The organism is Microtetraspora sp. AC03309, assembly GCF_020826795.1.
Taxonomy (GTDB): Bacteria; Actinomycetota; Actinomycetes; order Streptosporangiales; family Streptosporangiaceae; genus Microtetraspora; species Microtetraspora glauca.
In genome coordinates, this window is sequence record NZ_JADDIL010000015.1 from 1 (window position 1) to 109,124 (window position 109,124).

Annotated in this window: 120 protein-coding genes, 3 pseudogenes and 1 riboswitch (1 of these 124 running past the window's edge); of the genes and pseudogenes, 63 read left to right on the forward strand and 60 right to left on the reverse strand. The window is 69.8% G+C overall.

Going from position 1 to position 109,124, the window contains the following annotated elements:
• Positions 1-434 precede the first annotated feature (434 nt).
• A complete protein-coding gene (locus IMZ11_RS10710; RefSeq protein WP_228640158.1) occupies positions 435-692 on the reverse strand; it encodes a potassium-transporting ATPase subunit KdpA in 258 nt (85 codons plus the stop codon).
• A 645-nt stretch (positions 693-1,337) separates the two neighbouring features.
• Here IMZ11_RS10710 and IMZ11_RS10715 point away from each other — a divergent pair.
• The 4 genes and pseudogenes from IMZ11_RS10715 to IMZ11_RS10730 form a co-directional block, all read left to right on the forward strand.
• Positions 1,338-2,009 (forward strand): TetR/AcrR family transcriptional regulator, encoded by a 672-nt coding sequence (locus IMZ11_RS10715; protein WP_228640497.1) that lies wholly within the window; start codon positions 1,338-1,340, stop codon positions 2,007-2,009.
• Between the two features lie 149 nt (positions 2,010-2,158).
• A complete protein-coding gene (locus IMZ11_RS10720) occupies positions 2,159-3,376 on the forward strand; it encodes a cytochrome P450 (protein WP_228640161.1) in 1,218 nt (405 codons plus the stop codon).
• Between the two features lie 49 nt (positions 3,377-3,425).
• Positions 3,426-3,620 (forward strand): ferredoxin, encoded by a 195-nt coding sequence (locus IMZ11_RS10725; protein WP_061254207.1) that lies wholly within the window; start codon positions 3,426-3,428, stop codon positions 3,618-3,620.
• 3 nt (positions 3,621-3,623) lie between these two features.
• Positions 3,624-3,701 (forward strand): annotated as a pseudogene (locus IMZ11_RS10730) (helix-turn-helix domain-containing protein); the annotation flags it as partial.
• Positions 3,702-4,016: 315 nt separating this feature from the next.
• On the opposite strand, the gene IMZ11_RS10735 reads toward IMZ11_RS10730, so the two are convergent.
• From IMZ11_RS10735 to IMZ11_RS10745, 3 genes are all read right to left on the reverse strand, one after another.
• The gene (locus IMZ11_RS10735) at positions 4,017-4,343 is read right to left on the reverse strand and encodes an antibiotic biosynthesis monooxygenase (protein WP_228640164.1); all 327 of its coding nucleotides are present in this window, start codon (positions 4,341-4,343) and stop codon (positions 4,017-4,019) included.
• A 64-nt stretch (positions 4,344-4,407) separates the two neighbouring features.
• On the reverse strand, positions 4,408-4,749 hold the full coding sequence (locus IMZ11_RS10740) for an ester cyclase (RefSeq protein ID WP_228640167.1): 342 nt from the start codon (positions 4,747-4,749) through the stop codon (positions 4,408-4,410).
• A complete protein-coding gene (locus tag IMZ11_RS10745; protein WP_228640169.1) occupies positions 4,739-5,170 on the reverse strand; it encodes a MarR family winged helix-turn-helix transcriptional regulator in 432 nt (143 codons plus the stop codon). Before IMZ11_RS10745 ends, IMZ11_RS10740 begins: the two co-directional genes overlap by 11 nt.
• Positions 5,171-5,533: 363 nt before the next feature.
• On the opposite strand from IMZ11_RS10745, the gene IMZ11_RS10750 reads away from it, so the two are divergent.
• From IMZ11_RS10750 to IMZ11_RS10765, 4 genes are all read left to right on the forward strand, one after another.
• Positions 5,534-6,727, forward strand: coding sequence for a hypothetical protein (locus IMZ11_RS10750; RefSeq protein ID WP_228640172.1), 1,194 nt, complete (start codon positions 5,534-5,536; stop codon positions 6,725-6,727).
• Between the two features lie 5 nt (positions 6,728-6,732).
• Positions 6,733-6,891 carry a hypothetical protein gene (locus IMZ11_RS10755; RefSeq protein WP_228640175.1) on the forward strand — a complete coding sequence of 53 codons (159 nt, stop codon included), beginning with the start codon at positions 6,733-6,735 and terminating at the stop codon, positions 6,889-6,891.
• 68 nt (positions 6,892-6,959) lie between these two features.
• Complete coding sequence (locus tag IMZ11_RS10760; RefSeq protein ID WP_228640178.1) at positions 6,960-8,171, forward strand: FAD-dependent monooxygenase; 1,212 nt, start codon at positions 6,960-6,962, stop codon at positions 8,169-8,171.
• Between the two features lie 37 nt (positions 8,172-8,208).
• Positions 8,209-8,928: a TetR/AcrR family transcriptional regulator gene (locus IMZ11_RS10765; protein WP_228640181.1), complete on the forward strand. Its 720-nt coding sequence runs from the start codon at positions 8,209-8,211 to the stop codon at positions 8,926-8,928.
• Positions 8,929-9,146: 218 nt separating this feature from the next.
• Here IMZ11_RS10765 and IMZ11_RS10770 read toward each other — a convergent pair whose 3' ends face one another.
• Entirely contained in the window at positions 9,147-9,833 is a 687-nt protein-coding gene (locus IMZ11_RS10770) for a TetR/AcrR family transcriptional regulator (protein ID WP_228640184.1), read from the reverse strand.
• A gap of 79 nt (positions 9,834-9,912) precedes the next feature.
• On the opposite strand from IMZ11_RS10770, the gene IMZ11_RS10775 reads away from it, so the two are divergent.
• Positions 9,913-10,662: a DUF4097 family beta strand repeat-containing protein gene (locus IMZ11_RS10775; protein WP_228640187.1), complete on the forward strand. Its 750-nt coding sequence runs from the start codon at positions 9,913-9,915 to the stop codon at positions 10,660-10,662.
• A gap of 142 nt (positions 10,663-10,804) precedes the next feature.
• Here IMZ11_RS10775 and IMZ11_RS10780 read toward each other — a convergent pair whose 3' ends face one another.
• Positions 10,805-11,497 carry a response regulator transcription factor gene (locus tag IMZ11_RS10780; protein ID WP_228640189.1) on the reverse strand — a complete coding sequence of 231 codons (693 nt, stop codon included), beginning with the start codon at positions 11,495-11,497 and terminating at the stop codon, positions 10,805-10,807.
• On the reverse strand, positions 11,494-12,777 hold the full coding sequence (locus IMZ11_RS10785) for a sensor histidine kinase (protein WP_228640192.1): 1,284 nt from the start codon (positions 12,775-12,777) through the stop codon (positions 11,494-11,496). The genes IMZ11_RS10780 and IMZ11_RS10785 overlap by 4 nt, the downstream gene beginning before the upstream one ends.
• 136 nt (positions 12,778-12,913) lie before the next feature.
• On the opposite strand from IMZ11_RS10785, the gene IMZ11_RS10790 reads away from it, so the two are divergent.
• From IMZ11_RS10790 to IMZ11_RS10800, 3 genes are read left to right on the forward strand one after another with little or no spacing between them, the layout of a single operon-like run.
• On the forward strand, positions 12,914-13,870 hold the full coding sequence (locus tag IMZ11_RS10790) for an ATP-binding cassette domain-containing protein (RefSeq protein WP_228640195.1): 957 nt from the start codon (positions 12,914-12,916) through the stop codon (positions 13,868-13,870).
• Complete coding sequence (locus tag IMZ11_RS10795; RefSeq protein ID WP_228640197.1) at positions 13,867-15,438, forward strand: ABC transporter permease subunit; 1,572 nt, start codon at positions 13,867-13,869, stop codon at positions 15,436-15,438. The genes IMZ11_RS10790 and IMZ11_RS10795 overlap by 4 nt, the downstream gene beginning before the upstream one ends.
• Positions 15,435-16,211 (forward strand): ABC transporter permease, encoded by a 777-nt coding sequence (locus IMZ11_RS10800; RefSeq protein ID WP_228640200.1) that lies wholly within the window; start codon positions 15,435-15,437, stop codon positions 16,209-16,211. The genes IMZ11_RS10795 and IMZ11_RS10800 overlap by 4 nt, the downstream gene beginning before the upstream one ends.
• Before the next feature lie 101 nt (positions 16,212-16,312).
• Here IMZ11_RS10800 and IMZ11_RS10805 read toward each other — a convergent pair whose 3' ends face one another.
• From IMZ11_RS10805 to IMZ11_RS10815, 3 genes are all read right to left on the reverse strand, one after another.
• Positions 16,313-16,741: a DUF6069 family protein gene (locus tag IMZ11_RS10805; RefSeq protein ID WP_228640204.1), complete on the reverse strand. Its 429-nt coding sequence runs from the start codon at positions 16,739-16,741 to the stop codon at positions 16,313-16,315.
• Positions 16,742-17,113: 372 nt separating this feature from the next.
• Complete coding sequence (locus IMZ11_RS10810; RefSeq protein ID WP_228640207.1) at positions 17,114-18,229, reverse strand: HAMP domain-containing sensor histidine kinase; 1,116 nt, start codon at positions 18,227-18,229, stop codon at positions 17,114-17,116.
• Entirely contained in the window at positions 18,226-18,888 is a 663-nt protein-coding gene (locus tag IMZ11_RS10815; RefSeq protein WP_228640209.1) for a response regulator transcription factor, read from the reverse strand. Before IMZ11_RS10815 ends, IMZ11_RS10810 begins: the two co-directional genes overlap by 4 nt.
• 139 nt (positions 18,889-19,027) lie before the next feature.
• Between IMZ11_RS10815 and IMZ11_RS10820 the strand changes: the two genes are divergently transcribed.
• The 4 genes from IMZ11_RS10820 to IMZ11_RS10835 all read left to right on the forward strand — a co-directional run bounded on the left by IMZ11_RS10820 (position 19,028) and on the right by IMZ11_RS10835 (position 23,057).
• On the forward strand, positions 19,028-20,545 hold the full coding sequence (locus IMZ11_RS10820) for a DUF1349 domain-containing protein (protein ID WP_228640211.1): 1,518 nt from the start codon (positions 19,028-19,030) through the stop codon (positions 20,543-20,545).
• A gap of 157 nt (positions 20,546-20,702) precedes the next feature.
• Positions 20,703-21,062: a hypothetical protein gene (locus IMZ11_RS10825; protein ID WP_228640213.1), complete on the forward strand. Its 360-nt coding sequence runs from the start codon at positions 20,703-20,705 to the stop codon at positions 21,060-21,062.
• An 82-nt stretch (positions 21,063-21,144) separates the two neighbouring features.
• Entirely contained in the window at positions 21,145-22,410 is a 1,266-nt protein-coding gene (locus tag IMZ11_RS10830; protein ID WP_228640215.1) for a sensor histidine kinase, read from the forward strand.
• Positions 22,407-23,057 carry a response regulator transcription factor gene (locus tag IMZ11_RS10835; RefSeq protein WP_228640217.1) on the forward strand — a complete coding sequence of 217 codons (651 nt, stop codon included), beginning with the start codon at positions 22,407-22,409 and terminating at the stop codon, positions 23,055-23,057. The genes IMZ11_RS10830 and IMZ11_RS10835 overlap by 4 nt, the downstream gene beginning before the upstream one ends.
• 18 nt (positions 23,058-23,075) lie before the next feature.
• On the opposite strand, the gene IMZ11_RS10840 is transcribed toward IMZ11_RS10835, so the two are convergent.
• Positions 23,076-23,675 carry a TetR/AcrR family transcriptional regulator gene (locus IMZ11_RS10840; protein WP_228640219.1) on the reverse strand — a complete coding sequence of 200 codons (600 nt, stop codon included), beginning with the start codon at positions 23,673-23,675 and terminating at the stop codon, positions 23,076-23,078.
• Between the two features lie 77 nt (positions 23,676-23,752).
• Between IMZ11_RS10840 and IMZ11_RS10845 the strand changes: the two genes are divergently transcribed.
• The 3 genes from IMZ11_RS10845 to IMZ11_RS10855 are packed head-to-tail and all read left to right on the forward strand — an operon-like array spanning position 23,753 to position 25,731.
• The gene (locus IMZ11_RS10845) at positions 23,753-23,896 is read left to right on the forward strand and encodes a hypothetical protein (protein WP_228640221.1); all 144 of its coding nucleotides are present in this window, start codon (positions 23,753-23,755) and stop codon (positions 23,894-23,896) included.
• Positions 23,893-25,017, forward strand: a complete 1,125-nt coding sequence (locus tag IMZ11_RS10850; RefSeq protein ID WP_228640223.1) for a YbfB/YjiJ family MFS transporter — start codon at positions 23,893-23,895, stop codon at positions 25,015-25,017. The genes IMZ11_RS10845 and IMZ11_RS10850 overlap by 4 nt, the downstream gene beginning before the upstream one ends.
• A gap of 48 nt (positions 25,018-25,065) precedes the next feature.
• Positions 25,066-25,731, forward strand: a complete 666-nt coding sequence (locus IMZ11_RS10855; RefSeq protein WP_228640226.1) for an alpha/beta fold hydrolase — start codon at positions 25,066-25,068, stop codon at positions 25,729-25,731.
• A 77-nt stretch (positions 25,732-25,808) separates the two neighbouring features.
• Here IMZ11_RS10855 and IMZ11_RS10860 read toward each other — a convergent pair whose 3' ends face one another.
• Positions 25,809-26,405: a TetR/AcrR family transcriptional regulator gene (locus IMZ11_RS10860; RefSeq protein WP_228640228.1), complete on the reverse strand. Its 597-nt coding sequence runs from the start codon at positions 26,403-26,405 to the stop codon at positions 25,809-25,811.
• 79 nt (positions 26,406-26,484) lie between these two features.
• On the opposite strand from IMZ11_RS10860, the gene IMZ11_RS10865 reads away from it, so the two are divergent.
• Complete coding sequence (locus IMZ11_RS10865; protein ID WP_228640230.1) at positions 26,485-26,970, forward strand: FBP domain-containing protein; 486 nt, start codon at positions 26,485-26,487, stop codon at positions 26,968-26,970.
• A gap of 71 nt (positions 26,971-27,041) precedes the next feature.
• Here the strand turns inward: IMZ11_RS10865 and IMZ11_RS10870 are convergent, their stop codons facing one another.
• The 16 genes from IMZ11_RS10870 to IMZ11_RS10945 form a co-directional block, all read right to left on the reverse strand.
• A complete protein-coding gene (locus IMZ11_RS10870) occupies positions 27,042-27,953 on the reverse strand; it encodes an SDR family oxidoreductase (RefSeq protein WP_228640233.1) in 912 nt (303 codons plus the stop codon).
• Positions 27,950-28,561: a TetR/AcrR family transcriptional regulator gene (locus IMZ11_RS10875; protein ID WP_228640235.1), complete on the reverse strand. Its 612-nt coding sequence runs from the start codon at positions 28,559-28,561 to the stop codon at positions 27,950-27,952. The genes IMZ11_RS10870 and IMZ11_RS10875 overlap by 4 nt, the downstream gene beginning before the upstream one ends.
• A 336-nt stretch (positions 28,562-28,897) precedes the next feature.
• Complete coding sequence (locus IMZ11_RS10880; RefSeq protein ID WP_228640237.1) at positions 28,898-30,259, reverse strand: serine hydrolase; 1,362 nt, start codon at positions 30,257-30,259, stop codon at positions 28,898-28,900.
• A gap of 405 nt (positions 30,260-30,664) precedes the next feature.
• Positions 30,665-31,873 carry a cytochrome P450 gene (locus tag IMZ11_RS10885; RefSeq protein ID WP_228640239.1) on the reverse strand — a complete coding sequence of 403 codons (1,209 nt, stop codon included), beginning with the start codon at positions 31,871-31,873 and terminating at the stop codon, positions 30,665-30,667.
• Between the two features lie 35 nt (positions 31,874-31,908).
• Complete coding sequence (locus IMZ11_RS10890) at positions 31,909-32,670, reverse strand: ABC transporter permease (protein ID WP_061258495.1); 762 nt, start codon at positions 32,668-32,670, stop codon at positions 31,909-31,911.
• A 9-nt stretch (positions 32,671-32,679) separates the two neighbouring features.
• Complete coding sequence (locus tag IMZ11_RS10895; RefSeq protein ID WP_228640241.1) at positions 32,680-33,444, reverse strand: ABC transporter ATP-binding protein; 765 nt, start codon at positions 33,442-33,444, stop codon at positions 32,680-32,682.
• Complete coding sequence (locus IMZ11_RS10900) at positions 33,444-33,857, reverse strand: DUF1048 domain-containing protein (RefSeq protein ID WP_228640243.1); 414 nt, start codon at positions 33,855-33,857, stop codon at positions 33,444-33,446. Before IMZ11_RS10900 ends, IMZ11_RS10895 begins: the two co-directional genes overlap by 1 nt.
• Positions 33,854-34,189: a PadR family transcriptional regulator gene (locus IMZ11_RS10905; RefSeq protein WP_228640245.1), complete on the reverse strand. Its 336-nt coding sequence runs from the start codon at positions 34,187-34,189 to the stop codon at positions 33,854-33,856. Before IMZ11_RS10905 ends, IMZ11_RS10900 begins: the two co-directional genes overlap by 4 nt.
• A gap of 673 nt (positions 34,190-34,862) precedes the next feature.
• Complete coding sequence (locus IMZ11_RS10910) at positions 34,863-35,189, reverse strand: DUF1048 domain-containing protein (protein WP_061258499.1); 327 nt, start codon at positions 35,187-35,189, stop codon at positions 34,863-34,865.
• Between the two features lies 1 nt (position 35,190).
• On the reverse strand, positions 35,191-35,547 hold the full coding sequence (locus IMZ11_RS10915; protein ID WP_061258500.1) for a DUF1048 domain-containing protein: 357 nt from the start codon (positions 35,545-35,547) through the stop codon (positions 35,191-35,193).
• Positions 35,544-35,870, reverse strand: coding sequence for a PadR family transcriptional regulator (locus IMZ11_RS10920; RefSeq protein ID WP_228640247.1), 327 nt, complete (start codon positions 35,868-35,870; stop codon positions 35,544-35,546). The genes IMZ11_RS10915 and IMZ11_RS10920 overlap by 4 nt, the downstream gene beginning before the upstream one ends.
• Before the next feature lie 296 nt (positions 35,871-36,166).
• Positions 36,167-37,366, reverse strand: a complete 1,200-nt coding sequence (locus tag IMZ11_RS10925; protein WP_228640251.1) for a hypothetical protein — start codon at positions 37,364-37,366, stop codon at positions 36,167-36,169.
• A complete protein-coding gene (locus IMZ11_RS10930) occupies positions 37,363-37,890 on the reverse strand; it encodes a SigE family RNA polymerase sigma factor (protein ID WP_228640253.1) in 528 nt (175 codons plus the stop codon). Before IMZ11_RS10930 ends, IMZ11_RS10925 begins: the two co-directional genes overlap by 4 nt.
• 417 nt (positions 37,891-38,307) lie before the next feature.
• Positions 38,308-39,351 (reverse strand): hypothetical protein, encoded by a 1,044-nt coding sequence (locus tag IMZ11_RS10935; RefSeq protein ID WP_228640255.1) that lies wholly within the window; start codon positions 39,349-39,351, stop codon positions 38,308-38,310.
• Positions 39,352-39,365: 14 nt separating this feature from the next.
• Positions 39,366-39,605 (reverse strand): TrfB-related DNA-binding protein, encoded by a 240-nt coding sequence (locus tag IMZ11_RS10940; RefSeq protein ID WP_228640257.1) that lies wholly within the window; start codon positions 39,603-39,605, stop codon positions 39,366-39,368.
• Between the two features lie 588 nt (positions 39,606-40,193).
• Positions 40,194-40,886 carry a TetR/AcrR family transcriptional regulator gene (locus tag IMZ11_RS10945; protein ID WP_228640259.1) on the reverse strand — a complete coding sequence of 231 codons (693 nt, stop codon included), beginning with the start codon at positions 40,884-40,886 and terminating at the stop codon, positions 40,194-40,196.
• 53 nt (positions 40,887-40,939) lie between these two features.
• Here IMZ11_RS10945 and IMZ11_RS10950 point away from each other — a divergent pair, with 53 nt between their 5' ends.
• On the forward strand, positions 40,940-42,118 hold the full coding sequence (locus tag IMZ11_RS10950; RefSeq protein ID WP_228640261.1) for an NAD(P)/FAD-dependent oxidoreductase: 1,179 nt from the start codon (positions 40,940-40,942) through the stop codon (positions 42,116-42,118).
• Between the two features lie 168 nt (positions 42,119-42,286).
• On the opposite strand, the gene IMZ11_RS46150 is transcribed toward IMZ11_RS10950, so the two are convergent.
• From IMZ11_RS46150 to trpB, 5 genes are all read right to left on the reverse strand, one after another.
• Complete coding sequence (locus IMZ11_RS46150; protein ID WP_228640500.1) at positions 42,287-44,215, reverse strand: transglycosylase domain-containing protein; 1,929 nt, start codon at positions 44,213-44,215, stop codon at positions 42,287-42,289.
• Between the two features lie 208 nt (positions 44,216-44,423).
• Positions 44,424-44,666, reverse strand: coding sequence for a hypothetical protein (locus tag IMZ11_RS10960; protein ID WP_228640264.1), 243 nt, complete (start codon positions 44,664-44,666; stop codon positions 44,424-44,426).
• Between the two features lie 220 nt (positions 44,667-44,886).
• A complete protein-coding gene (locus tag IMZ11_RS10965) occupies positions 44,887-45,642 on the reverse strand; it encodes a GntR family transcriptional regulator (RefSeq protein ID WP_228640266.1) in 756 nt (251 codons plus the stop codon).
• Positions 45,643-45,651: 9 nt separating this feature from the next.
• On the reverse strand, positions 45,652-46,449 hold the full coding sequence (trpA, locus tag IMZ11_RS10970; RefSeq protein WP_228640268.1) for a tryptophan synthase subunit alpha: 798 nt from the start codon (positions 46,447-46,449) through the stop codon (positions 45,652-45,654).
• Positions 46,446-47,648 (reverse strand): tryptophan synthase subunit beta, encoded by a 1,203-nt coding sequence (gene trpB / locus IMZ11_RS10975; RefSeq protein ID WP_228640270.1) that lies wholly within the window; start codon positions 47,646-47,648, stop codon positions 46,446-46,448. Before trpB ends, trpA begins: the two co-directional genes overlap by 4 nt.
• A 265-nt stretch (positions 47,649-47,913) precedes the next feature.
• Here trpB and IMZ11_RS10980 point away from each other — a divergent pair, with 265 nt between their 5' ends.
• From IMZ11_RS10980 to IMZ11_RS11005, 6 genes are all read left to right on the forward strand, one after another.
• On the forward strand, positions 47,914-48,783 hold the full coding sequence (locus IMZ11_RS10980; protein ID WP_228640272.1) for an N-acetyltransferase: 870 nt from the start codon (positions 47,914-47,916) through the stop codon (positions 48,781-48,783).
• 137 nt (positions 48,784-48,920) lie between these two features.
• Entirely contained in the window at positions 48,921-49,358 is a 438-nt protein-coding gene (locus IMZ11_RS10985) for a glutaredoxin domain-containing protein (RefSeq protein WP_228640274.1), read from the forward strand.
• 279 nt (positions 49,359-49,637) lie between these two features.
• The gene (locus IMZ11_RS10990; protein WP_228640277.1) at positions 49,638-49,928 is read left to right on the forward strand and encodes an alpha/beta fold hydrolase; all 291 of its coding nucleotides are present in this window, start codon (positions 49,638-49,640) and stop codon (positions 49,926-49,928) included.
• 342 nt (positions 49,929-50,270) lie between these two features.
• Positions 50,271-50,648 carry a DUF2089 domain-containing protein gene (locus tag IMZ11_RS10995; protein WP_228640279.1) on the forward strand — a complete coding sequence of 126 codons (378 nt, stop codon included), beginning with the start codon at positions 50,271-50,273 and terminating at the stop codon, positions 50,646-50,648.
• Positions 50,645-50,905, forward strand: a complete 261-nt coding sequence (locus tag IMZ11_RS11000; RefSeq protein WP_228640282.1) for a hypothetical protein — start codon at positions 50,645-50,647, stop codon at positions 50,903-50,905. The genes IMZ11_RS10995 and IMZ11_RS11000 overlap by 4 nt, the downstream gene beginning before the upstream one ends.
• An 11-nt stretch (positions 50,906-50,916) precedes the next feature.
• Entirely contained in the window at positions 50,917-51,339 is a 423-nt protein-coding gene (locus IMZ11_RS11005) for a DUF2089 domain-containing protein (RefSeq protein WP_228640284.1), read from the forward strand.
• A 365-nt stretch (positions 51,340-51,704) separates the two neighbouring features.
• On the opposite strand, the gene IMZ11_RS11010 is transcribed toward IMZ11_RS11005, so the two are convergent.
• A complete protein-coding gene (locus tag IMZ11_RS11010; protein WP_374462259.1) occupies positions 51,705-52,055 on the reverse strand; it encodes an SDR family oxidoreductase in 351 nt (116 codons plus the stop codon).
• On the opposite strand from IMZ11_RS11010, the pseudogene IMZ11_RS45140 reads away from it, so the two are divergent.
• Positions 52,035-52,091: pseudogene (locus IMZ11_RS45140) on the forward strand (TetR family transcriptional regulator); the annotation flags it as partial. The gene IMZ11_RS11010 and the pseudogene IMZ11_RS45140 overlap by 21 nt on opposite strands.
• A gap of 588 nt (positions 52,092-52,679) precedes the next feature.
• Here IMZ11_RS45140 and IMZ11_RS11020 read toward each other — a convergent pair.
• Entirely contained in the window at positions 52,680-53,345 is a 666-nt protein-coding gene (locus IMZ11_RS11020; RefSeq protein ID WP_228640287.1) for a DUF4097 family beta strand repeat-containing protein, read from the reverse strand.
• 238 nt (positions 53,346-53,583) lie between these two features.
• On the opposite strand from IMZ11_RS11020, the gene IMZ11_RS46665 reads away from it, so the two are divergent.
• Positions 53,584-54,339 (forward strand): helix-turn-helix domain-containing protein, encoded by a 756-nt coding sequence (locus IMZ11_RS46665; protein ID WP_374462256.1) that lies wholly within the window; start codon positions 53,584-53,586, stop codon positions 54,337-54,339.
• A gap of 305 nt (positions 54,340-54,644) precedes the next feature.
• Positions 54,645-54,983, forward strand: coding sequence for a hypothetical protein (locus IMZ11_RS11035; RefSeq protein ID WP_228640289.1), 339 nt, complete (start codon positions 54,645-54,647; stop codon positions 54,981-54,983).
• A gap of 118 nt (positions 54,984-55,101) precedes the next feature.
• Here IMZ11_RS11035 and IMZ11_RS11040 read toward each other — a convergent pair whose 3' ends face one another.
• On the reverse strand, positions 55,102-55,587 hold the full coding sequence (locus IMZ11_RS11040; protein WP_228640292.1) for an RICIN domain-containing protein: 486 nt from the start codon (positions 55,585-55,587) through the stop codon (positions 55,102-55,104).
• A 149-nt stretch (positions 55,588-55,736) separates the two neighbouring features.
• Here IMZ11_RS11040 and IMZ11_RS11045 point away from each other — a divergent pair, with 149 nt between their 5' ends.
• From IMZ11_RS11045 to IMZ11_RS11075, 7 genes are all read left to right on the forward strand, one after another.
• Positions 55,737-56,621, forward strand: coding sequence for a GNAT family N-acetyltransferase (locus IMZ11_RS11045; RefSeq protein ID WP_228640295.1), 885 nt, complete (start codon positions 55,737-55,739; stop codon positions 56,619-56,621).
• Between the two features lie 35 nt (positions 56,622-56,656).
• Positions 56,657-57,409: a GNAT family N-acetyltransferase gene (locus IMZ11_RS11050; protein ID WP_228640299.1), complete on the forward strand. Its 753-nt coding sequence runs from the start codon at positions 56,657-56,659 to the stop codon at positions 57,407-57,409.
• Between the two features lie 312 nt (positions 57,410-57,721).
• Entirely contained in the window at positions 57,722-59,179 is a 1,458-nt protein-coding gene (locus tag IMZ11_RS11055; RefSeq protein WP_228640301.1) for an MFS transporter, read from the forward strand.
• A gap of 195 nt (positions 59,180-59,374) precedes the next feature.
• Positions 59,375-60,280: an ABC transporter ATP-binding protein gene (locus tag IMZ11_RS11060; RefSeq protein WP_228640303.1), complete on the forward strand. Its 906-nt coding sequence runs from the start codon at positions 59,375-59,377 to the stop codon at positions 60,278-60,280.
• Position 60,281: 1 nt separating this feature from the next.
• A complete protein-coding gene (locus IMZ11_RS11065) occupies positions 60,282-61,022 on the forward strand; it encodes an ABC transporter permease (protein WP_228640306.1) in 741 nt (246 codons plus the stop codon).
• Between the two features lie 20 nt (positions 61,023-61,042).
• Positions 61,043-62,425 carry a sensor histidine kinase gene (locus tag IMZ11_RS11070; protein WP_228640308.1) on the forward strand — a complete coding sequence of 461 codons (1,383 nt, stop codon included), beginning with the start codon at positions 61,043-61,045 and terminating at the stop codon, positions 62,423-62,425.
• Complete coding sequence (locus IMZ11_RS11075) at positions 62,418-63,077, forward strand: response regulator transcription factor (protein ID WP_228640310.1); 660 nt, start codon at positions 62,418-62,420, stop codon at positions 63,075-63,077. The genes IMZ11_RS11070 and IMZ11_RS11075 overlap by 8 nt, the downstream gene beginning before the upstream one ends.
• A gap of 21 nt (positions 63,078-63,098) precedes the next feature.
• On the opposite strand, the gene IMZ11_RS11080 is transcribed toward IMZ11_RS11075, so the two are convergent.
• Complete coding sequence (locus IMZ11_RS11080) at positions 63,099-63,329, reverse strand: hypothetical protein (protein WP_228640313.1); 231 nt, start codon at positions 63,327-63,329, stop codon at positions 63,099-63,101.
• Between the two features lie 179 nt (positions 63,330-63,508).
• Between IMZ11_RS11080 and IMZ11_RS11085 the strand changes: the two genes are divergently transcribed.
• Entirely contained in the window at positions 63,509-64,765 is a 1,257-nt protein-coding gene (locus IMZ11_RS11085) for a sensor histidine kinase (RefSeq protein WP_228640315.1), read from the forward strand.
• Positions 64,762-65,445, forward strand: coding sequence for a response regulator transcription factor (locus IMZ11_RS11090; protein ID WP_228640318.1), 684 nt, complete (start codon positions 64,762-64,764; stop codon positions 65,443-65,445). Before IMZ11_RS11085 ends, IMZ11_RS11090 begins: the two co-directional genes overlap by 4 nt.
• Positions 65,446-65,463: 18 nt before the next feature.
• On the opposite strand, the gene IMZ11_RS11095 is transcribed toward IMZ11_RS11090, so the two are convergent.
• The 5 genes from IMZ11_RS11095 to IMZ11_RS11115 all read right to left on the reverse strand — a co-directional run bounded on the left by IMZ11_RS11095 (position 65,464) and on the right by IMZ11_RS11115 (position 70,447).
• Entirely contained in the window at positions 65,464-66,747 is a 1,284-nt protein-coding gene (locus IMZ11_RS11095) for a sugar MFS transporter (protein WP_228640321.1), read from the reverse strand.
• 167 nt (positions 66,748-66,914) lie between these two features.
• A complete protein-coding gene (locus IMZ11_RS11100) occupies positions 66,915-67,211 on the reverse strand; it encodes a hypothetical protein (protein ID WP_061254501.1) in 297 nt (98 codons plus the stop codon).
• 161 nt (positions 67,212-67,372) lie between these two features.
• Positions 67,373-68,026: a CHAP domain-containing protein gene (locus IMZ11_RS11105; RefSeq protein WP_228640324.1), complete on the reverse strand. Its 654-nt coding sequence runs from the start codon at positions 68,024-68,026 to the stop codon at positions 67,373-67,375.
• 14 nt (positions 68,027-68,040) lie between these two features.
• A riboswitch (cyclic di-AMP (ydaO/yuaA leader) is annotated at positions 68,041-68,178 on the reverse strand.
• 422 nt (positions 68,179-68,600) lie between these two features.
• A complete protein-coding gene (locus IMZ11_RS11110) occupies positions 68,601-69,881 on the reverse strand; it encodes an MFS transporter (protein WP_228640327.1) in 1,281 nt (426 codons plus the stop codon).
• Entirely contained in the window at positions 69,878-70,447 is a 570-nt protein-coding gene (locus IMZ11_RS11115) for a helix-turn-helix domain-containing protein (protein ID WP_228640330.1), read from the reverse strand. The genes IMZ11_RS11110 and IMZ11_RS11115 overlap by 4 nt, the downstream gene beginning before the upstream one ends.
• 101 nt (positions 70,448-70,548) lie before the next feature.
• Between IMZ11_RS11115 and IMZ11_RS46670 the strand changes: the two genes are divergently transcribed.
• Positions 70,549-70,704 carry a nitroreductase family protein gene (locus IMZ11_RS46670; RefSeq protein ID WP_374462260.1) on the forward strand — a complete coding sequence of 52 codons (156 nt, stop codon included), beginning with the start codon at positions 70,549-70,551 and terminating at the stop codon, positions 70,702-70,704.
• Between the two features lie 454 nt (positions 70,705-71,158).
• On the opposite strand, the gene IMZ11_RS11120 is transcribed toward IMZ11_RS46670, so the two are convergent.
• On the reverse strand, positions 71,159-72,082 hold the full coding sequence (locus IMZ11_RS11120; protein ID WP_228640508.1) for a zinc-binding dehydrogenase: 924 nt from the start codon (positions 72,080-72,082) through the stop codon (positions 71,159-71,161).
• 112 nt (positions 72,083-72,194) lie between these two features.
• Here IMZ11_RS11120 and IMZ11_RS11125 point away from each other — a divergent pair, with 112 nt between their 5' ends.
• Positions 72,195-72,638 carry a MarR family winged helix-turn-helix transcriptional regulator gene (locus tag IMZ11_RS11125; RefSeq protein ID WP_228640332.1) on the forward strand — a complete coding sequence of 148 codons (444 nt, stop codon included), beginning with the start codon at positions 72,195-72,197 and terminating at the stop codon, positions 72,636-72,638.
• 250 nt (positions 72,639-72,888) lie between these two features.
• Here IMZ11_RS11125 and IMZ11_RS11130 read toward each other — a convergent pair whose 3' ends face one another.
• Positions 72,889-73,296 (reverse strand): cupin domain-containing protein, encoded by a 408-nt coding sequence (locus tag IMZ11_RS11130; protein WP_228640335.1) that lies wholly within the window; start codon positions 73,294-73,296, stop codon positions 72,889-72,891.
• Positions 73,297-73,347: 51 nt separating this feature from the next.
• Here IMZ11_RS11130 and IMZ11_RS11135 point away from each other — a divergent pair, with 51 nt between their 5' ends.
• Complete coding sequence (locus IMZ11_RS11135) at positions 73,348-74,364, forward strand: helix-turn-helix domain-containing protein (protein WP_228640338.1); 1,017 nt, start codon at positions 73,348-73,350, stop codon at positions 74,362-74,364.
• Positions 74,365-74,534: 170 nt separating this feature from the next.
• On the opposite strand, the gene IMZ11_RS11140 is transcribed toward IMZ11_RS11135, so the two are convergent.
• Positions 74,535-75,032, reverse strand: coding sequence for a helix-turn-helix domain-containing protein (locus IMZ11_RS11140; RefSeq protein ID WP_228640341.1), 498 nt, complete (start codon positions 75,030-75,032; stop codon positions 74,535-74,537).
• Positions 75,033-75,128: 96 nt separating this feature from the next.
• Here IMZ11_RS11140 and IMZ11_RS11145 point away from each other — a divergent pair, with 96 nt between their 5' ends.
• A complete protein-coding gene (locus IMZ11_RS11145) occupies positions 75,129-75,704 on the forward strand; it encodes a dihydrofolate reductase family protein (RefSeq protein WP_228640344.1) in 576 nt (191 codons plus the stop codon).
• Complete coding sequence (locus IMZ11_RS11150) at positions 75,698-76,519, forward strand: MBL fold metallo-hydrolase (protein ID WP_228640347.1); 822 nt, start codon at positions 75,698-75,700, stop codon at positions 76,517-76,519. The genes IMZ11_RS11145 and IMZ11_RS11150 overlap by 7 nt, the downstream gene beginning before the upstream one ends.
• 97 nt (positions 76,520-76,616) lie before the next feature.
• On the opposite strand, the pseudogene IMZ11_RS11155 reads toward IMZ11_RS11150, so the two are convergent.
• A pseudogene (locus tag IMZ11_RS11155) lies at positions 76,617-76,781 on the reverse strand (Tn3 family transposase); the annotation flags it as partial.
• A 928-nt stretch (positions 76,782-77,709) separates the two neighbouring features.
• On the opposite strand from IMZ11_RS11155, the gene IMZ11_RS11160 reads away from it, so the two are divergent.
• The 8 genes from IMZ11_RS11160 to IMZ11_RS11195 all read left to right on the forward strand — a co-directional run bounded on the left by IMZ11_RS11160 (position 77,710) and on the right by IMZ11_RS11195 (position 84,349).
• A complete protein-coding gene (locus IMZ11_RS11160; RefSeq protein ID WP_228640350.1) occupies positions 77,710-78,222 on the forward strand; it encodes a redoxin domain-containing protein in 513 nt (170 codons plus the stop codon).
• 9 nt (positions 78,223-78,231) lie between these two features.
• The gene (locus IMZ11_RS11165; protein WP_228640353.1) at positions 78,232-78,657 is read left to right on the forward strand and encodes a S26 family signal peptidase; all 426 of its coding nucleotides are present in this window, start codon (positions 78,232-78,234) and stop codon (positions 78,655-78,657) included.
• Positions 78,650-79,168: a MauE/DoxX family redox-associated membrane protein gene (locus IMZ11_RS11170; protein WP_228640357.1), complete on the forward strand. Its 519-nt coding sequence runs from the start codon at positions 78,650-78,652 to the stop codon at positions 79,166-79,168. Before IMZ11_RS11165 ends, IMZ11_RS11170 begins: the two co-directional genes overlap by 8 nt.
• A 38-nt stretch (positions 79,169-79,206) precedes the next feature.
• Positions 79,207-81,045 carry an ABC transporter ATP-binding protein gene (locus IMZ11_RS11175; protein WP_228640359.1) on the forward strand — a complete coding sequence of 613 codons (1,839 nt, stop codon included), beginning with the start codon at positions 79,207-79,209 and terminating at the stop codon, positions 81,043-81,045.
• Positions 81,046-81,324: 279 nt separating this feature from the next.
• On the forward strand, positions 81,325-81,489 hold the full coding sequence (locus tag IMZ11_RS11180) for a DUF4158 domain-containing protein (protein WP_228640362.1): 165 nt from the start codon (positions 81,325-81,327) through the stop codon (positions 81,487-81,489).
• A 12-nt stretch (positions 81,490-81,501) separates the two neighbouring features.
• Positions 81,502-82,164, forward strand: a complete 663-nt coding sequence (locus IMZ11_RS11185) for a DUF4158 domain-containing protein (RefSeq protein ID WP_228640365.1) — start codon at positions 81,502-81,504, stop codon at positions 82,162-82,164.
• Positions 82,080-83,150 (forward strand): hypothetical protein, encoded by a 1,071-nt coding sequence (locus IMZ11_RS11190; RefSeq protein WP_228640368.1) that lies wholly within the window; start codon positions 82,080-82,082, stop codon positions 83,148-83,150. Before IMZ11_RS11185 ends, IMZ11_RS11190 begins: the two co-directional genes overlap by 85 nt.
• Positions 83,151-83,167: 17 nt before the next feature.
• Positions 83,168-84,349 carry a transposase gene (locus IMZ11_RS11195; RefSeq protein WP_308066776.1) on the forward strand — a complete coding sequence of 394 codons (1,182 nt, stop codon included), beginning with the start codon at positions 83,168-83,170 and terminating at the stop codon, positions 84,347-84,349.
• Between the two features lie 108 nt (positions 84,350-84,457).
• Here IMZ11_RS11195 and IMZ11_RS11200 read toward each other — a convergent pair whose 3' ends face one another.
• The 3 genes from IMZ11_RS11200 to IMZ11_RS11210 all read right to left on the reverse strand — a co-directional run bounded on the left by IMZ11_RS11200 (position 84,458) and on the right by IMZ11_RS11210 (position 87,188).
• Positions 84,458-85,207: a hypothetical protein gene (locus IMZ11_RS11200; protein ID WP_228640373.1), complete on the reverse strand. Its 750-nt coding sequence runs from the start codon at positions 85,205-85,207 to the stop codon at positions 84,458-84,460.
• A 40-nt stretch (positions 85,208-85,247) separates the two neighbouring features.
• The gene (locus tag IMZ11_RS11205; protein ID WP_228640376.1) at positions 85,248-86,273 is read right to left on the reverse strand and encodes a tyrosine-type recombinase/integrase; all 1,026 of its coding nucleotides are present in this window, start codon (positions 86,271-86,273) and stop codon (positions 85,248-85,250) included.
• Between the two features lie 282 nt (positions 86,274-86,555).
• Positions 86,556-87,188, reverse strand: a complete 633-nt coding sequence (locus IMZ11_RS11210; protein ID WP_228640378.1) for an NAD(P)-dependent oxidoreductase — start codon at positions 87,186-87,188, stop codon at positions 86,556-86,558.
• Positions 87,189-87,347: 159 nt separating this feature from the next.
• Here IMZ11_RS11210 and IMZ11_RS11215 point away from each other — a divergent pair, with 159 nt between their 5' ends.
• Complete coding sequence (locus IMZ11_RS11215; protein WP_228640380.1) at positions 87,348-87,668, forward strand: helix-turn-helix domain-containing protein; 321 nt, start codon at positions 87,348-87,350, stop codon at positions 87,666-87,668.
• Between the two features lie 929 nt (positions 87,669-88,597).
• Here the strand turns inward: IMZ11_RS11215 and IMZ11_RS11220 are convergent.
• From IMZ11_RS11220 to IMZ11_RS11230, 3 genes are all read right to left on the reverse strand, one after another.
• Positions 88,598-88,981, reverse strand: coding sequence for a hypothetical protein (locus IMZ11_RS11220; protein ID WP_228640382.1), 384 nt, complete (start codon positions 88,979-88,981; stop codon positions 88,598-88,600).
• Between the two features lie 93 nt (positions 88,982-89,074).
• Positions 89,075-90,421 (reverse strand): serine hydrolase, encoded by a 1,347-nt coding sequence (locus IMZ11_RS11225; RefSeq protein WP_228640385.1) that lies wholly within the window; start codon positions 90,419-90,421, stop codon positions 89,075-89,077.
• Between the two features lie 169 nt (positions 90,422-90,590).
• Complete coding sequence (locus IMZ11_RS11230; RefSeq protein ID WP_228640387.1) at positions 90,591-90,923, reverse strand: helix-turn-helix transcriptional regulator; 333 nt, start codon at positions 90,921-90,923, stop codon at positions 90,591-90,593.
• A gap of 99 nt (positions 90,924-91,022) precedes the next feature.
• On the opposite strand from IMZ11_RS11230, the gene IMZ11_RS11235 reads away from it, so the two are divergent.
• Entirely contained in the window at positions 91,023-91,919 is an 897-nt protein-coding gene (locus IMZ11_RS11235) for an LLM class F420-dependent oxidoreductase (RefSeq protein ID WP_228640389.1), read from the forward strand.
• 162 nt (positions 91,920-92,081) lie between these two features.
• On the opposite strand, the gene IMZ11_RS11240 is transcribed toward IMZ11_RS11235, so the two are convergent.
• Positions 92,082-92,738 (reverse strand): response regulator transcription factor, encoded by a 657-nt coding sequence (locus IMZ11_RS11240; protein ID WP_228640391.1) that lies wholly within the window; start codon positions 92,736-92,738, stop codon positions 92,082-92,084.
• Positions 92,735-93,970 carry a sensor histidine kinase gene (locus IMZ11_RS11245; protein ID WP_228640393.1) on the reverse strand — a complete coding sequence of 412 codons (1,236 nt, stop codon included), beginning with the start codon at positions 93,968-93,970 and terminating at the stop codon, positions 92,735-92,737. The genes IMZ11_RS11240 and IMZ11_RS11245 overlap by 4 nt, the downstream gene beginning before the upstream one ends.
• 97 nt (positions 93,971-94,067) lie before the next feature.
• Between IMZ11_RS11245 and IMZ11_RS11250 the strand changes: the two genes are divergently transcribed.
• The 3 genes from IMZ11_RS11250 to IMZ11_RS11260 are packed head-to-tail and all read left to right on the forward strand — an operon-like array spanning position 94,068 to position 98,698.
• On the forward strand, positions 94,068-95,165 hold the full coding sequence (locus IMZ11_RS11250; protein ID WP_228640395.1) for an alpha/beta hydrolase: 1,098 nt from the start codon (positions 94,068-94,070) through the stop codon (positions 95,163-95,165).
• The gene (locus IMZ11_RS11255; protein WP_228640398.1) at positions 95,155-96,411 is read left to right on the forward strand and encodes an acyltransferase; all 1,257 of its coding nucleotides are present in this window, start codon (positions 95,155-95,157) and stop codon (positions 96,409-96,411) included. The genes IMZ11_RS11250 and IMZ11_RS11255 overlap by 11 nt, the downstream gene beginning before the upstream one ends.
• Before the next feature lie 58 nt (positions 96,412-96,469).
• Entirely contained in the window at positions 96,470-98,698 is a 2,229-nt protein-coding gene (locus IMZ11_RS11260) for an ATP-dependent RecD-like DNA helicase (RefSeq protein ID WP_374462257.1), read from the forward strand.
• Between the two features lie 47 nt (positions 98,699-98,745).
• Here IMZ11_RS11260 and IMZ11_RS11265 read toward each other — a convergent pair whose 3' ends face one another.
• Complete coding sequence (locus IMZ11_RS11265; protein WP_228640402.1) at positions 98,746-99,501, reverse strand: helix-turn-helix transcriptional regulator; 756 nt, start codon at positions 99,499-99,501, stop codon at positions 98,746-98,748.
• A gap of 204 nt (positions 99,502-99,705) precedes the next feature.
• Here IMZ11_RS11265 and IMZ11_RS11270 point away from each other — a divergent pair, with 204 nt between their 5' ends.
• Positions 99,706-100,977 carry an Ig-like domain-containing protein gene (locus IMZ11_RS11270; protein WP_228640404.1) on the forward strand — a complete coding sequence of 424 codons (1,272 nt, stop codon included), beginning with the start codon at positions 99,706-99,708 and terminating at the stop codon, positions 100,975-100,977.
• Positions 100,978-101,210: 233 nt separating this feature from the next.
• Here IMZ11_RS11270 and IMZ11_RS11275 read toward each other — a convergent pair whose 3' ends face one another.
• Positions 101,211-102,647 (reverse strand): MFS transporter, encoded by a 1,437-nt coding sequence (locus tag IMZ11_RS11275; protein ID WP_308066777.1) that lies wholly within the window; start codon positions 102,645-102,647, stop codon positions 101,211-101,213.
• A 147-nt stretch (positions 102,648-102,794) separates the two neighbouring features.
• On the opposite strand from IMZ11_RS11275, the gene IMZ11_RS11280 reads away from it, so the two are divergent.
• On the forward strand, positions 102,795-103,439 hold the full coding sequence (locus IMZ11_RS11280; protein ID WP_308066778.1) for a TetR family transcriptional regulator: 645 nt from the start codon (positions 102,795-102,797) through the stop codon (positions 103,437-103,439).
• 119 nt (positions 103,440-103,558) lie between these two features.
• On the opposite strand, the gene IMZ11_RS11285 is transcribed toward IMZ11_RS11280, so the two are convergent.
• Positions 103,559-104,470, reverse strand: coding sequence for an alpha/beta fold hydrolase (locus tag IMZ11_RS11285; protein WP_228640408.1), 912 nt, complete (start codon positions 104,468-104,470; stop codon positions 103,559-103,561).
• A gap of 134 nt (positions 104,471-104,604) precedes the next feature.
• Here IMZ11_RS11285 and IMZ11_RS11290 point away from each other — a divergent pair, with 134 nt between their 5' ends.
• The 4 genes from IMZ11_RS11290 to IMZ11_RS11300 all read left to right on the forward strand — a co-directional run bounded on the left by IMZ11_RS11290 (position 104,605) and on the right by IMZ11_RS11300 (position 106,840).
• A complete protein-coding gene (locus IMZ11_RS11290; RefSeq protein ID WP_228640410.1) occupies positions 104,605-105,174 on the forward strand; it encodes a helix-turn-helix domain-containing protein in 570 nt (189 codons plus the stop codon).
• Positions 105,175-105,270: 96 nt separating this feature from the next.
• Positions 105,271-105,597 (forward strand): winged helix-turn-helix domain-containing protein, encoded by a 327-nt coding sequence (locus tag IMZ11_RS46675; RefSeq protein WP_374462258.1) that lies wholly within the window; start codon positions 105,271-105,273, stop codon positions 105,595-105,597.
• 74 nt (positions 105,598-105,671) lie between these two features.
• A complete protein-coding gene (locus IMZ11_RS11295; protein WP_228640413.1) occupies positions 105,672-105,956 on the forward strand; it encodes a pyridoxamine 5'-phosphate oxidase family protein in 285 nt (94 codons plus the stop codon).
• A complete protein-coding gene (locus IMZ11_RS11300; RefSeq protein WP_228640416.1) occupies positions 105,953-106,840 on the forward strand; it encodes a hypothetical protein in 888 nt (295 codons plus the stop codon). Before IMZ11_RS11295 ends, IMZ11_RS11300 begins: the two co-directional genes overlap by 4 nt.
• A gap of 73 nt (positions 106,841-106,913) precedes the next feature.
• Here the strand turns inward: IMZ11_RS11300 and IMZ11_RS11305 are convergent, their stop codons facing one another.
• The 3 genes from IMZ11_RS11305 to IMZ11_RS11315 form a co-directional block, all read right to left on the reverse strand.
• Positions 106,914-107,402 carry a pyridoxamine 5'-phosphate oxidase family protein gene (locus IMZ11_RS11305; protein ID WP_228640418.1) on the reverse strand — a complete coding sequence of 163 codons (489 nt, stop codon included), beginning with the start codon at positions 107,400-107,402 and terminating at the stop codon, positions 106,914-106,916.
• 54 nt (positions 107,403-107,456) lie between these two features.
• Positions 107,457-108,929, reverse strand: coding sequence for a DHA2 family efflux MFS transporter permease subunit (locus IMZ11_RS11310; protein WP_228640420.1), 1,473 nt, complete (start codon positions 108,927-108,929; stop codon positions 107,457-107,459).
• A gap of 76 nt (positions 108,930-109,005) precedes the next feature.
• On the reverse strand, positions 109,006-109,124 hold the final stretch of the coding sequence (locus IMZ11_RS11315; protein WP_228640423.1) for a MarR family winged helix-turn-helix transcriptional regulator. The gene runs 370 nt beyond the window's last position; only the last 119 of its 489 coding nucleotides appear in the window; its start codon lies beyond the right edge, outside the window; it ends in the stop codon at positions 109,006-109,008.

The following is a 109,124-nucleotide window of genomic DNA, read 5'->3' on the forward strand; positions in this document are numbered from 1 at the left end:
ATGACCGGAGACGGTCACGTACGGATCTGTGGGGGCCGGGAGGTGCGATTCCTCCCGGCTACCCGGCGCCAGCCTCGCCCATGCCGCCTTCATCCCAGGATGGGCAGGAGAACGAGATGATGCCGCTGAACGCATGCCCGCCGCTCGTACCTACGCTCGCCGAGCCAACCCCCCTGCGGAATTTCTCGCCTGGTCGGACGCCGTGGAAGCCGAGTGTGAAACCCGATGCGGCAACACCAAGCGGGCGTTGCACCTCATCGGAAACGCCGAGGACATCCTTGCTACCGGGGGCCAGCAGAACGTTCCCGAATGGTTCGAATGGTTCTCGGCCACACGGTTGGGCAGCTTCAAAGGCGGCACCCAGCTACGAGTAGGGCCTCTGCTCCAAGCCCGGCGAACCCTGATTGAGGTGCTGGACGTCCTTCCCGTCGACGCTACGAAGCAGCGGACCGGACCGTGGTCTCCCCGGAGTAGATCTGCCAGCTCGTGTTGGTGGTGAAGCTGACGGCGGTGTTGAACGCGACGGCGGGGGAGAGCCCGGTGCGGCCGAGGGGCAGCGGGAGCGCCGGCTGCGCCCGCAGAACGATGTACAGCAGCAGCACGCCGACGCCGGAGAACGCGAGAAGAGCCCCCAGGTAGTGCGGCCAGCGCTGGTCGTTGTCCGGATCGACCCCGCAGAGCCGGTAGATCACCCTCTCGACCCGCTGGTGCCGGGCGTCGGTGTAGACGCGGCCAGGTAGTCGCCGAGGGGGACGTGCAGGGCGACGATCACCACCACGACGAACGCCACCTGCGGCCACCCGGTCATCCCCCGGGGTCCGGACAGGACGCGGAGGCGCGGAGAGCCGGGCCGTGCGCGGACGCGGTGGAGATCGCTGACATCGCTTGTTCGTCGCCGAAACGATCATGTGCTGCCGCGGCGCTCCGCCGTCCGGTCAGCGGATGGAAGCGCTTCTGACGTCGCACGCGGCGTCGTGACGCGAGGTACATACCCCGGCTGACGACAGGCCGGGCGCGCGGCGGTCAAGCCGCTCGACGGCGAACCCGGACCGGACAGTTCCACTCTCCGGCCGACTCCCGTCCTGGACGGCGATCGATACGGAGCCTCTACGGCTTGGCATGGGTCTGTACGCGTTCTTGACATCCCTCGCGACGGCGGCCGTTCGGCGGGAATCTCCGAAGCGCAGGAGAAAATTTTTAAATCAGTTGATTGACTTAAGTTGACTCGTTGGATTTACTTACCACACATAAGTAGTCAAATCCGGAGGGTTCCAGGTGAGCGAAGACGATGGCCTGATCGTCGGCGGGCCGCGGGACGTCCGGGAGCGGTGGTGACCATGGCGGTCCGGGCCGAGCGGGTCAGCGCGACCCGCGAGCAGATCCTCACGGCGGCGGAGCGGCTGTTCGCCGAGCACGGGGTGTTCACCGTTTCCAACCGGCGGGTCAGCGAGGCTGCCGGGCAGGGCAACAACACCGCGGTCGGCTACCACTTCGGGACGAAGGCGGATCTGGTCCGCGCGATCGTGCGTGGGCACGCCGAGCGGATGGAGGTCGTCCGCCGCCGGATGCTGGCCGAGATCGACGGCTCGACCGAGGTGCGGGACTGGGTGGCCTGCCTGATACGCCCGCTCACCGAACATCTGGCCGCGTTGGGGAACCCCACCTGGTTCGCCCGCTTCGGCGCCCAGGTCATGACCGACCCCGCGCTGCGTGAAATCATGATCATCGAGGCGCTCACCTCGCCCACGCTGCTCCAGATCCTCGATGGGCTGAATGCCTGCCTGCCCAGGCTGCCGGTCGAGGTGCGGGCCGAGCGCCGCGAGATGACCAGCCAGTTGATGGTGCACATCTGCGCCGAGCGCGAGCGCGCCCTCGCCGAGGGACGGCCGACCCCCCGCTCCAGCTGGCACGACGCCGCGACCGGCCTGGTCGACGCGATCACCGGCCTGTGGGCGGCGCCCGTCACCCCGGGCGGGGAGACGCCCCGGAGCGGCCAGGTATCGACATGAAGATCAGCGCGGACGAGGCAGCCGAGAGCACCTGAGCGCTCCCTCAGCCGTCGCGGGCGGACCGGAGCCATGCCGTCCGGCCTCGTTCCGTGCCGACCCCTTGTGAGCCGACCCCTTGTGAGCCGACCCGTTGTGAAAGGACGCAAGCGATGACCGAAACCGTGAATCCGGCCGAGGTTCCGCAGTTCCCCGGCGCCCGGGCGGCGCGCTGCCCGTTCGACCCGCCGCCGGTCCTGCACGCGTTGCAGGAGCAGGGACCGCTGGCGAAGGTCAAGGTGTGGGACGGCAGCACGCCATGGCTGGTGACCCGCTATGAGGAGCAGCGGGCGCTGCTCGCCGACCCGAGGGTCAGCGCCGACGTCACCCGCTCCGGCTACCCCAGATCGGCCCCGGTCGCGTCCATGAACGGCTCGGCCATCAGCTTCATCCTGATGGACGATCCCGAGCACGCCCGGCTGCGCCGCATGGTGCAGGCGCCGTTCACCGTCCGGCGGATCGAGACGCTGCGCCCGGCCGTGCAGAAGATAGTGGACGGCCTGATCGACGACATGCTGGCCGGTCCGAACCCGGTGGACCTGGTCGAGGCGTTCGCCCTGCCGGTGCCGTCCCTGGTGATCTGCGAGCTGCTCGGTGTCCCCTACGCCGACCACGAGTTCTTCCAGGACAACAGCAAGATCCTCATCAGGCGTGAGGCCGACCCCGAGGAGCGCGCCGCCGCGTTCGCCCAGCTGGTCGGGTACCTGGACGACCTGGTCGGGCAGAAGCTCGACCATCCCGGCGAGGACCTGCTCTCCCGGCTGGCCGAGCGGATCAAGGCCGGCGAGCTGACCCCGCCGGAGGCCGCCCGAATGGGCGTGCTGCTGCTGGTCGCCGGACACGAGACCACGGCGAACATGATCGCGCTCGGTACGCTCGCCCTGCTGGAGCACCCCGACCAACTCGACCTGCTCCGCCGTACGGACGATCCGAAGCTGATCGCCGGGGCGGTGGAGGAACTGCTGCGCTACCTCAACATCACGCACAGCGGACGCCGCCGGGTCGCCCTGGAGGACATCGAGATCGGCGGCCAGGTCATCCGCGCCGGCGACGGGCTGATCCTGGCCAACGACATCGGTAATCGCGACCCCGCGGCCTTCCCCGACCCCGACCGCCTGGACCTGCGGCGCGACGCCCGCCGTCACGTCGCCTTCGGCTTCGGCGTTCACCAGTGCCTGGGCCAGCCGCTGGCCCGCATGGAGTTGCAGGTCGCCTACGGCACGCTCTACCGGCGCGTGCCCACGCTGCGGCTGGCCACGGAGCTGGAGCGGATCCCGTTCAAGCACGACGGCCAGGTCTACGGCGTCTACGAACTCCCCGTGGCCTGGTGACCGACGTCACCGGCCCGGCATCCCCATCGGCGGAAGGCGAGAGGAACCCGTGAAGATAGTCATCGACCAGGACAGGTGCATCGCCTCCGGGCAGTGTGTGTCCGCCGTCGGCGAGGTGTTCGACCAGCGCGACGAGGACGGCGTCGTGGTGCTGCTCGACCCCACCCCGCCCGCCGACCTGGCCGCCGCCGTCCGGCAGGCCGCGGCCGTGTGCCCCGCGCGGGCCATCCGCGTCGAGGAGTAGGGGGCCACCGGCATCTCCAAGAGCACGCTGTCCCGGCTGGAGTCGGGACACCGCCGCCCGAGTCTGGAGCTCCTGCTGCCCGACCAGCTCGTCCAGCGGCAGGGGGCGCATCATCAACTGCCGCAGGGCGGTGGCGCCGCCCGGAGATGGCCCCGCCGACATAGTTGGATTGTGCTGCTGCGCCTCCGAGGCGGGGACGACATGCGTGGCGAAGATCAGGTCACGGAATCCGGGTGCGAACAGTTCTACCTGCGCGATGACCCGGTCGCTGACATCCCTGGGGGAGCCGTTCGGCACATGCGCGTACGTCCACAGCACGTGGCGACCGGCGGGCGCGCCGCCGGGCTGCACCGCCAGGACGTACGGCCGCTGCGCGTGCCGGGCGGCGAAGTCACGTCAGGCGTTCACGCTGTCGGCCGCCCCCTCGGACGTCCAGGCGGCGACGACCTCCACATGCCGCAATCCGCCCGACTCGGCGATGTGACGGAACCAGGCTGCGCACTCCGGCACCGAGTTGACCTCCCGCGCAGCCTGCTCGGCCTCCGCTCGGCTGCGCCACAGCACAACATCCAGCCACTCGCCGTCGTTGCCCTTGGTCAGGTACGCCGCCAGACACCCCGGGAACCGTCGATGCAACGCCGCCACCATCGCGGGCCGCTCAGCCGTCAGCCGGTCCTCGGCGCCCTCGTGAACCCGGAAACGAGCCAATTCAATCGTCATCATGGGCTAACACGGTAGCCCGGTCGCCCTACCCATGCCCGCTGCGGCGACCTGGGAGGCTGGGACGTCACGAGCGCTGCAGGGAGGATAGGCCCCACAGTTCTGCGATGCGCCCGTTCAGCACCCGGAAGATCTCGAGCATGGTCGGTGGCTGCTGTTCAGGAATGCCGCGTACGCTCGTGCGGACGGCGGCGGTGTCCCCTTCGACGACCATGTCCTCGACGACGACCTGGGCATTGGGGAACACCTCGTGGAACCGCTGCCACGCCCGGGTGACACTGTCTGGTCCGGTGGTGCCCAGTGGGTGGCTGTAGAAGTCAGCCGTGAAGATGTCGTGTGCGGCAGCATGGTCGTGAGCGTTGAACGCCGCGTACATGCGCCGGGCCACGGCGCGCACGTCATCGGTCATGGTTCTCCTGTTCGGTCACGTTCGCGCGGACGCGCCACAGGACGCGCAGCACGATCTCCTGCTCCTGTGTGGTGACGCCGTCCAGTAGCCGTTCCTGGTATGCCTGGTGTGACCGGTCCAGCTCGGCGGCCACCCGCTCGCCGACGGGGGTCAGTGCGGCCAGGGTGTAGCGGTTGTCCAACGGGTCCACGCGACGGCCGGCCAGCCCTTCGCCCTCCAGGTCCTTGACCAGCCGGGTGACGCTCGCGCCGTCGATGCCCAGCGCCTGGCGCAGCTCACTATGGCTGGTCTCACCCTCACGCCACAGCCGGACCAGCACCTGCACTCGGTGGGCGCTCATCCCCACGTGTCGGGCGAACGCCTGCCGCAACTCGGCGCAGGCGCCGCCGAGCTCACGAAAGAACCTGTCCTCAGGCGTCACGTCATGCACCATCTCTATATATCTTCAACTCTTGAAGACTTCAATAAATCTGGGCTGGTCGCGGAGCGCAACATCCCGAGACCAAACCCAGCGAATGAGGCCATGGGCAAGGGGCCGACCGCTGATGTTCGGCCGGTTGGGTATCCCGGCCTGGTTGGGCGATCTTCAAGAAACCATCGTTCATTGAAGTGTCGGAACGCCTGCACTCAGCACCTCGGCTGGCGCGGCGTGCGCGCGGGCAGACTCTCGGTTACTTGCGGGAATTAACAATCTCCCAAGTGATCCACATGAGCTGACACGCAAGATTTCGCTGTTTTTGATTATTGATTTCCAGAAATCCAAAAATTGCTAGAGTGATCGCCCGTGACGACCTCTCCGGCGGCGACGCCGTGCAAGCACTGCGGCATGCCCATCGAGCAGCGGACCGGCCGGGGGAGACCCCGGGAATACTGCGCGGAGGGCGACTGCCAGTCGGCGGCCAAGCGCGAGCGCGAGCTGCGCCGCGCGACCCCGGGGCTCGAAGGCGCGCTGGCCCGGGCCGAGGATCTCTACGAGCGCATGGAGAAGGGTCTGGCCGCCGCGATCACACCGCTCGCACAGGTGCTGGCCGACGAGCTCAGCCCCGCCGGGGTGGAGGCGAGGCTGAGCGCGGTCCAGGCCGAGGCGCATACCCGCGTCGCCATCGCCCGCACCGAGCGGGAGCAGGCGTTCGAGCAGGTACGGCTGGCCCACGAGGCGACCGAGGAGGCCAGGAAGGAGACGGAGGAGGCGCGCCGCCGGACCGACGAGGCCCACGCCGAGCGTGACACCGCGTTCGCCGACGCGGAGACCGCCAGGGAACAGGCGCTGGCGGCGCTCCGCGAAGCCGCGACGACGGAACGGGTGGCCAGACAGGCGGCCGAGGAGGCCCGCAAGCGGGCCGACCTGGCCGAAACCGCCAGGGACCAGGCGCTGCACGAACTCGCCGAGCACACCGAGCGGGCCTCCGCGGAGGTACGGCAGGCGCAGGCGGACGCCGTACAGGCGAACCAGGAGCGTGAGCGGGCCCAGGCCGAGGCGGTCGGCGCCCGCGCCGAGGCGGAGATGGCACGGCGCGCGCACAGGGAGGCCGAACAGGCCAGTGCGGCGGCCATCGCACGGTCCCTCGCGGCCGAGGCCGAGCGTGACCGCGCCGTCACCCGTGCCGACGGCGAACGCGACCGGGCGGAGGCTGCGGAGTCGGCCCGCGCGCTCGCGGCCGCGGAGACCGCGCGCGCCCAGGCAGAGGCCGCGCGGGCCGGGGCGGAGGCGCGTGCCGCGGCCGAGGAGCTGGCCAAGGCCGCGGACCAGGCCGGTACGGCCGCCGCCGAGCGGGAGCGGCTGCAGGCGGAACTCGCCCTGGAGCGGGCACGGATGCAGGATCTCCGGGCGCAACTCGACGCGGCCAGGGCGGAGGCGGCGCAGCTACGCGAGCGCGCGGTCGCGGCCGAGTTCCGGGCGAGGCACCACGAGGAGGGGACCGCTGGGAACGCGAACGCGGGCGATCAGGGCCAGGCCGAGGCCCCCGGGGCGCGCTGATCCGGATGGAGTTGCTGGACCTGCTGGTCACCACCGAGCTGATCGGCAAGGCCTACATCGCGGCCGGCAAGGAGCGGGCCCGCCGGCATCCGAAGCCGCCCAAGCACTCGGCCACGCTCGCCGCGGCGGTCGAGATGCTGCTGGAAGCCTCCGAGTATGGCTGACCAAAATGACCAGATTGGTCAGTTGGTCGAATATGGTGGTGATAACACACGAGAGAAGGGACGTGGCCATGAAGAACGCTGCCGATCGTGGCCGTGCGCTGGTGGTCGGGATGGGGATCGCCGGCATCGCCACCGCGCTGCGGCTACGGCAAGCCGGCTGGGAGCCGGTGCTGATCGAACGGGCGCCTGGGCGCCGCTCCAGCGGGTACTTCATCATGCTGTTCGGCGCCGGCCTCGCCTCGGCCCGGCGGCTGGGCGTGCTGGACGCCATCGGCGACCGCACGACCCAACGCCTGCCGTTCGAGGTCAACCGAGCCGGACGCCGCGCCCCCGGGATGAGCCCGGCCGGCCTGCCCGGCAAACCCCGGATGGTACTGCGCGGCGATGTGGAGCAGGCCCTGTTCTCCGCGTTGCCGCCGGATGTGGAGATCCGCTACTCCACCGTGCCCACCCGCATCACGCAGGACGACACCGCGGCGGAGGTGACGCTGCACGACACGGCCGCGGACACCACCGTCACCGAGCGCTTCGACCTGGTGATCGGTACCGACGGCATGCGCTCCACCGTGCGCGGCCTGGCCTTCAGCCCGGACGAGTATCTCCACCCGCTGAACTACATGATCGGCGCAACCGCCCTGGACCACCCGATCGACGGCATCGCCCATGACCAGGGCCTATCCCTGGCCGAACCGGGACGCTCGGCGTGGATCTTCCCCTTCGCCGACCACGCGCCGGGCCTGCTGTTCTCCTACCGCACCAGCGACATCGAGGTCGAATTCACCCGCCCGGCGATCGAGTCCATCCGCGCCGCCTTCGGCCCGCAGCCCCCAGGACCCTTGCTGGAGCAGATGTTCACCGCGTTCGAACAGGCCCCGGCGCACCTGTTCGACTCGGTGCACCAGGTCAAGATGCCGCGCTGGCACCACGGCCGGGTCGTCCTGGTCGGCGATGCCGCCTGGTGCCTGACCCTGTACTCCGGTATGGGCGCCTCCAGCGCCATGGCCGGTGGCGAGCTCCTGGGCACCATGCTGGAACGCCACCCCGACGACCTGCCCGCCGCGCTGCGCGCGTGGGAGACCCGGATGCGGCCGTTCATCACCACCGAACAGGAGAGCGCGCTGATGATGCGTACGCTGTTCACGCCGCACGACCGCAAGGAGCAGCTGCTGCGCACCGCGATGCTGCGCCTGATGAACACCCCGCTCATCAGCAAGGCCATGCGCAACCTGATGGCCGGTAGAGGCATGGAGAACAAGCAGTTCGACGTCGCCGCCGTGTGACCCGAGCCGGACGATCTCGACAAGGAAGGCGATCACGGTGGACCAGCTGATCGAACACCACTCGCGCAAAGCCGCCCGCATCCTCGACAGCGCGCGCGAACTGGTGGCCGATCACGGCGTGCGCAAGGTCACCGTCAGCGAGATCGCCGGAGCGGCCGGGGTCGGCAAGGGCACCGTCTACCTGTACTGGCCCACCAAGGAGGACCTCATCCTCGGCCTGTTCGCCCGCGAACTGCTGGCCTTCCTGGACGAGGTCATCGCGCGCATCACCGCCGACCCCGCCGCCGTCCTGCCGCGTCGCCTGGCCCCGCTGCTGACCCGCACCGGGCTGCGCTCCCCGCTGGGACGCCGCCTCGCCGCCAAGGACACCGAACTGCTGCGCCTGCTCACCGAGCAGGCCGGCGACCGCGACCTGTTCGATCGCGCACAGCCCAGCGCGATGTGCGAGGCGGTCATGCCGATCCTGCGCCGGCACGGCCTGATCCGCCACGACCGCCCGCTGGCCGACCAGTCCTACGCCATGCACGCCCTGCTCATCGGCTTCGGCGCCACCATGACCGACCCGGACTCCGCCCCGCCCAGCGCCAGCGACCCCGCCGGCATCCTCGCCGACGCCGTGGCACTCCTCCTCGAACCCGCGACCGCACCCGCCGAGCAGGCCGTCACCGTGGCCGCCGGTGACACCGTCGCCGTCTTCCGCCAGACCAGACAAGCCGTCCTGGACATCATCGACCGCAGTCAGACCCTCCAGCGATGAACCCGCGGGCATGCTCCATGCCAGGCGGGGCTACCCGGCCGGTCGGCCAAGATCGGTAAGCCTCGGCTCATGTACGTGGTAATTGCCTCGTACATGAGCGCTTCACGATCACAGCCGAGCTGGGAATCCGGCCCCGGCGTCGGCGCGCGATACGGGCAAACGCGCCCGCTACGCGCATTCGAACGGAAAGTCACGGCAAGCCGCGCAACTCTGCTCGGCTAACGGGACTTTCCGTTCCGACGCTCGTCCTGGCCCGTCTCCGATGGTTGCGGAACCGGGTCGCGGTCCGGCGGCAGAAGGCAGAAGAGGACGGTGGACAGGGCTCGCTCGATCGTCTCGGTGTTCACCTTCTCGGGGTCGGCGAGATGTTCGTTGGTCAGGCCGTTGGTCAGACAGTGCAGGATCAGCGCGGCCAGGTCGGGGTCGACGGACGGGCGGGCGCCGGTGCGTTCGGCGGCCTCGGCGATCGACCTGGCCGCCCCTTCCCGCTGCGTGCGGCGCATCGGGGTGAGCACCGACCGGATCCGGTCGTCGCGGGCGGCGCGGGCCGCGAACTCCAGGCCGAAGTACCCCCGGCGGGTGTCCCCGACGATCCGCCGGGTGACCAGAGAGGAGACCCGCGCGATCAGCGTGGGCAGCGCGCTGGTGTCGCGGATCTCGGTCATCACGGCGGCCAGTTCCATCTCGGCGCCATCGCTGAGGACGGCCGCGAACAGCTCCTGTTTGCTGCCGAAGTTCGAGTAGACGGCGCCTTTGGTGAAGCCGGCGGCGTGGGCGATGTCCTCTAGCCGGGCGTCGACATAGCCGCGCTCGGCGAACACCCGCGCCGCCTCGGCCAGCAGTCGGCGGCGCACCTCTTCGCGCGGAACGCGGCGGGCGGGGCCCGGCGTCTGATCGTCACTCACAGGAATTAGCATACTCGCGGTACTCAATACTTTGGGTATCGTACTTGTCATGCACTCTCATCTCTCCAGGAGACCTCTCTTGACGACCTCTCGATCCCTCGTGTTGACAGCGTCGGCGCTGGTCCTCCTCGCCGGGTGCGGCGTTTCGGCGGACGAGGCACAGCCGGAGAAACGGAGTTTCGCGTTCGCCCAGGACCGGCTGAGCATCGCCAAGGGCAGCGGCGACCTGGACATCAAGCCGGGCGACGTCACCGACGTCCAGGTGAGGCGGTGGTTCTCCCGATGGTCTGTGCTCGGCGGTGATCCGAAGACGACGTGGGACCTCAAAGACGGCACGCTCACGCTGGCCACTGACTGTGTGACGCTCATCGGCGGCTGCGACGTGCGGTACGAAGTCGTGGTGCCCGCGGGAACGGCGCTCACCGTCGAAGGAGACAACGGGAGGGTCTCGGCGTCGGGGTTCGGCGCCGGGCTGCGGATCCGTACCGACAACGGAGCGATCTCCGTCGCCGACGCTTCAGGACCGCTCAGCCTGGAGAGCGAGAACGGCGAGGTGCGTGCCACGGGCACCAGGTCGGGCCAGGTGGACGCGGTCTCCGGGAACGGCGCGATCCACCTCGCGTTCGCCGCCGTTCCCGACCAGGTCGCCGTGCGGACCGACAACGGCGCCGTCACGGTCGAGGTGCCCGACGCGGCTTACCAGGTCAAGGTGAAGGGCGGCGAGGATGTACGCGCCGACGTACGCGAGGACGCGACCAGCCGGCACGTGATCACCGCCACGAGTGACAACGGGCGGATCACCGTACGTCCCGCCGGGCCGGCGAGCTGATCGCCATGCGCAAGAACGACATCGACTGGTTCAGGAACCTCGGCGTGCTCTTCCTGTTCACCCCACCACATCGCCAGGGTGCTCGACGATCCGTCTTCCCATGCGGCAGAAGACGACTCCACATGGGCCGGGTGCGCGTGGGCTACCTCGGGCCGCGCGAGCGCGGCACGACCAGTCCCGTCTCGTACGCGGTGACGACCGCTTGGGTCCGGTCGCGCAGCCCGAGCTTGCTCAGCACGCGGCTCACGTGTGTCTTCACGGTCTCCTCCGTGACCGTCAACCGGCTCGCTATCTCCGGATTGGACAGGCCCTCGGCGATGAGCCGAAGGACCTGCGTCTCGCGAGGGGTGAGCGCGCCGAGCGCGACCGTCGGCGTGGCCTCGGGCCTCGGACGCAGCTGGGCGAACTCACTGATCAGGCGGCGGGTGACGGCCGGGGCCAGGAGCGCTTCGCCTGCGGCGATGACGCGTACCGCGTCGAAGAGCCGCTCCGCGGTGACGTCCTTGAGCAGGAACCCGCTGGCTCCGGCGCGAAGCGCGTCGTAGACGTACTCGTCCAGGTCGAACGTGGTCAGGATGAGGATGCGCGGCCCGGCCGTCGCGGATCCGGCGAGCCGCCGGGTGGCTTCGATGCCGTCCATGCCCGGCATGCGGACGTCCATGAGGACGACGTCGGGTGCCAGCTCGCGGCAGAGCCGTACCGCCTCGGCACCGTCGGAGGCGGCGCCGACGACGGTGAAGTCCGGCTGGGTGTCGAGCAGTTCGGCGAATCCGGTGCGAACCACCGGGTGATCGTCGGCGACGACGATCCGGACGGCAGGGGACTGCGGGCTCATGCGGCCGTCTCCTCCTTTCCGGGTAGGCGGGCTTCGACGAGGAAGCCGCCGCCGGCGGCGGGGCCGGTGCGCAGCCTGCCGCCGACGGCCGCGGCGCGCTCTCGCATGCCGGACAGCCCGTGACCGTCGGCAGATGCGGCCTCGGACGGGCCGGGCCCGTTGTCACGGATGAGCAGCCGCAGGGCGTCGCCGGCGTAGTGCAGTTCCACGTCGACGGCGGCGCCCGGCGCGTGGCGCCGGGCGTTGGTGAGGGCTTCCTGGACGATGCGGTAGGCCGCGAGTTCGACGCCGGGGTCGAGCATGACCGGAGGGCCGTTGAGGATGAGGCGGATGCCGGTCCCGGACGCGTCCCGTGACTCGTCGAGCAACTCGTTGAGTTCCCGCAGGCGCAGGCCGGGCTGAGGTCGCAGGTCCGCCGCGTCTGCCTGCGCGTCCTCGCGCAGCACACCGAGCAGCCGCCGCATCTCGGTCAGCGCCGCCCGGGCGGTGTCGCCGATGGCGGACAGCCGCTCCGCGCCGGCGGCCGGCATCCCGGGGGTGGTCAGCCGGGCCGTCTCCGCCTGCACGGAGACCATGGAAATGTGATGGGCGACGACATCGTGCAGTTCCCGGGCGATGCGAGCGCGTTCGCCGCGCGCCGTGTGTTCCAGCAGGCTGTCGGCGATGACCTGCCGGGCGGCCGTGTTCTCCAGCGCCTCACTGCGCGCGCGCCGCGCGATTCCGGCCACCGCCGCCGCCGGGGCCAGGGACGCCAGCAGCAGGGTGAGGACCCGCGCCTCGCCGCCTGCCGTACCGGCGAGTGCCAGGACCGGGTACGGCACGGCGAGAAGGACCGCGAGCAGGTACGAGCCGCTGCGGCCGAGCCGGTACCCGGCGACCAGCTGTGCGCCCAGGCCCGCCACGGTCAGCGTCTGGAAGGCCGTGATCGACAGCACCATCGTCGTGGAGATGACGACGGCGGCCGCGGCCGGCTGCGCCCACAGCAGCGCCAGGGGAAGCGTGGTGGCCAGGCCGAGCAGGCCGAACGCCATGACGTACAGCGCGGCGCCGGTGGACTCGACCGGTGGAGGCGTCCCGGCGTGCGCGATCGTCTCGCCCACCGGTCTGCTCACGGCATGCCCGAACGAACGCGCCAGCGGCGTACTCCGGGCGTGCACGATCGCCTCCGTCAGCGCGAGCACCGCCAGCAGGACGCCGGCCACGACGGGCGCGTGGGGAATCGCGGCGCTCCGCCGCCACCTGGCCGCCCATCCGCCGCTTCGGTCATCCGTTCGATCCACGCAGGCCATTGTCGCGGCCGTGCCACCGTACTGGCATCCCTCGTGTGAGGGATGGGACGTCACTCACACCAGCGACCGTGAAGATGGCTCGGTGGCGTGACGACCGCGCGTTCCGCCGTTACCTAATCTGCCTGGCGTGGAAGCAACCATCGAAGTCATCGGGCTGCGCAAACGATTCGGCCGGACCATGGCCCTGGACGGGATGTCCTTCACCGTGACGCCGGGGCAGGTCACCGGCTTCGTCGGCCCCAACGGCGCGGGCAAGTCCACCACGATGCGGGTGATCCTCGGCCTGGACGCGGCCGACGAGGGCACCGCGCTGGTCGGCGGGCGACCCTACCCGAGCCTGCGGAACCCGCTCAGCCACGTCGGGGCGCTGTTGGACGCCGCGGCGCTGCAGCCGAGCCGTACCGGCCGCAATCATCTGCTGTGGCTGGCCCACTCCCAGGGGCTGACCGCCAAGCGGGTCGATGAGGTGATCGAGCAGGTCGGGCTGCGATCCGCGGCCCGGCGGAAGGCCGGTGGCTACTCGCTGGGGATGCGGCAGCGGCTCGGGATCGCCGCGGCGCTCCTCGGCGATCCACCGGTGCTCATGCTCGACGAGCCGGTCAACGGCCTGGATCCCGAGGGCATCGTGTGGATCCGCGGCCTCCTGCGGTCGCTGGCCGCGGAGGGCCGCGCCGTCCTGATCTCCAGCCACCTGATGAGTGAGCTCCAGGACACCGCCGACCATCTCGTGGTGGTCGGCCGCGGCCGGATCGTCGCCGACACCAGCGTGGCCGATCTGATCGCCACCGCCTCCAGTGGCCGGGTCACGCTGCGTACCACGGCGCGATCGGAGGCGATGACGGCGCTGGCGCACGCCGGCGCCACCGTCGCCGCCGGCGACCGCGACACGATCACCGTCTCCGGACTGGAGGCAGAGCGCATCGTGACGCTCCTCAACGCGAACGCGGTGCCGTTCTCCGAGGTCGCGGCCCATCGCGCGACGCTTGAGGAGGCGTACATGGATCTCACCAGGGACGCGGTCGAATTCCGCGCCGCCACCGGAACCGCCACCGGAGCCGCCGCTGGGCAGGAGGCGGCCCGATGAGCAGCGGCACCGCCACCCCTTACCGCTCGGGCCTGCGAACCGGGCGCGACGGCTTCGCCCAACTGGTGCGCGCGGAGTGGACCAAGTTCCGCACAGTACGCGGCTGGCTGATCGGCATGATGGCAGCGGCGCTGGTCATCGTCCTGCTCGGGCTGATCTCCGCGTCGGGAAGCCAGACATCGTGCGGCGGTCCGAGCGATGTCTGCCCCGCCGTTCCGGTGGGGCCGGGCGGTGAGGCGGTGGAGGACAAGTTCTACTTCGTGCACCGGGCGCTGGCCGGCGACGGCGGCATCACCGTCCGGATTACCTCCATGACCGGTCAGATCCGCCTGCCCGACCTCACCCCGGGGACGCGGCGAGTCGTACCCGGGGTCGAACCGTGGGCGAAGGCCGGCGTCATGATCAAGGACGGCACACGGCAGGGGTCGGCCTATGCCGCGACGATGATCACCGGCGGGCACGGGGTGCGGATGCAGCACAACTTCACCGAAGATGTGGCCGGTCGTCCGGGCGGTGTCTCGGCGGCTTCCCCCCGCTGGCTGCGGCTGACCCGCTCAGGAGAGGAGCTCACCGGCTACGAGTCGGCCGACGGCACGCACTGGACCAAGGTCGGCACCGCCCGGCTGGCCGGGCTGCCGGCCACGGTGCAGGTCGGACTCTTCGTCGCATCCCCGGGCGACCTGACGGTGAAGCAGACTGATTTCGGCGGGAGCACCGTACAGAACCGCTTCGCCGAGGCCACCGCCGCCTTCGACCAGGTCAGCCTGGAGGGCAAGGTGTCCGGCGGCGCGTGGAGCCGCGACGACATCGGGGTCACCCGGGAGCCCGACGGGTCGCCCCATCATCCGGGCGGGGTCGTCGAGTCCGGCGGGACCTTCACCGTCACCGGGGTCGGCGACATCGCGCCGCTCGCGGACGGCCAGACCATCGAGAGCACCCTCACCGGCGTGCTGACCGGCCTGATCGTGGTGATCGTGGTGGCGGTGGTGTTCATCACCGCCGAGCACCGGCGGGGCCTGATCCGCACCAGCCTGCTCGCCGGCCCACGGAGAGGCCGGGTGCTGGCGGCGAAGGCCGTCGTGATCGCCGCGGTGACCTTCGTCGCCGGGCTGGCCGGGGCCGGCGTCGTGGTCCCGCTCGGCACGTGGATCCTGCGCGCGGGCGGCAACTACGTCCTTCCGGTGAGTCTGCTCACCGAGTCGCGCGTCGTGGTCGGCGTCGCTGCGCTGCTCGCCGTGACCGCCGTCTTCGCCCTCGCCCTCGGCGCCCTGTTCCGGCGCAGCGCCGCGGCGGTGACCGCCGCCATCACGGCGATCGTCCTGCCTCACATCCTGGCGACCGCCTCCGTCCTGCCCGTGGGCGCGGCGCAGTGGCTGCTGCGGCTCACCCCGGCCGCCGGTTTCGCGATCCAGCAGAGCATCCCGGAGTACCCGCAGGTGATCGGCCACTACGCGCCGCAGGCGGGCTACTATCCGCTGGCGCCGTGGGCCGGCTTCGCCGTGCTCTGCGGCTACGCCGTGCTCGCTCTCGGCCTGGCCGTCTTCATGCTGCGCCGGAGGGACGTATGAGACGGGAACTGCGCGCGGAGTGGACGAAGCTGCGCACCGTAGCCGACACCGGCCGGCTGCTGCTCGCCGTCATCGCGCTGACCGTGGCGTCGAGCGCGGCGGCGGCCGCGACCGTGTCCTGCCCGGCGGCGGGATGCGACCACGACCCTGCCAAGATCAGTCTCATCGGGGTTCAGGTGGGCCAGGCGGCCGTCGCCGTCCTGGCCGTCCTGGCGATCACCGGTGAGTACGGCACCGGCATGATCCGCACCACCCTGGCGGCGATGCCGCGCCGGGTCACCGTACTGGCCGCCAAGGCGGCCGTCCTCACCGGCCTCACCTTGGCCGCCGGGGCCGTCGCCGTGCTCGGGTCCGTGCTGGCCGGGCGGCTCATCCTGCCCGGCAACGGTTTCACCCCGGCGCACGGCCACCCGTTCCTGTCCCTGTCCGACGGGCCGACGCTCCGCGCGGCCGTCGGCTCGGTCCTCTACCTCGCGCTGATCGCCTTGCTCAGCCTCGGCGTCGCCGCCGCCGTACAGGACTCGGCGACGGCCGTCGGGGTGGTGTTCGTCCTGCTCTACGTCTTCTCGATCCTCCCCTTCATGATTTCCGACCCGGACTGGCAGAGGCTGCTCTGGCAGATCTCGCCGATGAACGCGGGACTCGCCGTCCAGGCGACCACGAATCTCTCCAGCCTGCCCCTCAGCCCATGGGCCGGTCTCGGTGTGCTCGCCGCATGGGCCGCCGCGGCTCTCCTGGGCGGGGGAACGCTGCTACGCGTACGCGACGCGTGAGCGACACGCCTCCGCCGTCCGGGTCACCCCTTTCGGGAGTTCACCCAGGCGGGCGACGGTCAACCGCCGTGCGCGATGACGGCGGGGCCGGTCGGGAACGGTCATCCGGCCTTCGCCGAGCGCCCCAGGCCCGGGATGAGCACCGCGGCCACGATCAGGTGCATGCCGCCCAGCGCCACCATGCTCGCGGTGTCGACGGCGGCGAGCGGTCCGGTCAGCGACAGCGCGAGCGTCACGATCGCGATGACCGTCCAGGCCAGACCCGGCCGCTTCAGCACGCGTTCCAGTAACGCGAGCAACACCCAGGCCGCGAGACCGACGACCAGGCTCGCCGCGGCGACCGAACCCGCCCCGATGGACTGGATCGCCCCGTCGAGTCGGACGGTCAGTCCGATGCCGGCCACCGGGCCGGCCAGCGTCCAGAGAACGAGTGCCGCGGCCGTCGCTCCGGCCACGGTCAGTGCCCGCCGGGGGGCGGTGCGGCCGGTACGCCCCGGTACGGCTTGAGTGGAAGTGGTTTCGCGTAGCACGCCTTTTCCTCTCTCTACTTGGAGGACGGGCGGCCCTTCTCGTGGCCATCCACTGATGGCGTCCGCGGCCGGTCCCGTGTGGTTCACGCGCAACAGCGTCGCCGTCGAGAGGTGGTCGCCGCATCGGACGCGTGGCCGCGGCGAGTTCGACCCCGGTAGAGCCGAGCTACGACTTTGGTCGATGTGGTGCGCATGCCGGGCGGGAACAGCGGGGCCACGCGCGTCGACACCCTGATGTCGCAGGACGTGCCGGCCGAACCCGAATGGGCCGGCCTGCTCACCCCGGCCGACCGGCGCGGCCTGACCCCGCTGTTCTGGCAGCACGTGCGCCCCGGCCACAGTCGGGGGCTCCTACGTGGTCGTCCTCTGACGTCAGGGAAGGTCCGGATGAGATCCGTGCGCGAACCGCACGGTGATGGACAGGCCGCCTTCGGGGCGTGCGCTGGCGGTGAGGGTGGCGTGGTGAGCGTGGGTGACGGCATTGACGATGGCGAGGCCGAGGCCGTAGCCGTCGCGGCGACCGTGACGATGGGAAGCCAGTTTTTGGAAGGGTTGAAACAGGCGCTGGACCTGGTCGCCGGGGATCACCGGCCCGGTGTTGGTGACCGTCAGGGCGACCTGCGTGCCGGAGGTCTGAGTGGTGATCTGGACGTGTCCGTCTGGGTGGTTGTGGCGGATGGCGTTGTCGATGAGGTTGGCGACGAGGCTTTCGATCAGTTTCGGGTCTCCGGCGGCAACTGCGGGCGCCAGGTGTTCGGCGAGGTCGATGCCCGTCTCCGTTGCTTGGTCGCGGCGGGAGGCGAGCAGTCCTTCGACGATGTGCGCGAGGTCGAGGGTGTCCCAGCGGGTGACGCCGCGTTCGCTGGTGGCCAGGGTGAGCAGTGCGTGGACGAGCCGCTCCTGGTGTGCGCCGAGAGCGAGGGCCTCCTGGCAGGCCGAGCGCAGGGTGTCGGTGTCGGCGTCGGGGTCGGCGAGGGCGACCTCGAGGAGGGTGCGCAGGCCGGCGAGAGGGGTGCGCAGCTCGTGGGAGGCGTTGGCCACGAAGTGGCGCTGGGCGTCGAAGGAGGCTTCAAGGCGGGCGAACAGGTCGTCGAGGGTGTGGCCGAGTTCGGTCAGCTCGTCCGTGGGCTCGCCGAGGTCGAGGCGCCGGTGGAGGTTGCCCGCGGAGATGATTTTGGCGGTGGCGGTGATGGCGCGCAGCGGGTGCAGGAACCGGCCGGCGACGTACCAGCCGAGAGCCAGGGCGATGGGCATCAGAACGACCAGGGCGACGGCGGATCCGGCGAGGAGTTGGGGCAGGCTGATCCCGGGCCCGGTTGCGGTGACCGTGGTCGATGGGGGAGGGCCGTTGGGTCTGGTCGCCTGGATGCTGGCGAGCGGAATGTCGACGAGGACGAGCACGAATACTCCGGCGGCGTAGATACCCGCCGCGTAGGCGAGTGCGAGCCGCTTGTGCAAGGACCTTCTGGCGAGCCGCCGGGTGGTCATGACGGTCCGATGCGGTAGCCGCCTTCGCGGATGGTCTCGATCACGGGAGGGTCGCCGAGCTTGGCCCGTAACCGGTGCATGGTGTGCTTGACGGCGCTGCTGAAGGGGTCGGCGGCCTCGTCCCAGACGCGCTCCAGCAGTTCCTCGGCGGAGATGACCAGGCCGGGTACGGCGAGCAGGCATTCGAGCAGGGCGAACTCCCGGGGGCTCAGGTCGAGGCGCCGACCGGCCCGGGACGCGATGCGGCGGGCCGGATCGAGGGTGACGTCCCCGCATGCCAGGGTGGGCGGCAGTGGCGGGGTGGCGCGGCGGGCCAGTGCACGGACGCGGGCGACCAGTTCGGCGAACGCGAACGGCTTGGGCAGATAGTCGTCGGCGCCGAGGCTGAGCCCGTCGACGCGGTCCTCGATCGTGCCGGAGGCGGTGAGCATCAGTATGCGGCTCTCGCAGCGGTCGTGGGCGAGTCGCCGGCAGATCTCGTCCCCGTGGACGCCGGGCAGGTCGCGGTCGAGGATCACCACGTCGTAGCGGGTGACGGCCAGCCGGTCGAGGGCGGCGGTTCCGTCCAGGACGACGTCGACGGCCATTCCCTCGCGGCGCAGCCCGGTTCCGATGGAGCGGGCGAGGACCTCGAAGTCTTCGACGACGAGGACCCTCACCGCCGCCCACCGCCGGTCGTCGTGCGGGCGGGTCGGCCGGGTTGGGGTGCCATGTCTTCACGATGCCAGATCCCCGGTTCCAGCCGGGTCGCAGCGGCTGCGACCCGGCTGGAACCGGGTCCCCCGTACAACCGTCGGCATGAATCCATTCAGGCCTTACCGATCCAGCCGACGGGTCGAGCGGGACGGCTTCTCCCGGATGCTGCGCGCGGAGTGGACCACGTTCCGCACCGGGCGCGGCCGGGTGCTCGCCATGGCGTTCTCCGTGCTGGTCACCGTGTCGCTCGGACTGCTGATCGCCGGGGGCGTCCGCAGCACGTGCGTGACCGGGAAGGGTGAGGGCCCCTGCCCCGCGCCTTTGCTGGGACCCGATGGCACGGCGGTCAGGGACAAGTACTACTTCGTGCACCAGCCGCTCAAGGGGAACGGCGGCATCACCGCCCGTGTGTCGGACATGACCGGGCAGATCCGGCTGCCGGACGCCGTACCCGGGGTGCGCAACGTCACGGAGGGGGTGGTGCCGTGGGCGAAGGCCGGGCTCCTCGTCAGGCAGAGCCTCAAGCAGGGCACACCGTATGCCGCCGTCATGCTCACTGGAGATCACGGCGTGCGGATGCAGTACAACTACATCCACGACGTGGCCGGCGGTCCTCACAATGGCCCACAGTGGCTGCGGCTGACCAGGTCGGGCGACACCATCAGCGGCTACGAGTCAGACGACGGCAAGACGTGGACCGAGGTCAGCACGGTCAAGCTGACCGGGCTGCCGGAGACGGTCGAGATCGGGCTGTTCGCCACCTCGCCAGGCGCGCTGTGGGATATGGCGCAGGCCTTCGCCCAGGCCACCGCCACCTTCGACCAGATCACGCCGCGGGGCGCGAACGGTTCGTGGCGCCGCGACGACGTCGGCGTCTCCATGGAGTCCGACGGCACGACCCCGCATCACCCGGGCGGGGTCGTCGAGTCCGGCGACAAGCTCATCGTGACCGGGGGTGGTGACATCGGGCCCGCCACGGTGGAGGGTGGTGTGCGCGCTGACCTCATGCTGATCGGCGGGGCCGTGGGGTTGATCCCGGTGCTCATGGTGGCGGTCATGTTCTTCACACGGGAACACCGGCGCGGGCTGATCAGGACCGGCCCGCCGGTCGCGCCGCACCCGGCGCGGCTGCTGGTGGCCAAGGCCGCGGTGGTCGGCGCGGTCGCGTTCGTGGCGGGGCTGGTGACCTCGGGGGTCGTGGTCCCTGTCGGCCTGGCGATGTTGCGTGCGAATCAGAACCCGATCCAGCCGATCACCCTGGCGACCGAGTCGCGGGTGATCGTCGGCTACGCGGCGCTTACGGCGGCCGCCGCCGTGCTGGCTCTGGGCCTCGCCGCGCTGGTCAAGCGGACCGTCGTCGCCGTCGGGCTGGCCATCGCGCTGGTCGTCGTGCCCTACCTGCTGGCGACCGCGGGCGTGGCGCCGTGGCTGCTGACGATCACCCCTGCCGCCGGGTTCGCGATCACGCAGAGCGTCCCCACGTTCGCGCATGTGGACGTGGGCCCGTCACTGGTCGGGGGCTATTACCCGCTCACGCCATGGGCGGGTTTGGGCGTGACCTGCGGATATGCCGCCCTCGCCCTCGGGGCGGCGATAGCCGTACACCGCACATCCCTCTGACTCCACCGATCCGACTCCACCGATCGGTGGAGTCGTTCCACCGTGTGAGCGAGTGGCCGATTCCACCGCCCGCTCGGAAGATCGGGCGATCCGCATGAGGCGCCTCCGTTGCGACGCTGATTCCCGTCGGCGAACGAAGAGACGGAGGCATACTGAAATGCGCAATGTGGTCTGGCTGATCAGCGGGTACGCCACGGTCAGCCTGCTGACGCTGGTGGCGGTGATCGTGTTCCGGCACGACGCGACGATGGTCACCGCCGCGGTCTGGATCCGCGGCAGCATCGTCGCCGCCGCCTCGCTGGTCACGCTGTTCCTCGCGGTCCGGGCGGCCCGCGGCGACCGCCGGATGCTGCTGCGGCTGCGCGTCGTCACCGCCGTCATGCTGGTCGCGATCGTGGTGATCATCGCGCTGCCCGGCACGTTCCCGCTCTGGTTCAAGCTCGAGCAGGGCGTCTGCGGCCTGCTCCTGCTGGCCGTGGTCGTGCAGATCAACCGGCGCCGGGCGGTCCGGCCGTGAGTGCGGTGATCGAGGTGGAGAACCTCCACAAAAGCCGGGGAGGCTGTGGCGGCTAGATTGTTCCGCTGGGAGTAGGTGCGCGATGCAGAGTTGGCAGATGGCCGGGCCGGCGGGCTGGGAACAGCGGTTGCGACCCATGGTCACCGTGGTCCCGTACGTGCTGCTGGCCGTCATGGCCGCCCTGACCATCGCTTTCAAGCACGACCAGCCGGGCTCCCTCGCCATCGACCTCGCGCTCTGCGCGGCGGCCGCGGTGTGGACCCTTGCGCTCTTCACGCTGCATCCGGCATGGCGTGACCGGATCGGCGTGATGGGTGTCTTCCTGGCCGGCCTGATCCTGTTCGGGCTGGTCATGGTCCTGCGCAATCCGTGGTTCGGCTTATACACGCCGGCGCTGTACTTCTACGCGTACCGGATCATCGGCTGGCCGCGTGAGCTGTACTTCATCGCCGGCGTGGGGGTGGTGGCCGGCACGGCTCAGTCGGCCGGCCTGGACACCGGTTCCTGGGTCGGCCGACTGGAGTACCTGGGGATCCTGGGCGTCAACATCGCGCCGATGTGCCTGCTGGCCTGGATCGGCGAGATCGGCGCGCGGTACTACGCCTCCCGGGAGGCGGCGCTGCGCGAGGCCCGGGAGGCCAACGCGCGGCTGGCCGCGGCACTGGCCGAAAACGCGGCGCTGCAGGAACGGCTGGTCGACCAGGCCCGCGCGGCCGGCGTCATGGACGAGCGGGCCCGGATGGCCCGGGAGATCCACGACACGCTGGCCCAGGGCCTCACCGGCATCGTCACGCAGTTGCAGGCGGCCGAGCACGCGGCCGACGACCCCGCCGCGTGGCGCCGGCACCACGCGGCGGCGACCGCGCTGGCCCGGGAGAGCCTGACCGAGGCGCGGCGCTCGGTGAACGAGTTGCGCCCGGAGCCGCTGGAGACCGGCCGCCTGGCCGACGCCGTCACCGAGGTGGCGGCCACGTGGTCGGCCCGCCACGGCATCCCGGCCCAGGTCACCATCACCGGCGAAACCCGCAGCATGCGCCCGGAGGCCGAGGTCGCCCTGTTACGGATCGCCCAGGAGGCCTTGGCCAACGTCGCCAAGCATGCCGGCACCGCCGGCCGCGTCGGTCTCACCCTTTCCTACATGGACCATCAGGTGGCCCTCGACGTCCGCGACGACGGCCGCGGCTTCGACCCGACCGCCCGGGTCGAGCGCGACGGGGGCTTCGGATTGGTGGCGATGCGGCAGCGGATCGAGGCGTTGTCGGGCACGTTGCAGATCGAATCGGAGGTGGGAGGTGGGACCGGGATCTCGGCCTGCCTGCCCGCCGAGGCGCCGGAGGTGTTTTCGTGAGTGACCCGATCAAGCTGCTCGTCGCCGACGACCACCCGGTGGTGCGGGACGGGCTGAGCAGCATGTTCGCCCGCGACCCCGAGTTCACCGTGGTCGGCGAGGCGGCGGACGGGGCCGAGGCGGTCCGGCTGGCCGAGGCGCTCGGGCCGGACGTGATCCTGATGGACCTGCGGATGGCCGGCATGGACGGCGTCACCGCGATCGGCGAGCTGACCCGGCGCGGCGTGCCGGCCCGGGTTCTCGTGCTGACCACCTACGACACGGACAGCCACGTACTGCCCGCGATCGAGGCCGGCGCCACCGGCTACCTGCTCAAGGACGCGCCGCGGGACGAGCTGCTGCGCGCCGTACGCGCGGCCGCCCGCGGCGAGGTCGCGCTCTCACCGTCGGTCGCCGCCCGCCTGATGAGCCGGCTGCGCGCCCCGGCGCCGTCGACCGGCCCGTTGAGCCGGCGCGAGCTGGAGGTGCTGCGCCTGGTCGCGGCAGGCCACACCAACCGGGAGGCGGCCGCCCGGCTGTTCATCACCGAGGCCACGGTCAAGACGCACCTGCTCAACATCTACGCGAAGCTCGACGTCAACGACCGTGCCGCCGCGGTCGCGGAAGGTTACAACCGCGGCCTGCTCGCTGCTCCCGAGCGTCCGTGAATCGTCCCCCCGTCTTGTCTAGGCGGGAGGGCCGGTCCGGGAGGCGGCGGACAGCAGGGTGAGGGCGGCTTGGCGGGCGTGATCGCCCGCGCCCACCACATTGTGGTGCGCGGCGACGACCGTAGCGCCCTCAACCAGGATGAGCAGCTGCCGCCCCAGGAGGTGCGGATCCGCGGCTCCGGCTCGTTCGGCGATGCCGGTCAGGAGCTCCAGGTAGCGGTCGAGATGACGCGCGGTGATGGCGCGTACGGCCTCGACATGGTGCTGGGCGGCCGCGTTCAGCATCGCGCACCCGCGGAACACCGGCTCGTCGTACCACTGCCGCAGGGCGTCGAACACCGCGGCGAGCTGGTCGCGGGGATCGTCCCCGGCGGCAGCGGCTGCCCCGGCCAGCCACCGCGTCACCTGTTCACTGCGCTTGTGGAGAACCGCCTCGATGAGCCCGTCCTTGGTGCCGAAGTGCCGGTAGAGGGTCTCCTTGGACACACCGACGCGGGCGCATAGCTCGGCGACGCCGACGCCGTCGAGTCCGCGCTCGTACAGCAGCGGCATGGCCGCTTCGACGATGGTGGCGCGGGTGCAGGCCGGGTCGATCGTCGACCCTTTCGCGACTGGCATGAGAGAGATGGTACCGCTCGGTTCGATCTGATGCTAGCGTCGAGATCGTACCGATCGGTTCGACCTTGGAGCTTTCGATGACAGACCAGCTTGCCGCCGACCCGCCGGGTGACCCGGACATTTCGGCAACCACGCCCGCGATGACCTTCCTCGTCGCCGAGATGGACGCGGCCGGCGAATCGTGGCGGCCGGCCGGGCTCGCGCCCCTGCGGTACCTATGAGAGCGCTGCGGCTGGCTTTCGGCACCGCCTCCGCGCTCGGGCTCGCGCGGTTCGCGTACGGCCTGCTCATCCCGGCCATGCGCGACGACCTGGGCTGGAGCCTGACCGAAGCCGGGGTGATGAGCGCCGCCAACGGGCTCGGCTACCTGGTCGGCGCGCTGGTCACGCCCGCCGTCCAGCGCCGGCTCGGCGCCACCGCCGCCTTCCGCTGGGGGATGGTTCTCACCGCGGTGGCACTGGCCGCCACCGCGGTCAGTGGCGACTTTCCGGCGCAGCTGGCCGCGCGGGCCGCCGCCGGGATGGCAGGGGCGCTGGTGTTCATCAGCGGTGGGGTGATCGCGGCGCGCATCGCGACCGACATCGCCTCCAGCACGCCCATCGTCGTCTACTTCGCCGGTACCGGGCTGGGCATCGTGTTCAGCGGCGCGACCATCCCGGCGCTGGGTGATCACTGGCAGTTGGCGTGCGCCGGCCTCGGCGTCGCCGCGGGTCTCGCGACGCTGGTCAGCTGGTCCGCCGCACGTACCGATGAGGGTGAAGACGCCCCGGCCGGCACGGTGCGGATGCTTCCGCTGTGGCGGATAGCCCTGGCCTACCTGCTGTTCGCCGCCGGATACATCACGTACATCACCTTCCTGTCCGCCTACCTCGCGGACCGGCACGCGTCGATCGCGCAGGTGACGCTCACCTGGACGGTGCTGGGGCTGGCCGTCGTGCTGGCGCCTTTCCTCTGGAGTCGGCCCATCACCGACTGGCCCGGCGGCAGGGCCCTCGCCGCGCTGCTCGCGCTCCTCGCCGGTGGAGCGGCACTCGCCCTGGCGTCCTCGGCACTGCCGGTCATCCTGGCCTCCGCGGTCGTCTACGGGGCGACGTTCATGAGCGTGCCCGCCGCCGTCACCGCGCTCATCAAAGCGAACACGCCGCCCGCGGAATGGACGGCCACGCTCGCGGCCTTCACCACGGTGTTCGCCGCCGGTCAGACCGCCGGACCGTGGCTCGCCGGGCTCCTCGCCGATCACACCTTCACCGGCGCCACCCTGGCCTGGACCGCCATCCTGTGCGCCGGGGCCGCCCTGATCGCCGCGACCGCGAGTCGTTCGCGCGTGGCCGCAACGCCCTGACCCCCGGATTGTTCGACAACCACTTCGACAACCATAAGGAGTACGACTATGACAACCTTCGTTCTGATCCCCGGCATGTGCCACGGCGGCTGGTGTTTCGACGAACTCGCCGAAGGGCTGCGCGCCCACGGACACCGCGCCCACCCGCTGACGTTGACCGGACTCAGCGAACGCGGCCACCTGCTGCATGGCGGAGTGAATCTCGACACGCACATTCAGGACGTGACCGGGGTACTGGCGGCCGAGAACATCCACGATGCCGTGCTGGTCGGTCACAGCTACGGGGGAATGGTGATCACAGGGGTCGCCGACCGCATGCCCGACCGGGTGAACGCCCTGGTGTACCTGGACGCCATGGTGCCCGGTGACGGCGACTCCTGCTGGAGCCTGGTCACCGATCGCGAGCGACAGTGGTACACGGACGTGACCGCGAGCGGCTACGGGGTACGACCACTGCCGTTCTTCGACACCCGGGCCACAGCCCACCCGCTCGCCTCGCTGTTCCAGCCGATCCGGTTGGCCGGCGACCTCACGCAGGTCCGGCGCCGGATCTACGCGTACGCCGCCGGGTGGGACGGCGAATCGCCCTTCACCTCCGTGTACCAACGGCTGCGCGAGGATTCCGCGTGGACGACGTACGCGCTCGACGGCGGGCACAACCTCATGCGGGACGCGCCGCTGGAGGTGCTGAAGATCCTGCTCGACGTCGGCTGACCTCGCTGATCACCCAAGATCCGGCGACTCTCCTGCGGACCGGGCGTTGGAAACACCTTCGGACGGCAGGCGCCCCGTCATGGGGCGCCTGCGTCGGCGTCGCCCGTATGCGCCGGCCAGTTGCGGAGCGCGACGTCGACGGTGTCGAGCACCCGGCTCCAGGATTCGTCCGCGCCGCGAGGATGATGGCGGAAGCCGCCTGCCTGTTCCAGGCTCACGAACCCGTGGAAGGTGCTGCCCAGCAACCGGACCGCGTCGGTCTGGTCGGGCTCCGCCAGTGAGTAGCCCCGGAGGATCGCCCGCGTCATGTCCGAGTGCCGGCGCGCCGCGCTCGCCGCAGCGGTCTCCGGGTCGAGTTCGACCTGCATCGCCGTGTACCTGCCCGGGTGTTCCTTGGCGTAGTCGCGATAGGCGTTGGCGAAGGCGACCAGTGCGTCCTTGCCCGCCCGGCCGGCCAGCGCCGTCGCGACCCGGTCGGCGAGCTCGGCCAGCGCCAGTACGGCCACCCGAACCCGTAGCTCGTGCGCGTTCCTGATGTGCGAGTACAGACTCGCGTCCCTCACGCCGAATCTGCGCGCGAGCTCGGAGACGGTGACGTTCTCCAATCCCACCTCGTCGGCCAGTTCGGCCGCCGCCTCGGCCAGCCGTTCGACGGTCACTCCGGCACGCGCCATGGGCACCCTGCTTCCTAGGACTCCTAGCAATATACATAATGAGTTGCTGCTGCAAAATACGGCGGCTAGCTTTTCGGCTATGAGACCGATTTCCGAGCGCGAGATCCGCGCCTCTTTCGTCAACTGCACCAAGGGCGAGGCCAAACGCCTCGTCATACCCAGGGACCTTGACGCGCGGCCATGGGACGACCTGGACTTTCTGGGCTGGCAAGACCCCTCATTCCCCGGCCGTGCCTACCTGGTCGCCGAGCACGGTGACCGGCTGGTCGGGGTGGCGCTGCGACGGGCCACCCCGCATGCCGGACATGCGCGGCGCAGCATGTGCTCGCTCTGCCTGACCATGCACACCGGCGATGGCGTGGCGCTGTTGACCGCCCGCCGTACCAGCGGCGACGGCAACTCCGTGGGGGCCTACATCTGCACCGACCTGGCCTGTTCCCTCTACCTGCGTGGCAAGAAGGACGTCGGGCCAGGTGGGCGGATGCCCGAGTCACTCACGCTCGAAGAGAAGATCGACAGGACCGCGGTCAACGTGACCGAGTTCCTCCAGAAGGTGACCCAGTGATCGACCAGAAGGTGACCCAGTGATCGACGTCCCCATCGCGTCCGGCCGCGCGCGTCGGGGGTGCGACGCCGTTACAGCGGCTCGCCGAGCGGTCCGTAGTCGGCCTCCAGGGCGGAGGCCCAGTGGGCGGCGAAATCCGGCTGCGTGCCGTCGGTGTCGGTGAACCCGTACTCCTTGTACAGATCCCAGGTGGCCAGCGCCCGCCCGGTCCTGCGCATGATGTCGGGATCCGCGGCCAGCGCGGCGACCGCCCGGCCGAGGTACGCCGGTGTCTCGGAGTGGGCGAAGTTGGGGTCCTTCGCCGCGCCGTCCCGCCAGTTGTCCTCGGTGACCCCGAAGTGGTCGAGCATCGCCTCGGAACGGAGAAAACCCGGCGTGATCGCCACGGCCGCCACGCCGTACGGCTTCAGCTCGGCCGCCTGCGCGACGGCGAGGCGGATCACCGCGGCCTTCGCCAGGTCGTAGAAGAACGACCCGCGATAGCGGGCGGTGTTGCCGTCGGTGACCTCCACGACCAGACCGGTCCGGCACGTGACCATCAGCGGAAGCGCGTGACGGCTGGTGATCACATGGGTCTCGACCGCCTGACGCAGCAGCCGCAGGCCGGTGTCCAGGTCCTGCTCCCAGAGCGGGTGCTCCCAGTCGGTCAACGGGTCGCCGCCCCACACGGAGTTGACCAGGATGTCCAGCCGCCCATCCTGCTCGGCCGCGATCCGGTCGACGAGGGCGCGGACCTCATCCGGGCGGCTGTGGTCGGTCCGGATCGGGATGCCGACGCCGCCTGCGGCGGTGATCCGCTCCGCCGTCTCTTCGATCGTCTCCGCACGCCCCAGGTCGGAGCGTCCTGCGGCGCTGCTGCGGCCGGTGACGTAGACCGTCGCGCCCGCGGCGCCGAGCTCGACGGCGATGCCCCGCCCTCCGCCCCGGGTGCCCCCGGCCACCAGGGCGACCTTTCCGGCGAGTGGCGGTGCGTCGTACATCATGATTCCTCCCGATCGGTGCTGTCGTTCAGGTGAGGGGACAGCACGGTGGCGACCTCCCGCCGGAGCCGCTGCGCCAGCGTGCCCTGACGGTCGAGCGCCCAGGTCAGGCCCGCCCCGGCGACGATCGCCTGTACGGTCCCAGCCAGGGCCGCGGCGTCGGTTCCGGCGCGAAGCTCGCCCGCCGACACGGCCTCCGCCAGCAGTGCCTCGATCGCCCGACCCTGGGCCAGATGAACGGCCAGGGCGTGCTCGTGGAACTCCGGATCCGTGAGGTCGATGCACAGGAACGCCAGATGGTTGGCGAAGCTCTCGGGCGTGGCCATCTGGGCCATCGACTCCGTCACCAGAGCCTCCAGGGCGGCGAGAGCCGAACGGTGCTCCCGCCGTACACGCTCGGGCTGTGCGTCGGCGTACTTCGCGGAATGCTCGGCCAGCGCCAGGAGCAGGCCGCGCTTGGACCCGAAACGCTGCACGAGCGTGCCGGGGACCAGCCCCACCTCGCGTGCCACGACCGAGAGGGTGAGCTTCGCGGGGCCCACCCTGCCGATCACCTCGGCCGCCGCGCGCAAGATCGCCGCGTCGTCGATCCCTCGAGGACGTCCTGCCACCACTGCTTCCCCTCATTAATAAATGCCTGTTCATTTATTAAATCGGCCCCCGGGCCATATCGCAAGCCGGGATGTCCGCCGCGTGGCCGAGGAGCCGATGGTCAGCTCCTGGTCAGCTCGTACGTCTGGCCACCATCTGGGGCCCGGTAGCAATCGCGGAAAATCCAACGAAGACCGGCAAGAACGCGGGTAAGTCCCCCTCGGTCGCCTCGGTGTACCGGGCGCTCACCGAGGCGGGGGAGTGGCGGGCTGGGCACCACATCTGACCAGCGATTACGCGTGGCCACGGCCCCCTTTTCTGGCGTATCCGGTGCCCCACCCCCACGAGGGCCGTCGTCATCCGAGGCAGGAGCGGACGGCCTTGGCCAGGTTCGCTGCCCGCGGGTCGTCGGGCCGATAGTTCCAGAGGTTCGTCACATAGGCGAAGCCGACACCGGCATCGGGGTCGGCGAAGCCGATCGATCCGCCGGAGCCCGGGTGACCGAACGCCGCCGGCCCGGTCAGCGGCATCGGCGGGCAGGCCCGCCAGAACCCGAGCGACATGTAAAAGGAGCGGTCGGCCGGGAGGTTCAGCCCCGGCGGCAGTCCGTGCATCGGCGTCCTGTCGGTCTGGACGACGGTCATCCTCTCGACCGTCGACGGTTCGAGCAGCCGCACCCCATCGACGTCGCTGACCGTGGCGGCATACATCCGCGCCACCGATCGGGCATCCGCGAGCATGTTCGCGGCCGGGAACTCGGCCGCGCGCCAGGCACGCGTGGCGTAGACCTCGGGGTCGGTCAAGGCGCCGCCGAGCTCGCCGGCGCGGGCCTGGACCGAACCCGGAGCCCACACGGCGTTCACCCAGGCGGTGACCGTCTCCGCATCGAGTCCGGTCGTCGCGATCAGCCCGGCCAGCAGCTCCTCCACGCTGAACGGGGCGGCATCGTGGAGCCGGGCCACCCGCTTCTCTTCCTTCTCGGGCAGCCCGATCCAGGCGCTCAGCCCGAGAGGGGCGGCCACCTCCTCGGCGAAGAACGTGCCGAGCGACTTGCCGGTGATGCGGCGTACGACCTCCCCGACCAGGAACCCGTACGTGACGCTGTGATACACGTGCTCGGTGCCCGGCTGCCACAGCGGCTTCTGCACTTCGAGCGCGCGGATGACCGGGTGCCAGGCGCACGCCTGCTCGAAGGTCAGCGGCCCGTCGACGATCGGCAGACCGGCCTGGTGCGACAGTAACCAGCGCACCGGGATCTGCTCCTTGCCAGCGGCGCCGAACTCCGGCCAGTACCGGGCCACCGGGGCGTCCAGATCCAGCTCACCGCGCTGGACGAGCATGTGGGCACAGATGGCGGTGGCACCTTTCGTCGTGGAGGCCACCTGGACGATGGTGTTCCTGCGCCACGGCCGATTCGCCTCGCGATCGGCCAGGCCGCCCCACAGGTTGACCACGGGGCGGCCGCCCACGTAGACGCTGCACGCCGCACCGACCTCGCCCAGGTTTCTGAAGTTCGCACGGAACGCGTCGGCGACCTTTCCCCAGCCGTGCTCGACACCGCGCTCGCCATCGCCACCACCACCGCTCACGGAGGCGTAGGCGCGGCCGCCGAGGGCGGCATGTGCGCCGGCGAGCGCGCCGGCGCCCAGCACGCCCCTCAACACGGTCCGACGCCCGACGTGTCCCTGTTCGGGTGTCCCGCTTGTTGTGTCTGCCATGCTGGGATTCCTTTCTAGAGAGCTGAAACTCAGAGATCTGAGACTTCTGGAGAAGACGTTCGCTCTGGTCGACCGGGACGGTCCGCGTTACTGAACGGCACGGCAAGAGCGGTGTGCGAGGAGCACGAGCGGTTTCTGGCGAAAGGCGACCCGGCCGTCAGCCCCAGGCCGTCGTCTCGCTCCGGCTCGTACTGGGTGGCGCCGCTCAGGGGGAGGCCGCTGATGAAGCGTGTCCCGACTGTTCGGGCGCGGCACGAGATTCCCGTGAGTCGCGGTGAATCCGCAGTGAACATCCCGACCTGTGGGGGCACGGGATGGGACAGGCGCTGGTCAGCATCGCGCGAGTGATGCTTAGGAGGTGAAGCGTCCGGCCCGTACGAACCCTCGCCTGTCATCGGTTCGTGGTTACGCGTCCCAGGTGACCGGGAGGCTCTTGACGCCGTAGATGTCGGCGGTCTCCGGGCGCAGGGCGACCTCGTCGGCCGGTACGGCCAGCCGCAGCGTGGGGAAGCGGTTGATCAGCGCGGGGAGCGCGACCCGCATCTCCACCCGGGCCAGCTGCTGGCCCAGGCACTGGTGGATGCCGTGACCGAAGGCCAGGTGCCCGCCGTCCTGCCTGCGCAGGTCGAGCACGTGGGGGTCGGTGAAGCGCTCGGGGTCGCGGTTGGCGGTGCCGTAGGACAGGATGACCGCCGTACCGGCCTTGATGGTCTGGCCGCCCAACTCGACGTCCTCCAGCGCCGTCCTCATGAACGTCTTGGCGACGCTCAGATACCGCAGCAGCTCCTCCACGGCCCCGTCGGTGAGCGCGGGCTCGGCGCGCAGCGCGGCCAGCTGCTCCGGGTTGCGCAGCAGCGCGAAGGTGCCCAGCGCCAGCATGTTCGCGGTGGTGTCGAACCCGGCCGACAGCAGGATCAGGGCCACCCCCCGCAGTTCCTCATCGGTCAGGTCGCTGTCGAGCAGGTCGCTGAGCACGTCGTCGGTGGGGTTGGCGCGCTTGGCGGCCACCAGCTCCGCGAGGTAGTGCTGGGTCGCGATGTAGGCCGCGACCAGTTCCTCGTCGCCGGCCTCCCCGCCGAGGAACGTGTCGATGTTCTCCTGGAAACGGCCGCGGTCCTCGTACGGCACGCCCAGCAGCTCGCAGATGATGATGGAGGGAATGGGCTTGGCGAAGGCGGTCACCAGGTCAGCCGTCGGCCCGGCCTTCTCCATCGCGTCCAGGTGCTCGGCGGTGATCCGCTCGATCCGCTCGGTGAGCAGCCGCATCCGCCGTACGGTGAACTTGCCCACCAGCGGCTTGCGGTAGCGGCTGTGCTGGGGCTCGTCCATGAGCAGGAACTCGCCGGGCGGCGCCGGGGGGACCTCGATGTCGCCGTAGTCGACGGTCGGGTGGTGGCGCATGAGCTCCTTGCGCGAGCTGAACCGCAGGTCGGCCAGCACCGCCCTGACCAGGTCGAACCCGGTGACCAGCCAGCCCTGGTGCCCGTCGGGGAAGGTGAATCGGCTGATCGGGCCGTGCTCGCGGATCTCGATCAGCTCCTTGGGCGGGTCGAAGGGACAGCCGGGCTGACGCGCCGCCGGCATCGCCGTGAGGGTATGGACAAAATCGTTCATGAGCTTTCCTTTCGATGTGCAGACACGCGACCGACCTAGGAGATCTTGCGGCGGTACGTGGTCATGGCGAAGCCGTACGCGACGATGAGGATGCCGACGCACCAGGCGAGGGCGATCCAGATGTCGGTGCCGACCGGCTGCCCGGTGAACAGGGCGCGGATGGCGTTGACGATGGAGGTCACCGGCTGGTTCTCGGCGAAGACGCGCACCGGGCCGGGCATGGTGTCGGTGGGCACGAACGCCGAGCTGAGGAACGGCAGGAAGATGAGCGGGTAGGAGAACGCGCTCGCGCCTTCCATGGTCTTGGCGGACAGGCCGGGGATGACGGCGATCCAGGTCAACGCCAGGGTGAAGAGGATCAGGATGCCCGCCACCGACAGCCACGCCGGCACTCCCGCCGAGGAGCGGAAGCCCATGAGCAGGGCCACGAGCGTCACGACCACGAGCGAGATCAGATTGGCGACCAGCGAGGTCAGCACGTGCGCCCACAGCACCGATGACCGCGCGGTCGGCATGGACTGGAAGCGCTCGAAGATCCCGCCCTTCATGTCCATGAACAGCCGGTACGCGGTGTAGGCGATGCCGGAGGCGACCGTGATGAGCAGGATGCCGGGCAGCATGTAATTCACATACGAATCCGACCCTGTTCTGATCGCACCGCCGAACACGTAGACGAACATCAGCATCATGGCGATCGGCATGATCGCGGTCGTGATGATGGTGTCCGGGCTGCGCGTGATGTGGCGCAGGGATCGTCCCAGCAGGACGGCGGTGTCGCCGAAGAAATGCTTGCTCATCGTTGTTCCTTATGCCTTCGTGCCGACGAGGGTGAGGAAGACGTCCTCGAGGGTCGGCTGCTTTTCGACGTATTCGACCTTGGCGGGCGGAAGCAGTCGCTTGAGCTCGGCCAGGGTGCCGTTGACGATGATCCGGCCCTCGTGGAGGATCGCGATCCGGTCGGCGAGTTGTTCGGCCTCGTCCAGGTACTGCGTGGTGAGCAGCACCGTCGTGCCCTGGTCGGCGAGTTCCTTGACGGCCTGCCACACCTCGATGCGCGCCTGGGGGTCGAGCCCGGTCGTCGGCTCGTCGAGGAAGATGACCGGCGGATTCCCGATGAGGCTCATCGCGATGTCGAGGCGGCGGCGCATGCCACCCGAGTACGTCGACACTTTCCGCGCGCCCGCGTCGGTCAGCGAGAAACGCGCGAGCAGGCCATCCGCGATCTCGCCCGGACTCTTGAGGTGTCGCAGCCGGGCGACCAGCACGAGGTTCTCCCGCCCGGTGAGGATCTCGTCGACGGCGGCGAACTGCCCCGTGAGGCTGATGGACTCCCGTACGTCCGCGGCCTGCGTGGCGACGTCGAAGCCGTTCACGCGGGCCGTCCCCGCGTCGGCCTTGAGCAGCGTGGACAGGATCTTCACGACCGTGGTCTTGCCCGCCCCGTTGGAGCCGAGCAGGGCGAAGATGCTGCCCCGCGCCACGTCGAAGTCCACGCCGCGCAGCACCCGCAGTTCCTTGTACGCCTTCTCCAGGCCCTGCACCTGGATCGCCGCAGCTTGCTGGGTCGTCATCACTCTGTCCTGTCCTTTGTCGTGGTGTTCTCGCCGGCGGCGCGCGCGATGGCGCTGGTGAAGCGGTTGCGCTCCCGGGTCCTGTACTGGCCGAGGGGGTAGTTGGCCATGAACGCCTCGACGAACTCCACCGGGTCCGCGCCGAAGATGTCGCGGATCGGGGTGCCGTCCGCAGCGCCCTGCTCGAACAGCTCGGCGAGGTCGTCGTACATCGCCATCGCACCGGCGCCGTCGGCCGGCCCGAAGTGCATCAGGTACCGCTCCAGTGCTTCGACCGCGATGCGGTAGTTCTCGGGAAGCTGCCTGATGCGTGCCTTGTACTGCCGGTAGCGCTTCTTCTCCTCCAGTGATCCGGTGACGATCTCCAGGTACTGCAGGTAGCGGCTCTTGGGCTCGTTTGATCCTGTAGTCATGTCTGCTTGCCTCCCTTGCGGAGCTGTTCGAGCCGGCCGGCCAGGAAGCTCCAGGTCCGCCAGAACTCTTCGAGGTACTCCCGTCCCTGAGCGTTGAGGGAGTACACCTTGCGCGGCGGCCCCTTCTCCGACGGGACCTTCTCCACGTCGACCAGGCCGCGCTGCTCGATCCTGACCAGCAGCGCGTAGATGGTGCCCTCGGCGATGTCGGAGAAGCCCTGCTCTCGCAGCCACGCCGTGATCTCGTAGCCGTACGCGGGCCGGCCGGACAGGATCGCCAGGACGATGCCCTCGAGCGTTCCCTTGAGCATCTCCGTCACGAGCTTGCCCATGGAACTCCTCTTTCAGCTACTTTGTGACGCTAGCTACCGGTACAAAGTAACACTTACTACTGGTACCTAGCAACACCGAATAGCTGAGATGTAAAACGGAGGATTGCGCGTGTGGGTGCGGGCGGCATGATCGCTGTTCGTGAGCGCGTCCGGCATCCCTTGGGCCAAGACGGGCTCGTCGGCCCACTGGAGAGTTCGATCGTCGCGGACGAGGCGGGAGCGCCCGCGACCATGAGTGCGCGATCGCTGAACGGTTCATGGCAACCACCATCACCGAAAGCGCTGATACCAGGCCGTCGCCGTGCTGACACGGCCGCCGACACGACACCGCAGCAGGCCTGCGCACCGCCGGGGCATCCGCCGGCCTGGCACGCCTCCCAAGGGGCGGTTCGGCGTTTACGGGATCTTCCCCGATGTCGTCGCGGATCGGGATCCCGTTCAGCCGCGCTCTGCTACGACAGGCGCGGCCTCGGGAGGGTGTTCAAGCACCCCCTGGGGGTCCGTCCAACGGAACGGCGCCTTCTCGCGGAAGACGCGCACGTGGCCATCGGACTGCGAGAGCTCCACGATCGCCCCTCCGGCGCCGACCAAGGTCCGACTTCAGCGGCTACCCGGTCCTACTGCTCTACCGCACAGCCCGGCGCCCGCCGGCGCCTTGGGTCGGCGACAGGTGTTACTTCCCGGCCGTGCCGGGTTTCCCGCTGATGGACTCCTGATAGATGTCCGCGTAGGTGCGCGAGTCCTTGACCAGGTCGTCGCAGAAGGCGGCGACGTCGTTGCCGATGAGTTCCAGGACTCCCTTTCCGGCCGCGACGCCCTCCTCGAAGAAATCGACGATCCCTGAGAGCAGGCGCCCGTCAGGCAGGTCGATCGGTCCGACCTTGAAGAGGTACCTCTGAATCTCCTTGTAGACGATCTGGTAGTCCGACGGGAGCGCCTTGACCCGGGCCATGTGCGCCCGCCACTGCTTCTTGCCCGCGATGATGTCCTGGATGCCCACGTCAGCCTCCCAGCCGGCCCAGTTTCCTTGCGACGTTCCTGTTCAACTGCTCGCGCCACCGGTCGCGATGGCTCCGAGCCCCTTCGCCGCCGGCCAGCGCCGCGCAGAAACCCTCGATGTCGTCACCCAGCACCTCGTGAATGCTCTGCCCATCGGACGCTGTCTCTTCGAGCAGCCCCAGAGCATTGTCGAGAATCGGCATCAGGTTGCGGCCGGTGAAGTCCGCGTAGGGAAAAAGGTGACCCTTGATCTTCTCCCACGCCGCCCGGTAGTCGGCCGGCAACGCCTCGGCTCGGGCTTCGAACGCCTTCCATTCCCTGGTGAGATCGCTGCCTGTCATGGTCTCCCAGAAGTTCATCTGCCGCCCTCCTTGAGCTTGTCGATCCGTGAGGAGACGTACTCCCATTTCGCCCAGAACCTCGCGAGTTCTTCGCGCCCCGCGTCGTTGAGCGCGTAGAACTTGCGCGGCGGGCCCACCCCGGACGGTCGTTTCGTCACCTGGACGAGCCCGTTCTTCTCCAGTCGCAGCAAGATGGTGTACACCGTCCCCTCGACGACGTCGGTGAAGCCGAGTTCGTTCAGCCGACGCGTGATGGCGTACCCGTAGGTCTCCTCGCTGCCGATGATTTCCAGCACGCAGCCCTCAAGCGTGCCCTTCAGCATCTCCGTCAGGTCGTCCATCGTGGGTCCTCTTCGGTTCCTGGTACTTTGTAATACCGAGTACCACTACACGGTACCACAGAGTAGTGAACCGTCGCCCAACTCGGCGGTGGTACCCGTCGCCTGGTCGACGTCACTGACGACGAGATCGGCGACGCGCTCACCGCACTGTGGGGCGAGTGCGAACCCGCGACGTGGAATCGCAACCGAGCCGCGGTCGCCTCCTGGCTGAACGGGTGCCTGGTCAAGAAGCACTGGGCCGCGCCCAGCGTGCCGGCCGACGCCGAACGGCGCCGCGCCTGACTCGTTCCCTCCCGTCACAGCGTCCCGGGGAAGCCGGGGAGCACGAGGTTGAACCAGTGCTGAGCGGTGTAGGTGGTGAGCTTCCTGGCCTTGCCGGTCTTGACGTTCACCGCGTAGGCCGTGAAGGGAACGTACGGAGGGTCGAAGCTCGGGGCAGGGGCGTCGACGTCGCTCTCCTTGCACGCGAAGGGCCTGGCGAGGGCGGTGATCTCCTGAGGGCCGGTCCAGCTGCGCAGATAGACAAGATTGTCGGTCATGGACAGGCCCCGCACGGGGACCCTCCGGAGCACCTTGCCGGTTTCCCGGTCCAGGTGCACAAGATCGTCACCGCTTCTCAAGCATCCGGTGCCGGGGACCTCCACGCGCTCCACCGCGACGATGCTCTTCCCATCGGGACCGAGCCCGCCGACCAGGTAGTGCCCAGCGACGTCGACGGTCCTCGCGTTGCCCGCCGTGGACGTCTGCCAGAGGTGGCTGATGGTCTGCAGCCGCGTCTTGGGCGCGTACTCGGCCAGGGTGATCGTGTCGCCGCCCGGGGACAGACCGATGGGGTTCCAGCCGTTCGGCAACGGCCTGACCATGCGCTCGCGCATGTCGAACAGCATGGCCGGGTCCTTCAGCGGCGGTCTCTTGGTGAATGCCACGAAGCGGCCGTCGTCTGACAGCAGGAGATGGGCGATGCTGCCGAGCCACGCTCTGGGCACCTTCGTCGGGGCCGTCAGTACCGCTCCGGAGGCAAGGTCGCGCACCGCGAAGGTGCCGGCCTCGGCGTCGTAGTAGACAATCTTGCGGCCGTCCCGGCTGATCGCCAGGGGGCTTGTTCGCCCGGAGTCGGAACCGCGCAATGCCTGCGCCACCCGGTAGGTCTTGCCGCTCCGGGTGACCACCCGCCAACCGCCGTCCACGCACCCGGGCGGCACCTTGCCGTCCTCCGGCTGGCAGAGGGTCATATAAGCGTGGCTCAGCGACCCCACCCCGCGTGCGGGCAGGTCGGTCACCGTCCCGTTCCCGGGCTCGGTGGCCGCGTCCGGCTCCGCCGGCAGCAGTCGTACGGCTGCCGTCGCGGCGAGCGCGATGGCGATGACCGCGGCGGCCGCCGCGATCGGGACGACCCTGCGCCGCCGCAGCTCGCGGGTTCTGATCGTGCGCTCGGTCAGGTCCACCTGGGGCGCATCGTCAGCCATGTCGTTCAGCGCGTCTCGCAGCCAGGTCATCGTTGTGCTCCCTTCAGGTCTTCCATTTCGGCGAACTTCGGCGCCAGCTCCGGCGCGAGCGCCCGTAACCGGGCGAGTGCGTGGTGGGCTTGGCTCTTGACGGTGCCGATCGAGCAGTTCAGCAGCTTCGCGGTCTCATGCTCGGTGAGGTCCTCGTAGTAACGCAGGACGATCACCGCCCGTTGCCTGGGCGGCAGCTGAGCGAGCGCCTGCCGCATGGCGAGCCGGACGATCGTGGACTCCTCGCTGGAGTGAGACCGCTCCGGCGGCTCGGCGCTCGGCAGTTCGGCCGTCCTGACCAGCCGACGGCGCCAGGAGATGTACTGGTTGACCAGCGCCTTTCGGGCATATGCCTGAGGGCTGGCGACGTTGGCCAGCTTGGGCCAGCGCCCGAGCACCTTGATCAGCACGCTCTGCAGCAGGTCCTCGGCGAGGTGGGCATCTCCCGTGAGCAGGTACGCCGTTCGCATCAGCGACCGCTGGTGGGCGGCCATGAACTCACGGAAGCTGTCATTGTGGTCCAAGAAAACTCCTCTCGCCCGTTACCGACGTCGGCGAGTGGATGAAAGGTTGGGCCGGATCGGCCAGGACTCTTTCCAGGTCTTGGTGCACTGAACAGTGATGCCACGTGATGGCCACGTACTTAGTTGGGGCTCCTAGCAGAATGATCAGCGGGTGAGGCGTCGCCAGCAGATAATCGCGGCGGCGAGGGTCATGAAGGCCTCGTGGATGTTGTCTCGGATCTCCCAGCGGATGCGCAGGCCCTGAGTTGGTTCAATTAGTGCGCAGCGGGATCGCGGTGCACACAGTCGAGTGCTTGGTGCAGGTCGCCTGAGAGAAGGTCGTCGGCGGTGATGGTTTGGTTCCGGCCTGACACTCGATCTGTGCGAACTCAGCGACTCGGACAGCTGAGGCCGTCACCTGGGCCGGCGCGGAGAACGTCATCCGGCCTCTTGCCGGCGGTAATAGCGCGCAACGGCATGGAAAGCCTCTTTGGGTTCCCAGCCAACGTCGGGATACGTCGTGCCGTGCTGGCCGCGAGGGAGGGTGCGGACGATACTGAGTGCCGTGGCGTCGAGGTCATGACACGGGTCCTCGCTGTAGGGCGCGAGCGGGAAGCTGAAGCTCATGACGAACGCCCGGTCGACGCCGACCTGGTCAAGCAGCTGGAGCTGGTCGATGAGGAGCCTGGCCTGGGCCTGTTCATCTCGGGGGTGTACCGTCCGTACCCGCGGCCGGATGAGCTGCCTCAGGACTGGTATATGCATTCCCAGCAGGGACAATGGTGCCGCGTTGAAGGTGCTGAGGAATTCGGGGTCGTCGGCGTCCCGGCAGGCCGCGAACCCGAGTTCAGTGATGGCGACAGGCTTCCCCGTGGCCTGGAGCCGGCCGATCTTGGCCAGGTACTGGTCGGTGGCGGGGGCTTGCTGGCGGTAGTAATTGACGCCGACAACGTCGAAGTGATCCCAGTCGACTCGCTCGAACGGCAGAGCGCTGTAGGTGACCGGGCCGCTGTAGACGCGACGTACCGAGGCTTCCGCCTCCGCCAGGAATGCGCGAAGCGTGTCCTGCCGGGACAGCACAACCTCGCGGAGGCGTGGCAAGCGACTGCGCTGCGCAAGTCTGCGGCCCGGCACGATGCCGCGCATAAACAGGGTGAGCTCGTTGCCGACGCAGAACGTCAGCCGGTCCGGCCAACGTCGGAACAGCGGCTCAACCGCGGCGGCAACCTCGGTGATGTAGCGCAGCGTGCGCTGCGGCGTGGCGTTCCACAACTCGGGACCAAGCCACACGTTGAGACCGATGGATGCCGCGTAGTCGGCGGCCGCCAGCAGGCGGCGGGGGTCACGGCCGCCCAGTCGCACGGCGTTGGCGTGCAGGTCGGTCCGGATGATGTCCAGTTCCCGGCGCATCAGGGCCTGCGTGTAGTCGGGCCGCCAGTTCATGGACAGCGAGCCCGTCGAACGCCCGACGTCGTAGACCACCCCACGCTGTCGAATCACCGGCGCGGCCCGTCCTGACCCGCCGCGACCATCTTCTGGATCGCCTGGCGAGTCACACCCAGTTCCCTGGCCAGATCGGCTTGCGAAAAGCCCTGGGCTAGCAATGCGTCGATCAGCCGGCGGCGCTGCCGGGACAGCTCCCGCCCCGCGCGGGCGTTCTCGAGCGCTGCTGCGCGGACCTGCATTAGTTCGGCGAGGGGTGCAGCGTGAGCCGCCGATTCGATGTGCTTGATCATGAGTCGATTATGACAACCCCTGGTTGTCGCGCGTCAACCAGGGGTTGTCATGTACGCCACCAAGCCGCTTTGCGGCCGCGTGTTACTGCGCATATTTATCCGCCGCGAGCCACGAACCTGCAGGTCGCAGTGACGCGCCGGTCGAAGATTCGTGATCGTGAGCCAAGTCGGGTAACAGAATGATCAGCGAGGGAGACGTTGCCAGCAGATGATCGCGGCGGCGAGGGTCATGAAGGCCTCGTGGATGTCGTTTTGGATCTCCCAGCGGATGCGTAGGCGCAGGCGATCCCGGTATAGAGCACGAACAAGATGCCCGACAGCATCTTCCCATCGTCCAGACGCCTACGTCCTGGATGATCGGCACGCCGGGGCACCACCGGCAACAACCGGGTGGATCCGCGCCCACAACTCATCCGGCACGATCCACGGCGACTGTTCGCCCTTCCTCACGCCGTGATCAACCCAAAGATGATCAGCCGTATTCCTAGATCATTTGTTAGGAGTTCTTATGGTCGCCGTGGATCCGTTCCTGGGCAGCCTGGCGGGGGGGTCATGCGGTGCCGGGATGTGACCTGGAAATCCTGAGCGTCACGCCGGCGGCCGGGCGAGTTTGACGGCGACGGCGTCGAGGATCCAGTCCAGGCCGGTCGCGAAGGACGTCTCGGCGTCCACCTCCGTGCCGTCGTGCACGAGCTTGGCCAGCGCGGGGAAGCGGCCCGTGGCCAGCACCCTGCTCACATACGGGCCGTGGGCGCGCTGCCAGTCACGCTTGGACAGGCCCGTGGCGCGCTCGGCCCGCAGGTTCGCGACCTCGCGCCTGATCGCGCCAGTGAGGTAGGCGCTGACGGTCTCCACGGCGCGCATGACGGTGTCGATGTCGGCGAGGCCGTCGAGGGCGGCCAGCGTGTCCTCACTTACGGCGAGGGCGTTCGGGCCCAGGGCCGGACGGCCGCCGAGCAGGTCGGCCAGCCATTCGTGACGGAGAGCGGCCTTCCTGGTGCGCTCGGCGTGGACGCGCAGCGCCTCCCGCCAGTCGCCGGGCTGCTCCTCGGGGAGGATCTCGGCGTGGACCTCGTCCACCATGAGGTCGAACAGCTCCTCCTTGGTGGAGATGTATTGGTACAGCCGCATCGGGCCGACGTCCAGCCGGGCGGCGACCTTGCGCAACGACACCGCCTCAAGCCCGCCCTCGTCGGCCAGCGCGATGGCGGCGGCGACGATGCGCTCCCGGTCGAGCGGCGCGGGGCGAGTCGGCGGCTCCGGCCGGTCCCACACAGTCATGGATACATCGTACTGTTGCGATACACCGTCTCAGCAAAATACAGTGTATCGACATGAGACACCGTATCGCCGTGATTGGGGGCGGCCCCGCCGGCCTTACCTTCGCCCGCGTCCTGCACCGCCACGATCACCCCGTCACCATCCTCGAACGCGATCCCGCCCCCGACGCCCGTCCCCCGGGCGGCACGCTGGACCTGCACGAAAACCTGGGCCAGCTCGCGCTGGGCAAGGCGGGGCTGCTGGCGGAGTTCCAGGCGCTGTCCCGTCCTGAGGGGCAGGCCATGCGCATCCTGGACGTGGACGGGACCGTCCTCCGCGACTGGCAACCCCGTCCGGATGACCGGGCCAATCCCGAGATCGACCGCGGGCAACTCCGTGACCTGCTGCTCGGCCCTCTGGACGTTCGGTGGGGGAGCGGCGTGACAGAGGTGGTGCCGGGGACCCGGGATGGCGTGCTGGTCCGTTTCGCGGACGGGCGACAGGAGACGTTCGACCTCGTGGTCGGCGCGGACGGCGCCTGGTCCCGGGTCCGCCCGGCAGTCTCGTCCGCGACGCCGCACTACACCGGCGTCACCCTGGTCGAGACCTCCCTGGACGACGTCGACACCCGCCACCCCGACCTCGCCCGGCTGATCGGCGACGGTTCCGTGGCTGTGTACGGCGTGAATCGCGGCCTTGTCGCCCAGCGCAACAGCGGCGGCCACGTCAAGGTGTACGCCCAGTTCCGCGCGCCGCTGGACTGGCACACGGACCTGGATCGGCATATGGGCCTGCGCCGGCGCGCGGGCCTGGACGCGGGCCTGGACCTGGCCGACGCCGAGGCCGAGGCCATGCGATCAAGTTTGCTGGCTCTGTTCGACGGCTGGGCCGCTCCCGTCCTCGACCTCCTCCGCCACGGCACCGCTTTCGTCCACCGCCCCCTCTACGTCCTGCCCGTGTCCCACACCTGGGCCCACGTCCCCGGGGTGACGCTCCTGGGCGACGCCGCGCACCTGATGCCCCCATTGGGGGTGGGCGCGAACCTTGCGATGCTGGAAGGCGCCGAACTCGCCGAGTCCGTCGCCGCCGCCCCCGGCCCCGGCGATCGGGACGAGGCCGTCCGCGCCTTCGAGGAACAGATGTGGGCACGGGCCGGCAGGTTGGCGAAGATCACGGCGGCCGGTCTGGAACGCCTCGTGAGTCCGGACCCCACCGAAGCCCTCGCCCTCTTCGACGAAGTTCAGCCATCCTGACTGCCGAACGCGAGAGCACCAGCGGCTCGCCACGGCTTCACGGGGCAGCACGGCACCGCCGGCGACGTGGCGCCCCGCCATCGGGTGACGCCCGTCCCTCCCTCTACGAGCTGGGCTGGACTGGAGACCACACGCTACTCACTGGCCAAGTTGGTGGACTCTGCACCACTAACGGGACTTTTCGTTCCGATGCTCGTCATGCCCCGAGACGGCGCCGTACGTGGGCCGCGGCGTGGGCCGGCAATCCTGGGAGCACCCTTCGAACCGGGCCGAGTCGATGGGCGTGAACGACGTCGGCGGCACGCCCTTCAGCGCGCCGATCATCGTGTCCTTCCAGATCGGCCCGGGAAGCGTGGCCCCGGCCACCGCCCCGTAGTACCGCCCGCCGATCGTCACCCCGATCAGCTTGTGCTCCTGGGCGCCGCGCGGGTCCCCGATGCTCACCGCGGCGGCCAGGTCCGGGGTGAACCCGGCGAACCACGCGGCGGCGTAGTCGTCGGTGGTGCCGGTCTTACCCGCCGCGTCGCGCCCGATGCCGCCCACCCCGCGCATCGTGCCCTTGGTGAGCACGCCGGTCAGCACCTCGGCCGTGGCGTCGGCGATCCCGGGGTCGAGCGCCTGGCGGCACTTCGGCCGGTACGTGGTGGCCTTTCCGCTTCGGTCGGTGATCCGGGTGATCGCCATCGGCGCGCAGTACGTGCCGCGCGCCGCGATCGCCGCGTACGCGTTGGCCACCGTCACCGGATCCATCTCGTTGATGCCGAGCGTGAACGTCTCGTACTCCTGCAGCCCGCGACCGTCCGACCGGCGGATACCCAGCGACTTGGCCGTGGTGACCGACTCGCAGAGCCCCACCCGCTGCTCCAGTTCCATGAAGAAGGTGTTCACCGAGCCCCAGGTGCCGGTCCGCAACGTCTTCCATCCGGGGAAGCCTTCGTCGTTGGTGACCGTGTGCGTCGGGTCGCCGATCTTCTCGCCCTTGCAGGTCGTGAACGTCGAGTAGCCCGGCGCCCGGTACCCGGCGCCCGCGCTCAGGCCGTCGTCGAGCTTCATGCCCTTCTTCAGCGCGCCGATCAGGGTGAAGGTCTTGAACGTGGAGCCCGCCTGGAACCCGACTCCGCCGCCGTGCGCGGCGTCCGCCACCAGGTTGTACGAGATCTCGTTCCTGGCCGTGTCGTTGCCGTACGGCTTGCTCGCCGCCATGGCCCTGATCGCTCCGGTGCCCGGCTGGACCAGTGCCTCGGAGGCGACGGGGTCGTCGGAGGCGTGCACATACTTCTTGATCGCCTGATCCGCGGCTGCCTGCATGGCCGGGTCGATCGTGGTCCTGATCGTCAGGCCGCCGCGGTTGAGCATCTCGAGGCGCGCTTCGGCGGTCGTGCCGAAGGCGGGATTGTTCAGGATCTCCTGGCGGATATAAAGGCAGAAGTACGGATATTTGCTGGGCTCGCAACCACCGGGAAGCTTCGTGCCCCTGTAGCCGAGCTTGGTGGCCTTCGCCGCGGCCGCCTCCTCCTGGGTGATCTTGCCCAGCTCGGCCATCCGGTTCAGCACGACGTCACGGCGGTCCCGCAGCCTCTGACGATGCTTCCGGCCGAGGTTCGGGTCGGTGGCGTTCGGATCCTGTACGGCGCCCGCCAGCGTCGCCGCCTGCGGCAGGGTGAGCCTGCCGGCCCTGACGCCGAAGAAGCGCTTGGCCGCCGCCTCGACGCCGTAGGCACCGGCGCCGAAGTAGGCGATATTCAGATATTTCTCGAGAATCTGGTCTTTGGTGTACTTCTTCTCGACCCCCATGGCGTACCGCAACTCGTTCACCTTGCGCGCGTAGCTGGCCTCCAGGGCGGCGTTACGCTCCGCGTCGGTGCCGGCGGAGGTGAGCAGCACCTGCTTGACGTACTGCTGCGTGATGCTCGACCCACCCTGGCTCACCCTGCCCGCCTGCAGGTTCTTGGCCAGCGCCCGAATCGTGCCCTCGAGGTCGATCGCGCCATGCTCGTAGAAGCGATAGTCCTCGATCGCGACGATCGCCGTCTTCATGACCTCGGCGATCTTGTCGAAGCCGACGACCTCCCGGTACTCCTCGTAGAAGCGTGCGATCTCGCCCCCCCCTTGGCGTCCTGCACGATCGTGACCTCGGCCGGCGGCGGCTCGACGAGGTCGACCGGCCTGAGGTCCACCGCGTCCGCCGCCGACATGAACCCGAGAGCCGCGCTTCCCCCGGCCGGGGCCACGATCCCCGCCGCGAGCACGCCCGCTGCCGCGCTCGCGGCGGCGAGCCGTACGATCTTCGTTCCCCGCCGCGACATCAGAGCCTGCCGAGCCCGCGGGCCAGGATGGTGTCGCTCAGGGTGATGGCCCCGTCGTACAGCTGAGCGACGGTCAGGCCGTTCTTGACGTGCGTGTCGGTGACCGGCGAGCCGGGCTTGGGCTCGCCGGACGGCTGCACCCGTACGAAGGCCGCGCCGAGGACACCACCGGCCAGGGGAGAGGTCGTCGATGCGATGGCTTCCCGCGCTGCCATGAGCGGGCGAGGGCGGAGATTTCGCATGTGATGTCCTTTGCCTGTCATTCGTGAAGGCAGGAGCAAAGCAGACCCGATCAGACGATGTCCAATAGTGATATCGGGATGAAATTAATATCCAATTCCATATAAGTGCTGGTCGCGGCACTTCTGGAGAGCCGCGTCAGGGCAGACGGTACGGAAGTGGATATGGCCGCGCTGTGGGCGGCGGTGAAGGAGGTCACGCCCCGAACGCCGCCACGGGGTACTAGCTGGTGGCGCGCCAGGTGAGGGAGAGTCCGGTCACGGCGCGTTCGGTACGGATCTCCATCATGGTGCCCAGGATGGTGGCATGGTCGGACACGACGGGAACGGCGTCGGGCGTATAGGTGATCCGGGTGCTGACGAGTACAGCGCTGCCCTCAGGCTCGTGAAGGCGGCGCGCGGCAGCGGGGTCGAGCAGGCCGGGCCGGACCACCTCGGACGCGCGGGCGACCGCCACTCCCGCGTCGGCGAGCGCCGTGTAGAGGGAGACAGTGGTGAAGTCGCGGTCGCGGATCTGGTCGGCCACCGGCTGGCGGACCCAGGACACCTGGTGAACGGCGGGACGGCCCGCGAACTCGCGGATCCGCTCCAGCCGCAGGGCGGTGTCGCCGGGACGCAGCCGCAGCTCCGCGGCGATCCGGGCGGGGGCCCGGCGCAACGCCCGCCCGGCCACCACGGTGCGCACGTCGTGGCCCTGTTCCCGCAGATCGTCGGCCAGACTGCGGAGCGAGCCGAGCTGGTACGCCAGGTGGGGCGGGGCCACGAACGTGCCCTTGCCGGGCCGCTGCACGATCAGCCTCTCGTCACTGAGCTCCCGCAACGCCTGGCGCAGCGTCATGAGGGTCACCCCGTAGGAGGCGCTCAGCTCCCGTTGCGGGGGCAGGGCCTCCCCGGGGGCGTAGTGTCCCGACCGGATCTTCGCGGCGAGGTCGGCGGCGATGGCGCGGTATCTCGTCTCGTGCCCGGCGTCGGGGGTCATCGTGGTGCGTCACTCCTGGTCGAGGGCCCGGCGCAGGGTCGCGAGGAAGGCCCGCAGGTCGTCCGGCCCCGCCCCGTCGAGCACCCGCCGCATGACCGCGGCCCCGACCACCACGCCGTCGGCGTACCGGCCGGCCTCCCGCGCCTGGTCGGGCGTGGAAATGCCAAATCCTAGCAAGACCGGCCGGTCGGTGGCGCGTCTGATCCGCGCGGTGAGCTCCGCCGCCGAGGCGGCGAGGGCGGCCCGCTCGCCGGTGGTGCCCATCAGCGACACCGCGTAGACGAATCCGCGGCTGCGGCGCGAGATCTCCTCCAGCCTCGGCCGCGGCGTCGCCGGCGACGCCAGCAGGACCAGTTCGACTCCGGCGGCGGCGGCCACGTCCGTCAGCTCGTCCGCCTCGTGCACCGGCAGGTCGGGCACGATCAGACCGCTGACGCCGGCCCGGCGCAGCGCGGCGCAGAACGCCTCGGGCCCGTCATGCAGCACCAGGTTGTAGTAGGTGCTGGCGACCAGCGGCACGCCCAGGTCCCGGACCTCGGCCAGGTCGGCGAGGATCCGGCGGGTGCTCGCCCCCCGGGCCAGCGCCGTGTCGCTCGCCTGCTGGATGGTGACGCCGTCGAGCGTGGGGTCGGAGAACGGCAGGCCGAGCTCGATCGCGTCCGCGCCGGCGTCGACGAACGCTTTCAGGTATCGCGTCCAGCCGGGCGTGATACCTCCGGTGACGTACGGCATGAGCAGACCGCGACCGGTGTCCCGGCGGGCACGCAGGTGGCGTTCGACCACGCCCGGGGCCAGGATGTTCGTCACACCAGCTCCTTCAGGGTAGAGATGTCCTTGTCGCCCCGGCCGGACAGCGTCATCAGGACCGTCGATCCGGCGGGCAGCTCGCCGCCCGCCGCGCGGATCACCCAGGCGAGGGCGTGCGCCGATTCGAGCGCCGGGACGATGCCCTCGGTGCGCGCCAGCCGTACCGCCGCGGCGACCGCCTCCTCGTCGGTCACCGTGACGTACCGGGCCCGGCCCAGGTCGCGCAGGTGGGCGTGCTCCGGGCCGACTCCCGGGTAGTCGAGCCCGGGGGCGATAGAGTGCGCCTCGACGATCTGCCCGTCGTCGTCCTGCAGGAACAGCGAGCGGCAGCCGTGGAGGACGCCGAGCCTGCCGCGGGCGGCCCCGGCGCCGCCCTCCGCCTCGACACCGACGAAGCGCGCCGAGGTGTCGGCGAAGCCGGCGAACGTGCCGGCCGCGTTGGAGCCGCCGCCGACGCACGCGACCACGTGGTCCGGCACGCCGGTCCGCAGTTCGGCGGCACACTGCCCGCGGGCCTCGTCGCCGATGACCCGCTGGAACTCCCTGACCATCCACGGGTACGGATCCGGCCCGATGACCGAGCCGACGCAGTAGTGGGAGTCGCCGGTGACGCCCACCCAGTGCCGCATGGCCTCGCTGGTCGCGTCCTTGAGCGTGCGGCTGCCCGTGGTGACCGGGATCACCTCGGCACCCAGCATGCGCATCCGGAAGACGTTCAACGCCTGCCGCTCGATGTCGCGCTCGCCCATGAAGACCGTGGCCTCGAGCCCGAGCAGCGCGGCGGCGGTCGCGGTGGCCACCCCGTGCTGGCCCGCTCCCGTCTCGGCGATCAACCTGCGCCGTCCCATCCGCGCGGCGAGCAGGGCCTGGCCCAGCACATTGTTGATCTTGTGTGACCCGGTGTGGGTGAGGTCCTCGCGCTTGAGGTACAGCCGCACGCCCAGCTCCTGCGACAGCCGCCGGGCCGGTGTGAGCGGAGTCGGCCGTCCGGCGTGAAGGGCGAGCAGTTCCGCCAGGGCACCGCGGAAGCCCGGATCCGCCCGCGCCTCCCGGAACGCCTCGTCCACCTCGCGGCACGCCTCCACCAGAGACTCCGGCGCGTACCTCCCGCCGTACTCGCCGAACCGGCCCCGCGCCCGGGGATCGCCCATCGTCCCGCTCGCCGGGACGGGCTCACGCCATGGCGACACATCTCGCATCCCACGCTCACCTCGTTCTATAACTCTGCAGAGAGTTCTATAACAGTGAGTGTGGCATGGACGGCGTGGGACGCGCCACCCCCGGCCGGTCCCGCTCGGCGGCGCGCGAGTTGGGGTGCCGTCAAAAGACGCGTCACCAGCCGCGAACGAGCGCGTTCCTGCAGGTCTGCGGCAGGGTGCATACATGATCACGTCGACGCCGATCACCGACTGCCCGGCGGGAAACTCGGATGCGAGGGTCGGTGGGGTGGTGTGTGATCGGGGCATGGCGATCGAGATGGGTGGGCCCGGGGTCGACGGGCTCGATGACGTGGTGCGGGTGTTGGGGGAGTGGCAGCACGACGGAGGGCCCGTGCAGGTGCATCCGGGGGATGTGGGGTGGTTCTGGCGCTTCGGAGCGAAGCGGACGGCGGAGGCTACGCGGACCTGGAGTCGGGGCGGGGAGGTTCTGGCGGTCGGGCTGCTGGACGGTGCGGAGTTGCTGCGGTTGGCGTTCGCGCCGGAGGCGTTGCGGGACGAGGAGTTGGCGCAGCGGGTGGCCGAGGACGTGTCGGCACCTGAGCATGGTGTGCTGCTCGAGGGCAAGGTGTACGTCGAAGCGCCGGTGGGTGCGCTGGTCCAGGACCTGTTGTTCAAGGACGGCTGGGAGAGTGGCGAGCCATGGACGCTACTTCGGCGTGACCTCGGCGCCCCTGTGCCGGATCCCGGCGTTCGCGTCGAGGTGATCGGGCCGGAACAGGCGCACGAGTGGGCCGCGGTCCTGCGGGCGTCGTTCGACGGGTCGACGTTCACCGACGAGCGCTGGCGCGCGATGGCGGCAGGTGCGCCGTATGTCGACGCGCGGTGCCTGGTCGTTCGCAATGAGCAGGGCGAGGCGGTGGCGGCCGTGGCGGTGTGGTCGGCGGGTGAGGGTAAGCCAGGGCTGATCGAGCCGATGGGGGTGCACCGGGCACACCGCGGTCACGGTTACGGCCGAGCGATCACGGTCGCCGCGGCGCGCGCACTTCAGGAGTTGGGTTCGTCCAGCGTGGTCGTGTGCTGCCCTAGCTCCAATGTCGGCGCCGTCGCCACCTACCAGTCGGCCGGCCTCGAGCAGTTGTCCGAGAGACGGGACCTGTACCGCAACGCTTCCTGAGGCTTTCGGTGTGGGGTCGCGGTGTGGCCGGTGATCGCGAGGCCGGTCTCGGCGAGGCAGCCACCTCAGGTGTCGCACCGGACAAAACCGGAGCAGTGTGATCCGCCGAGCCTGCGCGACCGATAGCCTGTGTCATCGTGGCGCGCGCTCTGACCTTGCCGATGTTGTTCGTGGTGTGCGGCGTCGTCGTGGCGGCCGTGCGAATCGCCGCAGGGTCCCCGGTCGCCGCCGGTATAGCGCTGCTGGTGTTCCTGCTGCTCGCCGGACTGTACTCGCCGCTGGCGTTCCCGAGGTCGATCGACGCGGTGGAGGCGCAACGCCGCAGCGCCATCGACGGTCGGCCGATCGTCTACTGGCGGGCGGGCTGCAAGTACTGCCTGCGGCTGCGGATCCGGTTGGGCCGCGACGCCCGCCGGCTGCATTGGGTCGACATCTGGCGCGACCCGGCGGGTGCGGCGGCGGTGAGGGCCGCCACCGGTGGCGACGAGACGGTGCCGACCGTGGTGCTGGCGGGCCGGCCGTACATCAACCCGGACCCTGGGTGGGTGCGCGAACAACTACCCCAATCCACCTGAAGCGGTCAAACCAGCTCGGCCAGGCGCGGCGGAGGGATTCACCGGCACGCAAGGCCGACCCGCACAGGCCCAGGACAGACGCCACTATTTGCTCAAGAAGCAAGCGAAAAGGGGCAGAAGCGTGGAGCCGGAGCAGCATTGGACGCGATCCGGGGTAAGGCTGCGTCAGGTCGGGTCCCGCAGCGGGCGCTGGAACTGGCTGCTCGTCCCAGGAGGCCCCGGAATGGGAGCCGAGTCGGTCGCCGGACTCGCCCAGGTGGCGCATCTCCCCGGAACCGTGTGGCTGGTCGACCTGCCAGGCGACGGGTCCACGCACACTTCGACGACACCTACCGGCTTCGCTGGACACCCCGAGCGCAGCCGACTCTGATCATCAGCGGCACCGAGGACCACGTCGTCGACCAGCAGCTGTGGGGACAGGAGGACGCCTTCCGCCAGGCGCATGTCCTGCACCGGGGCATCGCCGACGCGGGGCACTTTCCTTGGATCGAGAACCCAGAAGGCGTCCGCGCGGCGTTCGGAGACCTCGTCGACATGCTCGACCGCCCGTCCCAGCCTTCGCAGAACTAGGAAGATCAGCCATCCGGGTCGACGTCCGGCCCGAGTTCGTCAAGGCGCTGGACTTCGCCCGCACCATCACGAGGGCCGTCCCCCATCAGCGGGTCATCGTCACCGTGCACGAGATGACAGCGACTCGGCCGCGCCGCCGCCGGACCCCTCGCCACAGGACGTGCCGCGAGTGACCGGCTCCCTGGTCGCCGACCAGGTGCGCGCCGACGACCTGCTGCGGATGTTCGGCCCTGAGGGGCCGCCGACCCCGCTGGGATCGGCATGGCCCAGAGAAGGTGCGATCTCAAGAAAATTAAGATCGACATCTTGAAAGTTAAAGATGTCCTGGGTATAACTTTGAATATGACAGAGCAGGCGATGGACTGGCAGGAACTCACGAACCTGACCCGGGGCCAGCCGTTCGTCGTCGAGCGGGTGCGCCTGGCAGGCAGCGGCGTCGCGATCGAGGGCGAGTTCGAACTACCGCAACTGGCTCAGCTCAACGTCGAAGATCAGATCTTCGTCACGGCGTTCGTGCGGTGCCACGGTTCCATCAAGCAGATGGAACGGATCTTCGGGGTGAGCTACCCGACGATCAAATCCCGACTGAACCGGATCACACAGATGCTCGACTTCGTCGAGACCGATCCGGCGCCCTCGCGGGCCGACATCATCGACCGGTTGCGCCGCGGCGAGATCACCGCACAGCAGGCATTGTCCGAACTGGAGGGCCGCACGTGATGCCGCAGTTGATGACCGTACGGGTCAAACGCCCGAACCGTCGCCGCATCCGGATCTGGGTCCCGGTACTCCCCGTAGCGCTCGTGCTCTCACCGGTCGTGGTCCTGGCCGCCCTCGCGGCAGCCGTGGCCTGCCTCATATACCGCGTCGATGCGGTGCGGGCACTCGGCACCAGTTGGCGCATCGTCTCGGCGTTGCCCGGCACCCGAATCGACATCGAGCACGACCGTACGGCCGTGCACGTCGCCATCCGATAGGAGAGGTTCCGATGAACGAACAGCGCAAGGACATCCTCGACATGCTGGCCGAGGGCAAGATCACCGCAGAGGAGGCGGAGCAGCTCATCGCCGCGCTCGAACACGACCAGCCGCCCGCGGCGTCCAGACTCGACGCCCGGCCGAAGGGCAAGGCGAAGTACCTGCGGGTGGTGGTGCACACCCTTGAGGGCGGCGAGCCGGGGCGGGTCGACGTGCGGGTGCCGCTGCAGCTGCTGCGGGCCGGCGTACAGCTGGCGGCCCTGATCCCGCCACAGGCACTCGATCGGGCCAACACCCAGCTGAACCAGTCGGGCGTGCCGTTCGACCTGACGCAGCTCAAGCCCGAACAACTCGAGGCGCTCGTGGACCACCTCGACGAGATGACCGTGGAGGTCGACCAGCCCGACGCCCACGTGCGCGTCTTCTGCGAGTAGGCGCCATCCACCTGGACGGACCCCCGAGAGAGTGCTGCGCCACCCTCCCCAGACCGCGCCCGCAACAGCAGAGCACGGCGAACGGAACCCCGATCCGCGTCCCCGCGGTCTACCTCAATGGCCAGTTCGCCACCCAGTGGTACTGGCGGCGGGTCATCGCTGAACTGGGGACAGGGTGGCGGCACATCGCCTACGACGAGCGGGCTCGCGGCAAATCGGAGCGCTCGGCGGACTATTCCTTCGAGGTCGGACCGCGGGACGAAGGGATGACGCCGGATTCCGTGCCATATCGGAGCTGGACGAGGACGATGGCGGAGCGTCGGAAGCTCACGGGGCACTGATCGGCCTGCGGCCGTCGCCGTCACCTACACGGGGCGGGTGTGCACGCCGATGCCGCCGGAGACGATCAGATTGTCGCCCGTGATGTAGCTGGCACCGTCGGATGCGAGGAAGGCGACAGCTTCGGCAATGTCGGCAGGGGCTCCGACGCGGCCGAGGGGAACGCCGTCACCCCAGGAGGCGATCGTGTCCGGGGAGATACCCATCTTGCTGTACGCGGGGGTGTTGATCAGGCCGGGGCTTACCGCGTTGACCCGGATACGGCGTGGGGCGAGTTCGATGGCCAGGGAGCGCACGAGAGGCAGCAGAGCTCCCTTGGCAGCGGTCATGGCGGCGCCGAGTCCCTCGCCGGCGCGTTGCGCCTGTTCACGCAGCAGGGGTACGACGAGACGACCATCGCGCAGATCGCCCGCGAGGCCGGTGTCTCCCAGCGCACCCTCTTCCGTTACTTCGGCACCAAGGAAGACCTCATCGGCGGCAGCCAGGAGCAGTTCATCGCCCTCCTGACGGAAACCGTCCGCAAGCAGCCCGTCGATGTCGGCGCCTGGGAGGCGTCGCGTGCCGCATTCAAGGCCGCGCTCTCCCTCCATGCAAGTCCCGAGCAGGCGCTGGAGCGCTTCCGCTTGGCGCACCACACCGACTCGCTGCACGCCGCCTATCTTGGGAAGCGCGTGCGCTGCCAGGAGGAGCTACTGCCACTGCTCGAAGCCAGACTGGCACCCTCGGGGGCGGACAGAGGGCAAGCCCGCGCCGTCGTTGCGGCAGCGTTCGCGGCCGGGGCGGGACGCCGCCGAGCTGACCGCGCTGGCGGACCATATCACCGCTCACGGCCTGGTGCTGGAGATGCTCGCCGGCCCCCTGAAGGTAGCGGGCGGAGTGGATGGTGCGCCGCATCCGCCCTCATTCCTTCAACGCAGCGGCCGTTGGGTTGTCCGCGATCGCTACGGGGACTTCGATCTCGATCGCGGTGGGCCCGGCCGGATAGGCCTGGTTCTGCTCCTTCAGAGGCTGCGGGCGGTGATGTCGCCGTTGGAGGTGGTGGCGCGGATGTCGAGTTCGGCGGTGCCATCGTTCTTGAGGGCGTTGCTGATGCGGCCGTAGCTGGTACCGGCGTCCAGGGCGGCCGAGACGCCGGCGGCGGCGGCGACCGAAATGTCGCCGGACTGGGTGCGGAGCACGACCGTGCCGCGCACGGCCTCGGTGATCCTGATGTCGCCCCTTGCGGTGCTGATCTCCGCGGGGCCGTTGAGCCGGCCGATCTCGACGTCGCCGTCGATCGCAGTGAGGCGGACGCTCGCGGCCTCGTCGATCTTGATCTGGCGGTACGCGCCTTCGAAGGCGACGTCGCCAAGGCGGCCGACGCCGCGGAGTTCGGAGCTGGCGGTCTTGGCCTCGATGTGCGAGCCGGCGGGCAGCTGGACGGTGACCTCCAGGGATCCGGAGGGGCTGAAGAGCTGGTTCTTGGGCTCGGGGGTGTGGATCCGCAGGACGCCGTCGGCGTAGGCGACGGTGGTCTGCTCGGCGGCCTCAACGTCGCGGCTCTTGGAGGGGTTGGCGGGCAGGACCTCGACGGTGGTGTCGGCGCGGTCGGCGGCGATGAACTGGATGCGTCCGGCAGGGATGGCCAGGACGGCGGAGATCGGGGCGGGGGTGTCGAACTTCTGCATCGTGCTCTCCGGTGCTCACTTGTTGTTTCTGTTGCCGGAAACGCTACGTTGCTTTCCAAAATCAAGCAACGCACTCGTTGCACATAATCGACATCTATGCAGGTAGGTCCTGCGAAATCGTTGCAACGGACTTGGGAGTAACGCAACGGTAGCCGCCTCGATCATTGCAATGGGTGAGAAGTGAACGCTATGGTGGGAGCCTCGGGGACCACCACGAAGGATCACCAAGGAGATCGCGATGCCGGGAGGCAGGCTCACCCAGCAGGAACGCCAGCAGATCGCGCTGGGGCTGGCCGACAGCCTCCCCTACGCCGAGATCGCCCGACGCCTCGACCGTCCGACCTCGACGATCACGCGTGAGGTGATGCGTAACGGCGGCCCCAGCGCCTACCGCGCGGACCTGGCCCACCGCGCCACCGAACGCCGCGCTCACCGGCGCAGGCCCGCTTCCTCCCGCGGGCCGGAGTCGGTCCGCCAGCCACACGGACGCGACGCCGAGGCCGTGGCCGAGTACGAGGAGACGCTCACCACCGTCCTCATGGCTTCTGGTCTGCCCAAGATGACGGCCCGGGTGCTGACCTGCCTGTTCACCACCGACGCGGGCAGCCTCACCGCGTCCCAACTCGCCCAGCGCCTCCAGGTCAGCCCGGCGTCCATCTCCAAAGCGATCGCCTTTCTGGAGAGCCAGAGCCTCGTCCGCCGAGAACGTGACGAACGTCGCCGCGACCGCTACGTCGTCGACGACGAACTCTTCTACCAGGCGACGATCGCCAGCGCCCGATCCAACGACCAACTCGTCGAAACCGCACGCCAAGGCGTCGCCATCCTCGGCCCCCGCACCCCCGCCGCCACCCGCCTGGAGAACATCGCCCGCTTCCTCGACTTCATCAGCGAAAGCATCACCCGCGCCGCCGAACAGGCCCGCGAAGTCCTGCACACCAAACCCGAAACCACCTCAAACGACACCGCCCAACCACGTTCAGACCACGGGTAGACAGCCGTCTCGATCGTCACAGCAGTGAGCAGGCTGGTGACCTCGGCGATCGCCTCCACCGAGGGATGGAAGCAGCGGCATCAGGCTGGACGAGGTGCCAGGAGAACATGGTCAGATCATGGTGGGTATTGATCACCTTGGACACCGCGAGCACAAGATCGTCGAATTTCTCCTCGCGCCCGTGACCGATCTTGGATGGCCACGACTCTGCAAGGCCCGCAGTGATCGTGCTATGAGTCGACCTTACCCACGCCGTGCCGGTCAGATGCCGCGGACGACTGCCAGTACGTGAGTGGGAACATCTGGTGCTCTACGCGATCGTCGGGGCTGGATCCGGACTCGTCATGGGCACGCTGCCCAAGCTGATCGCCGACCTGGTGCCGCTCGACAGGACCGGCACCGCCAACGGGATCAACAACATCGCGCGCGCTGCCGGCAGCGTCGTCGGCAGCCAGCTCGCCGCCGCGGTCATCGCCTCCAGCATCTCCTCCGGAGCCGCCGGAGTGCCGGACTCCGCCTTCACCACCTTGTTCTGGCTGGGCGCGGCCGCCGCCGTCCTCGGGGCCGCCCTGTCACCGCTCGCCGTCCTCGGGGCCGCCCCGGCATCGTCGGCGCGACCCGCCGAACGGGAACTCCACGCGTAGCCCGTCCCTTCAGAGGAACGGCCCCGGACCCGCGCGGTCCGAGGCCGTGGAGTGTCGTTCGTCAGAGCCGGTCAGGATGATCGGGTTTCTCGTCCTGCCGCCGACCGGGATTCCGCTCTCATGCCGGCTGGAGAGTCCACGACTGCTTGCCGTGAAGGTCGGGGCTGTCTCCCAGCAGGACGGCGGGGCGTTTCGGACCGAAGTCGGTCACGTAGCCGAGCCCCCGCGCGATGGTGACCCGGCCGTCGCCGGTATCGCCGACGATCCAGGTGTGCCGGGGACCCGGCTCGCAGGGCAGCGTGGCGACCATCGGAGGATAGATCCGCTCCAGGGCGGTGCTCATGCAGGTGCCGGTGGTCGCGTGCCGGATCATGACGCTGTCGCCGTCGCCGGTGGGTACGAGGATCCACCTGGTGTCGCACGCGCCGGGCAGGACCTTCGAGTTGAATCCGCCTTCTCCTCGCAGGCACGCCCCCTCCGAGTTGACGATCTGGTACGTCCCCGGCCGGACCGGGACGGACGGCGCCGCCGACGCGGGGGCGGCGAGGGCGACGGGGATGGCCGCGGCCAGCACGGTGGCGGCGGAGGCGAGACGGATACGCACGAGGAGCCCCTTCCTTGCGACTACTTTGCGTCACTGATTATTACGTAACGCATCCGAAAAGGCCCGGCAAACGGACCGACTGATTACGTGGCGTAGTCGTTTCGAATGCGCTCGCTGGCCGGACTCCCGGCCTGGAAGGATGGCCGCCCATGACGGCGATCATGCGGCGATATGCGGATGTGGGCGATCTACGCGCGATGCAGAGGCTGACGCAGCGCGTGTGGTCGGTGGCCAGCCCTCATCACGTCGGCGACCTGGCCTGGGGCCGCCTGATGTACACGCTCGACCGGGCGGACTGGCCCATCGCCCTGTGGGAGGCCGGCGGTCGCGTGGTCGCCTGGGGGTGGGCGCACCTGCCCGACGATCTCCGGCTGCAGGTGGATCCGGCGTTCCCGGAGCTGGTCGAGGAGATCCTGGCCTGGTTCGACGAGTCGGCCGCCGGCGGACCGCGCGAGATCAACGTGCTCGACGCTCAGAGGGAGTTGCATGACGCGCTCGTCCGCCATGGATACCGACCGCGGGACGACGCGCCCTACTTCCGCTATCACTCCCGGCCGCTCACCGACCTGCCCGAACCCGTGCTGCCGGACGGCTTCACCGCTCGTGCCGTACGCGGTGATCACGACGTGGACCGGCGCGTCGCCGTCCACCAGGCCGCGTGGAGTTCGACCGGCGTCACGACCGAGTCCTATCGGGCGATCATGGACGCGTGGCCGTACCGGCCGGAGCTGGACTGGATCGTCGAGGCTCCCGACGGTCGCTTCGCCGCGAACTGCCTGATCTGGTATGACGACGCCCACCGCGTCGGGCTCATCGAGCCCGTCGGCACCGACCCCGCCCACCGCCGCCGCGGGCTCTCCCGGGCGGTGTGCCTGGCCGCCCTCCACGCGCTCCGTCGCGCCGGCGCCACCAGCTCGATCGTCTGCCCGCGCGGTGACGAGGACTATCCCGTTCCCCAAGCGCTCTACCGCGGCCTGGGATTTCACCCCTACGCGCGTACGCACACCTACGTCAAACTGGGGCAGACCGAGTGAAGCACCTTCCGCCTCCTTCATGCGACGATGCGGACATGACCCATGCCACCGGCTCGCACGTGGTGAGGGGCCTCCAGGAGAGAGCGGCTCGGGCGCTGCCCGCGGAGCACGTCGAGCACGCGGGCGGGTGGTGGTTACGCCTCGCGCCCACCTGCTCCTGGTGGGTGGGAACGGTACTACCGCACGGCGACGCCGGGCCGGAGGAGCTGGCGCGCAGGGTGGGGGAGGCCGAAGAGTTCTACGGCCGGCACGGCCTGGACACGCGCTTCCAGATCAGCCCGCGAGCCTGCCCTGACGCCCTCGACGCGTTGTTGGCGGATCGCGGCTACCGCCGTGGCGGCCGGATGTCATTACAGGCGGCTTCGACCGCGCGGGTGCTGGAGCAGGCGTCGGGGTCGACGCGGGTGCGGGTGGACGACCGGCCGGCAGGCGAGTGGTTCGAGGTCTGGCACGCCGTGCACGGTCACGACGGTGAGTGGGACCTGCTCGGCCGGGTGGAGCGGCCCAGCGCCTACGCCTCGGTGAGCGTCGGAGCCGATGTGATCGCGGTGGGCCGGGCGGTCGCCGACGACGGCTGGGCCGGGGTGTTCGGGATGGCGACGCTTCCGCGGGCACGGGGGAAGGGCGCGGCCCGCGAGGTGCTCGCCGCGCTGGCAGGCTGGGCTCGCACGCAGGCGGCGGATCGCATGTATCTGCAGGTGGAATGCGAGAACCACGCTGCCGTACGGCTGTACGCGTGGGCGGGTTTCCAGGAGGTGTGCGGCTACCACTACCGCGTGGCGCCGTGAGCGTCGCCGCGTGGCGGTCAGCCGTTGTCGTCCCCTGGGGTCCCGGGGGCGCGGCCTGACAGGCGTACGGCCCCGGGACCGTACGCGAGGGGATCGCTCAGCACGCACCCGCTGGGCGGTCGGGCGCCCATAGCCGGTCGGCGTCGCCGGCGGAGAGCGGCCTCGGCGATGCTCAGGCCCGCCGGGGGGTCGGAGCGTACGGGCTCGGATTCCGGCTGTGGGTTGACTTCGAGCGCGCTCCAATTCCTAGCGTCGGGTCACTTACCGAGAGCCCTCACCGTGATCATCAGCAGTGCTACCGATTGGACCCGTATGCCCGAATCGAGGCAACACCGCCGATTCCTGGTGCTGGCGATCTGCTGCGCCAGCATCGTCGTCGTGGTGATGGACATCTCCATCGTCAACGTCGCGCTGCCGACGATTCGCAGCGACCTGCACGCCTCGGAGTCCGGCCTGCAGTGGACGGTCGACGCGTACACCCTGGTGCTGGCCGGCTTCCTCGTTCTGGCCGGATCCGCCGCCGACCGGGTCGGCCGTCGGCGCGTCTTCCTGGTCGGCCTCGCCGCCTTCGGGCTCGGCTCGCTGCTGTGCGGCCTGGCGCCGAGCATCGGCTGGCTGATCGCAGCGCGTGCGCTGCAGGCCGTGGGCGGCACGATGCTCAACCCGGTGGCGATGGCGATCGTCGCCACCACGTTTCCCGACCCGGCCGAGCGGGCCAGGGCCATCGGTGTGTTCGGCTCGATGTCCGGGCTGGCGCTGGCGCTGGGGCCGATCCTCGGCGGCGCCCTGGTCGACGGCTTGGGCTGGCGCTCGGTCTTCTGGGTCAATGTGCCGATCGTTGCCGCCGCGATCGTGTGCACCGCGCTGTTCGTGCCGGAGTCCCGCGCCGCGCGGGCGCGCCGGTTCGACCCGGTGGGCCAGACACTGGTGGTCCTGGTGCTGGGCAGCGTCGTCTACGCGATCATCGAGTCCAGGGTCCTGGGCTGGACCTCGCCGCTCATCCTCGGCCTGCTCGCCGTAGCCGTGCTCGGTGCGCTGGGCATCCTCGGCTACGAGCCGCGCCGTATCGACCCGCTGCTGGAGCTGCGCCTGTTTCGTAGCGTGTCGTTCAGCGCGGCGATCGTGATGGCGCTCTTCGCCCTGTGCGGGTTCGGCGCGTTCCTGTTCGTGACGACCCAGTACCTGCAGGACGTGCGCGGTATGTCGGCGCTCACGGCCGGGCTGTGCGTGCTCCCGGTCGGAGTGCTGGTCATCGTGCTCTCCCCGTTCACCGGCCGGCTGGTCGGCGTGCGCGGTCCCAGGCTGCCGTTGGTGGTCGCCGGGGCCGCGTTGGCACTGGGCGGCGGCGCGTCGATCTGGCTCGGCCCGGCCACCCCGCTGCCGGCCGTGCTGGCGATCCATCTGCTGTTCGGCGTCTTCCTGGGCACCGTCAACCCGCCGATCACCAACACGGCGGTCTCCGGAATGCCCCGCTCGATGGCCGGGGTGGCTGCCTCGTTGGCCTCCACCGGCAGGCAGACCGGCACCACCCTGGGCGTCGCGATCGCCGGAACGATCGTGGGGTCCGCCTTGACCCGGGGCGGGGCGGCCTACACCAGCGCGGAACCCGGCGTGTGGTGGATGGTGCTCGGGCTCGGCGTCGGCATCCTGGTCCTGGGGCTGCTCAGCACCGGGCGCCGGGCCATGGCCACCGCCGGGCGGGCGGCGGCACTGTTCGAGGAGGTGGACCAGGGCTCGGATCCTCGAACCGTCTCTCTCCGCCGTTGGTGATCGGCGGCGAGGCGCGGGCCGCGGCACTGACCCCGCCACTGACCTCGGCGTTCACCCCAGAACTGACCTCGGCGCCGGCCGAAGTCGGCGTCGGCGGGGTCCAGAGGTCGTACGCCGGCATCAACCGATCGGCGGATGCGGGTTCCAGCGCGACGGGCGATGCCCGGCGAAGGCGCGGCGGGAGATCCTCGGGGCATGGCGATCATCGAAGTCGACGGGCTGCGGAAGTCCTACGGCGGCCGGACGGTGGTGGACGGCGTGTCCTTCGCCGTCGAGGAAGGCGAGATCTTCGGCTTGCTCGGCCCCAACGGGGCGGGTAAGACCACGACCGTCGAGTGCGTCGAGGGGCTGCGCAAGCCCGACGCCGGGCGCGTACGGCTGGCCGGCCTGGACCCGGCAGCCGATCGCGAGCGGGTCTCCCGGATCCTGGGCGTTCAGCTCCAGCACAGCGACCTGCAGGAGAAACTCACTGTCCGCGAGGTGCTGGAACTCTACAGCGCCTTCTACCCGCGCCCGGCGGACTGGCGCGCCCTCGCCGAGCGGCTCGATCTGACGGACCGGCTCGGCGCCCGCTTCGGGACGCTGTCCGGCGGGCAGAAGCAGCGCCTGTTCATCGCGCTCGCGCTCGTCGGCCGCCCGAAGGTGGTGGTACTCGACGAGCTGACCACCGGACTGGACCCGCGCGCCCGGCGCGACACCTGGGAGCTGATCGGCGGCGTCCGGGACGAGGGCGTGACCGTGCTGCTTGTCACGCACTTCATGGAGGAGGCACAGCACTTGTGCGACCGCGTGGCCGTACTCCGCGCGGGCGCCCTGGCCGCCCTGGACACCCCCGCCGGGCTCATCGGGAGCGCCGAGAGCGACACGGTCATCTCCTTCACCCCCTCGCGGTCGCTGAGCGAGGGCGAGTTGGCCGGGCTGCCGGCGGTTCGGAGCGTACGGCGCTCGGACGGGGGCCGGCTGGTCGTCACCGGGACCGACGACACTGTCGTGGCGCTGACCTCCATGCTCGCCCGCAACGGCATCACCGCACGCAACCTGCGCGTGGAGAGCGCCACCCTCGACGACGCCTACCTCGACCTCACTCGCAAGGAGTCCTGACATGTCCGCATCCGTCGCTGTGCTCAAGGCGGAGGCCCTGTTGTTCCGCCGCGAGCCGGTCAGCGTGTTCTGGATCCTCGCTTTCCCCGTCCTGCTGCTGGTGGTGGTCGGCCTGGTCCCGTCGTTCCGGGCGGAGGGCTCCGCCCCAGCCGGCGCGCGGTCCATCGACCTGTACGTCCCGGTGACCGTCCTGCTCGGCATGATCATGGCCGGCCTCCAGTCCCTGCCGCCGACCCTCACCGGTTACCGCGAGAAGGGAATCCTGCGCCGCATGTCCACCACGCCGGTACGGCCCGCCGCGCTCCTCGCCGCCCAGGTGATCGTGCACGGCGGCGCCGCGCTGGCCGGCGGGATCGTTGTCATCACGGCAGGCCGGCTCCTGTACGGCGTCGCCCTCCCCGCCAACCTGCCCGCCTACGCGCTGACGCTGGTGCTCGTCACACTCGGCGCGCTGGTCAGCGGAGCGCTCATCGCCGCGCTGTCGCGCACGGCCAAGGCCTCCACCGCCGCGGCCACGATCATTTTCTTTCCTGCGGCGTTCACCGCGGGGGTGTACATTCCGGTCCAGTCCATGCCGGAAACCATGCAGCGCGTGGTGGAGCTCACGCCGTTCGGCGCCGCCTCCCAGGCTCTGGCCCAAGCCACCTCTGGCGGCTGGCCGGCGCTGTCGTACCTGGCGATCATACTGGTGTGGATCACGGTGCTGGCAGGCGCATCCGTCCGCTGGTTCCGCTGGGAATGATCGGAACGGGGTGTCTCCTGGTGGCGGACCGGACGTCGATCGATTCGCTGGGGGGCGATCCGCGCCTGCTCGACGTCACCCCGCGCAGTCTGCCGGACGTACCCGGCTTACCCGGCGGTGCTCCGGGCGACGGGCCGGCCTCCTCCGGAGACTCGGACGAGACACCCGGCGTTGTGCAGTCCTGGCGGCACCGGTTCTCCAACGCGGGGCCGTACGTGCTGCTGACCGTCGGCGGGGCACTCTCGGCCGTCAGCGCGGACGCGCTGATGACCCTCGGCGAACGCTACGTCGCCGTCGTCCTGGTGGTGGCCGCGCTGGCGCTGCAGGTGTGGTGGAGCGCCGACGGCAGGCGGCGGGTCGCGCGTGGCCCGGCAGACCGGCTCTACTACCTCCTGCGGTGGGTTGTCGCCTTCGTGCTCACCTGGTGCAACCCACTCTTCGGCGTCTACGCGCTCCTCGGCTACTACGACGTCGACATGCTGCTGCCCCGCCATCTGGTGCGTCCCGCGCTGTTCGCCACCGCGATCACCATGGCCGGCTCCAACGCCGGCGGCCTGCCGCCGGCCGAGGGCATGCATTGGCTGGCGTTCGTCGTGCTGCTGGCGCTGCACTCCGGCCTCGCCCTCGGGTTCGACCACATGGGGGTCAAGGAGGCCGAGCACACCGCGGCCAAGGCGGCGGCCATGGCCGAACTGCGGCGCGCCAACGCCCGCCTCGCCCAGGCGCTCCAGGAGAACGCCGGCCTGCACGCCCAGCTCCTCCTCCAGGCCAGGGAGGCGGGCGTGGCCGACGAGCGCGCCCGGCTGGCCGCCGAGATCCACGACACTCTCGCGCAGGGGCTGACCGGCATCATCACCCAACTCCAGGCGGCGGCCGACAGCGCCGACGCCGCGGCCACCCGCGACCACATCGAGCGTGCCTCCACGCTCGCCAGGCACAGCCTGGGTGAGGCCCGCCGTTCGGTCCAGGACCTGGGCCCCGGGCAACTGGAGCACGACCCCCTGCCCACGGCGCTGGAGAAGATCGTCGCGGCCTGGTCGGCCGAGACCGGCGTCCGTGGCGAGTTCACCGTCACCGGCGCCGTCGAGCCGCTGCATGACGAGGTCGAGGTCGCGCTGCTCCGCATCGCCCAGGAGGCGCTCGCCAACGTCGGCAGGCACGCGTGCGCGCGGCGGGCGGGGGTCACCCTCTCCTACATGGACGACGAGGTGAGCCTGGACGTCCGCGACGACGGGCGCGGTTTCGACCCGTGCAACCTTCCCGCGCGCGGCCACACCGGCGGCTTCGGCCTCGGCGGCATGCGGGCCCGCGCCGAACGGGTCGCCGGGACCATGGACATCGAGTCCGAGCCGGGGCTCGGTACCGCCCTGTCCGCGCGAGTACCGTTGGTACGCCATGAGTGAGCCCCCGGTGCCCCCCGATTCACCCGTGCCGCCCATCACGCTGGTGATCGTCGATGATCACCCCGTCGTACGGCACGGCCTGCGCAGCATCTTCGAGGCGTCGTCCGGCTTCGCCGTACTGGGCGAGGCAGCCGACGGGGTCGAGGCGATCGAGGTGGTCACCCTCCTCGACCCCGACGTGGTCCTCATGGACCTGCGCATGCCCGGCGGCGGCGGGGTGGAGGCGATCGGCGCGTTGTCCCGCCGCGGCGCGCGGGCCAGGGTGCTGGTGCTGACCACGTACGACACCGACTCCGACACGCTCCCGGCGATCGAGGCCGGCGCGACCGGCTACCTGCTCAAGGACGCTCCGCGCGATGACCTGTTCGGCGCGGTGCGGGCCGCCGCCGAGGGTCGGACCGTGCTGTCGCCTGGCGTCGCCGCTCGGCTCGTCTCCCAGGTGCGGGCTCCCGGGAACCACAGCCTGAGCAGTCGCGAGCGCGACGTGCTGCGCCTGGTCGCCAAGGGGTCGTCCAACCGGGAGATCGCCGCGGTCCTGTTCATCAGCGAGGCCACCGTCAAGAGCCATCTGACCCATATCTACGGCAAGCTCGGCGCCAAGGACCGCGCCGCCGCCGTCGCCATCGCCTACGACCGGGGCATCCTCGGCTGATCGCTCCGACGGTGTGCGCCGTCATGTCGGCCGGGTCCGATCCGCGGCGATGACCAGCACGCCCCCGAAGACCGCCAGGCTCAGGTTCGCGTAGATCTCGTACCCGGCCAGGAAGTCGATGCGCGGGATGACGACGCGGTTGAAGAAGTTGAGGAAGGTGCCGAACACGGGTTGTACGGCCAGGTGGTCGATGGTTCCGCTGATGCCGGACACGACCAGGTAGAGACCGGCGAGCTGGAGGGCGTGGCGCATGCCGCAACGCTAAGAGGGCGCCGTACGGACGCGGATCGGTCAAGGGGATCTCTCGCCGCCGACCGAAGTCGGTGCCGTCGGGCTCGCGCCCGACCGAAGCATCGGCCGCCACGACTTCGGTATCGTCCCGTCGCCCGCCGGAGGCGACGCCGCCGATCGCACCGTACGCTCGCGGGAGTATGGACGCTTCCCCCACGGCGCCGGCGGCCCGGCGCGGCCTCCGGGACTGGTTCGTGGACACGGGCCTGTTCCTTCTCGCGGTCCTGTACGGCGTCGTGATGTCCGGCATGCGGCTGGACTCTCCACCGTTGCCCGTGCCGCTGTGGCTGTTCAACGTCGACCAGCTCACCGGCGTGCTGGGATGCGCGGCGTTGTGGCTGCGCCGCCGCCGTCCGGTGGAACTCGCCGTGGCGCTGGTCGTCCTGTCGACGTTCTCCGAACTGGTCGCGGGCGCGATGCTGGTGGCACTGTTCACGGTCGCGGTGCACCGGCCGCCGCGCACCACGACGGCCGTCTTCGGGCTGAGCCTGCTCGCCGCGCTCGGCTACGTGGTGCTCAGGCCGGAACCCGACACGTCGCGCATGCTGCTGTGGCTGCTCGGCGTCACGATCCAGGGAGCGGCGGTCGGGTGGGGCCTGTTCGTCCACCACAGGCGGCGGCTCACCGCGTCGCTGCGCGACCGCGCCGCCCGCGCGGAGACCGAGGCGCGACTGCGGGCGGAGCAGGCGCAGCACCTCGCCCGCGAGGCGATCGCCCGGGAGATCCACGACGTGCTCGGCCACCGGTTGTCACTGCTGAGCGTGCACGCGGGCGCGCTGGAGTTCCATCCCGACGCGCCGGCCGAGGACATCGCCCGCGCTGCCAAGGTGATCAGGGAGAGCGCCCACCAGGCGTTGCAGGACCTGCGCGAGGTCATCGGCGTCCTGCGTGCCCCGGTGGGGGAGTTGCCGCAGCCCGCCTTCGCCGACATCAGGGAACTCGCCGCGGAGTCGGGCCGGGCCGGCATGCGGGTGGACCTGCGCGATGAACTCGCTTCGGCCGTCCCCGACTCCACGGGTCGCACCGCGTACCGGATCGTGCAGGAGGCGCTGACCAACGCGCGCAAGCACGCCCCGGGAGCCGAGGTGCGCGTACGCCTGGCGGGGGCGCCGGGGGAGGGGGTGACCGTCGAGGTGCGCAACGCCGTCCCCGGCCTCGCCGACGCCCCCGCCGTTCCCCGATCCTTGACCGACGCGCTGCCCGGCTCCCTGCCCGGCTCCCTGCCCGGCTCCCAGCCCGGCTCCCTGCCCGGCGCGGGATCGGTGCCGGGCGCGCGGTCCGGCCAGGGGCTGGTCGGGCTGGCCGAACGCGTCGCCCTGGCCGGCGGGCGGCTGGAGCACGGCCCCACCGGCGCGGGTGACTGGCGGTTGTCGGCCTGGCTACCGTGGACGCCATGACCGCATCCGACCCCCGGCCCGTCGGCGTACTGATCGCGGACGACGACCCGCTGGTGCGCTCCGGCCTGACGATGATGCTGGGCGGCGCCCCCGACATCCGCGTGGTCGCCGAGGCGGGTGACGGCGCCGAGGTGCTGTCGCTGGTCGACCGGCACACCCCCGACGTGGTGTTGATGGACATCCGGATGCCCCTGATGGACGGGCTGGCCGCCACCGAGGCCCTGCGTGCCCGGCGCGGCGCGCCGGAGGTCATCGTGCTGACCACCTTCGACGCCGACGAGCACGTCCTGCGCGCGCTGCGGGCCGGAGCCGCCGGGTTCCTCCTCAAGGACACTCCGCCGGCCGAGATCGTGGCCGCGGTGCGCCAGGTGGCGCGGGGCCATCCGGTCCTGTCCCCGGCGGTCACCCGGCGCCTCATCGCGCGGGTCGCGGAATCCGATCACGACCGGCGGCGCGCTCGGGCCAGAGACCGCCTGGCGCTGCTGAACCACCGCGAGCGCGAAGTGGCCGTCGCGGTCGGTCAGGGCAGGTCGAACGCCGATATAGGCGCCGTGCTGTACCTCAGCGTCCCGACGGTGAAGACCCACGTCTCCGGCATCCTCACCAAGCTCGACCTGAACAACCGCGTCCAGATCGCCCTGCTGGTCAACGACGCGGGACTGCTGGACGACGCCGGATGACGGGCCGCTTCCCGCCGCTCATCGGCTGATCACCTCCTCGCCGCTCTCCCCGTGTACGGCGACGACCGACCGGCGGGCGGCTGCGCCGTACAGGAGGGTGACGACCACGATGACGAGCGGGAACACGGTGGCGACGGTGAGGCCGGTGCGCAGCCCGGAGCCGCCGTCGTCCGGCAGCAGCTCCGCGATCCGCCGCAACACGGTCTCCCCGGTGCCCGCGGCGTCGGCTGCGGCCCCGGCGATCCACGGGCCGACGGCGCCTCCGGCGTCGCCGAAGACGGCGAGCATGCCGAACATGGCCGCGCCTCCGAGGGGGAATCGGGCCGAGGCGAGGCTGAAGGTGCCCGGCCACAGGAGACTGACGGCGAGTCCGCACACCGCGCAGCCGATCAGGCTGATGATCGGGTCGCCCGACAGGCACACGACGAGATAGCAGGCGGTCGCCAGCGCTCCGCAGAAGATCATGGCCGGGACCAGCGGGATGCGCTCGCCCCAGAGGCCGTAGACGATACGGCCGATGCCCATGAGGACGGCGAACAGGCACGGCCCGGCCAGGTCGCCCCACACCTTTGAAACGCCCAGCCCTTCTTCCGCGAACAGCGACGACCACTGCGACATGGTCAGCTCGGCCGCGCCCGCGGCGAGCATCAGCACGATCGCCGCGACGAAGGCGGGCGCGCTCAGCAACGCCTTCAAGGACGTACGGTGCTCGTCGGGCACGGTCGCGGGAAGCGGGACCTTCATGAAGGCCACCACGTTGACCAGCGGCACGACGGCCCAGACGAGCGGCAGGATCTGCCAGGCGTCCTGCCCGATCCCGGCCAGCAGGAGCGTGCTGCCCGCCACCACGGCGACCTGGCCCCAGCAGTAGAAGGAGTGCAGCAGGCTCATCTGCGCCGCCTTGCCCTCCGCCGGGCTGGGCAGGGCGTCCACCACGGGGCTGACGAGCACCTCGAGCAGGCCGCCCCCGACCGCGTAGACGACGACCGCCAGGCACAGTCCCAGGTACGGGGAGGGGACGACCGCCGGGGCCACCGCCAGCGACACCAGTCCCACGGCGGACAGGGCGTGGGCGAGCACCAGCGGTACGCGGTAGCCGATCCGGTCGGCGTACCTGACCGCCACGATGTCGGTGACGAGCTGGGTCGCGAAGTTCAGCAGCACCAGGCGGCCGAGCATCTCCAGCGGGACCTGGTAGCCGGTCTGGAAGACGATGAACAGCAGCGGGGCGAGGTTGTTGACGATGGCCTGAGTGAACGAGCCGGTGTAGCAGGCGCGGCGGGTGTGCTCGAAGGTCGTCATCGGGGGGACGTGCCTCTTCCTCGGACTGTGGGCCGGTGATCAGGCCAATCTCCCACATGCCCGGCTGACCGGACGTCCTGCGGTTGATCACAGAGGTCCGAGCGATGCTCCCCTCGGACTCCTGATCCTCGACCGATCTCGCGGAGCCCGTTTCCCGATGGTGTGCTCTACAGTTCGACATCCCGTACGACGTCGAGATCGACGAAGCGCGGCGGGGAGTCGCACAACTCCTCCATCCGGTGCGCGAACTCGCTCGTCGCCGGAAGCGTGTTGTTCCGCATCGCCTCCTCGTAGGAGGGGAACTCGACGATCGACACGTAGTGCTCGGGCCGCTGGTGATCGCGTGCCAGCACCGTGTGCGTGGCCGTGCGCTCGCCCGCCGTGCGGGCGCACCACTCATCCAGGAGACTCTCCACCTCAGGCGCATGGGAGGTCTCGTACTCGATGACCTGGACGAACCCCATCGGAGCACCTCCTTCTGGCTGGTCTCAGCTTGAGTCGACCGCCACTGAATGCCCTGTTCAACCCGAATCCGGGCAAATCTCCGGAGAGATCTCGGTCCCGGGATTCCGGACAGCGGAACGCCCCCGGCGGTCTGCCGGGGGCGTTCTCGAAGTCACACCGATCAGGCGGTGTAGACGGGGTAGCCGAAGCCCGTCACCTGGCTCATCGGCCGGGTACGGATCTCGACCTTGCCGTTGCCGGTGTTGCCCTCGACGGTCTTGATCGTCCCGTTGCCGTTGTCCTTGATGACGAAGCCGACGTGGTCGATGCCGTAGATGTCCTTGCCGCCGTTCCAGTCGAAGAACACGACCGCGCCGGGCTTGGCGGCGGCGCCCCAGCGGTGGTTGTCCTGGAACCACTTGGCGTGCTGGACGGTGTAGGCGTCCCAGCCGAGGACCGGCCGCAGGCCCGCCTGATCGCCGACCCAGGAGACGAACATGTCGCACCAGGGGGCGTTGGCGTAGGCGCCGGTGCTGCCGCCGTCACGGGCGACGGTCTCCTTGGCGCGGGGCGAGTTCATGTACCAGTCGTGGAACTTCGTGCCGCCGCCGGAGGCGTTCTCGCTGACGCCGACCTGGCTCTGCGCGATCTGCAGCAGCTGCGTGGCGCTCACCTTGGGCAGCGCCGCGGCCTCCTTCAGGAGGGGGCTCATGGGAGCGGACGCGCTGGCGTGGACGGTGTCGGCGTGGGCGGCCGCCAGGGTCGCGGGCACGGCGGCGGTGGCCAGGACGCCGGTGATCAGGGCAGCACGCAGGTAAGTCTTGGGGGCTCGCATTACGGGGGTCTACTCCCTTGCTTCCATGCCGCCTACCGGGTTAGCTGACGGGTTCGGGCGTGGAAGTCGCCCTACGGCAGTGATGCCGATTCACCCCAGAAAGGTGGTGGGTCCCCGGCTCCGCGCGAACGCGGACTCGGCGGTCGACGGTCGGTTCCAGTGACGGATGACCGTGTCATCGGTTATGGGGCAGGCACACCTTGCAGAGGTCAGGTATGCGCCGTGTTCCCAAAACAGTAATAGACCGGTTCAAATCGGTCAAGCAAGGACAAACAGGGTCATACCTCTGTAATGGTCGGTCAAGGGCGAGGGTGCGGTACCACCATGGCGCCCGGTGATCGCTCGAACGGCATGGTTTCGCCTGCAGCCAGGGGAATCCTGGCACCGTCGGCGCCCGCGCGAAGCCGACCGGCGTGATACGTCGTCGGCCCCGGAAAGATTTACGTACGGATATCCGCGATCACGCGGATGGCCCCGATTTCGCGGGCACGCGCCGCGACGTCCCCGGCGACGGGACGCTCGCGATCGATGCCGCCTTGACCCTGACGAGAACCAGGCAATCGGCAGGCAACGGCTACCCCTCGACCTGGACGTCCAGCCGGCCGCTCGGCAGGTCACGCATGCGCCGCAGCGGAGTCGCGAGCAGGATCAGGCCGCTCAGCGCGAAGACACCCAGCATCACCCAAAGCGACGCGCGCACGCCGAAGGTTTCGGCCAGGGCGCCGGCCAGGACGGCACCGAGCGGGATCGCGCCGAAGTTGACCACCTGCACGCTGGACGTCACCCGTCCCATCAGGTCGGCGGGCACGTAGCTCTGCACGAATCCCGAAAAGACGATGTTGCCGGCGACGATGCCCCCGATGATCGCGACGCTGGCCACGACGAAGAGCACCAGCCCCACACCCCGATCGGCGTACGGGATGAACAGGCCGAGGGGCGCCAGCCCGGCCTTGCCCAGCAGGACGGCTCGCGCGCCACCGAGCCGTGCCGCCATCGGCCGCGCCACGGCGGCACCGATCACGCCGCCCAGGCTGGTGGCCGCGATCAGCACTCCCGTCTCACCCGCGCTCAGCCCGGTGTCGCCGACCAGGAAGACCACCAGCAGCGACTGGTAGCCGGTCAGGGCCAGGTTGGCCACGCATCCGTAGATCGTGTTGCCGCGCAGCAGCGGATCGCGGACGACCGTACGCAGGCCGTCGCGGATCTCGCTGCGCAGCCGTCGCCGGGTCCGAGGCCGGGCGGCCTCGGTGTGCGGGATGCGGCTCAGGCAGACGGCCGAGACGGCGAAGCTCACGGCGTCGAGGACCAGGCCGCCGATCGCCGACACGAGCTGGGCGAGCAACCCGGCGATGCCGGGACCGGCGAGGTTCGCCACCTGCTCGCTGCCCTGGAGCTTGGCGTTGGCCTCCAGCAGGTCCGACTCGTCGACCAGCGACGGCAGGTAGGCCCGGTACGCCGTCGCGAAGAACACCTTGGCCGTTCCCGCGACGAGCGCGACCATGATCAGCTGGCCGGTCGTCAGACGGCCGAAGGCGGCGGCGATCGGGACGCTCAGAAAGGCCGCCATCGACACCCAGTCGGCGACGAGCATGACCCGCCGGCGGGAGAGCCGATCCACCCACGCACCCGCGGGCAGGCCGACGAGCAGCCACGGCAACCACGCGGCGGCGGCCAGCACGCTCACCGCGAACGCCGGCGCGTGCAGCACGGTCACCGCGACGAGGGGAAGGGCGACACCCGTGACGGAACTGCCCAGGCTGCTGAGGCTCTCGCCGATCCACAACAACCGGAAGCCGCGTCGGCGTAACAGCCCGAACCGGGACGTGGGCGGCGGGACGGTTCTGGCGACGGTCATGGTCGACCGGGCACCGCGCGCGCGAAGGCGAACACGGTGTCACGTTCCCGGCCGTCGTCGGGCACCTCGCGTTCGGCCCACCTGCTCATCACCTGGCGGATCTCATCCGCGAACTGCGCCAACTCGTCATCGGTCACCCGCAGCCACGCCTCCGTCGAGAACGGCCCGCGCGGCCAGCGTTCCTGCTCGGACTGCGGCTGGTCCGCCCAGCGCCGGATGTGACCGGCCTGCCGCTCCAGGTTGAGGGAATCGGCGGCCCGGGCGATCGCCTCGCCCGCGGCGTCGTCGGCGAAATCGGCCGAGGACCAGCACAGCGTCCGTGTCGTCCGGCGCCACCAGCGTTCGCGCCGGTCGCGGGCCAGCTCGGGAGCTTCTTCGATCAGCCCGGCCGCGGCCAGCGCCCGCAGGTGGTGGCTGACGTTGCCGACGGCCTCTCCTGTCTCCTGGGCGAGCGTGCTGGCCGTGGCCGGGCCGTCCAGCTTGAGCAGGTCGAGCAGGCGGCGCCGTACCGGATGCGCCATGGCGGCGAGTACGCGGGAATCAGTGATCGAGCGATCGTCGGACATGGTGATCATCGTAAATCCAAAAGATCTATTGCACAATAGTCCTTGTGCAAATCTTGTTGTGCGTGCGAGGACTTCCATCGCCCAGATCGGTGTATGAAGCCGTGAACAGTCGCCGGGCCGTGCGGGCGTTCAGTGATAAGCCGGTTCCCAAGCAGGTACTACAACGTGTGCTGGCCGCGGCAACACGGGCCCCTCGAGTGGGAACTTGCAGCCGTGGCAGGTGTACGTCGTGGCGGGCGAGCCTTTGGTTGAGTTGAAGAGGCGCGCGACGGCCAGGGCGTTGGCGGGAGATCCGGGGGATGAGCGAGAGTATCCGATGTACCCGGACGGGCTGGCCTCGCCGTATCTAGACCGTTTCTCCGCCGATGGGCCAACTCGGTGGTGTTCTCTCGAACGTGACCCCAGGGCCAAAGTAGCTATGCGTAGAGATCGTCTCTGCTTCTCATGCTCGGCCGGTCAGCTCTCTGGCTCGCTGCCGGGCCCAGTGCTCGGTCGCCAGCACCGCTTCCATGGCCATCGCGTCGGCGGCGAGCTGATCGTGCTCGTTCATCACGCGCTCCACGATGTCGACGATCCCGAGGAACGGCAGGCCGCCGACGGCAGCGATGGTTCGGTCGATCGCGGAGGCGTAGGCGCGCTGGGTGTCGGGGTCGGTGACCCGTTGCGTGCCGAGGAACTCATCGGCCGCGTCCGCGAATTGCTGTCCTGGTCTCAGGGGACCAGAACGACCTTGCCGAGGTTGCGGCGGGACTCGATGATCTCGTGGGCGCGCGCGGCTTCGGCGAGCGGGATTTCAGCGAATACGCGGGGCCGCAGCGTGCGGTTGCGGTGGAGTTCCCAGAGCTCGTCAAGCCAGCGCGTGTACACCTCGGGCTTGCCCCGGGCGATGGCCGCCATCTGGAAGCCGATGACCGAGGCGCTCCGGATAAGCAGCTCGTACGCGTCGATTGTGCCGCCGCCCGAACTGAAGGCGACCAGACGGCCGCCGGGGGCCAAGGCGCGTACCGCGGGGCTGAGGAGTTCTCCGCCGACCCCATCGATGACGATGTCGACCGGATCGCCCCAGGACTCGTCCCCGTAGAGCACGACCTCGTCGGCGCCGAGGGCGCGAACGAACTCCGCCTTGTCCGCACTGCTGACGGCCGCGACCACACGGGAGGCCCCGCCTGCCTTCGCATACTGCAGGGCGAGGGTGCCGACCGCACTGGCCGCTGCGGTAACCAGGACGGCGTCGCCGGGGTGGGGACGGCCGGCCTCGTAGGCGCCGCGTGCCACCAGGCCGCTGCGGACCAGGGCCACGGCGTCGACACTGGTCGCCCATTCGGGAATCGCGGAGGCCATCGCGTGATGGATGAGGGCCAGTTCGGCATAGGCATGGGAGAAGGAGAGACCGGTGACGCGGTCGCCCACGGCGAAACCGGTGACGCCTTCACCGACGGCGGCGACGGTGCCTGCCACCTCTCCGCCGAGCGGGACGGGCTTGGCGCCCTCGCGTACCTTCCGTACGGCCGGCAGCGTGACACCGACCGCTTCGGCACGGACGAGCAGCTCACCCGGGCCGGGCTCCGGAACAGGGGCGTCCTCGATGAACAGAACCGCGGGGCCGCCGCTGACCTCATAGCGGACACGACGCATGGACACCTCCGGATGCGACATCAGCTCGAAGAATCATTGGAATTTCCAATGGATGTTCACCATAGACGGTAGGTCATTGGGAAGTCCAATGACTTTGGGATAGCTTGCTGCCATGACTGCCACCGAACGCCCGCGCGCCCTAGCGCACATCCAGTCCCTGCCGAGCTGGCTGGCCGGCCAGGTCGCGGCGCGCGGCCGGAGCCTGGTCGCCGAGGCGATCGCCGAGGAAGGGCTGAAGCTGCCGCATCACGCCGTGCTCGCGGCAGTGTCCGAGTACGGCCCGGTCGCCCAGGCGGATGTGGTGCGCCGCTTGGGCTTCGACGCGAAGGACGTGGTCCTCCTGCTCAACGACCTGGAGGAAGCCGGGCTGGCGGTACGGGACCCCGATCCGCAGGACCGCCGCAAGAACGCGGTGACGGTGACACCGGCGGGCGCGCGGACCCTGAAGCGGTGCGCGGAGCTGGCGGAGCGGGCCAACGCCGCGCTCCTGGCACCGCTCAGCGCGGCGGAAGGCCAACAGCTGGTGGAGCTGTTGGCCCGGGTGTACGAGGGGTAGCGCCGCTCTACGCGCCTTATCGGCTGCCGGGAGCCGCTTCCGTCGTGACGCTGGAGGAAGGCGGCCATCCGCTCCTTGATGGCTCGAAGCCGGGTGAGGAGAACCCGTCCGGCGCGATACCTCGGTTCACTCGCGGGCCGGCGCTCGCCCTGACGCGGCGTCGCCTACGAGAGGACTGGCGCGGGAGGCTGCCGTACGTTCCCACCGCCTTGACGTTCTCGCCCGGGAACGGTGACAGCCGGGCGCCGGTTCAGCTGAGCGCGTGTCCGATGGTGGCGTCGACGTGGCCGGGGATCTCGTCGTGCCGGTCGCCGACACTCAGCGTTCCGGTCGGCTCGAACAACAGGATCGAGGCCCCGTGGGCGGAGCGTGGCCGGTGCTCGACCCCGCGCGGGACAACGAAGACCGATCCCTGGGGGAGTTCGACGACACGTTCCGGCTGGCCGTCGCCGGACTCTCCGTCGCGCAGGGCGATGCTCAGCTCTCCCTCGATGACCAGGAAGAACTCGTCGGTGTCGTCGTGGACGTGCCAGACGTGTTCACCGGCCACCTTGGCGATCCGCACGTCGTAGTCGTTCACTCGGGTCACGATCCGCGGACTCCACAGCTGGTCGAAACCGGCCAGCGCGGCGTGCAGGTCGATAGGTGTTTTGGTCATGTGTCGATCCTTACGGTGGGGGATAGCAGCCGAAAGTGCTAGGAATCGCATATGTCGCAAGAATCCGCGCAGCGCCCGTCTGACGCCTCCATGCGGGCCGTCATGATCGTCGACGAGGGCTCGAACCCGTTCGAGATGGGAGTGGCCACCGAGCTGTTCGGGCTGCGCCGCCCGGAGCTCGGACTGCCGTGGTACGACTTCACGCTGTGCGCGGCGACCCCGGCCGTCCGCATGCACAACGGCTTCTTCACGATGTCGCGGGTCGCGGGTCTCGACGCGGTGGACCGCGCGGGCACCGTGATCGTGCCCAACCGTCCGGACCCTCAGGTGCCACCGGACCCCGCCGTACTGGAGGCCATCCGCCGTGCCGCCGCGCGCGGCGCCCGCCTGATGAGCTTCTGCACCGGCACGTTCACGCTGGCCGCGGCCGGTGTGCTGGACGGGCGCCGCGCCACCACGCACTGGCGCTGGGCGGAGGAGTTCACCAGCCGCTACCCCGACGTACGGCTGGAGCCGGGAGTGCTGTTCGTCGACGACGGCGACATCCTCACCGCGGCCGGCAGCGCGGCGGCCCTGGACCTCGGCCTGCACCTGATCCGCCGCGATCACGGCGCCGACGTGGCGAACGCGGTCAGCCGCCGACTGGTGTTCGCCGCCCACCGCGACGGCGGCCAGCGGCAGTTCATCGAACGACCTGTGCCGGCCGTACCGGACGCGTCCCTCGCACCCGTGCTCGCCTGGGCGCAGGCGCGGCTGGACCGGCCGTTGACCGTCGCGGAGCTGGCGGCCCGCGCCGCGGTCAGCCCGGCCACCCTCCACCGGCGTTTCCGGGCGGAACTCGGCACCACGCCCCTGGCCTGGCTCACCGCCGAACGCGTCACCCTCGCCTGTCGTCTGATCGAGCGCGGCGAGCTCAGGATGGAGGCGGTGGCCCGGGCCAGCGGTCTCGGCACGGCCGCCAACCTGCGCGCCCAGATGCGGCGGCGGACCGGTCTCAACCCCAGTGCCTACCGGCGGCGCTTCGGCCCCGCCACCACGGTGGGCGGCCCACGGTGTCCGACGACCTGATCGCCCGGCTGGTCGTTGCGCTCCGCCAGGGGTGCCGTTAAGAATCGCCGCACCAGGGGCGAAGCAGACGAGTAGCCAGGTCCGGCGGGCGGCGAAGGCGACGTCCTGTGCGCGGTGGTGGCACGCTACCGGAGCCCAAGAAGGTCAGGGCGGGGGCCGTTCCTTCACCGTCAATCGGCGTGTTCTTGCTCGGCGGCCGCGGCGTAGGCGGCGGCGAGGCGCTCGAACGGGCCTGGACCGTCACGCGGTTTCGGCGGGGCGTCGAGGTGGCGGACGCGAAGCTCGTCCATGAGCTCCTCGATGAACGCCGGACCCTCATCGCGCATGAGCTGCTGCCGGCTCCGGAGCTCGTCGCTGCCCGGGCGCCAGTCGAGGCCCCAGTTGCCGAGGGCATAGATGATCGGAAGAGTCTGGATACCAGTTTCAGTGAGACTGTAGCGAGCGCGCTGCCCCCGCGCGGCGGTGCCGCGGGTGAGGATCCCTGCCTCGACGAGCCGCACGAGGCGGTCGGCGAGGATGTTCGAAGCGATGCCCTCGATCGACCCGGTGAGCAGCGCCCGAAAGTAGCGGCGGTCGCCGAAGATGACGTCGCGAAGCACGAGCAACGACCAGCGATCTCCGAGCACCTCGACCGCGGCGTTGATCGGACACCCGGACCGTGGTTCCACGATTCCTCCTTGACAGGTATTTCGCCCTCAATATAGTAGTTGCATAATGCAATCACTATAGGGGAAGAGGAGATGATGGGCCACTTCGTATATTGGATGAACGTGTCCCTCGACCTGCGGATCGAGCAGGTTCCGGGGGACAACGGCGCGGGCGAGTGGCTGCGCATCGACGAGGAACTGCACCGCGATTTCAATGCCCGGGCGCAGGCGCTCGCCCTGATGGTCCAGGGCCGGGTCATGTACGAGACGATGGAGGAGTACTGGCCACGTGCGCGCGAGGACGCGTCGCTGCCAGATGTCATGCGTGAGTACGGCGAGATCTGGACCGCCAAGCCCAAGGTGCTCGTCTCCCGCACCCGCCACAGCGCCGATCACGACGCCCGGATCATCGACGGAGACGACGCGATCGAGCAGCTCGCCGCGCTCCGGGTCGAGACCGACGGCACCATCGGGGTCGGTGGCGCGGCAATCGCGACGCAGCTTCTCCGGGCCGGGCTGCTTGACGAGCTGGTGCTCTACACCCATCCCGCCATCCTCGGCTTCGGCAGGCCGCTGTTCGACGATTACGACCTGCCGATCGACCTCGACCTGCTGGAGCAGCGATCGTTCGAGCAGGGCGTCACGATGCATCGCTACGCCATCCGGGACGCAAGGGAGGCGAGCTCGTGCTGAGGCAGGTCGCGGACGGTGTGCTGGTCCACGAGAGCGAGTTCTGCCAGAGCAACACCGTTGTCGTGCAGGGCCAGGGTGGCGTATTACTCATCGACGCCGGGGTGACGGGCGACGAACTGGCCTGCCTCGCGAATGACCTGTCCGATTCGGGCCAGACCGTTGTGGCAGGCTTCTCGACGCATCCTCATTGGGATCACCTGCTCTGGCACCCCAGGCTCGGCGCGGCGCCCCGTTACGGCACCGCACGTTGCGCGACTACTGCGCGAGATCGCCTGTCGGGTGGGGTGGATGCGGTCGCAAGGGCCGTCGGCATCCCCGAGGAGGTGCCGCTGGACCTGCTCGGCGAGATCACCGCCCTGCCCGCCGAGACGGCGCAGATTCCATGGGATGGCCCTCAAGTCCGGATCATCGAGCACCAAGCGCATGCACCGGGCCATGCGGCGCTGTTCATCGAAGAACGCCGGGTTCTCGTCGCCGGCGACATGCTCTCCGATGTCTTGATTCCCATGCTCGACCTGAACGGCGCCGTCGACCCGATCGAGGACTACCTCGCCGCGCTGCGGCTGCTGGAGGGCGTGGCGGGCGACGTCGATGTCTTCGTCCCGGGCCACGGGTCCGTCAGCGGAGCCGACGAGGTACATGCCCGGATCGCCCAGGATCGGGCGTACCTGCACCCCTTGCGTGACGGCCGCGCTCTCAGCGACCCGCGGGTCGACCCATCGGCCAAGAACGGCTGGGAGTGGGTGGCCGGCGTGCACGAACGGCAACTCCAGCGCCTCGCCCAACGAAGCGAGCGCGACGGGGCGCCGCGCTAGCGATCGGTGTGCGACACAGCCAGTACGCGCGGGTCAGTCGGGATCTGGGGCAGCGGCACGACGTTCTCCAGGGTGATCGGGCTGGTCAGGGGGGTTGCCCTCTGCGGCGGTCATTTACCACGTTCAGCCAGGTCATGCCACGCTTGGAGCCGAAGTACTTGCGGTTGGGGCGGGCGAACGCGGCCGGGACCGGGACGACGAATCGCATCCCGTCGACCGCTGCGACCAGCCCGCCGCCCCACGCCCGCGCCAGGAGAGTGCGAGGAAGGCGGTGCCCCGGTACAGAGCGCCGCACCGCCCGCTACTGCTCCCAGGCATGCCGCCAGCGCGACGAGCCGCCGACGCCAGCACCGCCCACACCGCCCGCACCGACGCCGGTCCGATCCCAACCAGGACCGCGCCGCGCTCGCCGAACCGGCCCACGCTGCTACGCGTGACGAAACGCCGTGACGGAACCCGGCCCCGGCGAAGCGCTCATGATCGAATACAAATCTTCTCTACGACATCAACCGGCGCTCTTCCCCTCGGGGCGGGGCGCTTCGTCGTCCTGGGTTGCCGAGAATTCGAAGCAAAGATCACGAGCGATATCTCAGCCTCGGGCCCTTGCGCTATCGCAGGTAAGCGGCATATCCGTTGGAGATTTCTGCACTGCTGCCGGACCCCTATAGGGGCCCCGTCGTCCCATTCGTTTAGGTCAGCACAGACCATAAGGGACAAGATTTCACACCCGTCTCAAATCACCGTTTTCATCCCTTGCCGCCCAATTTCCCCGGTGAGATGATCGCCCCGACGGAAGATGGTCCAACTGATTCTTTCGGCCCGGCCCGATTCAGTCAGAAAGGAAGCAATCCAGTGCAGCGATCATTGGCTCGTCTCCGAGACGAACTCCTGTCGGTGGTTCTCCCGAAATCCAACGCCTCCGCCGTGACGTGCCGTACCGGCAACAGGTGGTGCAGCTACTGTTCGTCCACCTATTCCAGGCTGTACGTCAACACCATCTGTACGAACGACTCCGGTCAGTCCTCCGTCATCACGACCGACTACGGCTGCGGCAGCTGCTGACGTCGACCGGCGCGGTGTTCTCCGGATGATCTGACCGCCGGCGCGTCCGGCATCGCGGTGCCGACAGGGACCGCGATGCCGGCGTCCGGAAACCCCCTCCACTCCGTCGAGCGAATCGGGGCTCAACCGTGATCGCGTTACAGATCTGTCTGCTGTTGCTGACGCTGCTCAACCTGGCGTTCACCCTGGGGATCGCACGGAAGATCGGGCGGGGCGCGGGGGTGCCGCCCGTTTCCGTCGAGCTTCCCCCGCTGAGCTCGCCGCCTGGAACCTCCATAGGCGAGTTCTCGGCCACCAGCACGCGGGGGACGACCGTCAGCCGTGACACCCTCGAACTCGGCACGGTTTTCGCCTTCCTCTCACCGACCTGTGAACCCTGCCGGGAGGCCATGCCGGCTTTCCTCTCCTACGCGGCCGCGAACAAGGGGAGCGTCGTGTCCGTACTCTCCGGTGACTACGATCCCGAGGTCAGGGCCACGCTGGAGTCCCTGGGGCCGGTTCTCGTCGAAGTGCCGAACGGGCCGGTGGCGAAGGCGTTCGGTGTCATCGGCGTTCCCGTGTTCGTCACCGTGGGAGTGGGGACCGTGCTGGCCACCAGTTCGGAGATCGGCCCGCAGTCACGGCTCATCATTCCCGCGTGATCTCCTGCCGTGGAGTTCACTCACCTGATTCTTGTCTCGTCGGCGTTCTGTCTGGCTTTCGTCCTTGGTGTGGTGCGCCGGAGGTTCGGTGTCGTCCAGGTTCACGGGGTGAGCATGCATCCGCATCTGACCACGGGTGACCGGGTCATCGTCGCGCGGCGTCCGGCGGCCTGTGCGCGCGGGGACGTTGTGGTGATCAGGCATCCCGATCTGCCGGGACAGGCCATCAAGCGGGTCGCGGCGGTGGCGGGTGACCGGTTGCCGGGCGGGCGGGTGGTGCCGCCGGACCACCTCTTCGTCCTCGGCGACAATCTGCCGTCCAGTCTGGACTCGCGTCATTTCGGGTTCGTCCCGATGGATCGCGTGGCGGGGCGCATGGTGCGGCGGCTGACAGGGTCTTTCCCGCCCGTCGTAGGTGAGGACCGAAATGGTTGAGGTGTTCAGCGGGACCCTGCTGGTGGCCGTCTTCCTGACCTCGGGCGTCGGGAAGGTGATCAATTACTCGTCGTTCGAGGAATCCGTCCGGCAAATGCGGTTACTTCCCGCCGGGGCCGTACCGGTGGCCGCGGTCCTGATAATCGCCGCCGAACTGGTCGCCGTACTGTCGATAATGGCCGGTCTGGTGAAAAGCCCGGGGCTCCTCATGGTCGGCTTCGCCCTTGCCGCCGTGCTGTGCGTGATGTTCGGCCTGGCGATCGCCACCGTGATCCGCCGGGGCAACGCCGTTTCCTGCAACTGCTTCGGCCGTCAGGCGTCGCCGTTTTCCGCCCGGCACATCGTACGCAACACCCTCCTCGCGGCAGCGGCCGTCGTCGGCATGCTCGGTGCCGGTGCCGGTGCCGGGGCGGGCTCCTGGACCACGGAAACGGGGATCACCGTCGTGGCGGGATTGTTCCTGTCGCTTCTGGTCATTCTCCTGGACGACCTGGTTGATCTCTTCGCCTGAATTCCCTCCGAGAACCTGAGCAAAGGACGCGACGACCCGTGCTGAAATCACTGCGAGACGGCGTCCGCATGACCGGCAAGGCGTTCACCCTGGCCTGGCAGGCGCGGCCGCGACTCGTCATCCTGGCGGTGCTCATCGCGGTGACCACCGCCACGGTCCCGGTCACCGTCGCCTGGCTGACCAAGTTCATTCTCGACGCCATCGTGCTGGGCCTCCCGACCAGCACGCTGCTCGTTCTCGCGAGCCTGCTCGCCGCGCTGGGGCTGGTCGCCAAGGCGGTGGCGGAAGGCGCACGCTACTGCCAGGCAGAGCTGGACCGGTCGATCGCCCTGCAGGCGCAGAGCCGGCTGTACGGTGCCCTCAACCGCCTGCCGGGGCTCGCGCGTCTCGAGGACCCCGCCTTCCTCAACCAGCTGCGGCTGGCACAGACGATGGGTGGTCGCACTCCAGGCCAGATCCTCTCCGGCTTCCTGTCCATCTCCGCGGCCACGCTGGGCATCCTGGGCTTCGTCGGTTCCCTGTTCTCGCTCAGCCCGATCATGGCGTCGGTGATCCTGGTCAGCGTGGCGCCGGCCCTGCTGGCGGAGATCGCGCTCTCCCGGCGCCGCGTCTCCATGCACCTGCGGCTGGGCCCGCGCGAACGCCGGGAGATCTTCTACGCGCAGCTGATGACCGACGCCCAGGCCGCGAAAGAGGTCCGGCTGTACGGCATCGGCTCCTTCCTGCACACCCGGATGGTCGCCGAGCGGCAGGCGGCCAACGCCGAGAACAGCGCGCTGGACAGGCGTGACCTCACCACCCAGTTGGCGCTCGGCGGGCTGTCGGCGCTGATCGCGGGAGCCGGTCTGGTCTGGACGATCATCCGCGCCCGCCACGGTGCCCTGCTGATCGGCGACATCTCGATGTTCATCGCCGCCGTGGCCGGCATGCAGGGCCAGCTCGCCGGTCTTGTCGGCGAAGTGGCGCGCACCCACGGGCAGATCTCCCTGTTCAAGAGCTTCCTGGCCGTCGAGGGCGCCGAACCCGACCTCGCCCTGGCGGCCCGTCCCGCACCGGTTCCCCCGCTGTCCCAGGGCATCCGGCTCCAGGACGTCTGGTTCCGCTACAGCGAGGAGCATCCCTGGATTCTCCGCGGCGCCTGCCTGGACATCCCGGCCGGGACGTCGATGGGGCTCGTGGGCCTCAACGGCGCGGGAAAGACCACGATGGTGAAGCTCCTGACCCGCATGTACGACCCGACCTCCGGGTGTATCACCTGGGACGGAACCGACCTGCGCGACGTCGATCCGGGCGAGCTAAGGGCCAGGATCGGTGCCGTCTTCCAGGACTTCATGGCGTACGACCTGTCGGCGCGGGAGAACATCGCCGTCGGCCGACTGGACCTCGTGGGGGACACGCTCGCCATCGAAGCCGCCGCCCGCGAGGCGGGGATCGACGAGAAGCTCCGCTCCCTGCCCCGGGGCTACGAAACCCTGCTGACCCGGCTGTTCATCGACGAGGACAGCGAGGACGGCGACGCCACCGGGGTCTTCCTCTCCGGCGGCCAGTGGCAGCGGGTGGCGCTCGCCCGCGCGATGCTCCGCCGCGACAGCGACCTGCTGATCCTGGACGAGCCCAGCTCCGGCCTGGACGCGGAGGCGGAACACGAGGTCCACACCCGCATCGCGGCCCTGCGCAGCGGCCGGACCAGCGTGCTCGTCTCCCACCGGCTCGGCGCCATCCGGCATGCCGACACCCTCGCCGTCCTGCACGATGGCGTGTTCGCCGAGGTCGGCGGCCACGACGAGCTCATCGCCAGAAACGGCCTGTACGCCCGGCTGTTCCAACTCCAGGCATCCGGCTACCGCGACCCGATCGACACCACAACGACCGTCTGACTTACCCGGAAACCGGTCTGGGGGCAGGCGGGCTCGCTACCGCGGGCGGCCGAAGGGCCCGAGCACGTCATCATCCACGACCGTCGACACGACGGCCGGGCCGGCACCCGCCTGTCCTGAAAACCCTCGTCTACCTCGCCCCTGGTGCGGCGATCCTTAACGGCACCCCGACAGGGGCGAGCACCTGTCGGGGGATCATGGGGTGCCGGTAAGAAACGTGTCATGAGCCCCAAACCGCGTTGATCTTGCTGTGACGTGCCTGGTCAATGCTGGATGGTCATGAAACACCCCCCGATGCACATCGACGAGTTGGTCGAGCACTGGACGATCCTGGACGAAGAGCGCGACCTGATCGCCGGGAAGCGCGACGCCACTCGACTCGGATTCGCGATCTTGCTGAAGTTCTACACGCAGCACGGCCGGTTCCCGCGTGGCCGCTCATAGGTGCCGGACGACGTGGTTGAGCACGTGGCCAAGCAGGTCCGGGTTCCTGCCTCGGAGTTCGGCTTCTACGAGTGGTCCGGCTCCACGATCGAGTACCACCGCAATCAGATCCGCACACACCTGGGCTTTCGTACCTGCACGACGGAGGACGCGACGAAGCTGGCGGTGTGGCTTGCCGAGGAGGTCGCCCACGCCGAGCGACGGCCTGAACGGGTCCGGGAGGAACTGCTCAAGCATCTGCGTGAGGAGCGGATCGAACCGCCGGCGCCTGGACGGATCTCCCGGATCGTGGCCTCGGCCCTGCACAACGCGGATGTCGCCTGGTCGGTGCGGATCGCCTCCCGGCTGAGTCCGGAGACCACGCAGCGGATCTGCGCGCTGGTCGGCATCGACGATGCGAGCCGCGCAGTAGGCGAGGGGGTGGCCGGTGACCGTCAGGAACCCACGGGCGAGGCTCCTGCCGAGGACGATGACCTGCTGGCGTTGATCAAGTCCGCGCCGGGCAACGTGAGCCTGGAGTCGATGATGACCGAGATCCGCAAGCTGACGGCGGCGCGCTCGATCGAGCTGCCGCCCGGATTGTTCGCGACGTGGCGCCCAAGGTGCTGGCGTCCTGGCGGGCCCGGGCGGCGGTGGAAGCGCCCTCCCACATGCGTACGCATCCGCGCGAGCTGACGGTGCTGCTGCTGGCGGCGCTGGTCCAGGAGCGGGAGATCACCGACGCGCTGGTGGAGCTGCTGATCGCCACCGTGCATCGGATCAAGGCGCGGGCCGACAGCAAGGTGACCAAGGAGCTGATCAACGCGTTCAAGCGGGTGACCGGCAAGGAGAACATCCTGTTCAAGGTCGCCGACGCCGCGCTCGGCCAGCCCGACGATTCGGTCCGTCAGGTCATTTTCCCGGCTGTCAGCGGTGGCGAGCAGACGCTGCGGGATCTGGTGCACGAGTTCACGACCAAGGGCCCGGCCTACCGCACCACGGTGCAGACCACGCTGCGCGCCTCCTACACCAACCACTACCGGCGCGGCCTGATCGCGCTGCTGGACACCCTGGAGTTCAAGAGCAACAACACCGCCTTCCAACCGGTGATCGAGGCGCTGAAGTTGATCCGCCGCTACGCCAAGGCGGGCAACACCACCTACTACCCGCGCGGCGAGGTGGTGCCCGAGCACCGCGGCACGGCCGGCGAGTGGGAGGACCTGGTGTTCAAGAACGACAAGCGCGGACGCCGGCGGGTGGTGCGGATGGTGTATGAGATCGTCACATTCCAGGCGCTGCGCGAGGCCCTGCGGTGCAAGGAGATCTGGGTGGTCGGCGCCCACTCCTTCCGCGACCCGGAGGAGGACCTGCCCAAGGATTTCGCCGCCCGGCGCGTGGAGAACTACGCCGAGCTGCGCAAGCCGCTGAACCCCCGAGACTTCATCGCCGAGTTGAAGGCCGAGATGCGCGCCGAGTTGGAGGCGCTCGACACCGCGCTGCCGAAGCTGGACTGGTTGACGATCTCCGAGCGTAAGTCCGGCGCGATCAAGCTGACGAAGATCGGCCCGGCGGACGAGCCTCGGAACCTGCGCCGGATCAAGAACGAGGTGAGCCGCCGCTGGGGCTCGGTCCCGCTGATCGACATGCTTAAGGAGGCGGTGCTGCGCACCGGCTGTGCCTGAAGGCGGTCACCTCGGTGGTGGGCGGCTCCAGCCTCACGCCCGAGGTCCTGGCCGAACGGCTGATGCTGGCGATCTTCGGGTACGGCACCAACACCGGGATTCGGGCCGTGGCCTCCGGTGGCCACGCCCACAGCGAGGACGACATCCGCTACGTCCGGCGCCGCTATTTGACCCCGCAGGTCGCCACCGACATCGCGATCGCCATCGCGAACGCCACCTTCACCGCCCGGGACGTGGAGCTGTGGGGCGAGGGGACGACCACCGTCGCCTCCGACTCCACGCACGTGCGCGCCTACGATCAGAATATTTTCACCGAGTGGCACTCCCGGTACGGCGGCCGCGGCATCCTCATCTACTGGCACATCGAGCGCGGGTCCATGGTCGTGCACTCCCAGACCCTGCGTGCTTCGGCCTCGGAGGTGCACGCGATGATCGAGGGCGCGGTACGGCACGGCACCACCATGAAGGTCGAGGGCAACTATGTCGACTCCCATGGCCAGACCGAAATCGGGTTCGGCATGACCAGGCTCTTGGGCTTTGACCTGCTGCCGCGCATCAAGCAGATCAACAAGGTCAAGCTGTACCGGGTGGAGAGCGGCGCAAGTGGTCTGTACCCGCGGCTGACGCCGGCGATGACCCGGCCGATCCGCTGGGACTTGATCGAGCAGAACTACGACCAGATGATCAAATACGCGACCGCGATCAAGCAGGGCACCGCCTCCACCGAGGCGATCCTGCGCCGCTTCACCGAGTCCGCCACCCATCCGACCTACCAGGCCATGCTGGAGGTCGGCCGCGCGCAGAAGACCATCTTTGTGGCCCGCTATCTGCGGCTGCGTGAGCTCCAGCGGGAGATCCAGGAAGGGCTCAACGTGGTGGAGTCCTCCAACGGAGCGAATTCGGTGATCTTCTACGGCAAGGGCGGTGACATCGCCACCAACCGGCGTGAGGAGCTGCAGATGAGCGTGTTGTGCCTGCGCATCCTGCAGGCCGCGCTCGTGTACATCAACACCCTGATGCTGCAGGACGTCCTGGCCGATCCCGAATGGGCTCAGTTGTTCAAGCCCGCCGACCAGCGCGGGCTGACCCCGCTGTTCTGGCAGCACGTGCAGCCCTACGGCGAGGTCCGCCTGGACGTGGCCAAGCGCCTTTCGCTCGGCGGTGCTGTGCCGGGCTCCGGAGGCGGGCAGCCCGACTAGCTTCGTGATCGTGGTAGGGGCCGATGCGCGCCCGCCTGGCAGGACGGCGCGCATCAGGCCGGGGCCAGGGCCTTTCGTCAGGTGGTGGGCCGTGCCTTTCTCGTCTGATCACGTCCCTCCAAAGTGTGGGCAGGGGCACTGATTGGCGGTCCAGGGGCTGCTGCTGTCTGTCCGGTAGCGCTCATAGAAGCTCTGGGCGGACTCGTACTGGCCGGTGGTGTACCAGGTCAGTGCCGGGTGGCGGGCCTCCAGTTCGCGCAGGGCACGAGTGCCGAGCCCGCAGAACCGCCAATCCGACGAAAAGTCGATCTTTCTCAGCAGGCCGGCGCCGCAGGGTTCACAGATCGCGTAGCGGACCCGCCCGAGCATCGGATGGTCGTCTCCGGCAGCGATCGCGAATGCGTACCACGAGGTCGGTGGGCAGGAGAACTCGAACGTGCTGGGCGTGGCGGTTGCGTGCGCGATCGCGTCCGCTCTGGCGCGGCTGGCGGCGTCATACAGCTTCCACGCCAGCTCGGTGTCGCGACCGGCGGCGGCGATCGTTCCCCGGCCCGACACCTTCACCGTGTCTTGGGCCAGCAGCGCCGCCAGGTGGCTCTTCCACGCCTTGGCGAACGCGGCGGGCCTGCGCTGTTCGTCCTCCTGCTCGCCCACTGTCTGGTGGTATGCCTCCCGTACGATCGCCTGCGTGGCTGCCCGCCGCATGCGCCCTTCGAAGTCGTCGAGGCCGCCCGGCTGCCGCACGGCGTCGGCCACCTCCTGCAGCCGGGCGAGCAGGCCGCGTAGTCCCGTCGGTCGCGGGGGCGTCAGTTCCGGCCATGACGCGGGCAGGGGCTCCAGCAGCAACCGCATCACCATGCCGCCACCGTAACGCGCGCGTCCGCGCGGAGGCGCCAGGTCAGAGATCCTCGATATAGCCGGCGGCGATGTCGTCGGGCGGGTTGGTGTACAGACGCAGGTAACGGTCGTTGGCGTGGCCGAGGCGGCGCTCGAGTTCGGCGCGGTTGTGGCCGGAGGCTTGGGAGAGCCGGAAGGCGAAGGTGTGGCGGGCGTCGTGCGGGCGCAGGGCGCCGAGTTTGCGGTCGGGGTCGTTGGTCTGGGCGTCGTGCAGGCGGCCGATCTCGCCGACGACGGTGTTGATCGAGCGGGGTGACAGGCGGCCGTCGGGGCGGCGGGCTGCGATGGAAGCGGCCGACAGCAGCAGCGCGGCCGGGCCGGTGCTGGCGGCGGCGTCGCCGGGCCGCTCCTGGGAGAGGTAGTCGGCCAGTGCCTGGCGGGCGTCGCGGCCGAGGAAGACGGTGCGGCTGGTGCGGCCCTTGCCGCGTACGCCGGTCAGGCGCGCCTTCTTGGCCTGACGCAGCCGCTCGGGGTCGGCCGGCTCCAGCTGGTCCAGGTCCAGGCCCACCAGCTCGGCGCGGCGCAGCCCGGTGCCGAACAGCAGGTAGATGATCGCCCGGTCACGCAGCGGGCGGGCATGGGCGTGCACCCGAGCCGTGGCGCCGCCGCGGTGGCGGCGGCCCTTGAGCTCGTGGAAGGTCTCGATCTGGTCCACCACGTTCTTGACGGTGCGCACCTGGGCGGCGGCCAGCGCGCGCGGCTGCGGGGCGGGCAGCGGCAGCGGGGCGCCCTTCTTGGTGGGGTCGCCGTGGCGCAGCAGGCCGGCGGGGGCGTGCGTGGTGATCCAGGTGAACAGCGCCGACAGGTGCGCGAGATGGTTGTTGACGGTCGTCGGCGCCATTGGCGCGGGCGTGCCGTCGCGGCCGCGGTTGCCGGCGGCGGCCAGGTGGTCGCGCCAGGCGCTCACCTCGCGTACGGTGACGGCCGAGAGCCGGTCGTGCCCGAGGCCGCCGGTGATCCAGGCGCCGAAGCGCCGCAGATGCCGGGAGATCTTGGCGGTGACCTCCGCCGAGCGGACCCCGCGCACGGCCAGATCGAGGTAGCGCTCCGTCCATACCGGCAGGCTGTCGTCGGCCGGATCGAGGCGCTCGGGGAGCCCGACTACCTTTCGTGAAGTGATTTCGGCGCCATCCGGGCCCGGGCAGAGCGGGGCCGAGCTGGGGTGGAGGACGGCATGGAGCCAGGTTACTTCACGGAAGGGTTGTTTCCTGAAGTGACCTGACTCATCGCTTGTTCGCTCGACGTGGTAGGTCCGGTCTGGGTGCCGCCACCGCTGAGTCGTCGATCGGTCGCCGATTTGCCCGTGGGATCAGTTGGTAAAAGCAATCTGGGTGCGGTGGTGCTTGGGGGTGTCGATCTCGTCGAGCAGGGCGATGGCGAAGTCGGCGTAGGAAATGAGGCCGGTGCCCGCAGGGCCACCGGTCCGGTAGTGGCCGACTCGCGGGCCGTCGTGGTCGAAATTTCCGGTGGGGCTGGCGTACACCCAATCGAGGCTGCCGGCGGTGGAGCGCAGAACCTGCAGTCCCGCGGCATGGCCCTCGGAGAACGGCCGATACTCGGGCGGGAATTCGTCCGTGTCCATGAGCCGCACCCCTGGTTCGGTCTCCAGGAGGGTGCCAAGACCGACCACCAGCAACCGGCCGACTCCGGCACGGGACAATCCGTCCAGCAAGGCCGTGGCCGCGCCAACATAGAAGCTGTCGGGCGACGCTTCGGCGTCATAGACGGCGCTGATCGCCGCATCGTGGCCGGCGGCGACCGCGGCGACGCTGTCCACGTCCGTGACATCACCCGCCACGATCGCCACCTCATCGGCCGCCAGGTCGCCGTACTTGGCCGGATCACGGACCACCGCGGTGACCTGGTGGCCGCGCATGCGAGCCTCGGCAACCGCCGCTCGGCCGGCCCTGCCACCGGCACCGGCAATAACGATCTTGCTCATCTGGATACTCCGTTCTCTCCGGCGGTCAAGGTCACCCGCCGCTGCTCCGAAACGGTATCCGCGAGGTACTTGTTACTTCAACGGTACTGACTTAGCGTCAGGATAGTGACTGTGCCACTCGACCCTGAGATGTTCGACCCAGCCTGCCCATCCAGCGTCATGCCGATCCGAATCGGCGAGAAATGGTCAGCGATGGTCCTCATCTGCCTTGAGCACGGCCCTCGCCGGTTCACTGAAATCCGCACCCCGCTCCGCGGGATCACGCCGAAGGTGCTCACCGAGACACTGCGCGCGCTCGAACGCGACGGGCTGATCACCCGCACCGCCTACCTGGAGATCCCACCCCGGGTCGAGTACGAGCTGACACCGCTGGGCCGCACGCTGCTCGAACCGATCGCGGCCTGCCGGGTCTGGGCACAGAACCATCTTCCCCAACTGCTCAAGGCACGTGAAACCTACGACCACCGGATCTCCCGCTGATGGTCGAAGCGCGTCTTGGTCCGCTCGGTGTACCTCCTCACGCAACGGATCCACGATGCCGAGCTGCTCGGCCACGAAGTCGACGACCGAGGCCGGCGCGTCGGAATCCTCCAGGAACGCCCCGGCCCACCGAACGGTGACGAGCTAAAGGCCGAAGCCAAGCCAAGTGGCGTCGCGCTTTCCGGCGATCAGGTCGCGCTCTTCGTCCAGGATCGTCCAGTGCTCGACCAGATCGTCGATGTGCATCGCGGGGGGGTGTTTCATGACCGCCCAGCATTGACCAGGCACGTCACGACAAGATCAACGCCGTTTGGGGCTCATGGCACGTTTCTTACCAGCACCCCATCATGCCTCGGTGGCGACCGGTGCGGTGGGCGGTTCATCGCAGCGGTTCCCGCACGACGCGGGTACTGCGATTTCAGTAGGCCAAGTGCCAGCAACCGCATGACGACGGGACAGGCCGGCGGCCGACAGCCTTGCGAGGTACCTCTCTCAACACCTGGAGACCTCCGTCCCGTGGCTTCTTTCCTTTATCGACTCGGCCGTATGGCCTTCCGGCGACGCTGGTACGTCACCATCGTCTGGCTGGCGATCTTCGGCGCTGTCGCGTTCGCCTCGACCACCGCCGGCGATCCTCCACCCGATACCGGCTCCATGCCGGGCATCGAGGCGCAGAACGCCTATGACCTGATGGGGCAGCGCTTCCGGGGCGCCTCGGACGGCGCCGACCGGGCCACCGCGCGGCCGGCGAGCCCTCGGAGCCGGTACCGGCATCGACGCCCGGCGTGGCAGTGGCGCGGCCCGGTGAAGGAGAATGCCGCAGAGGTGCCGCGCGAGTACGCGGCACGGGCTGAATCCCTGGCCCTCAGGCCGGAGAGCACGTCCGAGAGTCCGGTCACCGCGGCCGACGATGGCCGGACTCGGGCGACTCAGCGCTTGCGCACCTCGTCCAGGATCAGTTGCAGCATCGCGGAGGACGCCTTCTGGTTGCCCTCGAGGCGGTCGAGCCGGACATCCATGGCGTCGAAACGCCGGTCGACGCCGTCGAAGCGCTCGTCCACGGACTTGAACCGCTCATCGACCGCCTGGAACCGGGCGTCCACGGCGTCGAACCGCTCATCGACCGTGTCGAACCGGGCGTCCACCGCGTCGAGGCGAAGGTCGACCGCGTCGAAGCGCCGTACGGTCTCCCGGCGGAAGTCCGTCATCTCGCGCCAGATGCCGCTGACCGCGAGGTTCGCGGCGTCCGCCGTGTATTGCGCGCGCACCACCGCGTCCTCGACGGCGGCCACCCGCTCTTCCAGACTCTTCATCGGTCGTCTCCATGGGGGATGGGGATTGGGAGGATGTCCTCCCGGCTGGAGCACCATATCGTGCACGCTGCGTCACGACAAAACCGCGAAGCGTTACTGCCATCCATCCTTGTCCACGCCGCCGGGGACCGGCCCCGAGGGGGCGTAGGGCTCCCGCGTGAAGATGAAGGTGTTGAGATCCAGATGCACACCTTCGGGCGAGCGGACGACCCGCAGAACCTCTCCCGCGTAGTAACCGTCGAGGCCGAGCCAGGTGCCGTCCGGCTGGGCGACGAACCGGGAGGCACGGCCCTGCCCGCCGGCCGGGGTGAGCGAGAGCCCCCGCTTGGGCAGCACCCGCAGGAGGTAGGCGCTCGGGCCCCAGTACCACGGGCCGGTGAGCGCGAGCAGGTCCTCGTCCGCCGAGCCGGGAACCCACTCGGCGGGCAGCGGCGGCTCATGCGCGGCGAGGATGTCCAGCAGGTCCTTGGGAAGTGACGCCCGCACCCCGGAGGTCGTGTTGGCCATGAACAGGACGCCCACGTCATCGGCCGGATCCGCCCACACGGTGGCCAGGAAGCCGGGCATCGACCCGCCGTGCCCAGCCAGGCGGCGGCCGTTGTGCCTGGAGAGCTGGATTCCCAGGCCGTATCCGCCGAGCCAGGCGTCTCCGTCGTCCACGGTCGCGGGCTCGCGCATCTCGGCGAGGGTCGCCGGGCGCAGTACGTCCCCCGTGTGGCCGCCGACGAAGGCCGCCCACCGGGCGAGATCCGCCGGAGTGGACCAGAACTGCCCCGCCGCGGCCATGGCGCCGTGGTCGTGCTCCGGCTCGGGCAGCAGCACGTCGGCCCACGGGTGCACCGCGTACCCGGAGGCGTGCGGAGCGCGCGGACGCGGCGTGGTGTCGCGCATGCCGAGTGGTTCGAGCACCTCCTCGCGCACGACTTGCGTCCAGGGCATGGAGCGCTTGCGGGCGAGCAGCTCGCCGAGCAGGCCGAAGCCGAGGTTGGAGTAGTGGTAACGGCGGCCGGGACGATGCCGGGCGATCTCCGGGCCGAGACCCGCGATCAACTCGTCGGCCGGGGCTCCGGGGGTGCGCTCCCACCAGGCCCCGGGCGGCTCCGCGGTCAGCCCGGCCGTGTGGGAGAGCAACTGGGCGATCGTCACGTCACCGGCGGGGGTGCCGGGCACGTGCTTGGCGAGCGGGTCGAGGAGGTCGAGCGCTCCCTCGTCGCGCAATCGCATGACGGCGACCGCGACCATGCTCTTGGTGATCGAACCGATGCGGTACTGCGTGGCAGGAGTGGGCGGCTCCCCGTCGACCCTTCCCCGGAAACCGAACCAGGCGACCTCGCCCCTCCGGACCAGTGCGGCGGCCAGTGACGGCACTCGTGACTCCGCCTGCTCGACCGCGAGCCTGTGCAGCAGCGCGCGAGCGGTACGTTCCTCGACCTTCGACATGGGACCAAGGCTAGCGGCGAGACCCGACAGACCCGGGCGGCATCGGCGGGAAACCCGCGTCTCCCCGTCGCCGTCCTCTGCCGCCCGCTGCCGTCCTCACCTGCGCCGTCCTCGCTCCACCCGCCTTCGCCCCCCGTCGCCACCCCCATCTGCCGTCACGCGTCTGCCGTCATCTCGCCCGCTCGCCGTCCTCCGCGCGATCCTTCGCCGTCTCGCCGTCCTCGGACAGGACCAGGTCGAGCAACCCGGGGAACCGCGCGTCGAACTCCGCCGCCCGTAGCCGGTTGGTCCTTCGGGTGCCCTCGTCGCGCTGTTCGAGCAGCCCCGCCTCCCTGAGTACCGCGAAGTGGTGGCTGAGCGTCGACTTGCTCACCGGGATGTCGAAGGTGCCGCAGGCCCTGGTCCAGTCAGGGGATTCCGCGACCTGCCTGAGGATCAGTCGGCGAACCGGATCGGCCAGGGCGTGGAGAGCGGACTGCAGGGTCGTCTCCTGGGGATGCACGTGGGTGAGGGAACGGCCTCGCGCCGGACCCCCACTGTTCGATGTACGTCGAACATCTGTGTACTGTTCCATCTCGATCGAACATTCTAGGAGGCGTGGATGGACGCGAAGCGGACCCGGCTCGGCAGGGTGGGTGTGTGGCACGCGGCGATCGGTCGCATATCGGCGGACTCCGCCAGGGTCGCCGTCGCGGAGATGGAGGCGCTCGGTTACGGGACGCTGTGGTTCGGCGAGGGTTCGACGACCAAGGAGGCCTTCACCAACGCGGCGATCCTGCTCTGCTCCAGCCAGAAGATCACGATCGGCACCGGGATAGCGAACATCTGGGCCCGTGACGCGACGGCGATGGCCTCCGGCGCCGACACGCTGGCCGAGGCGTTCCCCGGCCGGTTCGTGCTCGGCATCGGCGTCAGCCACGCCCCGCTCGTCCAGTCGCGCGGTCACGACTACCGGCGGCCGGTGGCGGCGATGGCCACGTACCTCGACGCGATGGACCAGGCGGGCTACGACGCGGTTGCGCCCACGCATCCGGCGCCGCGCCTGCTCGCCGCGCTCCGCCCGAGGATGCTGGAGCTGGCCCGCGACAACGCCGACGGCGCCCATCCGTACTTCGTGCCCGTCGAGCACACCGAGCGGGCGCGCGAGGTGCTCGGGCCCGGCCCGATCCTCGCGCCCGAGCAGGCCGTCGTACTCGAACGCGATCCCGACACGGCCCGGGAGTACGCCCGCGAGCACATGGCGCCCTACCTGGCGCTGCCGAACTACGCGAACAACCTGCGCACCTTCGGTTTCGACGACGACGACCTCGCGGACGGCGGCAGCGACCGGCTCGTGGACGCGATCGTGGCCTGGGGAGACGTCGACGCCATCCGGGAGCGCGTGACGGCCCACGTGGACGCGGGGGCCGATCACGTCGCCATCCAGCCGCTCGCGCCCGGCGGCAGGCTTCCCCTGGACCATCTGAGGGAGCTCGCACCGGCCCTGCTCTCGCTCTGAGAAGGCGGCGTCGGCGAGCTCGGGACGGACGTCACGCCGAGGGACCCCGCGGCGTTCGCCTTGGCGTGACTCCCCGTTCGTACGCGGCCCCGAGCGGGGTGAGCGCGGGTGCGATCCACCTCCACAGGGGGTCACCGCCGGGCGGTGACGGGTCGCCTCGCGTCACCGAGACGCTGACACCAGGCCCGCCTCGTAGGCGATGATGACGAGCTGGACACGGTCGCGGGCGTCCAGCTTGGTGAGCAGTCGTGACATGTACGCCTTGACGGTGGCGACGCTGATGACCAGGTCCGCGGCGATCTCGGTGTTGGACATGCCGCGTCCGACGAGGGTCAGCACCTCGCGTTCCCGTTCGGTGATCCCTTCGAGCGTGCGCGGCGTGGGGGAGGGCGCGGGGCGGGCGGCGAACTCCTCGATCAGGCGGCGGGTGACGCTCGGCGCGATCAGGGCGTCACCGGCGGCGACGACGCGGATCGCCGCGAGGATGTCGTCCAGTGCCATGTCCTTGACGAGAAACCCGGATGCGCCGGCCCGCAACGCGCCGTAGACGTAGTCATCGTCGTCGAAGGTGGTCAGCACGACGACATGAGCCGTGGCGGGTCCCACGGTGATCAGCCGGGTGGCGTCGATGCCGTCCATGCCTGGCATGCGGATGTCCATCACCACGACATCGGGGTGGACGTCCTCGGCCAGACGGACCGCCTCCGAGCCGGTTCCGGCCTCCCCGACGAGTTCGAGGTCGGGGGCGTCCGCGATGACCATCCGCAGCGCGGCACGGACCAGAGGCTGGTCGTCGGCGAGCACGACGCGGACGGTCATCCCACTCCCGCCGGTAGGGGAAGCCGGGCCGCCACCCGGAAGCCGCCCTCGGGGCGCGGCGCGGCGGAGAACTCCCCGCGCAGCATGCCGACCCGCTCGCGCATCCCGACGAGGCCGTAGCCGCCGGCCATGGCGCCGCCGCGGCCGTTCCCGTCGTCGAGGACCTCGATGGAGACCTCGTCGTCCCCATAGTCGACGGACACCTGGCAGGCGTGGGTGCCGGCATGGCGCACCACGTTGGTGACCGCCTCCTGGATGATGCGGTAGGCGGACACGTCGATCTCCGGAGGGAGCGGACGCAGTTCGCCCTGCCATCGCACGTCGACGTGGACACCGGCGTCCGTGGTCGTCTCGGCCAGCCGGTCGACATCCGCCAGGCCGGGTCTCGGGTGGAGCGGCTGTGGTGCCTGTTCCGTTTCGGCCTGACGGAGCGCGCCGACCATCCGGCGCAGACCCGACAACGTCTCTCGGCCGACCGTCTCGATCTCGCCCAGGGCGTCGCGGGCGCGTACCGGCTGGGTTTCGATGACCCGCCGTGCCGCACCGGCCTGGAGGGCGATGACGCCGATGCTGTGCGCGACCATATCGTGCAGCTCGCGTGCGATCCGGAGTCGTTCGTCGGCGATCGCCCGGGCCGTGGCCTGGGCGCTCAGGGTGTCGGCGTGCTCTCGCGACTGGCGCACCGAATTGCCGACCAGCCACGCGATGACGGCCGTCATGGCCACCGCCAGCTCCGCAGAGGTGCCGATGACCCAGCCGAAGAACAGCCGCGTGGTGAGATAGCCGGCGAGTACGGCGAGCGCCATGGCGACGGCGACGATCCCGGTCCGGCGCGGGCGGGTGGCCGCGATGAAGTAGAGCGCGACGTCGGCCGCCAGGAACTGGGCCATGGGGATCTCTCCCACACCCAGGGGGACGGGCGCGATGGCGGAAGCGGCCAGCACCAGAGCCAGAGCCGGGAGCGGCCGGCTGCGCAGACAGGCGCTGCCGGCCAAGGCCAGAGCGGTGGCCACCGCCAGGGTCGTCAAACCGTCCCACCGAAAGATCAGGACCCCGGCCAGTACGGCGGACTCCGCCTCACCGGGCAACCTGACGCGTATGAGGAAGGTGAACGCCAGGCCCGCGTACCACGCCAGGGCCGTCCAGGCGCCGGGCGGGACGCGCTTCAGCAGGGGAAGCGGGGGCGTGGCGTACATGCGCAGATCGGAGCGAGGCAGTACCAATCCGGACATCAGCCCACGGGTGTACGCCCACGGTCTATCTGTGCGCCCGCGAATGCGACCGGCGGTCCGATGTGGCGGGGACCCGGCCTGCGGCACCGTCGGTCAGGTGATCGACGTCAACGAACCGGCCCGGCCGGAGCACCCCGGACACATCACCGGCCGCTCCGGCCCTGACAACGCGACACCCGAAGCGCGGCAGACATCCGGAACGGAACAACCGTGCACTGTGGCTCCCCACCCGCGTGGGAGCCGCCTGCGCCGGACCCTGCTCGCCGCGCTTGTCACCGTCTCGGTGGCGGTGCCGGTGTCGGGCGCGGCCCGCTCTTCGGCGGTCCCCGCGCCCGTGCCCGCCGCCTCCGCCGCTTCCGTCCCGCTGCGGGCGGCGACCCCCGCGGTGCTGGCCGCGCGGTACGCCGCCAGCGGTGGCGCCATCCGGGCGGCCGAGCGGACGGCGTCCGGCGGTGGTCACCGGTGGCGGGCCGCGATGCTGCGCGCCATGGCGGACCCGGCGCGGCGGTTCCTGTTCTTCGACGGCCGTGACGGCGGCCGCGCGGCCGAGGTGTTCGGCGACCTGACCGGAGCCGAGCGGATCGCCGTGCTGGTTCCCGGCTCCGACACCGATCTCGACAAGTACGGATATCTGCGGGGCGGCTCGCTGCGACTGCTGCACAAGCTCGGCGGCGGGTCGGCCGTCATCGCCTGGCTCGGCTACCGGACTCCGGGCACCGTGAGCCTCGCGGCGCTGACCTCCGGCCGGGCCGAGGAGGCGGCCCCTGACCTGCGCACTTTCATACGGGAGCTGAGCGCGGCCCAGCCCGCCGCGCGGATCTCCCTGCTGTGCCACTCCTACGGCAGCGTGGTCTGCGCCCGGGCCGCGTCCGGGCTGGACGTCGCCGACATCGTCCTGTACGGCAGCGCCGGCGTCGGCGTCGACGACGTCGCCGCGTTGCGCACCCGGGCGACCGTCTGGGCGGGGCGAGGCACCGCCGACTGGATCAGGGATGTGCCGCACGCCTGGTTGCGTCTTCCCTTCGTCACTGTCGGGTTCGGGGCCGACCCCGTGTCGCCGGAGTTCGGGGCCCGGGTGTTCGCGGCGGGCGTCGGTGGGCACAGCGACTACCTGAAGGGCGGTTCTGTGGCCTTGGAGAACATCGCCCGGATCGTGTCCGGGCAGGCACCGTCGGAGGCGGGACGTGGGGCGTGACCTCGTCCAGCGGAGCGACACGGCGACTCCGCGCGACCTGATCAGGCGCATCTCCATCCCGCGCGACCTCGCCCAGCGGATCGCCGCGGCGACCCCGCCAGGACGTGACCGCGCGGTCGACGCGCTGCGCGCCCTGGCCGTTCTCGGTGTGGTGCTCGGCCACTGGCTGGTGACCGCCCTGATCCTCGACAGCGGCACCGTGCGGGCGGCCAGCCCGCTCCGGTACATGCCCCAGCTCGCCCCCGCCTCCTGGCTGTTCCAGACGCTGGCGATCTTCTTCCTGGTGTGCGGGCAGACGGGCGCGAGAAGCCACGCCACGGCCCGCGCGCGCGGCACGACCTACCGTCGGTGGCTGGTTCGGCGGATGGCCCGGCTGTCCCGGCCGGTCACCGCGGTGCTGGTGGTGTGGATCGTGACAGCGGTCGCGATGCTCGCCTCAGGAGCCGACCCGCAGACCGTGCGCACGCTGGTCAAGCTGGTGTACTCCCCGCTGTGGTTCCTGCTGGTCCTGGCGGTGCTGACGGCGGCCACCCCACTGATCGCCCGGCTGCATCCGCTGTGGCCGTTCGCCATCGTCGCGCTCGTCGATCTGGCCCGGTACTGCTCGGCCCGGTACGGCCTGGACGGCCTCGACACGCTCGGCTCGGTCAACGTGGCGGCGGGGTGGCTGGTGCCGTACAGCCTGGGTGGGGCCTGGGCCCGAGAGCGCCTGTGCGGGCGAACGACCGGATGGACGTTGCTGCTCGGCGGAGTCGCCGCCACCGCCGCACTCATCCTGTGGGCGGGCTACCCGGTGGCCATGGTCGGCGTGCCCGGCGCCGCCGTCTCCAACCTCGACCCGCCCACGCTGGCGGCCGTCACCTTCGGACTCGCCCAATGCGGGGCGGCTCTCCTACTTCTGGGGCCGCTGCGGCGGGCACTGCGCCGCCCCGCCGTCTGGGCGACCGTGGCGCTGGTCAACCTGTCCGCGATGACCATCTTCCTCTGGCACCAGACCGCCATGATCGCGGTCACCGCGATCGGCATGATCACTGGCGGGCCACTCCCTGGCCTGCACACCGTCCCGGACGGGCCCGGCTGGGTCCTCGCCCGACTGGCGTGGCTGCCGGCGTTCGCGCTGGCCCTTCTGATCTGCGTGGCCGCGTTCCACATCCACGAGCGGGGCCGGCCCGAGAAGCGCGGCCGCCCCGGGACCGTACACGAGCGTCCGCCCGCCGAGCCGTCACGCGCTCGCCAACCGGCATAGCCCCGTCAGGGCCGCTCCCATGGCGCCCGGTACGGCCTGGAGCTGTGACTGCGGGAGAATGCCAGCCATGACGAACCCTCCCGGCAACCCTCCGGGCGCGGTCCTCGAAGCCGTACTTGAACGCGTGACGTACGCCAACGAGGAGACCGGCTACACGATCGCCCGAGTGGCGACAGAGCGCTCGGGAAACGAGCTGCTCACCGTGGTGGGCCCGCTGCTCGGTGCGCAGGTGGGCGAGTCGCTGCGGCTCACCGGCCGGTGGACCTCCCACCCCCGGTACGGCAGGCAGTTCGAAGTGTGGTCGTACACCACGGTGCTGCCCGCGACCGTCCAGGGCATCCAGCGCTACCTCGGATCCGGGTTGATCAAGGGGATCGGCCCGAAGATGGCCGAGCGGATCGTGGACCACTTCGGCACCGACACCCTGCGGGTGATCGAGGAGGAGCCCGGCCGCCTGGTGGAGGTGCCCGGACTCGGGCCCAAGCGCACCAAGATGATCGGCGCCGCCTGGGAGGAACAGAAGATCATCAAAGAGGTGATGATCTTCCTGCAGGGGGTCGGGGTCTCCACCTCGATCGCGGTGCGCATCTTCAAGCAGTACGGCGACACTTCGATCGACGTGGTCAGAAAGGAGCCCTACCGGCTCGCCGACGACGTGTGGGGCATCGGCTTCAAGACGGCCGACACGATCGCGCAGGCGGTCGGCATTCCCCATGACAGCCCGGAACGGGTGAAGGCCGGCCTGCGCTACACCCTGTCGCAGGGGGCCGACGACGGCCACTGCTACCTGCCCGCCCCCAACCTGGTCTCCGACGCCGTCAAGATCCTCGACGTTCCCGCCGAGCTCGTCACGACCTGTCTGGAGGAGCTGACCGCCGACGACTCCCGCGAGGCGAGCGTCGTCCGGGAGGAGATCCCCGCGGCCGAGGGCACGGTTCCCGCGATCTACCTGGTGCCGTTCCATCGGGCCGAGGCGTCGCTCGCCGGAACGTTGCGCGGCCTGCTGGCCACCTCGGGAAACCGCCTGCGCGCCTTCGAGGACGTGGACTGGCCGGTCGCGCTGGAGTGGCTGCACGGCAAGACCGGCGCCGAACTGGCCCCCGAGCAGGCCCAGGCCGTACGGCTGGCGCTGACCGAGCGGGTGGCCGTGCTGACGGGCGGACCCGGGTGCGGCAAGAGCTTCACCGTGCGTTCGATCGTCACCCTGGCCAGGGCGAAGCGCGCCAAGGTCATCCTGGCCGCGCCGACCGGCCGGGCGGCCAAGCGGCTGTCGGAGCTGACCGGCCACGAGGCGACCACCGTGCACCGGCTCCTGCAGTTGCGGCCGGGCGGCGACGCCACCTTCGACCGGGACAACCCGCTGGACGCCGATCTGGTCGTGGTCGACGAGGCGTCGATGCTCGACCTGCTGCTGGCCAACAAGCTCGTCAAGGCGGTCGCGCCCGGCGCGCATCTGCTGTTCGTCGGCGACGTCGACCAGCTGCCCTCGGTCGGCGCGGGAGAGGTGCTGCGCGATCTTCTCGCGGCGCCGGACATCCCGCGGGTACGGCTCACGCAGATCTTCCGGCAGGCGCAGCAGTCGGGCGTTGTGGTCAATGCGCATCGCGTGAATACCGGACAATCGCCACTGGTCCGCGAATTCCCTGACTTCTTTCTTTTCCCCTGTGAAGAACCAGAAGAAATCGCCGCGTTGACCGTGGACGTCGTCGCCCGCCGCATTCCCGGTAAGTTCGGGCTCAACCCGCGCCGGGACGTGCAGGTGCTCGCGCCCATGCATCGGGGGGCGGCCGGGGCGGGCGCGCTGAACATCGCGTTGCAGGAGGCGCTCACCCCCGCGCGGGAGGGCATGCCCGAGCGCCGGTACGGCGGGCGGGTGTTCCGGGTGGGCGACAAGGTCACCCAGCTCAGGAACAACTACGACAAGGGCGCCGCGGGCGTGTTCAACGGCACCGTGGGCGTGGTCACCGGGATCACGCCGGAGGAGAGCAGGCTGACCGTCCTGACCGACGAGGACGAGAACGTCGACTACTCCTTCGACGAGCTGGACGAGTTGGCCCACGCGTACGCGGTGAGCATCCACCGGTCCCAGGGCAGCGAGTATCCCGCCGTGGTGATCCCCCTCGCGACCAGCGCGTGGATGATGCTGCAGCGAAACCTGCTCTACACGGCGATCACCAGGGCCAAGAAGCTCGTGGTCATCGTGGGGTCCCGCCGGGCGCTGGGACAGGCCGTACGGACGAAGGGGGCGGGGAGGCGGCACACCGGCCTGACCCACCGCCTTCTGTGATCGGCGCCGTTCCCCGGTGGGTCTCGGCGGTTTCCCGGGTGATGCGTTCAGGCCGTGCCGGCGCGACCCGACGACGACGTCACGGGGGCCTCCACCGTGAGCTTCAGGGCGACGACGTCGATGTCCAGCACCCGTGAGAAGGCATCACCGCCGGCCGGCCCGATACCGAGCGCGCGTCCCGAGCCGATGCGCGTCACCCAGCCCTCGTTCAGCGCGTGCCGGCAGAGGGCGGCTCCCGCCGCTCCGGCCAGGTGCGGGCGGCGCTCGGTCCAGTCGAGGCAGAGCCGGGCGAGCGGCCGCCTGCCTGTCGTCGCGGGCGGCTCGCCCAGCAGGTCGGCCAGCCAGGCCACCCCGGCCTCGGTGAACGCGATCCCCGCGTCCCGTTCGAGCAGGCCCCTGCGGGTCAGCGCGTCGGCGACGGCGACCCCGAGGCGTCCTGCCATGTGGTCGTAGCACGTGCGGGCGAACGTGAGCGCGCGGCGCGAACCGGTCGCGCGCAGGGTCGTGGGTGGTGGGTCGGCGGGCGGGTCATGTGCGGCCATGTCCTCGATCAGCTGCGCGACCGCGACGTCGGCGAGCCGTACGTAGCGGTGGCGTCCCTGGTGTTCCTCGGCCAGCACGCCTCCGGCGACCAGTCGCGAGAGGTGCTCGCTCGCCGTGGAGGGGGCCACTCCCGCATGCCTGGCCAGTTCTCCGGCCGTCCACGCGCGCCCGTCGAGAAGCGCGAGGCAGAAGGCGGCGCGGGTGCCGTCGGCGAGCAGTCCGGCAAGACGGGTCAGCGCGATCCGGGGAGCGGTGGTCACCCGTCCATCATCGGTGCGCCACGTTGTGGCGAGCGCCGAACTATCGCACCGTTCTGACGTTGATCATGATTTTGTTTGACGCGCACTTTACCGCCTGTCCACTAAGTACCGGCTATTGCGTGACGAAAGTGTGACCTAACTCTCCATTAGACCGAGTACAGATGGGGTTAGTCCTAATAGAGTCTTGTGTTGCACTTTGCCATCATGGGGGAGACGTTTGTGTTCACCGCTGACACGCGCATGAGGTTGCCGCTTGCCGGGCTTGCCGCGGCGACGGCCGTCGTGCTTTCCGCTTGTTCGGGAGGGTCGGGCGCCGGGGGGACGTCCGGTACCTCCGGTTCTGACGACACGGGGGCGACCGCCGCCGCCGCGCCGACCATCAAGATAAGTCCGGTCAAGGGCAGCGCGAAGGTGCGCCCGGACAAGACCGTGGTCGTGACGGCGGCGAACGGCGCGCTTGAAGAGGTCACCCTGGAGTCCGACGGGGAGCAGGTCGAGGGCGAGTTCGACGAGACGCGCAGCAAGTGGGTCTCCAAGCGACCGCTGAGGCCGTCCGCTAACTACACGGTGTCGGCCAAGGCCAGTGGTGACGGCGGACCGACGACCGCGACCAGCCAGTTCACCACGCTCAAGCCGAAGGTCGAACTCGCCGTCGCCGATGTGACTCCGGGCGTCAAGGGTGAGACCGTGGGCGTCGGCATGCCGATCATGGTGACGTTCAACCAGGCGGTGCGGGACAAGGCGGCCGTCGAGGCCGCCCTCGAGGTGAAGGCCCAGAAGCCGGTGACCGGCGCCTGGCGCTGGATCAACGACAAGCTGGCGATCTACCGGCCGGCCAAGTTCTGGCCCGCCCACCAGACCGTCACCTTCACCGCGCATCTCGCCGGTGTGAAGGCCGGCACCGACACGTACGGCGTCGAGGACCACACCACCAGGATCAAGATCGGTGCCGCCTGGGTCAGCTACGTCAACGTCAAGACGCACATGATGGTGGTCAAGCGCGACGGCAAGACCGTGCAGTCCATGAAGATCAGTGCGGGCAACGGCACGACGCGCGAGTACACCACCACCAACGGCGTCCACCTGACCATGGAACGCGGCAATCCCGTCACGATGATCTCTCCGGGGAAGAAGGAGGGCGACCCCGGCTACTACAAGGAGATCGTCAACCACGCGGTGCGGATCTCCAGCAGCGGCGAGTACGTGCACAGCGCGCCGTGGTCGGTGGGCTCCCAGGGCCGGGCGAACGTCAGCCACGGCTGCATCAACGCCCACCCGACGCAGGCCAAGTGGTACTACGACAACTTCCACCGCGGAGACGTCGTCAAGATCGTCGGCACCAACCGCGCGCTCGAGTGGAACAACGGCTGGGGCTTCTGGCAGATGTCGTTCAACCAGTGGAAGAAGGGCAGCGCCCTGAAGTCCCAGGACCAGGGACAGGGCCAGGGACAGGACCAGGAGCAGCCCGAGGGATAGTTCCGGGGACCCACTCCCACGCTTCACCGGCCCTGGTCAGCCCCCAGCGGGGATGGCCAGGGCCGTTCCGTTTCCAGGGCAGCCGCACGCTGCCGATCGATTCATCCGAGGAGAACCCGGGCGTGGGTGCCGGGTGCTGGCCCTTCCCGCTCCCTGATCTTGAGGTGGCGACCGTCCGGTGGGAGCGGGCCTTGGCCCGCCCCGGGGGTTCCTGTCTGTCGGCGGGGTGGCGGTCAGTGGTGGGCGTGGACGCCGGGCTTCTGCCGGGGCAGCAGGGCGGCGAGGGCTCCGGCGACGAGGGCGGCGGCGGCGCCGATGCCCAGCACGATGCGGAAGGCGTCCTGGGAGGGCAGTTCGTGTCCGCCGAGGGTCATGGTCACCCCGGCGAGGATGAGCCCGGCGATCGCGCTGGCGATGGTGGTGCCGAACCCTCGGATGAGGACGTTGAGGCTGTTGGCCGCGGCCGTCTCCGAGGCCGGGACGTTGCCCATGATCAGGGTGGGGATGGCGCCGTAGGCCATGCCGATGCCCGCGCCGATGATGGCGGAGACCAGGATGAGCTGCCAGATCTCGGCCATGAGGAACACGCCGATCACATAGCCGACCGCGACGGTGAGGGCGCCGAGCAGGAGGGTGACCTTCGCGCCGTAGCGGGCGGAGATCTTCGCCGAGGGCTTGGCGACGAAGAACATGACCAGGCCCTGCGGGGCCATGGCCAGGCCCGCGACGAGCATGGACTTGCCGAGCCCGTATCCGGTGGCCTCGGGGGTCTGCAGGAGCTGGGGCAGGGCGAGCTGGATGGAGAACATCGCGAACCCGAACGCGGCGGCGGCGAGGTTGGTCAGCAGGACGGGCCTGCGCGCGGCGGTGCGCAGGTCGACCATCGGCTCGCCGGTGCGGAGCTCGAACACGCCCCAGGCGGCGAGGAGAACGGCGGCGGCGGAGAACAGGCCGAGCGCCAGGCCGCTGCTCCAGCCCCAGTCCGAGCCCTTGGAGATCGCCAGCAGCAGGCAGACCAGGGCGGCCGACAGGCCGGTCGCGCCGATCAGGTCGAACCTGCCGCCCGGGTGCATCTTGGAGGCCGGAATGACGACGGCCACGAGGGCCAGGGCGATCACGCCGAGGCCGGCGGAGGTCCAGAACAGCACGTGCCAGTCGGCCTTGTCGGCGATCAGCGCCGCAGCGGGCATCCCGAAGGCGGCACCGACGCCGAGGGAGGAGCTCATCGTCGCGGTCGCCGCGCCCAGGCGCTCCTTGGGCAGCTCATCGCGCATGATGCTGATCCCCAGCGGGATCACGCCCGAGGCCAGACCCTGCAGGACGCGGGCGGCGATCAGGGGCGCGAGCGAGGTCGCCAGCGCGGCGATGACCGAGCCGATCACCATGAGGGCCAGGCTGCCCAGCAACATCCTGCGTTTGCCGTACATGTCGGCCAGGCGGCCCACGATCGGCGTGACGATCGTGGCGGCGAGCAGGGTCGCGGTCACCGCCCACGCGGTGTCGGCCGGCGCGGCGTCCAGCAGGGTCGGCAGCTGCGGGATCACCGGGATCACCAGGGTCTGCATGCTGGCGATGACGATCCCGGAGAACGCCAGAACCGCCACCATCACGCCCGGCTTCGCCCGGGAGTCCGGATCCTTGACCGCGGGCTCGGCGGGTGCTTGTGTCACGGGGGTCCCCTTCATGATCAACTGAACGCATTGAAGCGTCTGCTTTAATGGATTAAAGCAGACGACTTAGGCGGTTCGGTTGTCGCGACCGGTCCAGTACCGTCGCAGGGACCAGGATCAGACGCCGTGAAGAGGGAGCCGATGGTGATGGCAGGAAGGACCGCGCGCGCGGAGCGGGGCGCCGACACCCGGCAGGTGATGCTCGACACGGCCGAGCGGCTGTTCGCCGTCCACGGCGTGCACGCGGTGTCAACCCGCAAGATCAGCGAGGAGTCCGGGCAGGCCAACAACGCCGCCGTCGGCTACCACTTCGGCGGCAAGCCCGACCTGATCCGCGCGATCGTCCGCGAGCACGCCGACCGCATCGAGGCCATCCGCTCCGCCCTCGTCGCCGACGCCGCCGGATCCGGCGACGTGCGCGCCTGGATCGGATGTCTCGTGCGGCCCTTCACCGAGCACCTGGACTCACTCGGCGCACCCACCTGGTACGCCCGCTTCCACATCCAGGTCGCCGCCGACCCCGCCCTGCGCGCCCTCTCTCAGGAGGAGTCCCTCACTTCCCCCTCGCTGCGGCTGCTCATCGCCCAGCTCACCCAGACCCTGCCCGGCCCGCCCCCCGAAGTCCGCCACGAGCGGCTCACCATGGCCCGCCATCTCATCGTCAACATGTGCGTGGAACGCGAACGCGCCCTCGCCGACCACACCCCCGTCCGCCAGCCCACCTGGAACGCCCTGGCCACCACCCTCACCGACGCCATCGCCGGCCTCTGGCAGGCCCCCGTCACCGGCTGACCCTCGCCCCTGAGACGTCTGCCCAACTCATCCCCGACTCCGACGATGCCGACGGCGACGAAGGTATTCCAGGCGGCTCCGGGCCGGGAAGCGACGCCGCCGTGGAGCCGCTGTCCTGATCAGCTGCCGAGTAGGTCGTGGATCGCTTGGAGAACGGCGTCGGGACGGCGGAATATGACGGAGAGGTGTCCCGCGTCCTCGATGACGCGGTTCTCGCCGTGCGCAACCGATTTGGCCAGCGCGGTGTAGAGCCGCGTCTTGGCTTCGGCCTCCTCGTGGAGGAGCGATGCGGGTATGCCCTGGGTGACCGCTTCTTTGAAGGGGTCGATCGCCGTGGCGGTGAGCACGATCAGCGGGACGTCCGGCATCGGTCCCGCGTCGCGTACCTCGTCATGGAGTTGGTAACGGTTGGCCGCCTCTTGGCCGCCGATCCTCAGCCATTCCAGGCTGACATGACGTTCGATCAGCGGCTCCCTTATCTCTTCCGGCCAGTCGGCCATCTCCCGTGCGAACAGGGTGCGGTAGAACTGGATGACTTCGTCGGGCAACTCGTCAGGCACCGCCTCGCCGGGGTCCCACGCCTGATACAGCTCGTTCAGTTCCTTGGGCATGTAGGAGTCGTAGTCCTCGTGTTCGGGCTCCACCAGGACCAACCCCGCGACCTCGTCGGGGAAACGCTGCGCATAGTGGCGTGCGTAGAGGCCACCGAGAGAATGACCGACCAGCAGGTAGGGAGCGGGCGCGCCGGCGACCCGCAGCAGCTCGCGCAGCTCATCGGTGACTTGGGTGGAGGTGCGTGGCAGCTCGGCCCGGTCACTCCATCCCGTTCCGGCCCGGTCGTAGAGCACGCTCGTGGTGAGTTCAGCGGCCCTCTGCTGAACGGTGAAGCCGTCCATTCCGGATGAGCCGGCCCCGGGCAGGAACACCACCGCCGGGCTCCCGCTCCCGGACTGGTGGAGGAACAGTCTCCGATCCCTGACCTGGTAGTGCCGTCCAACTGGCGGCGTCGCCTCGGCCGTTTGACGTTGCATCACTGACTCCCTCACTGTCGGTGCCCACTTGGCGGAGACGAGGGCGCACCTTTCGGGACTGCCACCCATGGCCACGCCGTCAACACGTGCTTTTCCAATTTTAGGAACGGTACCAGATATGGGATCATAGATGCGTGGACACTCTTGATCTGCTCCTGCACCCGGTCCGGCTGCGCATCGTGCACGCCATGTCCGGCGGTCGCACCCGCACCACGTCCGACCTGTGCGCCGGAGTGCCCGACGTTCCCAAGACCACGGTGTACCGACACGTCGGCCTGCTGGCCGAGGCGGGAGTGCTGGAAGTCGTCGACGAGCAGCGCGTGCACGGCGCCGTCGAACGCCACTACCGGCTACGCCGCGAGCGTGCGGGGATCGACGCCGACATGGCCGCGTCGATGTCCCTGGATGAGCACCGTCACGGATTCGCCGCGGCCATGGCCGCCCTGCACGCCGAGTTCAACGCCTACCTCGACCGGGACGGGGCCGACCCGACCGCCGACTCCGTCGGCTACCGGCAGGGCACCATCTGGCTCACCCCGGGCGAGCTCGCCGAGATGATCGACGAGCTGCGCGGCGTCCTAGCCTCCAGGGCGGGCAACAAACCCGCGCCCGACCGCAACCCCCACCTCCTGAGCATGATCCTTTTCCCGACGGAGGAACCACCGCGGCGCAGGGCCGGCCAGCAGGCCGACGACCACCCCTGAGTCCACGCACTGAAAGGTCGATCTGCGTGCGAAGGCGGCGACGTCGACTGCCCCGAGGGACTCATTCTCATTCCGTCGCTGTTCATCACCGACCGGGTGCAGTGCACCACCTCAGACCACTGGACTCCGGCGATCTATTACCCGGCATCCGGGCGGTACCTCTGGGCGGCACCTCCCACTCCGAGATCCCTTGACCGGCTTCTGGGAACGACTCGATCGAGGATCCTGGGCGCGCTCACCACCCCGCTGCAGACGACCGTTGTGGCCAGGCTGGTGAGCGTCACCGTCCCCACGGCCAGCGAACACCTGACGATCCTGCGAGACGCCGGGTTGATCGACACCAGCCGGGCCGGTCGCACGGCCACGCACGAGCTCACCGAAGCTGGATGTGCTCTCCTGGACGCGGCCTCACCGCGACCATGACTGGTCTGGGAGCCGCCGGTCCTCCCTGCCGAACCGGTGCGTCGACAAATCGATGCCCGCACGAATGGTTCGTCATGGATGGCGACGATCTGCTGTTCAACACCGACGCCGACAGCGTCAAGGGCCGCGACCTGGCCAGGGACCCGCGTGTGTCGATCTGCGTGGACGACGATCATCCGCCCTTCGCCTTCGTCACCGTCGAAGGCCGCGCCACCCTGATCGAGTGTGGTCGGGGTCGAACAGGTCGAGTTGCTGGATCGGTCACCGCACACCGCCGGGGCGGTATCCGGCGCGGTGCCCGGCGATGGCCGATTTCGACAAGACACCGATCCGAGCCCCCCAGCAGGATGAACCCATGAACATAGACCTTTCCGCGGTAGCCGCGTTCATGGCCGAGCATGCGCGTGTCCTGGACCGCCGCCGTTTCGAGGTGGTGATGGGCCGAACGGACTCCGCCGCCGTACTGGCCGCCTTGGACGGCTACCGCAACCCCGGTGGCGGCTACGGCTGGGGGCTGGAGCCCGATCTCCGTTCCCCGGAGAGCCAGCCCGGGGCCGCGCTGCACGCCTTCGAGGTATTCGAGGACATCGCGCCGGCCACCGCCCCGCAGGCCGCGGCGTTGTGCGACTGGCTGGAGTCCGTGTCCTTGCCCGATAGGGGCCTGCCGTTCGCGCTGCCCCTGACTGTGGCCGCGGGCACGGCCCCCTGGTGGAAGGGCGCCGACCCCGCGGTGTCGGCGCTGCAGATCACCGCGGTGACGGCGGCCGCCGCCTGGCGTGTCGCCGCCCACGATCCGGCCGTGGCCGCTCACCCCTGGCTGGAGCGGGCCACCCGCTACTGCCTGAGCACGATCGAGGCGATCGACCGGGCACCTTCCGCCCACGTGCTGGCCTTCGCGGTGCGGTTCCTGGACGCGGTGCACGACAGCCGCCCTGAGGCAGCCGATCTCCTGCGGCGCCTCGCCAAGCACCTTCCCGCCGACGGCCGGGTACGCGTCGAGGGCGGCACCGAGGAGGAGAGGCTGTATCCGCTCGACTTCGCCCCTTACCCCGACCGGCCGGCCCGGGACCTTTTCGCCCCTGAGACGATCTCCGCCGATCTCGACCGCCTGGCCGCCCTGCGACAGGACGATGGCGGCTGGATCGTCGACTACGCCACGATCTCGCCTGCGGGCGCCCTGGACTGGCGCGGTCACATCACCGTCCGCGCCGTCGACATCCTCCGGCGGAACGGCAGGATCTGACCCGTAGGCGTCGACGCGGCGCGCCGTGCCACGGCCACCCCTCGCACGTGGGTGGGCGACATCGCCGCCATGGTCAGGCTTCAGCGGCGATGTCCAGAGCCGTTCCGTACAGGCGGGACGCCCGGATCCTGATCACCACGCGCCGGTCCGCGACCAGCTGCTCGAGGAACGCCGCCTCGTGCGCGGGATCCTCGAACCCAGGGGTCAGGGCGAGCAGTTCCCGCCCGACCGCGTCACCGGGCACGGTCGTCACCTCGGATATCTCGGCCTCACCCTCGGCGACGGCGAAGGACCAGACATCCGGGCCGTTCACGTGCAGCGCGGCATGGGGATCGCGTCGCAACTGGCGCACCTTGAGGCGGTCGGCCGTGGAGGAGATCCGCACCACGCGCTCCTCGGGATTCCAGTGGTAGACGACGGTGGACAGATGCGGGTGGCCGCTGCTCCTGACGCTCGCCAGCACTCCGAACCGCTGCTCGCGCAACAGCCGGGACAGTTCGTCCGGTGTGAGAACCCGGGGCGCGGGTCCGGCGCCCGGCTTGTGCTCTACCTCGTCCGTCACAGTCGCGTCCTCGGTCGCGTTCATGAGATGGCCCTTCTGTGGTGGTGGAGGAGGTCAGGCGACCGTGGAGCGGGCCGACGCGTCTTTCCCCGACTCCGGCGTGGGGGCGGGCCGCCGAGCGGGCTGACGCAGTACGGCGAAGGCGACGAGGAAGGCGGCGACGAGCAGTCCGGCACCGACGGTGAAGGCCAGGTGGTAGCCGCCGGTCAGCGCGGCGGCCTGGCTGGCGCCACCCGCGAGCAGGCCGTCCGTACGGGAGGCCGCCAGCGTGGACAACACCGCCACGCCCACGGCCATGCCGATCTGCTGGGTGGTGTTGAACAGTCCCGAGGCGAGCCCGGCGTCGTCGTCCGCCGCACCGGACATCGCCAGGGTCGTCAGCGCCGGGAGGGCGAGTCCGAAACCGGCCGCGAGCAGCATCACCGGGAGGAGGTCGGTGAGGTAGTTCGCGTGCACGGGGACGCGGGCGAGCAGCCCGAGGACTCCGATCAGCAGCACCAGTCCCGCCAGGAGGACGTTCCGCTCGCCGAAGCGGGCGTTGAGCCGGGCGGAGACGCCCAGCGACACCGTGCCGATCATCACCGCCGCCGGGAGCATCGCGAGCCCCGTCCCGGTCGCGCCGTACCCGAGCACCTTCTGCAGGTAGAGGGCGACGAGGATCTGGAACGAGAACAGCGCGGCGACCATCAGGACCTGGACCAGGTTGGCCGCCGAGACGCTGCGCGACCGGAAGATCCGCAGCGGCATGAGCGGGGACCTCGCGGTGGCCTGGCGGACGAGGAACATGGCGAGCAGGACGGCGGCGAGGGCGCCCGTGCCGAGGGTGGGCGCCGAGACCCAGCCGTGCTCCTCGACCTTGACGACCGTGTAGATGCCCACCATCAGACCGGCGGTGACCAGGAAGGCGCCGACGACGTCGGCTCCGGCGGCGAGGCCGATCCCGCGGTCCGCGGGGAGTACGGGTACGGCGACCGCGAGCGCCGCGAGCCCGATCGGCAGGTTGATGAAGAAGATCCAGTGCCAGTCCAGGGCGTCGGTGAGCACGCCGCCGAGCACCTGGCCGATCGAGGCGCCGGCGGCGCCGGTGAAGCTGAACACGGCGATGGCCTTGGCGCGCTCCCTCGGTTCGGTGAAGAGCGTCACCAGAATGCCGAGGCCGACCGCGGAGGCCATCGCGCTGCCCGCCCCTTGCAGGAACCGGGCCGCGATCAGCACGGTGGGGGTGGTGGCCGCCCCCGCCAGCAGCGAGGCCGCGGTGAACACCGCGGTTCCGGCCAGGAACACGCGCTTGCGGCCGATCAGGTCGCCGAGCCGTCCCGCCAGCAGCAACAGGCTGCCGAACGCGATCAGGTAGGCGTTGACGATCCAGCTGAGACCGGCGGGGGAGAAGCCGAGATCACCCTGGATGGCCGGCATCGCCACGGTCACGATGCTGCCGTCGAGGATGGTCATCAACGTACCCGTGGCGATCACCCCGAGAGCGAGCCGCCGCGACCGGGGCGCGGAAGGCGCCGAGGCAGTGGACATGGAGGTCCCTCCTGTCGAATGAGACAACAAGAGAGACCATAGCGGATAGTTTTGTTGCAGACTATCTACATCGGGTCTATTTGCCTCGCTGGCGCGCTCGCCGTACCTGCTGGGGGCTTTCGACGGGGTCGGCCAGGTGGCCGGTGACCAGGCGGTTCAGCGCGCGCAGGAAGACCTCGCGCTCATCGCCGGGAA

Bases quoted from the DNA above. Each gene is read 5' to 3' on its own strand.
- IMZ11_RS10830 (WP_228640215.1), top strand. From the start codon at position 21,145: ATGCAGAGTTGGCAGATGGCCGGGCCGGCGGGCTGGGAACAGCGGTTG.
- IMZ11_RS11130 (WP_228640335.1), bottom strand. From the start codon at position 73,296: ATGACCAAAACACCTATCGACCTGCACGCCGCGCTGGCCGGTTTCGAC.
- IMZ11_RS10715 (WP_228640497.1), top strand. From the start codon at position 1,338: ATGGCGGTCCGGGCCGAGCGGGTCAGCGCGACCCGCGAGCAGATCCTC.
- IMZ11_RS11105 (WP_228640324.1), bottom strand. From the start codon at position 68,026: ATGCGAGCCCCCAAGACTTACCTGCGTGCTGCCCTGATCACCGGCGTC.
- IMZ11_RS11100 (WP_061254501.1), bottom strand. From the start codon at position 67,211: ATGGGGTTCGTCCAGGTCATCGAGTACGAGACCTCCCATGCGCCTGAG.
- IMZ11_RS11200 (WP_228640373.1), bottom strand. From the start codon at position 85,207: ATGGTGATGCGGTTGCTGCTGGAGCCCCTGCCCGCGTCATGGCCGGAA.
- IMZ11_RS10755 (WP_228640175.1), top strand. From the start codon at position 6,733: ATGGAGTTGCTGGACCTGCTGGTCACCACCGAGCTGATCGGCAAGGCC.
- IMZ11_RS10825 (WP_228640213.1), top strand. From the start codon at position 20,703: ATGCGCAATGTGGTCTGGCTGATCAGCGGGTACGCCACGGTCAGCCTG.
- IMZ11_RS10850 (WP_228640223.1), top strand. From the start codon at position 23,893: ATGAGAGCGCTGCGGCTGGCTTTCGGCACCGCCTCCGCGCTCGGGCTC.
- IMZ11_RS11300 (WP_228640416.1), top strand. From the start codon at position 105,953: ATGAACATAGACCTTTCCGCGGTAGCCGCGTTCATGGCCGAGCATGCG.
- IMZ11_RS11080 (WP_228640313.1), bottom strand. From the start codon at position 63,329: ATGCGCCACGCCCTCCAGCTCGCCGGTCTCTACCTGGTCGTGTCCGGC.
- IMZ11_RS10880 (WP_228640237.1), bottom strand. From the start codon at position 30,259: ATGGCAGACACAACAAGCGGGACACCCGAACAGGGACACGTCGGGCGT.
- IMZ11_RS11060 (WP_228640303.1), top strand. From the start codon at position 59,375: ATGGCGATCATCGAAGTCGACGGGCTGCGGAAGTCCTACGGCGGCCGG.
- IMZ11_RS10915 (WP_061258500.1), bottom strand. From the start codon at position 35,547: ATGAACTTCTGGGAGACCATGACAGGCAGCGATCTCACCAGGGAATGG.
- IMZ11_RS11065 (WP_228640306.1), top strand. From the start codon at position 60,282: ATGTCCGCATCCGTCGCTGTGCTCAAGGCGGAGGCCCTGTTGTTCCGC.
- IMZ11_RS10865 (WP_228640230.1), top strand. From the start codon at position 26,485: ATGAGACCGATTTCCGAGCGCGAGATCCGCGCCTCTTTCGTCAACTGC.
- IMZ11_RS11260 (WP_374462257.1), top strand. From the start codon at position 96,470: ATGCCAGCCATGACGAACCCTCCCGGCAACCCTCCGGGCGCGGTCCTC.
- IMZ11_RS11295 (WP_228640413.1), top strand. From the start codon at position 105,672: ATGGATGGCGACGATCTGCTGTTCAACACCGACGCCGACAGCGTCAAG.
- IMZ11_RS10845 (WP_228640221.1), top strand. From the start codon at position 23,753: ATGACAGACCAGCTTGCCGCCGACCCGCCGGGTGACCCGGACATTTCG.
- IMZ11_RS11125 (WP_228640332.1), top strand. From the start codon at position 72,195: ATGACTGCCACCGAACGCCCGCGCGCCCTAGCGCACATCCAGTCCCTG.
- IMZ11_RS10980 (WP_228640272.1), top strand. From the start codon at position 47,914: ATGGCGATCGAGATGGGTGGGCCCGGGGTCGACGGGCTCGATGACGTG.
- IMZ11_RS10720 (WP_228640161.1), top strand. From the start codon at position 2,159: ATGACCGAAACCGTGAATCCGGCCGAGGTTCCGCAGTTCCCCGGCGCC.
- IMZ11_RS11120 (WP_228640508.1), bottom strand. From the start codon at position 72,082: ATGCGTCGTGTCCGCTATGAGGTCAGCGGCGGCCCCGCGGTTCTGTTC.
- IMZ11_RS10965 (WP_228640266.1), bottom strand. From the start codon at position 45,642: ATGACCCCCGACGCCGGGCACGAGACGAGATACCGCGCCATCGCCGCC.
- IMZ11_RS11240 (WP_228640391.1), bottom strand. From the start codon at position 92,738: ATGACCGTCCGCGTCGTGCTCGCCGACGACCAGCCTCTGGTCCGTGCC.
- IMZ11_RS10920 (WP_228640247.1), bottom strand. From the start codon at position 35,870: ATGGACGACCTGACGGAGATGCTGAAGGGCACGCTTGAGGGCTGCGTG.
- IMZ11_RS11180 (WP_228640362.1), top strand. From the start codon at position 81,325: ATGAAACACCCCCCGATGCACATCGACGAGTTGGTCGAGCACTGGACG.
- IMZ11_RS11135 (WP_228640338.1), top strand. From the start codon at position 73,348: ATGTCGCAAGAATCCGCGCAGCGCCCGTCTGACGCCTCCATGCGGGCC.
- IMZ11_RS11005 (WP_228640284.1), top strand. From the start codon at position 50,917: ATGAACGAACAGCGCAAGGACATCCTCGACATGCTGGCCGAGGGCAAG.
- IMZ11_RS11225 (WP_228640385.1), bottom strand. From the start codon at position 90,421: ATGTCGAAGGTCGAGGAACGTACCGCTCGCGCGCTGCTGCACAGGCTC.
- IMZ11_RS11055 (WP_228640301.1), top strand. From the start codon at position 57,722: ATGCCCGAATCGAGGCAACACCGCCGATTCCTGGTGCTGGCGATCTGC.
- IMZ11_RS10940 (WP_228640257.1), bottom strand. From the start codon at position 39,605: ATGATCAAGCACATCGAATCGGCGGCTCACGCTGCACCCCTCGCCGAA.
- IMZ11_RS10860 (WP_228640228.1), bottom strand. From the start codon at position 26,405: ATGGCGCGTGCCGGAGTGACCGTCGAACGGCTGGCCGAGGCGGCGGCC.
- IMZ11_RS11220 (WP_228640382.1), bottom strand. From the start codon at position 88,981: ATGAAGAGTCTGGAAGAGCGGGTGGCCGCCGTCGAGGACGCGGTGGTG.
- IMZ11_RS11235 (WP_228640389.1), top strand. From the start codon at position 91,023: ATGGACGCGAAGCGGACCCGGCTCGGCAGGGTGGGTGTGTGGCACGCG.
- IMZ11_RS11110 (WP_228640327.1), bottom strand. From the start codon at position 69,881: ATGACCGTCGCCAGAACCGTCCCGCCGCCCACGTCCCGGTTCGGGCTG.
- IMZ11_RS10855 (WP_228640226.1), top strand. From the start codon at position 25,066: ATGACAACCTTCGTTCTGATCCCCGGCATGTGCCACGGCGGCTGGTGT.
- IMZ11_RS10740 (WP_228640167.1), bottom strand. From the start codon at position 4,749: ATGACCGATGACGTGCGCGCCGTGGCCCGGCGCATGTACGCGGCGTTC.
- IMZ11_RS11310 (WP_228640420.1), bottom strand. From the start codon at position 108,929: ATGTCCACTGCCTCGGCGCCTTCCGCGCCCCGGTCGCGGCGGCTCGCT.
- IMZ11_RS10735 (WP_228640164.1), bottom strand. From the start codon at position 4,343: ATGATGACGATTGAATTGGCTCGTTTCCGGGTTCACGAGGGCGCCGAG.
- IMZ11_RS11075 (WP_228640310.1), top strand. From the start codon at position 62,418: ATGAGTGAGCCCCCGGTGCCCCCCGATTCACCCGTGCCGCCCATCACG.
- IMZ11_RS10895 (WP_228640241.1), bottom strand. From the start codon at position 33,444: ATGACGACCCAGCAAGCTGCGGCGATCCAGGTGCAGGGCCTGGAGAAG.
- IMZ11_RS10960 (WP_228640264.1), bottom strand. From the start codon at position 44,666: ATGCGAAATCTCCGCCCTCGCCCGCTCATGGCAGCGCGGGAAGCCATC.
- IMZ11_RS10795 (WP_228640197.1), top strand. From the start codon at position 13,867: ATGAGCAGCGGCACCGCCACCCCTTACCGCTCGGGCCTGCGAACCGGG.
- IMZ11_RS11215 (WP_228640380.1), top strand. From the start codon at position 87,348: ATGCCGATCCGAATCGGCGAGAAATGGTCAGCGATGGTCCTCATCTGC.
- IMZ11_RS11245 (WP_228640393.1), bottom strand. From the start codon at position 93,970: ATGTCCGGATTGGTACTGCCTCGCTCCGATCTGCGCATGTACGCCACG.
- IMZ11_RS10995 (WP_228640279.1), top strand. From the start codon at position 50,271: ATGACAGAGCAGGCGATGGACTGGCAGGAACTCACGAACCTGACCCGG.
- IMZ11_RS10780 (WP_228640189.1), bottom strand. From the start codon at position 11,497: ATGAGCCCGCAGTCCCCTGCCGTCCGGATCGTCGTCGCCGACGATCAC.
- IMZ11_RS11045 (WP_228640295.1), top strand. From the start codon at position 55,737: ATGACGGCGATCATGCGGCGATATGCGGATGTGGGCGATCTACGCGCG.
- IMZ11_RS10945 (WP_228640259.1), bottom strand. From the start codon at position 40,886: ATGACTGTGTGGGACCGGCCGGAGCCGCCGACTCGCCCCGCGCCGCTC.
- IMZ11_RS11280 (WP_308066778.1), top strand. From the start codon at position 102,795: ATGGCAGGAAGGACCGCGCGCGCGGAGCGGGGCGCCGACACCCGGCAG.
- IMZ11_RS10885 (WP_228640239.1), bottom strand. From the start codon at position 31,873: ATGAACGATTTTGTCCATACCCTCACGGCGATGCCGGCGGCGCGTCAG.
- IMZ11_RS11170 (WP_228640357.1), top strand. From the start codon at position 78,650: ATGGTTGAGGTGTTCAGCGGGACCCTGCTGGTGGCCGTCTTCCTGACC.
- IMZ11_RS11085 (WP_228640315.1), top strand. From the start codon at position 63,509: ATGGACGCTTCCCCCACGGCGCCGGCGGCCCGGCGCGGCCTCCGGGAC.
- IMZ11_RS10870 (WP_228640233.1), bottom strand. From the start codon at position 27,953: ATGATGTACGACGCACCGCCACTCGCCGGAAAGGTCGCCCTGGTGGCC.
- IMZ11_RS10810 (WP_228640207.1), bottom strand. From the start codon at position 18,229: ATGACCACCCGGCGGCTCGCCAGAAGGTCCTTGCACAAGCGGCTCGCA.
- IMZ11_RS10800 (WP_228640200.1), top strand. From the start codon at position 15,435: ATGAGACGGGAACTGCGCGCGGAGTGGACGAAGCTGCGCACCGTAGCC.
- IMZ11_RS10900 (WP_228640243.1), bottom strand. From the start codon at position 33,857: ATGACTACAGGATCAAACGAGCCCAAGAGCCGCTACCTGCAGTACCTG.
- IMZ11_RS10840 (WP_228640219.1), bottom strand. From the start codon at position 23,675: ATGCCAGTCGCGAAAGGGTCGACGATCGACCCGGCCTGCACCCGCGCC.
- IMZ11_RS11145 (WP_228640344.1), top strand. From the start codon at position 75,129: ATGAACGTGTCCCTCGACCTGCGGATCGAGCAGGTTCCGGGGGACAAC.
- IMZ11_RS11095 (WP_228640321.1), bottom strand. From the start codon at position 66,747: ATGACGACCTTCGAGCACACCCGCCGCGCCTGCTACACCGGCTCGTTC.
- IMZ11_RS11210 (WP_228640378.1), bottom strand. From the start codon at position 87,188: ATGAGCAAGATCGTTATTGCCGGTGCCGGTGGCAGGGCCGGCCGAGCG.
- IMZ11_RS11115 (WP_228640330.1), bottom strand. From the start codon at position 70,447: ATGTCCGACGATCGCTCGATCACTGATTCCCGCGTACTCGCCGCCATG.
- IMZ11_RS10760 (WP_228640178.1), top strand. From the start codon at position 6,960: ATGAAGAACGCTGCCGATCGTGGCCGTGCGCTGGTGGTCGGGATGGGG.
- IMZ11_RS10950 (WP_228640261.1), top strand. From the start codon at position 40,940: ATGAGACACCGTATCGCCGTGATTGGGGGCGGCCCCGCCGGCCTTACC.
- IMZ11_RS10820 (WP_228640211.1), top strand. From the start codon at position 19,028: ATGAATCCATTCAGGCCTTACCGATCCAGCCGACGGGTCGAGCGGGAC.
- IMZ11_RS11285 (WP_228640408.1), bottom strand. From the start codon at position 104,470: ATGCAACGTCAAACGGCCGAGGCGACGCCGCCAGTTGGACGGCACTAC.
- IMZ11_RS10925 (WP_228640251.1), bottom strand. From the start codon at position 37,366: ATGACCTGGCTGCGAGACGCGCTGAACGACATGGCTGACGATGCGCCC.
- IMZ11_RS11020 (WP_228640287.1), bottom strand. From the start codon at position 53,345: ATGCAGAAGTTCGACACCCCCGCCCCGATCTCCGCCGTCCTGGCCATC.
- IMZ11_RS46665 (WP_374462256.1), top strand. From the start codon at position 53,584: ATGCCGGGAGGCAGGCTCACCCAGCAGGAACGCCAGCAGATCGCGCTG.
- IMZ11_RS10890 (WP_061258495.1), bottom strand. From the start codon at position 32,670: ATGAGCAAGCATTTCTTCGGCGACACCGCCGTCCTGCTGGGACGATCC.
- IMZ11_RS11270 (WP_228640404.1), top strand. From the start codon at position 99,706: ATGGGGGAGACGTTTGTGTTCACCGCTGACACGCGCATGAGGTTGCCG.
- IMZ11_RS11090 (WP_228640318.1), top strand. From the start codon at position 64,762: ATGACCGCATCCGACCCCCGGCCCGTCGGCGTACTGATCGCGGACGAC.
- trpB (WP_228640270.1), bottom strand. From the start codon at position 47,648: ATGCGAGATGTGTCGCCATGGCGTGAGCCCGTCCCGGCGAGCGGGACG.
- IMZ11_RS11050 (WP_228640299.1), top strand. From the start codon at position 56,657: ATGACCCATGCCACCGGCTCGCACGTGGTGAGGGGCCTCCAGGAGAGA.
- IMZ11_RS10905 (WP_228640245.1), bottom strand. From the start codon at position 34,189: ATGGGCAAGCTCGTGACGGAGATGCTCAAGGGAACGCTCGAGGGCATC.